The sequence below is a fragment of the Streptomyces sp. Da 82-17 genome (genome assembly GCF_046098215.1).
Classification (GTDB): Bacteria; Actinomycetota; Actinomycetes; order Streptomycetales; family Streptomycetaceae; genus Streptomyces.
On sequence record NZ_JBJURH010000003.1, the window covers coordinates 167,331 to 278,455 of the forward strand.

The 111,125-nt window shown below is 72.9% G+C and carries 104 protein-coding genes and 7 tRNA genes (2 of these 111 cut by a window edge); 35 read left to right on the top strand and 76 right to left on the bottom strand.

Going from position 1 to position 111,125, the window contains the following annotated elements:
* A protein-coding gene (locus ACIDOF_RS06180) for a hypothetical protein (protein WP_409004679.1) crosses the window boundary here: on the top strand, positions 1–12 show its end. 1,662 nt of this gene lie to the left of the window's left edge; the window shows 12 of its 1,674 coding nt (coding positions 1,663–1,674); its start codon lies beyond the left edge, outside the window; it ends in the stop codon at positions 10–12.
* 138 nt (positions 13–150) lie between these two features.
* Here ACIDOF_RS06180 and ACIDOF_RS06185 read toward each other — a convergent pair whose 3' ends face one another.
* From ACIDOF_RS06185 to ACIDOF_RS06200, 4 genes are all read right to left on the bottom strand, one after another.
* Complete coding sequence (locus tag ACIDOF_RS06185) at positions 151–711, bottom strand: HIT family protein (RefSeq protein ID WP_409004680.1); 561 nt, start codon at positions 709–711, stop codon at positions 151–153.
* Positions 712–875: 164 nt separating this feature from the next.
* Complete coding sequence (gene thrS / locus ACIDOF_RS06190; protein ID WP_409004681.1) at positions 876–2,852, bottom strand: threonine--tRNA ligase; 1,977 nt, start codon at positions 2,850–2,852, stop codon at positions 876–878.
* Between the two features lie 145 nt (positions 2,853–2,997).
* The gene (locus tag ACIDOF_RS06195) at positions 2,998–4,284 is read right to left on the bottom strand and encodes a hypothetical protein (protein ID WP_409004682.1); all 1,287 of its coding nucleotides are present in this window, start codon (positions 4,282–4,284) and stop codon (positions 2,998–3,000) included.
* Positions 4,284–4,850, bottom strand: a complete 567-nt coding sequence (locus ACIDOF_RS06200; protein WP_282546600.1) for a DUF4365 domain-containing protein — start codon at positions 4,848–4,850, stop codon at positions 4,284–4,286. The genes ACIDOF_RS06195 and ACIDOF_RS06200 overlap by 1 nt, the downstream gene beginning before the upstream one ends.
* A gap of 269 nt (positions 4,851–5,119) precedes the next feature.
* Here ACIDOF_RS06200 and ACIDOF_RS06205 point away from each other — a divergent pair, with 269 nt between their 5' ends.
* On the top strand, positions 5,120–5,845 hold the full coding sequence (locus ACIDOF_RS06205; protein WP_409004683.1) for a 3'-5' exonuclease: 726 nt from the start codon (positions 5,120–5,122) through the stop codon (positions 5,843–5,845).
* Between the two features lie 92 nt (positions 5,846–5,937).
* Here ACIDOF_RS06205 and ACIDOF_RS06210 read toward each other — a convergent pair.
* A tRNA-Val gene (locus ACIDOF_RS06210) sits at positions 5,938–6,009 on the bottom strand.
* A gap of 96 nt (positions 6,010–6,105) precedes the next feature.
* On the bottom strand, positions 6,106–6,552 hold the full coding sequence (locus ACIDOF_RS06215; RefSeq protein WP_409004684.1) for an SRPBCC family protein: 447 nt from the start codon (positions 6,550–6,552) through the stop codon (positions 6,106–6,108).
* 111 nt (positions 6,553–6,663) lie between these two features.
* On the opposite strand from ACIDOF_RS06215, the gene ACIDOF_RS06220 reads away from it, so the two are divergent.
* Positions 6,664–9,087, top strand: coding sequence for an SCO7613 C-terminal domain-containing membrane protein (locus ACIDOF_RS06220; protein WP_409004685.1), 2,424 nt, complete (start codon positions 6,664–6,666; stop codon positions 9,085–9,087).
* Between the two features lie 69 nt (positions 9,088–9,156).
* Here the strand turns inward: ACIDOF_RS06220 and ACIDOF_RS06225 are convergent.
* Both ACIDOF_RS06225 and ACIDOF_RS06230 read right to left on the bottom strand, forming a co-directional pair.
* Positions 9,157–9,228, bottom strand: a tRNA-Val gene (locus ACIDOF_RS06225).
* 63 nt (positions 9,229–9,291) lie between these two features.
* Entirely contained in the window at positions 9,292–9,735 is a 444-nt protein-coding gene (locus ACIDOF_RS06230) for a TIGR02611 family protein (RefSeq protein ID WP_409004686.1), read from the bottom strand.
* Between the two features lie 190 nt (positions 9,736–9,925).
* Here ACIDOF_RS06230 and ACIDOF_RS06235 point away from each other — a divergent pair, with 190 nt between their 5' ends.
* Positions 9,926–10,339 (top strand): SsgA family sporulation/cell division regulator, encoded by a 414-nt coding sequence (locus ACIDOF_RS06235; RefSeq protein WP_003959770.1) that lies wholly within the window; start codon positions 9,926–9,928, stop codon positions 10,337–10,339.
* A gap of 231 nt (positions 10,340–10,570) precedes the next feature.
* On the top strand, positions 10,571–11,131 hold the full coding sequence (locus tag ACIDOF_RS06240; protein ID WP_409004687.1) for a CGNR zinc finger domain-containing protein: 561 nt from the start codon (positions 10,571–10,573) through the stop codon (positions 11,129–11,131).
* 84 nt (positions 11,132–11,215) lie between these two features.
* Here the strand turns inward: ACIDOF_RS06240 and ACIDOF_RS06245 are convergent, their stop codons facing one another.
* Together ACIDOF_RS06245 and ACIDOF_RS06250 are read right to left on the bottom strand one after the other, a co-directional pair.
* Positions 11,216–11,368 carry a hypothetical protein gene (locus ACIDOF_RS06245; protein ID WP_409004688.1) on the bottom strand — a complete coding sequence of 51 codons (153 nt, stop codon included), beginning with the start codon at positions 11,366–11,368 and terminating at the stop codon, positions 11,216–11,218.
* 97 nt (positions 11,369–11,465) lie between these two features.
* Positions 11,466–11,900 carry a hypothetical protein gene (locus ACIDOF_RS06250; RefSeq protein WP_409004689.1) on the bottom strand — a complete coding sequence of 145 codons (435 nt, stop codon included), beginning with the start codon at positions 11,898–11,900 and terminating at the stop codon, positions 11,466–11,468.
* A gap of 186 nt (positions 11,901–12,086) precedes the next feature.
* Between ACIDOF_RS06250 and ACIDOF_RS06255 the strand changes: the two genes are divergently transcribed.
* Entirely contained in the window at positions 12,087–12,605 is a 519-nt protein-coding gene (locus tag ACIDOF_RS06255) for a DsbA family protein (RefSeq protein ID WP_409004690.1), read from the top strand.
* 20 nt (positions 12,606–12,625) lie between these two features.
* Here ACIDOF_RS06255 and ACIDOF_RS06260 read toward each other — a convergent pair whose 3' ends face one another.
* From ACIDOF_RS06260 to ACIDOF_RS06270, 3 genes are all read right to left on the bottom strand, one after another.
* Positions 12,626–13,453 (bottom strand): GNAT family N-acetyltransferase, encoded by an 828-nt coding sequence (locus ACIDOF_RS06260; protein ID WP_409004691.1) that lies wholly within the window; start codon positions 13,451–13,453, stop codon positions 12,626–12,628.
* A 62-nt stretch (positions 13,454–13,515) separates the two neighbouring features.
* A complete protein-coding gene (locus tag ACIDOF_RS06265; RefSeq protein ID WP_409004692.1) occupies positions 13,516–14,337 on the bottom strand; it encodes an aminotransferase class IV in 822 nt (273 codons plus the stop codon).
* Positions 14,334–15,359, bottom strand: a complete 1,026-nt coding sequence (locus ACIDOF_RS06270) for a chorismate-binding protein (RefSeq protein WP_409004921.1) — start codon at positions 15,357–15,359, stop codon at positions 14,334–14,336. Before ACIDOF_RS06270 ends, ACIDOF_RS06265 begins: the two co-directional genes overlap by 4 nt.
* 175 nt (positions 15,360–15,534) lie before the next feature.
* Between ACIDOF_RS06270 and ACIDOF_RS06275 the strand changes: the two genes are divergently transcribed.
* The 5 genes from ACIDOF_RS06275 (at position 15,535) to ACIDOF_RS06295 (ending at position 16,001) form a co-directional block, all read left to right on the top strand.
* A tRNA-Gly gene (locus ACIDOF_RS06275) sits at positions 15,535–15,607 on the top strand.
* A 36-nt stretch (positions 15,608–15,643) separates the two neighbouring features.
* A tRNA-Cys gene (locus tag ACIDOF_RS06280) sits at positions 15,644–15,717 on the top strand.
* A 1-nt stretch (position 15,718) separates the two neighbouring features.
* A tRNA-Val gene (locus ACIDOF_RS06285) sits at positions 15,719–15,790 on the top strand.
* 33 nt (positions 15,791–15,823) lie between these two features.
* Positions 15,824–15,895 (top strand) — tRNA-Val (locus ACIDOF_RS06290).
* Between the two features lie 34 nt (positions 15,896–15,929).
* A tRNA-Val gene (locus ACIDOF_RS06295) sits at positions 15,930–16,001 on the top strand.
* Positions 16,002–16,052: 51 nt separating this feature from the next.
* Here ACIDOF_RS06295 and ACIDOF_RS06300 read toward each other — a convergent pair.
* The 4 genes from ACIDOF_RS06300 to ACIDOF_RS06315 form a co-directional block, all read right to left on the bottom strand.
* Positions 16,053–16,370 (bottom strand): zf-TFIIB domain-containing protein, encoded by a 318-nt coding sequence (locus ACIDOF_RS06300; protein WP_409004693.1) that lies wholly within the window; start codon positions 16,368–16,370, stop codon positions 16,053–16,055.
* 70 nt (positions 16,371–16,440) lie between these two features.
* Complete coding sequence (locus ACIDOF_RS06305; protein ID WP_409004694.1) at positions 16,441–17,397, bottom strand: phosphotransferase family protein; 957 nt, start codon at positions 17,395–17,397, stop codon at positions 16,441–16,443.
* Positions 17,398–17,826: 429 nt separating this feature from the next.
* A complete protein-coding gene (locus ACIDOF_RS06310) occupies positions 17,827–18,033 on the bottom strand; it encodes a hypothetical protein (RefSeq protein WP_409004695.1) in 207 nt (68 codons plus the stop codon).
* A gap of 232 nt (positions 18,034–18,265) precedes the next feature.
* Positions 18,266–18,499 (bottom strand): hypothetical protein, encoded by a 234-nt coding sequence (locus ACIDOF_RS06315; protein WP_409004696.1) that lies wholly within the window; start codon positions 18,497–18,499, stop codon positions 18,266–18,268.
* Between the two features lie 217 nt (positions 18,500–18,716).
* On the opposite strand from ACIDOF_RS06315, the gene ACIDOF_RS06320 reads away from it, so the two are divergent.
* On the top strand, positions 18,717–20,039 hold the full coding sequence (locus ACIDOF_RS06320; protein WP_409004697.1) for a serine/threonine-protein kinase: 1,323 nt from the start codon (positions 18,717–18,719) through the stop codon (positions 20,037–20,039).
* A 76-nt stretch (positions 20,040–20,115) separates the two neighbouring features.
* Here ACIDOF_RS06320 and ACIDOF_RS06325 read toward each other — a convergent pair whose 3' ends face one another.
* The 10 genes from ACIDOF_RS06325 to ACIDOF_RS06370 all read right to left on the bottom strand — a co-directional run bounded on the left by ACIDOF_RS06325 (position 20,116) and on the right by ACIDOF_RS06370 (position 33,572).
* Positions 20,116–20,934, bottom strand: coding sequence for a TrmH family RNA methyltransferase (locus ACIDOF_RS06325; RefSeq protein ID WP_409004698.1), 819 nt, complete (start codon positions 20,932–20,934; stop codon positions 20,116–20,118).
* Positions 20,935–21,109: 175 nt separating this feature from the next.
* Complete coding sequence (cobA, locus tag ACIDOF_RS06330; RefSeq protein WP_409004699.1) at positions 21,110–22,339, bottom strand: uroporphyrinogen-III C-methyltransferase; 1,230 nt, start codon at positions 22,337–22,339, stop codon at positions 21,110–21,112.
* Positions 22,340–22,533: 194 nt separating this feature from the next.
* Entirely contained in the window at positions 22,534–26,406 is a 3,873-nt protein-coding gene (cobT, locus tag ACIDOF_RS06335; RefSeq protein ID WP_409004700.1) for a nicotinate-nucleotide--dimethylbenzimidazole phosphoribosyltransferase, read from the bottom strand.
* 376 nt (positions 26,407–26,782) lie between these two features.
* Positions 26,783–28,000: a precorrin-6y C5,15-methyltransferase (decarboxylating) subunit CbiE gene (cbiE, locus tag ACIDOF_RS06340; protein WP_409004701.1), complete on the bottom strand. Its 1,218-nt coding sequence runs from the start codon at positions 27,998–28,000 to the stop codon at positions 26,783–26,785.
* Between the two features lie 148 nt (positions 28,001–28,148).
* Complete coding sequence (locus ACIDOF_RS06345) at positions 28,149–28,796, bottom strand: GNAT family N-acetyltransferase (RefSeq protein ID WP_409004702.1); 648 nt, start codon at positions 28,794–28,796, stop codon at positions 28,149–28,151.
* A gap of 165 nt (positions 28,797–28,961) precedes the next feature.
* A complete protein-coding gene (locus ACIDOF_RS06350) occupies positions 28,962–29,795 on the bottom strand; it encodes a MetQ/NlpA family ABC transporter substrate-binding protein (protein ID WP_409004703.1) in 834 nt (277 codons plus the stop codon).
* A gap of 31 nt (positions 29,796–29,826) precedes the next feature.
* A complete protein-coding gene (locus ACIDOF_RS06355; protein ID WP_409004704.1) occupies positions 29,827–30,651 on the bottom strand; it encodes a MetQ/NlpA family ABC transporter substrate-binding protein in 825 nt (274 codons plus the stop codon).
* Positions 30,652–30,720: 69 nt separating this feature from the next.
* Positions 30,721–31,488 (bottom strand): methionine ABC transporter permease, encoded by a 768-nt coding sequence (locus ACIDOF_RS06360; RefSeq protein ID WP_409004705.1) that lies wholly within the window; start codon positions 31,486–31,488, stop codon positions 30,721–30,723.
* On the bottom strand, positions 31,485–32,534 hold the full coding sequence (locus ACIDOF_RS06365; protein ID WP_409004706.1) for a methionine ABC transporter ATP-binding protein: 1,050 nt from the start codon (positions 32,532–32,534) through the stop codon (positions 31,485–31,487). Before ACIDOF_RS06365 ends, ACIDOF_RS06360 begins: the two co-directional genes overlap by 4 nt.
* Before the next feature lie 390 nt (positions 32,535–32,924).
* Positions 32,925–33,572: an HAD-IA family hydrolase gene (locus ACIDOF_RS06370; RefSeq protein WP_409004707.1), complete on the bottom strand. Its 648-nt coding sequence runs from the start codon at positions 33,570–33,572 to the stop codon at positions 32,925–32,927.
* Between the two features lie 138 nt (positions 33,573–33,710).
* Here ACIDOF_RS06370 and ACIDOF_RS06375 point away from each other — a divergent pair, with 138 nt between their 5' ends.
* Together ACIDOF_RS06375 and ACIDOF_RS06380 are read left to right on the top strand one after the other, a co-directional pair.
* Positions 33,711–34,070 (top strand): hypothetical protein, encoded by a 360-nt coding sequence (locus ACIDOF_RS06375; RefSeq protein WP_409004708.1) that lies wholly within the window; start codon positions 33,711–33,713, stop codon positions 34,068–34,070.
* Between the two features lie 2 nt (positions 34,071–34,072).
* Positions 34,073–34,498 carry a hypothetical protein gene (locus ACIDOF_RS06380; protein WP_409004709.1) on the top strand — a complete coding sequence of 142 codons (426 nt, stop codon included), beginning with the start codon at positions 34,073–34,075 and terminating at the stop codon, positions 34,496–34,498.
* Between the two features lie 99 nt (positions 34,499–34,597).
* On the opposite strand, the gene ACIDOF_RS06385 is transcribed toward ACIDOF_RS06380, so the two are convergent.
* The 3 genes from ACIDOF_RS06385 to ACIDOF_RS06395 form a co-directional block, all read right to left on the bottom strand.
* Positions 34,598–35,104 (bottom strand): GNAT family N-acetyltransferase, encoded by a 507-nt coding sequence (locus ACIDOF_RS06385; protein ID WP_409004710.1) that lies wholly within the window; start codon positions 35,102–35,104, stop codon positions 34,598–34,600.
* Between the two features lie 637 nt (positions 35,105–35,741).
* Positions 35,742–36,281, bottom strand: a complete 540-nt coding sequence (locus tag ACIDOF_RS06390) for a sigma-70 family RNA polymerase sigma factor (protein ID WP_409004711.1) — start codon at positions 36,279–36,281, stop codon at positions 35,742–35,744.
* Positions 36,282–36,514: 233 nt separating this feature from the next.
* A complete protein-coding gene (locus ACIDOF_RS06395) occupies positions 36,515–37,708 on the bottom strand; it encodes a glycerophosphodiester phosphodiesterase (RefSeq protein ID WP_409004922.1) in 1,194 nt (397 codons plus the stop codon).
* Positions 37,709–37,983: 275 nt separating this feature from the next.
* Between ACIDOF_RS06395 and ACIDOF_RS06400 the strand changes: the two genes are divergently transcribed.
* Positions 37,984–38,655 (top strand): lysophospholipid acyltransferase family protein, encoded by a 672-nt coding sequence (locus tag ACIDOF_RS06400; RefSeq protein WP_409004712.1) that lies wholly within the window; start codon positions 37,984–37,986, stop codon positions 38,653–38,655.
* A 44-nt stretch (positions 38,656–38,699) separates the two neighbouring features.
* Here ACIDOF_RS06400 and ACIDOF_RS06405 read toward each other — a convergent pair whose 3' ends face one another.
* The 3 genes from ACIDOF_RS06405 to argH form a co-directional block, all read right to left on the bottom strand.
* Complete coding sequence (locus ACIDOF_RS06405) at positions 38,700–40,226, bottom strand: MFS transporter (protein WP_409004713.1); 1,527 nt, start codon at positions 40,224–40,226, stop codon at positions 38,700–38,702.
* Positions 40,223–40,774, bottom strand: coding sequence for a TetR/AcrR family transcriptional regulator (locus ACIDOF_RS06410; protein WP_409004714.1), 552 nt, complete (start codon positions 40,772–40,774; stop codon positions 40,223–40,225). The genes ACIDOF_RS06405 and ACIDOF_RS06410 overlap by 4 nt, the downstream gene beginning before the upstream one ends.
* Positions 40,775–40,887: 113 nt before the next feature.
* Positions 40,888–42,315, bottom strand: a complete 1,428-nt coding sequence (argH, locus tag ACIDOF_RS06415) for an argininosuccinate lyase (protein WP_409004715.1) — start codon at positions 42,313–42,315, stop codon at positions 40,888–40,890.
* A gap of 173 nt (positions 42,316–42,488) precedes the next feature.
* Between argH and ACIDOF_RS06420 the strand changes: the two genes are divergently transcribed.
* Complete coding sequence (locus tag ACIDOF_RS06420) at positions 42,489–43,070, top strand: pyridoxamine 5'-phosphate oxidase family protein (protein WP_409004923.1); 582 nt, start codon at positions 42,489–42,491, stop codon at positions 43,068–43,070.
* An 85-nt stretch (positions 43,071–43,155) separates the two neighbouring features.
* Entirely contained in the window at positions 43,156–44,118 is a 963-nt protein-coding gene (locus ACIDOF_RS06425) for a bile acid:sodium symporter family protein (RefSeq protein WP_409004716.1), read from the top strand.
* Positions 44,119–44,200: 82 nt separating this feature from the next.
* Here the strand turns inward: ACIDOF_RS06425 and ACIDOF_RS06430 are convergent, their stop codons facing one another.
* From ACIDOF_RS06430 to argC, 5 genes are read right to left on the bottom strand one after another with little or no spacing between them, the layout of a single operon-like run.
* Positions 44,201–44,746 (bottom strand): arginine repressor, encoded by a 546-nt coding sequence (locus ACIDOF_RS06430; RefSeq protein WP_409004717.1) that lies wholly within the window; start codon positions 44,744–44,746, stop codon positions 44,201–44,203.
* Positions 44,747–44,753: 7 nt separating this feature from the next.
* A complete protein-coding gene (locus ACIDOF_RS06435) occupies positions 44,754–45,971 on the bottom strand; it encodes an acetylornithine transaminase (protein WP_409004718.1) in 1,218 nt (405 codons plus the stop codon).
* Positions 45,968–46,873, bottom strand: coding sequence for an acetylglutamate kinase (gene argB, locus ACIDOF_RS06440; RefSeq protein ID WP_409004719.1), 906 nt, complete (start codon positions 46,871–46,873; stop codon positions 45,968–45,970). Before argB ends, ACIDOF_RS06435 begins: the two co-directional genes overlap by 4 nt.
* Before the next feature lie 38 nt (positions 46,874–46,911).
* The gene (gene argJ, locus ACIDOF_RS06445) at positions 46,912–48,069 is read right to left on the bottom strand and encodes a bifunctional glutamate N-acetyltransferase/amino-acid acetyltransferase ArgJ (RefSeq protein WP_409004720.1); all 1,158 of its coding nucleotides are present in this window, start codon (positions 48,067–48,069) and stop codon (positions 46,912–46,914) included.
* Positions 48,066–49,094, bottom strand: coding sequence for an N-acetyl-gamma-glutamyl-phosphate reductase (gene argC, locus ACIDOF_RS06450; protein WP_409004721.1), 1,029 nt, complete (start codon positions 49,092–49,094; stop codon positions 48,066–48,068). The genes argJ and argC overlap by 4 nt, the downstream gene beginning before the upstream one ends.
* 124 nt (positions 49,095–49,218) lie before the next feature.
* Between argC and ACIDOF_RS06455 the strand changes: the two genes are divergently transcribed.
* Positions 49,219–50,604: an SMI1/KNR4 family protein gene (locus tag ACIDOF_RS06455; RefSeq protein ID WP_409004722.1), complete on the top strand. Its 1,386-nt coding sequence runs from the start codon at positions 49,219–49,221 to the stop codon at positions 50,602–50,604.
* 442 nt (positions 50,605–51,046) lie between these two features.
* Here ACIDOF_RS06455 and ACIDOF_RS06460 read toward each other — a convergent pair whose 3' ends face one another.
* Positions 51,047–51,961, bottom strand: coding sequence for an aldo/keto reductase (locus tag ACIDOF_RS06460; RefSeq protein ID WP_409004723.1), 915 nt, complete (start codon positions 51,959–51,961; stop codon positions 51,047–51,049).
* Between the two features lie 243 nt (positions 51,962–52,204).
* On the opposite strand from ACIDOF_RS06460, the gene ACIDOF_RS06465 reads away from it, so the two are divergent.
* On the top strand, positions 52,205–52,813 hold the full coding sequence (locus tag ACIDOF_RS06465; protein ID WP_409004724.1) for a tellurite resistance TerB family protein: 609 nt from the start codon (positions 52,205–52,207) through the stop codon (positions 52,811–52,813).
* A 96-nt stretch (positions 52,814–52,909) separates the two neighbouring features.
* On the opposite strand, the gene ACIDOF_RS06470 is transcribed toward ACIDOF_RS06465, so the two are convergent.
* Positions 52,910–53,422: a winged helix-turn-helix transcriptional regulator gene (locus tag ACIDOF_RS06470; RefSeq protein WP_409004725.1), complete on the bottom strand. Its 513-nt coding sequence runs from the start codon at positions 53,420–53,422 to the stop codon at positions 52,910–52,912.
* 57 nt (positions 53,423–53,479) lie between these two features.
* Between ACIDOF_RS06470 and ACIDOF_RS06475 the strand changes: the two genes are divergently transcribed.
* Positions 53,480–53,920, top strand: a complete 441-nt coding sequence (locus ACIDOF_RS06475; protein WP_409004726.1) for a YybH family protein — start codon at positions 53,480–53,482, stop codon at positions 53,918–53,920.
* Between the two features lie 96 nt (positions 53,921–54,016).
* Here ACIDOF_RS06475 and ACIDOF_RS06480 read toward each other — a convergent pair whose 3' ends face one another.
* Entirely contained in the window at positions 54,017–56,239 is a 2,223-nt protein-coding gene (locus tag ACIDOF_RS06480; RefSeq protein ID WP_409004727.1) for an NADP-dependent isocitrate dehydrogenase, read from the bottom strand.
* A 247-nt stretch (positions 56,240–56,486) separates the two neighbouring features.
* Between ACIDOF_RS06480 and ACIDOF_RS06485 the strand changes: the two genes are divergently transcribed.
* Together ACIDOF_RS06485 and ACIDOF_RS06490 are read left to right on the top strand one after the other, a co-directional pair.
* Positions 56,487–56,867, top strand: coding sequence for a YciI family protein (locus tag ACIDOF_RS06485; protein ID WP_409004924.1), 381 nt, complete (start codon positions 56,487–56,489; stop codon positions 56,865–56,867).
* 5 nt (positions 56,868–56,872) lie between these two features.
* The gene (locus ACIDOF_RS06490) at positions 56,873–58,207 is read left to right on the top strand and encodes an RNA polymerase sigma factor (RefSeq protein ID WP_409004925.1); all 1,335 of its coding nucleotides are present in this window, start codon (positions 56,873–56,875) and stop codon (positions 58,205–58,207) included.
* Between the two features lie 395 nt (positions 58,208–58,602).
* Here ACIDOF_RS06490 and ACIDOF_RS06495 read toward each other — a convergent pair whose 3' ends face one another.
* The 3 genes from ACIDOF_RS06495 to ACIDOF_RS06505 form a co-directional block, all read right to left on the bottom strand.
* Positions 58,603–59,166 carry a histidine phosphatase family protein gene (locus ACIDOF_RS06495; protein ID WP_409004728.1) on the bottom strand — a complete coding sequence of 188 codons (564 nt, stop codon included), beginning with the start codon at positions 59,164–59,166 and terminating at the stop codon, positions 58,603–58,605.
* Between the two features lie 109 nt (positions 59,167–59,275).
* Positions 59,276–59,743, bottom strand: a complete 468-nt coding sequence (locus tag ACIDOF_RS06500; RefSeq protein WP_409004729.1) for a GNAT family N-acetyltransferase — start codon at positions 59,741–59,743, stop codon at positions 59,276–59,278.
* 66 nt (positions 59,744–59,809) lie between these two features.
* Complete coding sequence (locus ACIDOF_RS06505; RefSeq protein WP_409004730.1) at positions 59,810–61,246, bottom strand: PLP-dependent aminotransferase family protein; 1,437 nt, start codon at positions 61,244–61,246, stop codon at positions 59,810–59,812.
* Between ACIDOF_RS06505 and ACIDOF_RS06510 the strand changes: the two genes are divergently transcribed.
* Both ACIDOF_RS06510 and ACIDOF_RS06515 read left to right on the top strand, forming a co-directional pair.
* Positions 61,245–62,195 (top strand): DMT family transporter, encoded by a 951-nt coding sequence (locus ACIDOF_RS06510; protein WP_409004731.1) that lies wholly within the window; start codon positions 61,245–61,247, stop codon positions 62,193–62,195. The two genes, ACIDOF_RS06505 and ACIDOF_RS06510, sit on opposite strands and share 2 nt — an antisense overlap.
* Before the next feature lie 162 nt (positions 62,196–62,357).
* Entirely contained in the window at positions 62,358–62,549 is a 192-nt protein-coding gene (locus ACIDOF_RS06515) for a DUF1918 domain-containing protein (protein WP_409004732.1), read from the top strand.
* Positions 62,550–62,612: 63 nt separating this feature from the next.
* Here ACIDOF_RS06515 and ACIDOF_RS06520 read toward each other — a convergent pair whose 3' ends face one another.
* Positions 62,613–63,899 (bottom strand): glycoside hydrolase family 10 protein, encoded by a 1,287-nt coding sequence (locus ACIDOF_RS06520; RefSeq protein WP_409004733.1) that lies wholly within the window; start codon positions 63,897–63,899, stop codon positions 62,613–62,615.
* A gap of 137 nt (positions 63,900–64,036) precedes the next feature.
* On the opposite strand from ACIDOF_RS06520, the gene ACIDOF_RS06525 reads away from it, so the two are divergent.
* A complete protein-coding gene (locus ACIDOF_RS06525; RefSeq protein WP_409004734.1) occupies positions 64,037–64,894 on the top strand; it encodes a 3-hydroxybutyryl-CoA dehydrogenase in 858 nt (285 codons plus the stop codon).
* Between the two features lie 290 nt (positions 64,895–65,184).
* Entirely contained in the window at positions 65,185–65,442 is a 258-nt protein-coding gene (locus ACIDOF_RS06530; protein WP_409004735.1) for a hypothetical protein, read from the top strand.
* 255 nt (positions 65,443–65,697) lie between these two features.
* On the opposite strand, the gene ACIDOF_RS06535 is transcribed toward ACIDOF_RS06530, so the two are convergent.
* The 10 genes from ACIDOF_RS06535 to infC all read right to left on the bottom strand — a co-directional run bounded on the left by ACIDOF_RS06535 (position 65,698) and on the right by infC (position 76,766).
* Positions 65,698–66,228 (bottom strand): NUDIX hydrolase, encoded by a 531-nt coding sequence (locus tag ACIDOF_RS06535; RefSeq protein ID WP_409004736.1) that lies wholly within the window; start codon positions 66,226–66,228, stop codon positions 65,698–65,700.
* Between the two features lie 72 nt (positions 66,229–66,300).
* Positions 66,301–67,650: a transcriptional regulator gene (locus ACIDOF_RS06540; protein WP_409004737.1), complete on the bottom strand. Its 1,350-nt coding sequence runs from the start codon at positions 67,648–67,650 to the stop codon at positions 66,301–66,303.
* 327 nt (positions 67,651–67,977) lie between these two features.
* Complete coding sequence (locus tag ACIDOF_RS06545) at positions 67,978–69,012, bottom strand: PP2C family protein-serine/threonine phosphatase (RefSeq protein WP_409004738.1); 1,035 nt, start codon at positions 69,010–69,012, stop codon at positions 67,978–67,980.
* Positions 69,013–69,258: 246 nt separating this feature from the next.
* Positions 69,259–71,781, bottom strand: coding sequence for a phenylalanine--tRNA ligase subunit beta (gene pheT, locus ACIDOF_RS06550; protein WP_409004739.1), 2,523 nt, complete (start codon positions 71,779–71,781; stop codon positions 69,259–69,261).
* A complete protein-coding gene (pheS, locus tag ACIDOF_RS06555; RefSeq protein ID WP_409004740.1) occupies positions 71,781–72,908 on the bottom strand; it encodes a phenylalanine--tRNA ligase subunit alpha in 1,128 nt (375 codons plus the stop codon). Before pheS ends, pheT begins: the two co-directional genes overlap by 1 nt.
* Positions 72,909–73,060: 152 nt before the next feature.
* Positions 73,061–74,191 (bottom strand): ATP-binding protein, encoded by a 1,131-nt coding sequence (locus tag ACIDOF_RS06560; RefSeq protein WP_409004741.1) that lies wholly within the window; start codon positions 74,189–74,191, stop codon positions 73,061–73,063.
* Between the two features lie 109 nt (positions 74,192–74,300).
* On the bottom strand, positions 74,301–75,140 hold the full coding sequence (locus ACIDOF_RS06565; RefSeq protein WP_409004742.1) for a TrmH family RNA methyltransferase: 840 nt from the start codon (positions 75,138–75,140) through the stop codon (positions 74,301–74,303).
* A gap of 181 nt (positions 75,141–75,321) precedes the next feature.
* Positions 75,322–75,708, bottom strand: a complete 387-nt coding sequence (gene rplT / locus ACIDOF_RS06570; RefSeq protein ID WP_409004743.1) for a 50S ribosomal protein L20 — start codon at positions 75,706–75,708, stop codon at positions 75,322–75,324.
* Positions 75,709–75,809: 101 nt separating this feature from the next.
* Entirely contained in the window at positions 75,810–76,004 is a 195-nt protein-coding gene (rpmI, locus tag ACIDOF_RS06575) for a 50S ribosomal protein L35 (protein WP_004933563.1), read from the bottom strand.
* A gap of 114 nt (positions 76,005–76,118) precedes the next feature.
* The gene (gene infC / locus ACIDOF_RS06580; RefSeq protein WP_409004926.1) at positions 76,119–76,766 is read right to left on the bottom strand and encodes a translation initiation factor IF-3; all 648 of its coding nucleotides are present in this window, start codon (positions 76,764–76,766) and stop codon (positions 76,119–76,121) included.
* Positions 76,767–77,175: 409 nt separating this feature from the next.
* Between infC and ACIDOF_RS06585 the strand changes: the two genes are divergently transcribed.
* Positions 77,176–77,547, top strand: a complete 372-nt coding sequence (locus ACIDOF_RS06585; protein ID WP_409004744.1) for a DUF1844 domain-containing protein — start codon at positions 77,176–77,178, stop codon at positions 77,545–77,547.
* A gap of 19 nt (positions 77,548–77,566) precedes the next feature.
* Here ACIDOF_RS06585 and ACIDOF_RS06590 read toward each other — a convergent pair whose 3' ends face one another.
* Genes ACIDOF_RS06590 through ACIDOF_RS06600 form a run of 3 tightly spaced genes read right to left on the bottom strand, consistent with a single transcriptional unit; the run spans position 77,567 to position 80,560 of the window.
* On the bottom strand, positions 77,567–78,304 hold the full coding sequence (locus ACIDOF_RS06590; protein ID WP_409004745.1) for an SseB family protein: 738 nt from the start codon (positions 78,302–78,304) through the stop codon (positions 77,567–77,569).
* A gap of 58 nt (positions 78,305–78,362) precedes the next feature.
* Positions 78,363–79,550 (bottom strand): type VII secretion-associated serine protease mycosin, encoded by a 1,188-nt coding sequence (mycP, locus tag ACIDOF_RS06595; RefSeq protein ID WP_409004746.1) that lies wholly within the window; start codon positions 79,548–79,550, stop codon positions 78,363–78,365.
* Entirely contained in the window at positions 79,547–80,560 is a 1,014-nt protein-coding gene (locus ACIDOF_RS06600; protein ID WP_409004747.1) for a hypothetical protein, read from the bottom strand. Before ACIDOF_RS06600 ends, mycP begins: the two co-directional genes overlap by 4 nt.
* A 641-nt stretch (positions 80,561–81,201) precedes the next feature.
* On the opposite strand from ACIDOF_RS06600, the gene ACIDOF_RS06605 reads away from it, so the two are divergent.
* Positions 81,202–82,410 carry an amino acid deaminase/aldolase gene (locus ACIDOF_RS06605; RefSeq protein WP_409004748.1) on the top strand — a complete coding sequence of 403 codons (1,209 nt, stop codon included), beginning with the start codon at positions 81,202–81,204 and terminating at the stop codon, positions 82,408–82,410.
* Positions 82,411–82,429: 19 nt separating this feature from the next.
* Here ACIDOF_RS06605 and ACIDOF_RS06610 read toward each other — a convergent pair whose 3' ends face one another.
* The 4 genes from ACIDOF_RS06610 to ACIDOF_RS06625 all read right to left on the bottom strand — a co-directional run bounded on the left by ACIDOF_RS06610 (position 82,430) and on the right by ACIDOF_RS06625 (position 86,969).
* The gene (locus ACIDOF_RS06610) at positions 82,430–83,323 is read right to left on the bottom strand and encodes a DUF2510 domain-containing protein (RefSeq protein WP_409004749.1); all 894 of its coding nucleotides are present in this window, start codon (positions 83,321–83,323) and stop codon (positions 82,430–82,432) included.
* A 120-nt stretch (positions 83,324–83,443) separates the two neighbouring features.
* Positions 83,444–84,226 carry a 3-oxoacyl-ACP reductase gene (locus ACIDOF_RS06615; RefSeq protein WP_409004750.1) on the bottom strand — a complete coding sequence of 261 codons (783 nt, stop codon included), beginning with the start codon at positions 84,224–84,226 and terminating at the stop codon, positions 83,444–83,446.
* Positions 84,223–85,596 carry an aldehyde dehydrogenase family protein gene (locus ACIDOF_RS06620; RefSeq protein WP_409004751.1) on the bottom strand — a complete coding sequence of 458 codons (1,374 nt, stop codon included), beginning with the start codon at positions 85,594–85,596 and terminating at the stop codon, positions 84,223–84,225. The genes ACIDOF_RS06615 and ACIDOF_RS06620 overlap by 4 nt, the downstream gene beginning before the upstream one ends.
* Before the next feature lie 8 nt (positions 85,597–85,604).
* Entirely contained in the window at positions 85,605–86,969 is a 1,365-nt protein-coding gene (locus tag ACIDOF_RS06625) for a glutamine synthetase family protein (RefSeq protein WP_409004752.1), read from the bottom strand.
* 77 nt (positions 86,970–87,046) lie between these two features.
* On the opposite strand from ACIDOF_RS06625, the gene ACIDOF_RS06630 reads away from it, so the two are divergent.
* From ACIDOF_RS06630 to ACIDOF_RS06640, 3 genes are all read left to right on the top strand, one after another.
* Positions 87,047–87,787, top strand: coding sequence for a FadR/GntR family transcriptional regulator (locus ACIDOF_RS06630; protein ID WP_409004753.1), 741 nt, complete (start codon positions 87,047–87,049; stop codon positions 87,785–87,787).
* Positions 87,788–87,921: 134 nt separating this feature from the next.
* Positions 87,922–89,388, top strand: coding sequence for an ethanolamine permease (eat, locus tag ACIDOF_RS06635; RefSeq protein ID WP_409004754.1), 1,467 nt, complete (start codon positions 87,922–87,924; stop codon positions 89,386–89,388).
* A 34-nt stretch (positions 89,389–89,422) separates the two neighbouring features.
* Positions 89,423–90,112, top strand: a complete 690-nt coding sequence (locus ACIDOF_RS06640) for a gamma-glutamyl-gamma-aminobutyrate hydrolase family protein (RefSeq protein ID WP_409004755.1) — start codon at positions 89,423–89,425, stop codon at positions 90,110–90,112.
* Positions 90,113–90,984: 872 nt separating this feature from the next.
* Here ACIDOF_RS06640 and ACIDOF_RS06645 read toward each other — a convergent pair.
* Complete coding sequence (locus ACIDOF_RS06645; protein ID WP_409004756.1) at positions 90,985–91,965, bottom strand: LysR family transcriptional regulator; 981 nt, start codon at positions 91,963–91,965, stop codon at positions 90,985–90,987.
* Between the two features lie 70 nt (positions 91,966–92,035).
* Here ACIDOF_RS06645 and ACIDOF_RS06650 point away from each other — a divergent pair, with 70 nt between their 5' ends.
* Complete coding sequence (locus ACIDOF_RS06650) at positions 92,036–93,217, top strand: TDT family transporter (RefSeq protein WP_409004757.1); 1,182 nt, start codon at positions 92,036–92,038, stop codon at positions 93,215–93,217.
* A gap of 544 nt (positions 93,218–93,761) precedes the next feature.
* Here ACIDOF_RS06650 and ACIDOF_RS06655 read toward each other — a convergent pair.
* The 4 genes from ACIDOF_RS06655 to ACIDOF_RS06670 all read right to left on the bottom strand — a co-directional run bounded on the left by ACIDOF_RS06655 (position 93,762) and on the right by ACIDOF_RS06670 (position 99,299).
* Positions 93,762–94,496 (bottom strand): helical backbone metal receptor, encoded by a 735-nt coding sequence (locus ACIDOF_RS06655; protein WP_409004758.1) that lies wholly within the window; start codon positions 94,494–94,496, stop codon positions 93,762–93,764.
* A 136-nt stretch (positions 94,497–94,632) separates the two neighbouring features.
* Complete coding sequence (locus ACIDOF_RS06660) at positions 94,633–95,178, bottom strand: helix-turn-helix domain-containing protein (protein ID WP_409004759.1); 546 nt, start codon at positions 95,176–95,178, stop codon at positions 94,633–94,635.
* A gap of 295 nt (positions 95,179–95,473) precedes the next feature.
* Complete coding sequence (locus tag ACIDOF_RS06665; RefSeq protein ID WP_409004760.1) at positions 95,474–98,095, bottom strand: ABC transporter permease/substrate binding protein; 2,622 nt, start codon at positions 98,093–98,095, stop codon at positions 95,474–95,476.
* Positions 98,088–99,299, bottom strand: a complete 1,212-nt coding sequence (locus ACIDOF_RS06670; protein WP_409004761.1) for a glycine betaine/L-proline ABC transporter ATP-binding protein — start codon at positions 99,297–99,299, stop codon at positions 98,088–98,090. Before ACIDOF_RS06670 ends, ACIDOF_RS06665 begins: the two co-directional genes overlap by 8 nt.
* A gap of 337 nt (positions 99,300–99,636) precedes the next feature.
* Here ACIDOF_RS06670 and ACIDOF_RS06675 point away from each other — a divergent pair, with 337 nt between their 5' ends.
* The 3 genes from ACIDOF_RS06675 (at position 99,637) to ACIDOF_RS06685 (ending at position 102,707) form a co-directional block, all read left to right on the top strand.
* The gene (locus tag ACIDOF_RS06675) at positions 99,637–100,542 is read left to right on the top strand and encodes a 5'-3' exonuclease H3TH domain-containing protein (RefSeq protein ID WP_409004927.1); all 906 of its coding nucleotides are present in this window, start codon (positions 99,637–99,639) and stop codon (positions 100,540–100,542) included.
* A 116-nt stretch (positions 100,543–100,658) separates the two neighbouring features.
* Positions 100,659–101,516 carry a siderophore-interacting protein gene (locus ACIDOF_RS06680; RefSeq protein WP_409004762.1) on the top strand — a complete coding sequence of 286 codons (858 nt, stop codon included), beginning with the start codon at positions 100,659–100,661 and terminating at the stop codon, positions 101,514–101,516.
* A 222-nt stretch (positions 101,517–101,738) separates the two neighbouring features.
* The gene (locus ACIDOF_RS06685) at positions 101,739–102,707 is read left to right on the top strand and encodes an RluA family pseudouridine synthase (protein ID WP_409004763.1); all 969 of its coding nucleotides are present in this window, start codon (positions 101,739–101,741) and stop codon (positions 102,705–102,707) included.
* Between the two features lie 65 nt (positions 102,708–102,772).
* Here ACIDOF_RS06685 and ACIDOF_RS06690 read toward each other — a convergent pair whose 3' ends face one another.
* The 9 genes from ACIDOF_RS06690 to ACIDOF_RS06730 all read right to left on the bottom strand — a co-directional run.
* The gene (locus tag ACIDOF_RS06690) at positions 102,773–105,583 is read right to left on the bottom strand and encodes a DEAD/DEAH box helicase (RefSeq protein ID WP_409004764.1); all 2,811 of its coding nucleotides are present in this window, start codon (positions 105,581–105,583) and stop codon (positions 102,773–102,775) included.
* A gap of 89 nt (positions 105,584–105,672) precedes the next feature.
* The gene (locus ACIDOF_RS06695; RefSeq protein ID WP_409004765.1) at positions 105,673–106,563 is read right to left on the bottom strand and encodes a diacylglycerol kinase; all 891 of its coding nucleotides are present in this window, start codon (positions 106,561–106,563) and stop codon (positions 105,673–105,675) included.
* Between the two features lie 42 nt (positions 106,564–106,605).
* Positions 106,606–107,565 (bottom strand): twin-arginine translocase subunit TatC, encoded by a 960-nt coding sequence (gene tatC / locus ACIDOF_RS06700; protein WP_409004766.1) that lies wholly within the window; start codon positions 107,563–107,565, stop codon positions 106,606–106,608.
* A gap of 42 nt (positions 107,566–107,607) precedes the next feature.
* Entirely contained in the window at positions 107,608–107,895 is a 288-nt protein-coding gene (gene tatA, locus ACIDOF_RS06705; RefSeq protein WP_409004767.1) for a Sec-independent protein translocase subunit TatA, read from the bottom strand.
* 208 nt (positions 107,896–108,103) lie between these two features.
* Positions 108,104–108,301, bottom strand: coding sequence for a hypothetical protein (locus ACIDOF_RS06710; RefSeq protein ID WP_409004768.1), 198 nt, complete (start codon positions 108,299–108,301; stop codon positions 108,104–108,106).
* Between the two features lie 10 nt (positions 108,302–108,311).
* Positions 108,312–108,557, bottom strand: coding sequence for a hypothetical protein (locus ACIDOF_RS06715; protein ID WP_409004928.1), 246 nt, complete (start codon positions 108,555–108,557; stop codon positions 108,312–108,314).
* Positions 108,558–108,616: 59 nt separating this feature from the next.
* On the bottom strand, positions 108,617–109,657 hold the full coding sequence (locus tag ACIDOF_RS06720) for a helix-turn-helix transcriptional regulator (RefSeq protein ID WP_409004769.1): 1,041 nt from the start codon (positions 109,655–109,657) through the stop codon (positions 108,617–108,619).
* A gap of 17 nt (positions 109,658–109,674) precedes the next feature.
* Positions 109,675–110,628, bottom strand: a complete 954-nt coding sequence (locus tag ACIDOF_RS06725; RefSeq protein ID WP_409004770.1) for a helix-turn-helix transcriptional regulator — start codon at positions 110,626–110,628, stop codon at positions 109,675–109,677.
* 215 nt (positions 110,629–110,843) lie between these two features.
* A protein-coding gene (locus tag ACIDOF_RS06730) for an FKBP-type peptidyl-prolyl cis-trans isomerase (RefSeq protein ID WP_409004771.1) crosses the window boundary here: on the bottom strand, positions 110,844–111,125 show its 3' portion. 96 nt of this gene lie beyond the right edge of the window; only the last 282 of its 378 coding nucleotides appear in the window; its start codon lies beyond the right edge, outside the window — the gene reads right to left on this strand; the stop codon is at positions 110,844–110,846.

The following is a 111,125-nucleotide window of genomic DNA, read 5'->3' on the forward strand; positions in this document are numbered from 1 at the left end:
TACGACGCGTAGGCGGCCCGCGCGGAGCGCCCGTGGAAGCGGATCGCCCGTGGAAGCGAAGCGCCCGTAGAACGCGCTGTGGTGCTCACGTTCACGTACGACAGCACGTGAACGTGAGCACCACGAGAAGCACCGGAAAGGCTGGACGGCTCAGACGCGGGGCCAGGCGTCGGCGAGCATCTTGCGGGTGTCGCCGAGGAGTTGGGGCAGCACCTTCGTGTGGCCGACGACGGGCATGAAGTTCGTGTCGCCGCCCCAGCGGGGCACGATGTGCTGGTGCAGATGCGCGGCGATCCCGGCGCCGGCCGCGCTGCCCTGGTTCATGCCGATGTTGAAGCCGTGTGCGCCGGAGGCGGTGCGCAGCGCGACCATGGCCTGCTTGGTGAGCTCGCCCAGCTCCACGGTCTCGGCGGAGGTCAGCTCGGTGTAGTCGGCCACGTGCCGGTAGGGCACGACCATCAGGTGCCCGCCGTTGTACGGGTACAGGTTGAGCACCGCGAACACATGGTTGCCGCGTGCGACGATCAGGCCGTCCTCGTCGGACATCTCGGGAATCGAGCAGAACGGACAGCCGTCGCCGGCTCCCGGGCCGGTCGGCTTGTTCTCGCCCTGGATGTACGCCATCCGGTGGGGCGTCCACAGGCGCTGGAACGCGTCCTGCGTCCCCACTCCGTTCTGCTGCTCCGGCTCACTCGTCATGCTGTGCAGCATATGGCGTAGCCGCCGCCGCGTGCGCCGCCGGGGGCAACGGAGAGGCCCCGGACCGCGATCACCGCGCTCCGGGGCCTCGTACGCATCAGCCCGGAAGAAACCAGGAAGGAACCAGGAAGCCAGGAACAGGAAGCCAGGACGGAGTCCGGGAGAAAGTCCCGGGATCAGACCTGGGTGCGCTCCTCCACGACCTTGGCGATCTTCGCGATGGCCTCGTCGACGGGGATGCCGTTCTCCTGCGAGCCGTCGCGGTAGCGGAAGGAGACGGCGCCGGCGGCCATGTCCTCGTCGCCCGCGATGACCATGAAGGGCACCTTGGCCTTCTGCGCGTTGCGGATCTTCTTCTGCATCCGGTCCGAGGAGGAGTCCACCTCGACGCGCAGGCCCTGCTTCTTCGCCTTGGCGGCGAACTCCTGCAGGTACTCGACGTGGGCGTCGCCGATCGGGATGCCCGTCGCCTGGACCGGCGCGAGCCACGCCGGGAACGCGCCCGCGTAGTGCTCCAGGAGGACGGCGAAGAACCGCTCGATGGAGCCGAACAGCGCGCGGTGGATCATGACCGGGCGCTGCTTGGAGCCGTCCGGGCCCGTGTACTCCAGGTCGAAGCGCTCCGGCAGGTTGAAGTCCAGCTGGACCGTGGACATCTGCCAGGTCCGGCCGATGGCGTCCTTCGCCTGGACGGAGATCTTCGGGCCGTAGAACGCGGCGCCGCCCGGGTCGGGGACCAGCGGCAGGCCCTGCTTCTCGGCGACCTGGGCGAGCACCTCGGTGGCCTCTTCCCAGGCCTCGTCGGAGCCGACGTACTTCTCCGGGTCCTTGGTGGACAGCTCCAGGTAGAAGTCGTTCAGGCCGTAGTCGCGGAGCAGGCCGAGGACGAAGGTGAGCGTCTTGTCGAGCTCGTCCGCCATCTGCTCGCGGGTGCAGTAGATGTGCGCGTCGTCCTGCGTGAAGCCGCGGGCGCGGGTCAGGCCGTGCACGACGCCGGACTTCTCGTACCGGTACACCGTCCCGAACTCGAAGAGGCGCAGCGGCAGTTCACGGTACGAGCGGCCGCGCGCGTCGAAGATCAGGTTGTGCATCGGGCAGTTCATGGGCTTGAGGTAGTAGTCCACGCCCTCGTCGAGCTGCATGGGCGGGTACATGCCGTCGGCGTACCAGTCCAGGTGGCCCGAGGTCTCGAAGAGCTTCCCCTTCGTCGCGTGCGGGGTGTAGACGAACTCGTAGCCCTCCTCCTCGTGGCGGCGGCGCGAGTAGTCCTCCATCACGCGGCGGACGATGCCGCCCTTGGGGTGGAAGACCGCGAGGCCGGAGCCGATCTGCTCGGGGATCGAGAACAGGTCCAGCTCGTTGCCGAGGCGGCGGTGGTCGCGCTTCTCGGCCTCGGCGAGGAAGTCGAGGTGCGCCTTCAGCTCGTCCTTGGACGGCCAGGCGGTGCCGTAGATGCGCTGCAGCATCGGGTTCTTCTCGCTGCCGCGCCAGTACGCGGCGGCGTTCCGCATCAGCTTGAACGCGGGGATGTTGCGCGTGGTCGGCAGGTGCGGGCCGCGGCAGAGGTCCTTCCAGCAGAGCTCGCCGGTCTTCGCGTCCAGGTTGTCGTAGATCGTCAGCTCGCCGGCGCCGACCTCGACGTCCGCGCCGTCGTCGTGCGAGGCGGAGCCCTTGAGTCCGATCAGCTCCAGCTTGTACGGCTCGTCGGCGAGCTCCTCGCGGGCGTCGTCGTCGGAGACGACGCGGCGGGAGAACCGCTGGCCGCGCTTCTGGATCTCCTGCATCTTCTTCTCGATGCGCTTGAGGTCCTCGGGCGTGAACGGCTCGGCCACGTCGAAGTCGTAGTAGAAGCCGTCCTTTACCGGCGGGCCGATGCCCAGCTTGGCCTCGGGGAAGAGCTCCTGCACGGCCTGCGCCATCACGTGCGCGGTGGAGTGGCGCAGGATGTTGAGGCCGTCCTCGGAGGAGATCTCGACCGGCTCGACCTCCTCGCCGTCCCGCAGCTCGTACGCGAGGTCCTTCAGCTCGCCGCCCACGCGCGCGGCGACGACGGTGCGCTCGCCGGGGAAGAGTTCGGCGGCCGTAGTGCCCGTCGTCACCACGCGCTCTTCCCGCTCGGAATCGCGTTGGATGATCACACGGACGTCTGACACCGGTCTCTCCTGACTGAAGGTGGATGCGCCGCGAACCTGTTGCGGCGGCGCAAGAGGAATCGTACCGAGCCGAGGGAGGCGTTCGCGAAACGGTTGCGGAGGGGGCCTCCCGTCGGAGGACCCGCACCGTCGACTCGGGCGCCCCTCAGTCCCCCAGCTCCCCGCCGCAGGCCTCCTCGAAGAAGTCGAGGTTCTCCTGCAGCGACTTCAGCATCCGGTCCCGCTCGGCCTCGTCGACCTGCACCGGCACCACGTCCGAGGCGTCGGTCAGCCGCCGGAAGCCGCCGCGGCTCTCGAGGCTGCCGCGTACGCGCACCGGAAGCCCGACGAGGTGCGCGTGCCCCGCGATCCGGTACGCCTCCTCGTCGAGGCTCATCCGGACGTGCGGCACGTCCGCGCCCGCGATCACCCTGAGCCGTACGGTGCCGCTCCCCCGCGGCCCGGCCCGGCGCATGCGTACGACGGTTCCGGTGATGTGGACGGGCAGGGACGGCTCGGCGCGGCGGTAGCGGACCGAGGCCTCGCGCAGGACCGGCAGGTCGCCGGGCGAGAACTCGACCGGTTCGGGCCGGGCCGCGCATCCCTCGGGCACCCCGGCCGCGGGCGCCCAGGCGAGGTCGACGCAGGCGCCCTCCGTACCGCGGACGAGCGTCACCAGGGCCTCGGTCAACTCGTGGCTGACGCCTGCCTCGACGGCGGTGTCGAAGGCCTCCATGCCGCCCGTGGCACGGCGGTAGTCGACGGCCTCGCGGGCGGCGCACAGCGCGTGGTGCAGTCGTACGGCGAGGGGGCGCCCCGTAGCCGCCGGCACGAACGCGGTGAGCCGCCGACCGCCCTGCGCGGGCCCCACCAGCACACTCGCGAGCGAAGCGGCAGCAGCCCTGCGGTGCCGCGCCCCGTAGTACCCGGCCCGGTCGCGCACAGCGAGGGCCCCGGCGAGCAGCACCTGGCGCACGGAGCTCCGCAGCCCCTCCTCCACGCCCCAGGCGGCGGCGCCCGCGGGCCCCGGCGGCACGTCCCGGGTCCAGGTCAGCTCGTCGCTGGGCACCGCGAGGCCGACGAGCACGGCCCGCGCCGAGGGTGCGGAGCTGCGGGCGAGCGCGAGCAGGGCCTCGCCGAGCAGGTCGTCGCTGTCGGGGAAGGCGCGGCTGCCCGGGACGAGGAGGCTGGTCCCTGAGGTGCCGTCGGGCGGGGTCCAGCGGGTGTACCGGCCGGCCGCGCCGCCGCGTCGCCGCCAGCCGTGCCGGTCGAGGAGGGCGCCGAGGACGGCGGGGTCCACGCGGGCCGCGTCCGGGTCGGGCGGCGCGCCGTCGAAGGGGTGGGGGCGCGGGGGCTCGTCGACCTGACCGGGCCGGTCCGGGCCGCCGGGGCGGTCGAGCCGGTGCGCACCGGGCCCGTGCAGGCCGGGCCGGGGCGTCTCTGGGCGGTCCATCAAGGTCTCCCTCCCGTCCCGACGCGCGTCATGATCTCGCAGAGGGCCCTGTCGTCGAATATCCGCGAGGTCGGGATCCGCACCGTCGTCCTGTGCCGGCCCCGCACGGGGTGCCCGGCCAGGTTGGTCCAGTAGCAGCAGTGCCGCAGGTCGAGCCGGTCGTGCCCGGCGCGCAGCCAGTCGTCGCGGGACCGGGGCACGATCATCACGACCAGGATCTTGTGCACCGAGACCGGCGTGCGGGCCAGCTTCTCCAGGTGCGCGTTGTCGAGCGTGAACGAGAAGGCGGGGCCCGGGGGTTCGGGCGCGAGCTGGTAGGTGCACTTGAGCTGCACCTTGATGGTGACCTCGTCGTCGACCGTGTGCCCGGGGGCGCTGTGGCTGACGTGCCAGTCGATGCCGTTGTCCGGAAAGGGCTGCGAGAGCGAGCATCCCGCGGCGGCCGCCACGGCGTGCAGATAGCCCACCTGGAGGGTCTCCATGCAGGCGGTGGTGGCGAGCGTGCCGCGCAGCGGTGCGATCCGCTCGGGCAGCAGCCCGCCCTGTTCGGGCTGCGCGAGAGCCATGGCGAACTAGCCTTCCGGGCCGGGGGGTTGTCGGGGCCGCGTACGTGGCGTACGCCGTGCGGAGTGCGCGCGACGCACTCCCGGACCGCCCAACTCACCGGCCCGTCACCTGTGTTGTGACCGCTGCGCGTATCGGGCAAACGGCCCGGGTATCACGAGTTCGGGCAGACAGGCGGGGCGCGGGCACCGAGGGGCGCCACCGGCGACACAGCGGGCGGCGGGCGGGCCGTACGCGGAACTGCCCTGCGGACACAGGGAGTTGGATCGCCATGACGTGCTGGTACGAGGGACCACTTGCCGCATTCGACACCGAGACCACGGGCGTGGACGTGGAGACCGACCGCATCGTGTCGGCCGCGATCGTCGTCCAGGACACCCCCGGAGGCCGCGCGCGGGCGACCCGCTGGCTGGTCGACCCGGGCGTGCCGATCCCCGAGGAGGCCACCCGTATCCACGGCCTGACGGAGGATCAACTGCACCGCACCGGCCGCTGGCCCGCGCCCGTGATGGAGGAGATAGGCCGCGAGCTGGCCGATCTCACCGCCGCGGGACGGCCGTTGGTCGTGATGAACGCGCCGTTCGACCTGACGCTCCTGGACCGCGAGCTGCGCCGCCACCGCGCGTCGTCGCTCCCGCACTACCTGGGCAGCCGTCCGATGTGCGTCCTCGACCCACGGGTCCTCGACAAACACCTGGACCGCTACCGCAAGGGCCGCCGCACCCTCACGGACCTGTGCGCGCAGTACGAGGTGGAGCTGACGGACGCCCACGACGCGGCGGCCGACGCCCTCGCCGCACTGGAGGTCGTACGCGCGGTGGGGCGCCGTTTCGCGGCCCGCCTCGAACGCCTCTCGCCGGCGGAGCTGCATGCGCTGCAGGCGGTGTGGCACGCGGCGCAGGCGCGCGGCCTGCAGGCCTGGTTCACCCGCAACGGCACCCCGGAGGCCGTCGACCCGGCCTGGCCGCTGCGCCCGGAACTCCCGGCGGCGGCCTGAGAGTCGTACGAGAGAAGCAGCAGTCGTGCGACAGGAACAGCACTGCGCGCGCAAAAAGACCGGCCCGTCTGTGACGGACCGGTCTTTCCCGGTGGGCGATACTGGGTTCGAACCAGTGACCTCTTCGGTGTGAACGAAGCGCTCTCCCACTGAGCTAATCGCCCGGGAACGCACTGAACCATACAGGTCCGGGCGCCCCTCCTCCAAACCGGATCAGCACGCCGGACCGGGGCACGACCGGGCCCGGGGCCGACGGGAGTTCAGCTCGTACCGAGATGCCCGATCAGTCCCCGCTGCCCGGAGCGCATCATCAGCGCGTGGTTGAGCCGGAACACCGGCCGCCCCGGCACCGCGAACCACCGCATCAGCGGGCGGCGCACGTCGACCTCCTGCTCGTACAGGACACGCGTGCCCCCGCCGGCCGGGGTGAGGGTCCAGCGCACCCAGCCGTCGAGGTCCCCGGTCATGCCGACCTCCAGAACCCGCGCGTCCCGGTCCCGGCGCACTTCGCGCACGGTGACGACGAGGTCGTACGGGAGGGCCGAGCGGAAGCGGACGCGGCCGGAGTGCTCGTCGAGCTGTCGCACCTCGCGCACCTGCCGCCACCACAGCGGGTACTCCTCCGCGTTCTCAAGCACCGCGAAGACCGCCTCGGGGGACGCGGGCACGTTCCAGACGCTGCGGAAGCGGTAGTGGCACCAGTCCATGGTCCGAGTCTGCGCGACGCACGGCGGCTTCCGCGACGCTCGGCGGGTACTCACCTGGAACTGAGTACCTGCACCCATGTCGGCGCCGGTGACGCGGCCCACACTGCAGCCATGACCACCATTCCGCCACCGGCCGAAGAGCTGCGCATCCTGGACCACGAGCTGGGCCAACTGGAGGCGCGCCGCACCCAGTTGCTGGCCCGCCGGGCCTGGCTGGTGTCGGTCCTGGCGCAGCAGCCGGCCGCGCAGCCCGCACCGTTCCCGAGACCCTCGATGCCCGCGGCGGCTCCGCAGGGCTGGGGCGCGCGACCGCAGGCCGAGTCGTCGCCGCCGAGCGTGCAGAACGTCCTGCTGGTCCTCGGCGGCCTCCTGCTGACCGTCGCCGCGCTGGCGTTCACGCTGGTCAGCTGGGGCCACATGGGCATCGGCGGGCGCGCGGCGGTGCTCGGCGCGGTGACGTGCGCCGCGCTCGGCATGCCGGTCCTGCTGCACCGCCGCGGCCTCGGCGCCACGGCGGAGGCGGTGGCCGCGCTCGGCCTGGTCCTCACGGTCCTCGACGCGTACGCCCTGCACCGCGTCGCCGTCCCGGACGCGGACGGCGCGGGCTACACGGCGGTCGCGTCGGCCGCGCTCGCCACCCTGTGGGCCGTGTACGGCACGGCCCTCCCCCGGCTGCACGCGCCGCTGCCCGCCGCCGTCGTCGCGGCCCAACTCCCGCTGTTCCTCGGCACGTTGGCGGCCGACGGGGGCGCGCACGCGCTGACCGTCGCCCTGCTCGCCACGGCCGCCGGCGACGCGGTCCTCGCCCTGCGGGTCAAGCGGACCTCCGTCCGCGCCACGGCCGGCGGCGGCGCCGCACTGCTCTGGATCATCGCCCTGCTGACGGCGACCGCGCTCTCCTGGACCGCCTCGGGCCCGGCCGACGCCGCCCGCGCGGCCGTCCTGCTCCTGCTCGCCGCCGCGATCGCCCTGGGCGCCGCGCTGCGCGTCCCGCCCGCCCCGCTGTCCACGGCCTGCGCCGCCGTCGCGGGCCTGGCCGTCCTCCTCGCCACCGGCGGCGTCCTGCGCACGCTGGCCCCCGCCGCCTGGACGGTCCCGGCCCATCTCCTCTGCGGTCTCGCCCTGCTGACCGTCCTGCGCACCGGCCTCCCGCTGCCCGTACGGCGCGGCCTGGCCGGAGCCGCGGCCGCACCGGTCGGCATCGCGCTGCTCTGGGCCCTGCCGAACGTGTTCCTCGCCGTCGTGGGCCTCGCACCCCTGGCGGACGACACCTGGGCGGGCGCACCGCGATCCGTGTACGTCGACGCCCCGCTGACCTCCGGCCCCGCCGTCCCGGTGACGCTGCTCGCGCTCGCCGCCGCCCTCTGGGCCGCCCACCGGCTCACCCGGGCCGACGAAGCGCTGCGGGCCGCGAGCGTCACGGCCGCCGTCGCCGCCCCGGCCCTCGCCTGGTCCGCCCTCACCGCCCTCCCCCTGACCATCCAACTCCCGTACACCGCCGCCCTGTTCACGCACACCGCGCTCGCCCTCGCCTCCGTGGCGGCGGCCACGTGGCCGGCCCGTGCCGCGCGCCCGCACCTCGCGACGGTGCTGCTCGCCTGCGGGCTCATTTCGGCGGCAAGCTCGGCCGTGCTGTCCCTCGCCACGCGGCCCGCCACGTTCACGGTGTTCGCGCTGCTGCTCGCCGGGTGCGCCGCCGCGGCCGTACTGCACGCCGACGGCGCCCGGCGGGCGGTCCTCGCCTGCGCCGGGACGCTCTGGGCCACCGCCCTCGCCGTCGCCGTCCCGGCCGCGCTCGACCTGGCGCCGCACCGCGTCGCCCTCGTCGTCCTCACGGTGCCCGCCGCGACCGCGCTGCTCTCCGCCCGCCTGCGCGGCCTGCGCGTCGCCCTGCCGCTGGAGATCTCCGGCGCCGTGGCGGCCGGCCTCGCGGTCGCGCTCTCCACCGGCCACGCGCCGAGCCTGGCGCTCACCCTCGCGCTGTCCGGCGTCATCGCGACGGCCACGGCCCTGCGCCCCGACCGCCGCCCGGTCTCGTACGCCGCCGGAGCGCTGTTCGCCGCGGCGTGCTGGGTGCGCCTGGCCGCGTGGGACGTGACGGCCCCGGAGGCGTACACGCTGCCCGTCACGCTCCCCGCGCTCGTCCTCGGGCACCTGCGCCGCCGCCGCGACCCCGAGGCGTCCTCCTGGCCCGCGTACGGCCCCGGGCTCGCCGCCACGCTGCTGCCGAGCCTGGTCGCCGCGTGGAGCGACCCGCACTGGCTGCGCCCGCTGCTCCTCGGCACCGCGGCCCTCGCGCTCACCCTGCTCGGCGCGCACCACCGCCTGCAGGCCCCGCTGGCCCTCGGCGGCACGGTCCTTGCCCTGGTCGCGACGCACGAGCTCGCGCCGTACGTGGTCCAGGTCGTCGGCGCCCTCCCCCGCTGGCTCCCGCCGGCCCTGGCCGGACTGCTCCTGCTCGGCGTGGGCGCCACGTACGAGCAGCGACTGCGGGACGCGCGACGGCTGCGGGACGCCCTGGGCCGGATGCACTGACGGCCCGCCCGGACACCCGGGAACGACGAAGGTCCGTGAGACGAGATGTCTCACGGACCTTCGGCCGGGTGGGCGATACTGGGTTCGAACCAGTGACCTCTTCGGTGTGAACGAAGCGCTCTCCCACTGAGCTAATCGCCCGGGCGCACGGAGAACATTACCGCACTTCAGACGGGCCTTTGACCACACCTGCGAGCAGCGCCCCTACTCGTCGATCTTCCACGGCATGACGATGCCGAACTTCCACACGTAGATGGCCAGCAGCACGCCGATGATCACCAGGCCGATCGACGTCAGGATGATGTTCCGCCGCCGCACCTTCGGATCGAGTGCGCGCTGCGCCGCCTCGGTCACCTTGCGCTTGGTCCAGCGCAGCACGAGCTGCGCCCACACGAACTCCGTCGCCCAGATGGCCATGCCGCAGAAGATCACGACCCAGCCGGGCCCCGGCAGCGGAAGCATGATGATGCCGCCGACCACCACGGCCAGGCCCACGACGAAGACGCCGACCTGCCAGCTGAGGTGCAGGGCACGGCGGCTCTGGATGAACTGTGGCGCCTTGGACCCGAGCCCCTGCTCGTCCTCGGCGGATGCGGCCGGTTCGGCAGGCGGCTGCACCTCGTGGCGCTCGTCACTCCCCGTATTCATGCAGCCAGACATTACCGGACAGGAACGGGTCACCGGAATGGACGCATGAACGAACAGCCCGACGGCTGTACGAGCTACCGAAAGCCGCTCAAATCCCTCAGAGGGGTTTACAACGGCACCGTAGGTGGCATGTCGATTTCGCCGACGTGCGAATCCCCGAGCGCACACTGAGCGAAAGGCCCTGGCGCTTATGAACACCACGGTCAGCTGCGAGCTGCACCTGCGCCTCGTTGTGTCGAGCGAGTCCTCACTCCCTGTACCCGCAGGACTGCGGTATGACACGGCCGATCCCTACGCCGTGCACGCCACCTTCCACACCGGAGCCGAAGAGACGGTCGAGTGGGTCTTCGCCCGCGACCTTCTCGCCGAGGGCCTGCACAGGCCCACAGGAACCGGCGACGTCCGAGTCTGGCCGTCGCGCAGTCACGGTCAGGGCGTCGTCTGCATCGCCCTGAGCTCCCCGGAGGGCGAGGCTCTGCTCGAGGCCCCGGCGCGGGCCCTGGAGTCCTTCCTCAAGCGGACGGACGCAGCGGTGCCACCCGGCACCGAACACCGTCACTTCGACCTCGACACGGAGCTCTCACACATCCTCGCCGAGAGCTGACGAGGCCCGACGAACAAGCAGCCCGCAGCCGTCCGACTCGGGGAGACGGCGCGGGCCCCGACAACCGCATACCGGCAGTCATCGGCGCCGTCGCCGTGGGTTCGCCCACAGCGGCGGCGCCGACCGTGTTCGAGTCGAGCCGCTAGGGTCTCCGGCACGGCCCGCCCGAGAGGCCCTAGCATCGGCGGGCATCAGCGGGCGCCCGCCCGACTCAAGGCCAGGGAGCGATTCGTGCTGATCACCCACGACACCCGATGCGCGCTCGAAGCGGTGTGCGCGCTGGTGAACTCCGCGCCGGAGGACGACGGCCCCGACGGCCTCGGGGACGTCGCGGCCCTCGACGCGTTCGTACGGACGCACGCCATCAGCGACGTCGGGCGGCTCACCGAGGACGACCTGGCGGCGGTCCGGGGCGTGCGCGGCCGGTTCGCCGAGGTGTTCGCGGCGGCCGATCCGCGGGCCGCGGCGAAGGTCATCAACGACCTGGTCGCCGCCGCCGGCACCACCCCGAGGCTCACCGACCACGACGGCTACGACTGGCACGTGCACTACTTCGCGCCCGGCGCCTCCGTCGCCGACCATCTCGCCGCCGACGGCGGGATGGCGCTCGCGTTCTTCATCGTCGCCGGTGAGCAGGAGCGGCTGCGCAGGTGCGAGGCGCCGGACTGCCAGCACGCTTTCGTCGACCTGTCGCGGAACCGGTCCCGGCGCTACTGCGACAGCCGCACCTGCGGCAACCGGCTGCACGTCGCCGCGTACCGGGCCCGGCGCAAGGAGGCCGCGGCGGGCTGACGGGCGCGCGTCCCACGGCGCGGGGCCGCGCCCCGACCCCGACCCCGACCTCGCCCGCGCCCGGGCCGCGGCTCGGGCGCGGGGTCACAAGAAGTACAGGTCGTGCATCGCCGCCGCCAGGAGGAGACAGCCGACCACCCCGAGGAAGATCATCAGGGGCGGCTGGGAGAGCGCGAAGAGGCAGCCTCGCGGCTCGGACGTGGGTGCGGGGGCCTGGCCCCGGGGTGTTTCCTGCATCTCGCGGCGATGATGGCGCAGGGCACCGCGGGGGCAGGATCAACACGCCCGGCACGAGCGGGAGTTCGCCGGATCACGTGGTCTTTCGCGGCAGCTCTCAGATGCCGTGCTTCTTGAGAATCGCTTCGATGTCCGAGAAGTCGTCCGCGGGGGCGGCCTCGGGCTGTCTGTCCTTGCGCTTCGGCGCGGCCGTCGGCGTACGGCCCGCGCCGAGCGACGGGGCGGAGGCCTGCGGGGCGACGGCGTCCGGACCGGCGGACTCCACCGCTCCGCGTCCGCGGCGCCGCTCCACCGCACGCGTCGTCATGAACAGCAGCCAGGCGAGCCCGAGCACGCCGAAGCCGATCCAGGTGCTGGGCTTGAAGACCAGCTCGGCGACCCACTCGACGACCCCGGTCAGGACCAGGCCGATCGGCACCAGTGAGTACGCCGCGATGCGCGTCGCGGTCAGGAAGCGCTTGCGGTACGCGGTGATCGCGGCGATGCCCAGGCCGGCCGCGGACACGGCGGAACAGATGGTCTCGGCAAGCATCCGGTCCTCCAGCTGGCTGCCCAGGGGTCAGGTTCTGACTCCATCGTGCACCGACGCGGGACCCCGGGGCCACGGTCCGGGCGGACCTCAGGGACATCTCGGGGTCGGGCGCCCCCGGAGCTCGGGGTCGAGTCCGGGTCAGGTCCGGGTTGGGGGCCTCGCGGCACTCCTGTGAGACTGTCCCCCATGAGCGACACCTCTCCCCTCGACGCCTCCGCCCGCCCCGTCCTCGACGTCTGGTGCGAGCTCCAGTGCCCCGACTGCCGCACCGCCCTCGACGACATCCGCGCCCTGCGCGCCCGCTACGGCGACCGGCTCGACGTCCGCCTGCGGCACTTCCCGCTGGAGAAGCACAAGCACGCCTTCGCCGCCGCTCAGGCCGCCGAGGAAGCCGCCGAGCAGGGCCAGGCCTGGCCGTACGTGGAGGCCGTGCTCGCGCGGGTCGACGAGCTGGACCGCAAGGGCGAGTCGGTGCTCGTCGACGTGGCCCGCGAACTCGGCCTGGACGCCGAGGAGTTGGACACCGCGCTGATCGACGGCCGGCACATCCTGATCGTCGACGCCGACCAGGCCGAGGGCAAGGCGATCGGCGTCACCGGCACCCCCACGTACGTGATCGACGGGCAGCGGCTCGACGGCGGGAAGAGTCAGGAGGGGCTGCGGGAGCGGATCGAGGAGATCGTCGACCGGCTGCTCGCCGGCTGACGCAGCACCCCCGGACCGGCTCAGAGCAGGGGTTTGTAGAGGTAGTACGAGAGCGGCTCGTAGCCCAGCGACTCGTACAGGCGCAGGGCCGGGGTGTTGCCCGCGAAGACGTTGAGGCCGATGGTCGCCGCGCCCGCGTCGGCCGCCTCGCGTTCGGCGAGGAGCATCAGGGCGCGCCCGTGCCCGTGGCCGCGGTGCTGCTCGTACACCTCGACGTCGAAGACGAACGCGCCGTCCTCCTGCAGCGCGAGCCAGAGCACGCCGACGTCCGTGCCCTCGTGCGCGAGGACCCGCAGGCGCATGCCGGGGCTGGCCGGGCCGTCGGGCAGGCTGCGGGCGTGGTCCGCCTCCGACTTGGCGCGGGCCTGCTCCTCGGGGACGCCGCGGTCCATCCAGGTCTGCGCGTACGACTCCTTGGCCTGGGCCAGCCACGGTTCGTACTCGGCCTCGGACATCGGGCGGGGCTCGCTGCCCGGCGGGAGTGCGGGCGGGCCGGAGGGCTGGAGCGGCTTGGCCATGCGGCGGTTGCGCTCCACGTACCCGAGGGCCGTGGCAAGGCCGAGGGCCGCCGGGGCCGCGGCCGGGACCGCCGCCTCGACGCGGGTGCAGCCCCAGCCGCGCAGCACCTCCTCGGCGGCGAGCGCGGCGACCGTGCCGCGGCCGCGGCGCCGGTCCGGCTCGTCGATCGCCAGGTACCGGACGTGGCCCACGGTGGGGCCGAAGACGGGGTGCGTGGCGAGCTCGACGGTGCCCACGGGGCGGCTGTTCACGCACACCTGGTAGGTGCGTGAACGCACTCCGTCCGTATCGCGCTGGATCGGCCCGGTCGGCCGCAGGGTCGTGGTCATCACCGGGTTTCTACCCGGCTGTCGGGCCCGTCGTCACCCGATTTCGGACGGGCCGGTCCGGCTCACGGGTCCAGGTCGGCGCCCGAGCGCTCGTCGAAGATCCGCATGGCCTTGGCGGTCACCGGGCCCGGGGCGCCCGGGAGTTGACGGCCGTCGACGCGGTGGACGGCCTGGACGTCGCGGAGCGTGGACGTCAGGAACACCTCGTCGGCGCGGTCGAGGACGTCCAGCGGCAGGTCCGTCTCGCGCGCGCCGGTCCACTCGACGGCCAGGGCGCGGGTGATCCCGGCGAGGCAGCCGGAGGCGACCGGCGGGGTGTGGATCTCGCCGTCCAGCACGACGAAGACGTTGGACCCGGTGCCCTCGCAGAGCTGCCCGACCGTGTTCCCGAACAGCGCCTCGCTGGCACCGCCCTCGTGCGCCCGCGCGAGCGCGACGACGTTCTCCGCGTACGAGGTGGTCTTCAGGCCCGCGAGCGCGCTGCGTTCGTTGCGCGTCCAGGGGACGGTGATCACCGCGGTGCTGTCCGGCCGGCGGACGGTCTCGCCGAGCGCGACGACGAGGGTCTGGCCCTGGTCACCGCGGTCCGAGCCGAGCGGCGAGAGGCCCCCGGTGTACGTGACGCGGAGGCGGCCGAGCGGCATCGGGTTGGCCTCGAGCACGGCGGCGCAGGCGCGGCGCACCTCGTCGAGGTCGGGCTCGGGCAGGCCGAGTCCGCGCGCGGAGCGGGCCAGGCGGTCGAGGTGGCGGGTGAGCGCGAAGGCCCGCCCGTCCTGCGCCTTGAGGGTCTCGAACACCCCGTCGCCCACGGTCAGTCCGTGGTCGAGGACGGATACGCGTGCGGCATCGAGCTCCTGCAGCCCGCCGTTCAGCCAGATCTTCACGTGCGGCTTCCTCCCAGTGCGTCGTACGTTCCCGACGCTACCGCGAGCAGTCGGGATGCCTTGAGCTCGGTCTCACGCCACTCGCGTTCGGGGTCGGAGCCCCACGTGATGCCGGCGCCGGTGCCGAAGCGGAGCACGCCCTCGGCCCGGTCGGCCCAGAACGTGCGGATGCCGACGGCCAGTTCACCGGTGCCGCGGTCCGCGTCGACCCAGCCGATGCCGCCGCAGTAGGGGCCGCGGGGCGCGGTCTCCAGGGCTTCGATGATCCGCAGGGCGCTGGACTTGGGGGCGCCGGTGACGGAGCCGGGCGGGAAGGTCGCCGCGAGCAGCTCCGGCCAGCCGGCGCCCTCTGCTATCTCGCCGCGCACCGTCGACACCAGGTGCACGAGCCCGGGGTGCTTCTCGACGACGCACAGTTCGGGCACGGTCACGGAGCCGGTGGCGCAGACGCGGCCCAGGTCGTTGCGGACCAGGTCGACGATCATCACGTTCTCGGCGTGGTCCTTGTCGAGCAGGTCGGCCTCGGTCTTCCCGGTGCCCTTGATCGGCCCGGACTCGACGACGTTGCCGCGCCTGCGCAGGAACAGCTCGGGCGAGGCCGTGGCGATCTCCACGCCGTGCTCGGGGATCCGGATCGTGCCCGCGTACGGGGCGGGGTTGCCCTGGGCGAGCAGTGCGGTGAGGGCGTCCAGGTCGGCGTCCTGCGGCAGCGGCGCGGAGAGCACGCGGCAGAGGTTGGCCTGATAGACCTCGCCGGCCGCGATGTGCTCGCGGATGCGGCGTACGCCTGCCGTGTACGCGGCGCGGTCGAGCGAGCTCGTCCAGTCGCCTGCCGCGGGCCCGTGCCAGCGGCCGGGGACGGGCAGCGGGACGGGCTCCTCGCGTACGCGGTCGAAGCGGGCGCAGACGAGGCGGCCTTCGAAGTCCGCGGTCACGGCCCAGAAGCCGGCGGAGTCGAGGGCGGTGGGATCGCTGGTGACGTCACGCAGGTCGGTGGCCAGCAGGCTGCCGAAACGTGCCATCGGGGCGAACGTCGACGGGGCGTTGTGCACGGCTGTGAGTCTATGGCGGCGTGCCGGAACCTGCCCCGGGCCGGTGGCAGCGCAGCACGCTGCGCAAACGCGTTTTTGTACTGGCCCCGGAATCCGCTAGAGTTCAACACGTCGCCGGGACGCGCAAGCGGAACGGAAAAGACACGCGAACGTAGCTCAGTTGGTAGAGCGCAACCTTGCCAAGGTTGAGGTCGCCGGTTCGAACCCGGTCGTTCGCTCGGATGTGGGGGATCTTCCCGAACCCCTACGCTCCTGGTGGAGTGGCCGAGAGGCGAGGCAACGGCCTGCAAAGCCGTCTACACGGGTTCAAATCCCGTCTCCACCTCCAAGGACGATTAGCTCAGCGGGAGAGCGCTTCCCTGACACGGAAGAGGTCACTGGTTCAATCCCAGTATCGTCCACTGCCCGGTACTCCGGTACGCTTCACGGGCCCCGCGCGATTAGCTCAGCGGGAGAGCGCTTCCCTGACACGGAAGAGGTCACTGGTTCAATCCCAGTATCGCGCACGCAGTGCCCACGGCCTTCGGATCGTGGTCCCGAGGACGATTAGCTCAGCGGGAGAGCGCTTCCCTGACACGGAAGAGGTCACTGGTTCAATCCCAGTATCGTCCACAGATCGAAGAAGCCCCCGGCCGCTCGGCCGGGGGCTTCTTCGTGTGCGCCTCAGGAGGAGAACAGCATCCGGCCGAAGCTCTTGTGCCGGTACTGGCCGTGGTGGCCGTGGTGACCGTGGTGGCCGCCGTGCTGCGGGGCGCCCCAGGCCGGGGGCTGCGCGGCGGGGTAGGGCTGCGGCGCGGGGGCCGGGGCCGCGGGCGGTGCGGCGGGCGGCGGGGCCTGCTGGGCCCACTGCGACTCGAGGCGGGTCAGGGCCTCCAGCTCGCCGTAGTCGAGGAAGATTCCCCGGCAGCCGTTGCACTGCTCGATCTGGACGCCGTTGCGGTTGTACGTCTGCATGGGTGCGCGGCACTTGGGACACTGCATCGTCGGCTCAACTCCTCGCCGGTCGGGACTGCTTCACCGGGGCCGGTGCCCGGTTGCCTTGCCGGGAACCCTACTTGGCGGCCTGGTCGGGCAACTGGGCCGGGACGCAGGCCATCCGGTCGCAGGCCTCCAGCAGCGCCAGCTCCGCGTCGTCGAGCTCGCGGCGGGCGGCGGTCGCCTTGGCCACGGCGAGCGCGGCGGTCTGGACGGTCAGGGCCCGCGCGGGCACGTCGAGCGCGGGCCAGGGGTCGCCGTCGTACGGGACGGCCGGGCCGGCGGCCGCGCGGTAGGCGTCGAGGAAGCGCAGCCAGTCCTCGGGGGCGAGCAGGCCCGCCGCGAACCAGGACGCGGGGCGGGCAAGGTCCCAGGCCGGGTCGCCGAGGCCCAGGTCGTCCACGTCTATGAGCAGCCACGGGCCGTACAGGGCGGGGTGGCGGACGAGTTGGCCGAGGTGCAGGTCGCCGTGGCAGAGGCGGGGCGGGCCCGGCGGGGACCCCTCGGCGCGGGCCCAGGGCGGCAGGGCGGACCAGGCGCGTTCGACGACGGCGGCGACCTGCTCGGGCGGGCGGGCGCGGCGCATCCGGTCGACGGCGAGGGCGGCCTTGTGCGGTCCGCGCATCGGCGGCAGGGGCCCGGGCAGGGCGTCGACGGGGGTGGCGTGCAGGCGGGCGAGGAGTGCGCCGGCCTCTTCCCAGGGTGCGGCCTGCGGGGCGTCGGGGTCGACGGGGTCGCCGTGCGGCCAGAACGTGACCGGGCGGCCGTCGAGTTCGGTCGCGGGGAGGTCGAGCGGGGCGAGCAGGACTTCGGCGAGCGCGGGGTGGGCGGCGACGGCGAGGCGGGCGGCGAGTGCGGTGCGGTCGGCGTCCGGGGCGTGGGCCTTGGCGACGGTGCGGCCGTGGCGTACGACGGTGCCGTCGGCGCGGTCGGCGAGGACGGCGGGGCTCGCGGGGCAGGCGCACTCGGCGTGCGGGCCGTGGGCGGCGGCCCTGACGGTGGCGGTCAGCGCCCGCGTGACGGAACTGCTCACGGCTCCCCCTGTGTTGGCGCATCGAACGGCGCGCGATCCGGCACGAGCGCGCCGTCTGCGAGCCTACGCTGCGGCCTGGGGCGGGCGTGCGGGGCTGTTCGCCTACCCGCCCCTTCCTGACGGCCTCCGGCGGTGACGGCCTCCGGCGGTGACGGCCTCCGGCGGTGATCGGCTCCCGGTCGGCTTGGCGGTGCCCGCGCCGCTCGGCGTCTGCGACGGAACCTCTTTCGGCTGCGGCTTTCGCCGGGGCCGCTCGCGCAGTTCCCCGATCCGCTGCCGGGGCGCGGCCGACCGATCCCGGGCAGGAAAATGCCCGCGCAGCTCCCCAGCTGCGCGGGCATTCGGTGCCGTCCGCCGCACCCCCGTCCCCACGGGGTTTCATGGCCGGATGTCCCCGCCCGGACCGCTCTTCCGGGCCTGGGGTGCCGCTCAGCGCCCCAGCATCGCGCCCACGGACGACGCTTGCACGACCACCGCTTCCCAGCCGCCGAAGGCGACTACGAGCAGGGCCGCCAGGGGAAGCACCATGGCCGTCGCCACCAGGGGGTGACGGGTGCCGGAACGGCGGCCGCCGAACGCGGCGTAAGCCCTGCGTCCCTGCGTGCGGAGGAGACTCCGCGCTGCCGTGTCCGCCATGGTTCCTCTCCTGTCGTCTCGGCAGCGGCGAGTGCTTGACCTCGGGGGACGAGTGCTGCACCCGCCGCTTGACCTCAAATCTAGGGGCGCGCGCGGCCGCGGGCGTCATGCCCTCGTACCGATTGCCGGGCCTCCCGCAGGATGACCCGGTGCTGCTCCTCCTACTCCCCAGGGTGGAGACCGGGGACTAGGACCTGGGGTTCTCCCGGAGGGGGCGTCTCCCGGAGCGGGCTCACGTCTCGGCGGTGTCCTCGCGCGGGACGGGCTGTTCGACCAGGGCCAGGACGCGGGCCGCCATGAAGCGGGCCGTGCGGACAGGTGTGCCGTTGCGCGTGACTTCGCTCACTTCGACCACTCCTCTGCGGACGGTGGTCTCGACCCGGCGTCCGGCCCGGCTCGCCACCACCTCGTACGTCCTCGTCGTGTCGCCGGCGTCGACCACTATCTCGACTCGGTCACCCTTCATGGCGTCAATCCCCCTTGTGCGACGGTGCGTTGAAGTCCGCTGGGGGCGTGACGGCCCCGGCGGCCAACTCTCCTGACCACGCTCCGAGTTTCCCACCCGGCACTGACAATCGACCGGGCCGTGAAGGCGCGGCCTATGAGCGCACGCGGGCGCGGAAACGTAAGCTGTGGCACGTCAATTGGTCAGGCAACAGGGCGACGAGGCGGCAGGGATTCGGATGGCGATGATGCGGCTCCGGCGCGAGGATCCGCGTGTCGTCGGCTCGTTCCGGCTGCACCGGCGGCTCGGCGCGGGCGGCATGGGTGTCGTCTACCTCGGTTCGGACCGGCGCGGGCAGCGGGTCGCCCTCAAGGTGATCAGGCCCGATCTCGCGGAGGACCAGGAGTTCCGCTCGCGGTTCGCGCGCGAGGTGTCCGCCGCGCGCCGGATCAGGGGCGGCTGCACGGCCCGCCTGGTCGCCGCCGACCTGGAGGCGGACCGCCCGTGGTTCGCGACGCAGTACGTTCCGGGCCCCTCGCTGCACGACAAGGTGGCGGAGGACGGCCCGTTGACCGCGGCCGAGGTGGCCTCGGTGGGCTCGGCGCTCTCGGAGGGCCTGGTCGCGGTGCACGAGGCCGGGGTGGTCCACCGGGACCTGAAGCCGTCCAACATCCTGCTGTCGCCGAAGGGCCCGCGGATCATCGACTTCGGCATCGCCTGGGCGACCGGCGCGTCCACGCTCACGCACGTGGGCACGGCGGTCGGCTCGCCCGGCTTCCTCGCGCCCGAGCAGGTGCGCGGGGCGGCGGTGACCCCGGCGACGGACGTGTTCTCGCTGGGGGCGACGCTCGCGTACGCCGCGATGGGTGACTCGCCGTTCGGGCACGGCAGTTCCGAGGTGATGCTGTACCGCGTGGTGCACGAGGAGGCGCAGCTCGCCGGGGTGCCGGACGCGTTGGCTCCGCTGGTGCGGGCCTGCCTCGCGAAGGACCCGGAGGAACGGCCGAGCACGCTCCAACTGTCGCTGCGGCTCAAGGAGATCGCGGCCCGCGAGGCACAGGGGCTCGGCGCGGTGGACACGCGTCCGCCCGCGCCCCGGCGCACCCCCGACCGGCAGGGCGCCGAGCGTTCCACGGGCCGCCTGGCCGACACCCGCCAGGACCGCGACCGTGACCGTGACCGCACCGCCGAGCACGCCGCGCAGCGCACCCGCCGGGCCCCCGGCACTCCCCCGCCGTCCCGCACGAACGGCACGGGAAGGCGCACGGCTCCGCCGCGTACGGGCGGGCGTTCCGGGAGCAGGCCCGCGCCGCGCAGCAACGGCGGGCGTACGGCGCCGCCGCGGACGACGAGCACCGGGCGCCGCGGGCCCGCGAATCCGCGGCTGCTGCGGCAGCGGCTGATCGTGTTCGTGGTCGTGACGCTGCTCGTGGCGCTCGGCATCGCCGCCGCGCAGGGCTGTCAGGGTCCGGCGCGCGGCCTGGAGCAGAGCTCCCCGCAGGGCGCGGTGACCACGGCGGCCGCCGCGACGGACGCGCGGTCCCTCGGCTCCGCCCCGTGAGCAACTCGCGTAAGCGGTACGCCCCGGACCCAACCTCCGGGCGGGTACGGGGCGTTGGGCCCTGCGTCGTACGTCCTCAGGCCTGCGGGCGGCCCGTCGTCACCGCGTAGAACGCGACCGCGGCGGCCGCGCCCACGTTGAGGGAGTCGACGTCGTGGGCCATCGGGATGCGGACCCATTCGTCGGCCGCGATCAGGGCCTGGCGGGAGAGGCCGTCGCCCTCCGCGCCCAGCATCAGGGCGACCCGGTCCATGCGGTGCGGGGCGAGGTCGTCGAGGGTCGAGGCCTTCTCGTCCGGGGTGAGGGCGAGCAGTTTGAAGCCGGCCTCGCGGACCGACTCCAGGCTCTTCGGCCAGGCTTCGAGCCGCGCGTACGGCACCGAGAAGACAGCGCCCATGGACACCTTGACGGAGCGGCGGTACAGCGGGTCCGCGCAGTCCGGGGAGAGCAGGACCGCGTCGATGCCGAGGGCGGCGGCGCTGCGGAAGATCGCGCCGATGTTGGTGTGGTCGTTGACCGCCTCCATGACGGCCACCCGCCGGGCGTCGGCGAGGAGTTCGGCGGCGGTCGGGAGCGGCTTGCGCTGCATGGAGGCGAGGGCGCCGCGGTGCACGTGGTAGCCGGTGACGCGTTCGGCGAGGTCCGGGCTGACCGCGTACACGGGGGCCGGGACCTCGTCGATGACGTCGCGCATCACGTCGACCCACTTGGCCGAGAGCAGCATGGACCGCATCTCGTAACCGGCGTGCCGGGCGCGTCTGATGACCTTCTCGCCCTCGGCGATGAACAGGCCCTCGGCGGGCTCGCGGCGGCGGCGCAGCTCGACGTCGGTCAGTCCGATGTAGTCGCTCAGGCGCGGGTCGTCGGGGTCGTCGACGGTGATGAGATCAGCCACAGGGTGATACTGCCTTGTCCAGGGGGTGGTGCCAACGGCTCGGGAGAATTGTGTTACCCGAGGTTACAGATCGAGGGTTCGCCGGGGCACGCCCCGGACTCGGCCGAGGTCACGCCCCGGACTCGGCCGAGGTCACGCCCCGGGCTCCGCCGAGGTCAGGCCCGGGGCGCCCGGGTCACGCCTCCGGCTTCGCCGGGACGCCGACGCCCACGACCTCGCCGATCACGATGACGGCGGGCGGCCGCACGTCCTCGGCCTTCGCCTTCTCGCCGACCGTGCCGAGGGTGGCGTCGACGCGGCGCTGGGACGCGGTCGTGCCCTCCTGGACGAGGGCGACGGGGGTCTCGGGGGCACGGCCGTGGGCGATCAGGGCCTCGGCGATCTTGCCGATCTTGTCGACGCCCATGAGGACGACGAGGGTGCCGCGGAGCCGGGCGAGGGCCGCCCAGTCGACCAGGGAGCGCTCGTCGTCGGGCGCCACGTGCCCGCTGACGACGGTGAACTCGTGCGCGACGCCGCGGTGCGTGACCGGGATGCCCGCCGCGCTCGGCACGCTGATGGAGCTGGAGATGCCCGGCACGACGGTGCAGGCGATCCCGGCCTCGGCGAGCGCCTGCGCCTCCTCCATGCCGCGCCCGAAGACGAACGGGTCGCCGCCCTTGAGCCGGACGACGGCCTTGCCGGCCTTGGCGTGCTCGATCAGCGCGTTGTTGATCGCCTCCTGCGCCATGAACCGGCCGTACGGGATCTTCGCCGCGTCGATCACCTCGACGTGCGGCGGGAGTTCGTTGAGCAGGTCGCGCGGCCCGAGCCGGTCGGCGATCACCACGTCGGCCTGGGCGAGCAGGCGACGGCCGCGGACCGTGATGAGGTCCGGGTCGCCGGGCCCGCCGCCGACGAGGGCGACGCTCGGCGTGTGCGGGCGGTGGTGCGGGGCGACGAGGGTGCCGTCGCGCAGGCCCTCGACGACCGTGTCGCGGATGGCGGCGGTGCGGCGCGGGTCCGGGGAGTCGCCGAGCACGGCCACGGTGACACCGTCGGAGTGGCCGGTGGCCGGGGTCCAGGCGGTCGCCGCGGCGGCGTCGTCGGAGCGCACGCACCAGACGCGGTTCGCCTCGCCCTCGGCGGACGCGGCCTCGTTGGCGGCGTGGTCGCTGGTGGCGATCAGCGCGTACCAGGTGTCGGCGAGGTCCCCGGCCGCGTACGGACGCCGGTGCCAGGTGATCTCGCCGGCGTCGGCCATCGCCTCGACCGACGGGGTCGCGGACGGCGACACGAGGTGGACGTCGGCGCCCGCCGCGATCAGGGCCGGGAGGCGGCGCTGGGCGACCTGACCGCCGCCGAGTACGACCACGCGGCGGCCGGAGAGGCGGAGTCCTACGGGGTAGGCGGGGTGTTCAGCCATGTGCTGCGGCTCCTGGTGCGGAGGGCGTGCGCCGCTGCGGCGGTGGAGCGGCACGGGTCTGACGTGGGGATTCGTGGTGCGGGTCCACTCTACGGCGAGGGCCGGCGGGCGCTTTCCCCGAGGCCCGGCCGTTACGGGACCGCAAGCGGGCCCGGACCCCTGCGGAACAGGGACCCGGGCCCGCGGGCGTGGTGCTACTTCTCGGTGACGCCCGCCGAGTCGAACGTCGCCACCTCGTGCATGGCCCGGGCCGCCGACTGCACGACGGGCAGGGCGAGCAGCGCGCCCGTGCCCTCGCCGAGGCGCAGGTCGAGGTCGACGAGGGGGCGCAGGCCCAGCTTGTTGAGCGCGGCCACGTGGCCGGGCTCGGCGCTGCGGTGCCCGGCGATGCACGCGGCGAGCACCTCGGGGGCGATGGCGCGGGCGACCAGGGCGGCGGCCCCGGCGCTGACGCCGTCGAGGATCACCGGGGTGCGCAGCGAGGCGCCGCCCAGCAACAGGCCGACCATCGCGGCGTGTTCGAGGCCGCCGATCGCCGCGAGGACGCCGATGGGGTCGGCCGGGTCGGGCTGGTGCAGCTCCAGGGCGCGGCGTACGACATCGGTCTTGCGGGCGAGGGTCTCGTCGTTGATGCCGGTGCCGCGGCCGGTCACCTCGGCCGGGTCGACGCCCGTGAACACCGAGATCAGGGCGGCGGACGCGGTGGTGTTGGCGATGCCCATCTCACCGGTGAGCAGCGCCTTGTTGCCGGCGGCCACGAGGTCGCGGGCGGTGTCGATGCCGACCTCGATGGCCTCCTTGACCTCCTCGCGGGTGAGCGCGGGCCCGGTGGTCATGTCGGCGGTGCCGGCGCGGACCTTGCGGGGCAGCAGCCCGGGGGTGGCGGGCAGGTCGGAGGCGACGCCCACGTCGATGATGCAGACCTCGGCGCCGACCTGGTTCGCGAACGCGTTGCAGACCGCGCCGCCGCCCAGGAAGTTGGCGACCATCTGGCCGGTGACCTCCTGCGGCCAGGGCGTGACGCCCTGCGCGTGCACCCCGTGGTCGCCCGCGAAGATCGCCACGGCGGCGGGCTCCGGGATGGGCGGCGGGCACATCCGCGAGAGGCCGGACAGCTGCGCGGAGATGATCTCCAGCATGCCGAGCGCGCCCGCGGGCTTCGTCATCCGCTTCTGCCGCTCCCACGCCTCGCCGAGCGCCTTGGCGTCCAGCGGGCGGATGTTGGCGACGGTCTCGGCGAGCAGGTCGTGCGGCTCCTCGCCGGGCAGCGCGCGGCGGCCGTACGTCTCCTCGTGCACGACCCACGACAGCGGGCGGCGCTTGGACCAGCCGGCCTGCATCAGCTCGGGCTCGTCCGGGAACTCGTCGACGTACCCGACGCAGAGGTACGCCACGACCTCCAGGTGCTCGGGCAGTTCGAGGGTGCGGACCATCTCGCGCTCGTCGAAGAAGCTGACCCAGCCGACGCCGAGGCCCTCGGCGCGGGCGGCGAGCCACAGGTTCTCGACGGCGAGCGCGGAGGAGTACGGGGCCATCTGCGGCTGGGTGTGCCGGCCGAGGGTGTGGCGGCCGCCGCGGGTGGGGTCGGCGGTGACGACGATGTTCACCGGGGTGTCGAGGATGGCCTCGATCTTCAGTTCCTTGAACTGCTTGGCGCGGCCCTTGGGCAGGGACTTGGCGTACGCCTCGCGCTGGCGCATGGCCAGTTCGTGCATCGTGCGCCGGGTCTCGGCGGACCGGATGACGACGAAGTCCCAGGGCTGCGAGTGCCCGACGGACGGCGCCGTGTGGGCCGCCTCCAGGACGCGGAGCAGGACCTCGTGCGGAATCGGGTCGTTGCGGAAGCCGTTGCGGATGTCCCGCCGCTCCCGCATGACCCGCAGCACGGCCTCCCGCTCGGCCTCGTCGTACGCGGGCGCGGGCGGGGCGGCGGGCACGTCGGCCGGGGCCTCGCCGGAGGCCTCGGACTGCTCGGCCGACGGTTCGGCCGTCGGCCGGGCCTCGGGGGCGAGTCGGGGCTGCTCGGCCGGTTCGGCCACGGCCGCGTCGTCCGCCTGCGCGGCCTCGGGGGCTGCGGCGGCGGGCTCGGGCTGTACGGCCTCGGCCTGGGCTGCGTCGGCAGGGACGGTCTCGGCTTGTACGGCTTCGGGCCGTACGGCCTCGGGCTGTACGGGGGCCTGCGGGGCGTCGGCCTCGGTGACCTCCACGAGGTCGTTGATGTCCGTGGCTTCGGTCGCCTCGGTGGCCTCGACGTCCGTGGCCCCGGTCGGCTGGGCGGGCACGGGGGCCTGCTCGGCCTCGGACTGCGGCTCGGACTGCGGCAGTTGGGCCGCTTCGGGCTCGGCCTGAGCGGGCTCGGCGGGCTCGGCGGGGGCTTCGGCTTCGGCCTGGGCTTCGACGGCCTCGGGCTGAGCCTCGGCTTCCGGTTCCGGAGCGGTCTCCGGAGCGGTCTCCGGCTCGGGGGCGGGCTGGTCGGCGGCAGCGGCCTGCTCGGGGGCGGTCTGCTCCGGGGTCTCGGCTGCCGTCGGGTCGCCTTCGCCGGGGGCCTCGGCCGCGGCCTCGGGTTCGGTGGCGGGCTGGGTCTTGATCTCTGTCTCGGCTTCCGCTTCGTGCACGTGCTGGGGGGTTGCCGCGGCGGCGGGCTGCGCGCTCTCGCCGTCGCGGGGTGCGGGGACCACGACCGCCTCGTCGTCGGCCTCCGCGGGCTGCTCGGCCGCGGCGGCAACGGGCTGCTCGGCCACGGGCTGTTCGCCGACCGGCTGTTCGGCGACTGCCTGGTCGACCGGCCCGCCTTGCTCGGCCTCCGGCTCCTGCTGCTCCGCCGCAGGGCCCTGCTCCGGGGCCGCGACCTCCTCCTGCGGGATGCGCAGCGGCTGCGGCGGGGTCGGAGCGAGGTGCGGGGTGGACGGGATGACGCCCTCGACCGGGACGAACTGCCCGACCGGCTGCGCCTCCGCAGGCAGTTCACCGGACGCCGCCGGACCCTGGGGTGCCGCGCTCTCGACCGCCTCGGCGGGCAGTTCACCGGCAGCGCCCTCGGGGGAACCCGGAGTCGCGCCCGGAACGCCCGAGTTCTGCGGGCCGTCCGGGACGACCGTTTCTGCACCGTGGGCGGGTCCGACCTGGGACTCCGTGCCCGGAACGGGCTGCGGCGCGCCGCTCTCGTACTGGGCCTGCGGCGGCTGCGGGGACCACGGCACCGCGCCCTGGAGCGGGATCTCGCCGAGCTGTTGGCCCTGCGGTACGCCGTTCTCGGCGCGCGGCACGTCCAGGTACTCAGGGCCGGCGAGCGTCTGCCCCGAGTCCGGCATCTGGGCCTGGGCCTGGACCTGCATCGGCTGCGGCGGCGTGGTGGCCGGGCCGCGGTCGGCGAGGGAGCGGACCGGGCTCGCGGCGGCGGGCGTGGGCGGGCCCATGTGCAGCGGGCGGCGGCCGTTGCCGTGGGCCTGCGCCGCGGCGACGGGCTGCTGCCCACCATGCGTACCGGCGTGCGTACCGGCGTGGGCGACGGCGTGCGTACCGGCGTGCTGCTGCGCCTCGGCGGGGCCGGGCAGTCGTACGTCGGAGAGGTTGACGGAACCGCTGTCGCGGCCGGACATCTCGTGCGCACCGGGCACGTGTGCCACGGCCTCCTGCCCGATCGCCTCCTGCCCCACGGCCTGCTGGGCGGCGGCCTGTTGGGCGGCCTGGGCGGGCTGAGCAGGCGTCTGCTGCGCCACGGCCGCCTCGTACTGCGCGTCCTGCGGCACGCCCTGACCGGCCGTCGGCGCACCCGGAACCTGCTCCGGCTGCAGTCCGCCGACGCCCTGCGGGGCCTGCTCGTACGGGATCGACTCGGCGGCGGCCGGGGCCTGTTCGTAGCCCGCGGCCTCCGGGGCGTACCCCGGCTGGCCTTCCGTCCAGGCGCCCTGGGCGCCCGGCATGAACAGCAGGTCGTCGTCCTCGGCGGGGGCTGCGGCGGGGTCGAGGTAGGTGTACGCGCCGGGTGCGGGAACGACGCCCGGCTGGTCCACCGTGCCTGCGCCCTCCGGCAGTCCCTCGCCCGGAACCTGGCCGGTGTCGGTCATGCGTACCCCTCGCCCATCGGTCGTTCTCCTTCGGCCGGCTCGCCCCTGGCGGCGGCAACCGCCCATGGACAAGAACGAGCGTGCGCGCCGCGCGGCACGGAACGGCCGCGTCCCGCCCTCGGCGTGCTGACGCCTCAGGCATTGTCGCGGTCGGACCACCGCCGTGTCGCCAAGATCCGCCACGGCCCGCTGTGGACTACGCCACGTCGCGCGTCCTCCGATCCCCGCCGTACCGCACACGCCTCAAACCGGGCGCGCTTACCGGACATTGACGTACGAACCGACGAACGTCCGGGAGCAGTACAACGATCGGCCAGCCTACCGCGCGCAGCGGGGCCGTACGGTCACGGGGCGCGATACCACCCGGTACCCGTCGTCAGCGGGGCGACTCGCCGCGGGCTTCCAACTCTCCGCAGATCAGGAAGGCGACCGCGCGTTCGCGTTCCGTCCAGACGCGCGTGTCGAGTTCGACGGTCTGCAGGAGCGCGCACTCCACCGCGTAGCCGTGCTCGGTGAGGTCACGGCCGATCAGCTCGGCCTCGTCGCGGGTGGCGGCGTGGGTGACGATCCGCTGCGGCCTGCGGTCGGCGACGGCCGAGACGACGGCGGCGCCGCCGCCCCCGACGCGTACGACGTCCGGCTCGGGCAGGTCCTCCAGTACGTGGGGGGCGGAGCCGCGGTTGATCTGCAGCGGGACGCCGAAGCGGCGGGCGGCCCTGTCGGTGCGGGCGCAGGCCTCGATGTCCTCGTCGACGGCGATGACGGCGGCGCCGAACCGGGCGGCCTCGACGGCGAAGGCGCCGCTGCCGCAGCCGATGTCCCAGACCAGGTCGCCCACGCGCGGGCCCAGGCGGGCGAGTTGGGCCGCGCGGAGCCGGTCGTTCTCGCCCTCGCCGAGCGGCTCGTGGCCGTAGGCCGAGGCGGGCAGGGCCCAGCCGCGGGGGCGGGCGGCGGGGTCGCGGCCGGCGATCCAGGCGTGCTCGCGGTCGGCGGGGCCGCCGATGACGATGACGACGTTGGGGTCGCGCCAGGTGACGTCGGCGGCCTTGTCGGAGGTGAGCACGGAGACGCGTTCGCGGTCGGTGCCGAGCTCCTCGCAGACGACGAAGGTGCGGTGCACTCCCTGCAGGAGCAGGGCGAGTTCGGCCGGTCCTGCGCCCGGCGAGGTGAGGACGGCGACCTTGGTGTGGGCGCGGCACACGTTGACGGCGCGGCGCAGGGTGCGGCTCTGGGCGACGACGATCTGCGCGTCGTCCCAGGGCATCCCGGCGCGGGCGAAGGCCTGGGCGACGGAGGAGACCGCGGGCACGACCTCGACCTCCAGGCCGTGTTCGGGGGCGCGGAGGGTGCGTACGACGCCGAAGAAGCCGGGGTCGCCGTCGGCGAGGACGACGGCCGTGCCGCGGTGGGCGGCGATGCGGCGGGCGGCGAGGGAGACGCTGCCGAGCCGGATGCGTTCGGCGCCGGCGGGGACCTCGGGCAGTGCCAGGTGGTGGGCGGCGCCCGCCACGAGGGTCGCGGCGCCGAGGGCGGAGCGTGCCGCGTCCGTGAGGGGCGAACCGTCCCAGCCGATCACCGTGACCCGGTCGGCCATCGTCGTCAGTCTCCTGGGGGTTCTCGCAGCTCGTCAGTGGGGTGGCCGGCGGTCGTGCGGACCGGCCGGGCATCGTGAGCGTACCTGGTGGGTGCGGAGCGAACCGGTCCGGTCCCGGGCGGGGCCGGGCGGGGAGACACCCCCCGGGTCAGTTCCACTCGGAGAACGCGGTGTACCCGGAGGCCTCGGCGAGCTGGTCGGCGATGCCGTCGAGGTCCTCGGGGAGCAGGCTCCAGACGATGAGGTCGGTGCGGGTGTCGTTCCAGTCGCCGTTGTCGTCTCTCGTACGCGCTATGCAGGCGCCGCGGAGGATGCCCTCGCTGATGCAGCCGATCTTCTGGGCGACCTGCTGGGAGGCGACGTTGTCGGCGGCGGTGCGCAGTTCGAGGCGCTCGAAGCCCTGGTCGCGGAAGAGCCACTGGGTGACGGCGAGCGCGGCCTCGGAGGCGTATCCCTCGCCGCGGGCCCAGGGGGCGACGACGTACGCGATCTCGGAGGAGCGGACGCGCCAGTCGGTGTGCTGCAGGTGCACGATGCCGACGAGGCGCTGGGTGAGGAACTCGGTGACGGCGAAGACGATGCCGCGGCCCTCGGTGCGCTCGGCGGGGGCGAGTTCGGTGACCCAGGCGCGGGCGTCGGACTCGGTGTACGGCTGGGGGGCGGTGGTCCAGGCGACGACGTGCTCGTCGTTCATCATGTCGGTGAGGCCGTCGACGTCCGCTTCCTCGAACGGGCGCAGCACGAGGCGTTCCGTGCTGATGGAGATGTCCGGGAACATCGAGTTGGCCGTCGTCATCGTGCCGCTCCGTCACTACTGGTCTGCCGCCGAACCACTGCTGGTCTGCTGCCGAAGTGCCCAGCATGCAGCATGCACCCACCGCGCCGCACGACGGGGCCCGTACCTGGGCAGGTACGGGCCCCGTGTTACGTGAGGGTTTGTCAGGTGCTCCTGGCCGGGGCGTCAGTTGCCGGTGACCGGCAGGACCGAGCCCTGGTACTTGTCCTCGATGAACCTCTGCACCTCGGGCGAAGTCAGCAGCTTCGCGAGCTTCTTGACCCTCGGGTCGTCCTCGTCGCCCTTCTTGACGGCGAGGACGTTGTTGTACGGGTTGTCCTCGACGGACTCCAGGAGGATGGCGTCCTTCTTGGGGCTGCGCCCGGCGTCGAGGGCGTAGTTGTTGTTGATGACGGCCGCGTCGACGTCCTTCAACGAGCGCGGCAGCTGGGCCGGTTCGATCTCCTTGAAGGTGAGGCCCTTGGGGTTCTTCGCGATGTCCTCGGGACTCGCGTCGGCGCCCGCGTCCTTCTTCAGCTCGATCAGGCCCTCGGACGCGAGGAGTTCGAGCGCCCGGCCCTCGTTGGTGGTGTCGTTGGGCAGGGCGATCGTGGCGCCCTTCTTCAGCTCGCCGGGGCGCTGCGCCGTCTCGGAGTAGAGGCCCATGGGCGGCAGGTACACCTCGACCACCGGGGCCAGCGTGGTGCCCTTGGACTCGTTGAAGTCGTCCAGGTAGGGCTTGTGCTGGTACAGGTTGGCGCCGAGGGTGCCGTCCTGGAGCGCGGTGTTCGGCAGGACGTAGTCCGTGAACTCCTTGATCTCCAGCTCGAGTCCGGCCTTCTTCGCCAGCTTCTGCTGTACGTACGTGAGGACTTCACCGGCGGGGGTCGGGGTGGCTCCGACGACGAGCGGGCCGCTCTTGTCGTCGGAGCCGGCGCCCGAGCCGCCCGCGCCGCAGGCCGTCAGGCCGAGCGTGAGGGCTCCGGCGAGGACGGCGAGCGGCAGGGTGTGCTTGCGCATGGCGGTTCCGTGTTCCCGGTTCCGAGGGGGCTCAGAAGGAGGGCAGGACGGAGCCGGCGTACTTGTCCTCGATGAACTTCTTCACCTCGGGCGACGTCAGCAGCTTGGCGAGCTTCTTCACGCGCGGGTCGTCCGCGTTGCCCTCGGTGACGGCGAGGACGTTGTTGTAGTCGTTGCCCTTGGTGGTCTCCAGGAACAGCGCGTCCTTGGCCGGCTTGAGGTCGGCGCCGATGGCGTAGTTGCCGTTGATCACCGCGGCGTCGACGTCCTTGAGGGAACGCGGGGTCTGCGCGGCCTCGACCTCCTTGAACTGGAGGTCCTTCGGGTTCTTCGCGATGTCCTGCGGGGTCGCGGTGGCCTCGGAGCCCTTCTTCAGGGTGATGAGGTCGTTGGCGGCCAGGAAGCGCAGGGCGCGGGACTCGTTGTCGGCGTCGTTGGGAAGGGCGACGGTGGCGCCCTTCTTCAGGTCGTCGGCCTTCTTGACCTTCTCGGAGTAGAGGCCGAGCGGCTCCAGGTGGACCGTGGCGACGGACTCGAGGTGGGTGCCGTTCTTCTTGTTGAAGTCCTCGAGGTACGGCTGGGTCTGGAAGTAGTTGGCGCCGACGGAGCCGTCCTCGGTGGCCTGGTTCGGCTGGACGTAGTCCGTGAACTCCTTGACCTCGAGCTTGAGGCCTTCCTTCGCCGCCAGGTTGTCCTTGATGTAGTTCAGGATCTCGGCGTGCGGGACGGGGGTCGCGGCGACGATCAGCGGGTCGGAGGCCTTGGCCTTCTCGTCCCCGCCGCCGCAGGCGGTCAGGCCGAGGGCGAGGGCGCCGGTGGTGAGGACAGCTGCGGTGATCTTGGTGGTGTTACGCACGAAAAGTGCCTTTCTCCATGGGTGGTGCGGTGGTGCACCCCGTCGGTTGCACGGGGAAGCGGGAACGGGTCAGCCGGACTTGGCCGAGGACCCGGCCGTGGCGGTCGCCTCGGCGGTGGCGGGGCCGCCCGCCTTCAGGCCGGTGAACGCCCGGAAGCGGAGCGGTTCGCCGCCCTTGCCCGCACGGCGGTGCAGGACCCGGGCGCCGCTGTCGCCGGCGAACTGGATGAGCGAGATGACGACGGCGAGGACGGCGACGGTGATCCACATCAGGCTGGACTCGAAGCGCTGGTAGCCGTAGCGGATCGCGATGTCGCCGAGGCCGCCCGCGCCGACGGTGCCGGCCATCGCCGAGTAGCCGATGAGGGCGACGATCGTGGTGGTGGTCGCCGAGATCAGCGAGGGCAGCGACTCGGGCACGAGGACCTTGCGTACGACGGTCCAGGTGTTGCCGCCCATCGACTGCACGGCCTCGACGAGACCGTGGTCGACCTCGCGCACGGCCGTCTCGACCAGGCGCGCGAAGAACGGGATGGCGCCGACGGCGAGCGGGACGATCGCGGCCTCCACGCCGATGGTGGTGCCGACGACGGCGCGGGTGAAGCCCATCAGGGCGACCATCAGGATGATGAAGGGCATCGAGCGGGCGATGTTCACGACCTGCCCGATGGCCTTGTTCACGACGGTGTTCTGCAGCAGGCCGCCCTTGTCCGTGAGGACGAGGAGCACACCGAGCGGCAGTCCGCCGACGACGGCGATGAGCGTGGACCAGCCCACCATGTAGAGGGTGTCCAGACAGGCCTGCTCCAGCAGGGGCTGCATCTGAGACCAGGTCACTTGGCGACCCCTTCCTTCACGAGCTGCGGCGCGTCGACGCCGCCTTGGCCCACTACGTCGACCTGCAGCCCCTGCTCGCGCAGGAAGCCGATGGGCACGACGTTCTCCTCGTACCGGCCGGGCAGTTCGATCCGCATCCGGCCGACCTGCTTGCCGCCGACGGTGTCCATCGCGGCGCCCAGGATCGAGATGTCGATGTTGTACGTGCGGGAGAGCGTGGAGATGACCGGCTGGGTGGCGGCCTCGCCGAGGAACGTGACGTCGATGACCGTGCGGTCGTCGCCGGTGACCTCGCCGCTGACCGGGAAGAGGGCGGCGGCGAGTTCGGAGCCGGGGGTGGCGAGGAGTTCGCTGACGGTGCCGGACTCCACGATCTGCCCGCGCTCCATCAGGGCGGCCGAGTCGCAGACGGTCTTGACGACGTCCATCTCGTGCGTGATCAGCAGGACGGTCAGGCCGAGCTGCTGGTTGAGGTCGCGGAGCAGCTGCAGGATCGAGCGGGTGGTCTCCGGGTCGAGGGCGCTGGTCGCCTCGTCGGAGAGCAGCACCTTCGGGTCGCCGGCCAGGGCGCGGGCGATGCCGACGCGCTGCTTCTGGCCGCCGGAGAGCTGGGCGGGGTAGCTCTTGGCCTTGTCGGAGAGGCCGACGAGGTCGAGGAGTTCGAGGGCCTTGCGGGAGCGTTCGCGACCGCTGACGCCGAGGATCTCCAGGGGGAGCTCGATGTTGTCCTGCACGGTCCGCGAGGACAGCAGGTTGAAGTGCTGGAAGACCATGCCGATACGGCTGCGGGCCTGGCGCAGTTCCTTGCCGGCGCGGGTGCCGCGGCCGGCGAGGGCGGTGAGGTCGACGCCGTCGACCGTCACGGTGCCGGAGCTGGGGCGCTCCAGGAGGTTGACGCAGCGGATCAGCGAGGATTTGCCGGCGCCGGACTGGCCGATGACGCCGTACACCTCCCCCTCGCGCACGTGCAGATCGACGCCGTCGAGTGCGGTTACTTCACGACCGCGTGAGCGGTAGACCTTGGTCAGGCCGGAAGTGGTGATCACTGGGGTTTCCGTCACTGTCGAGTGCGGGCGCGGGGTGCGCGCCGGGCACGGGGCATTCTTCTTCGGAAGCCGGGCACGGTTCTCGTACGGGGCACGGGGGAACCGAGGGGAGTAACGCGTGCGCGGGGCGGGGCTCGTTCCGCTCGGGGGTGCTGCGCGGACACGGCTCAGGAGGCTCGCTTCGGGGCGCGAGGCGGGGGTGCGGGGGCCCTCAGAAGGCGCACATTCGACACATACAACGAGCACCGGGCGTGGCGTTCGCCTCGGTCGCAGGGGTGCGGTAGCTCGTCGTGGTCATGCGGACCAGTAAAGCAGACAGCCGTACGAGCCGATCAGAGCTGTCCGAATAGCGGGACGCATGCGCCCGCTGTCCGGACGGCTCCGGGGTTCTCAGCCGGCGGTGACGATCTCCACGCCACCGTCGATGGCCTGCGCGGACACCGCGGAGAGGTCGGGTACGACGACGTCGGCGGCGAGCTCGGCCGCGGTGTGCGTTGTGGTCAACGCCACGGTCCGCATGCCGGCGGCGCGGCCCGCGGCGAGCCCGGCGGGCGCGTCCTCGAAGACGACGCAGCGGGCCGGGTCGACGCCGAGGCGCTCGGCGGCCAGCAGGAACGGCTCGGGGTCGGGCTTGCCGCGGGTGATGTCGTCGGCGGCGACCATCGCGGGGAAGTCGACACCGACCTCGCGCAGCCGGGCCTCGGCGAGCGGGCGGGTGGCGGAGGTGACGACGGCCCAGCGGTCGCGGGGCAGGGCGGAGAGGAGTTCCTTGGTGCCGGGCAGCAGGACGACGCCGCCGGGCACGTCCTCGACCTCCAGCTGCTCGATCCGCTCGAGGGCGGCGGGTATCCGCTCCTCGGGCAGCAGCTCGGCGATGATCTCGACGGCGGGGCGGCCGTGCAGCTCGACCCGCTCGAAGTCGGCGGCGGAGATCCCGTGCTCCTCGGCCCAGCGGCGCCAGCAGCGGTGGACCGACTCCATGGAGGAGATCAGGGTGCCGTCGTTGTCGAAGAGGAGGGCCTCGGCCTGGAATCGCATACGGCCGACCTTAAGCGGAACCATCACCTCCGCCCGCGGCGGGTCCCGACGTCCGCCCCCGGCGGGTCCCGGCCGGCGCCCCGGGCGGTACCCCGGGCCGGGCGCGGGGGGAATTTCGCCCCGTATTAGGGTCTCGGCATGCTCTCTGCCCTGACGGTCGCGACCGCCGTGGCCGCCCTGCTGCTCGCCGCGTGGTGCGGTTTCGCGGCCTACCGCGACCAGCCCACCAAGGACTGGCACTTCATCGGCATGGCCGTGGTGACTCTGCTCGCCGTGGTCCAACTCGTCGTGGGCGTCGTGCAGTTGGCGCGCGGACAGGAGCCGGAGCAGGGCACGGTGATCTTCGTGGCGTATCTGCTCGGCTCGGCCGCGTGCGTCCCGGCGGCGGGTTTCCTCTCGCTCGCCGAGCGCACCCGCTGGGGTTCGGTCACGGTCGCGGCGGCGGGCGTGGTCCTGGCGGTGCTGCAGGTTCGGCTCTACGACATCTGGGGTGGCTGACGATGGCCGCGGAACGCACTCGCCTGATCAAGGGCCCGGGCCTGCTGCTCGTCTGGCTGTACGGGGTGATGGTGGTCGGCGCGCTGTCGCGCTCGCTCTACCAGATCTCCACGGAGTTCGACCGGGCCCCGCTCGCGTACTCCCTGTCGCTGCTCGCGGCGCTCGTCTACGCGTTCATCACGTACACGCTGGTGCGCGGCGGTGAGACGGCCCGGCGGGCGGCGCTCGCGTGCTGTGCGGCGGAACTGGTGGGCGTGGTCGTCGTCGGCGCGTGGACGCTGGCGGATCCTTCGGCCTTCCCGGACGCCACGGTGTGGTCGGACTTCGGGATGGGCTATCTCTTCATCCCGGTGCTGCTGCCGGTGACCGCGCTGTTCTGGCTGCGCCGCTCGCGTACGGAGGGCAAGGCGGAAGCCGAGGCCGTCTGAGCCGAGCGGTTCGGGTGTGCCGAGCGGTTCGCGTGCCGGGAGCCGCCGAGGGGCGCCGATCGGGTGACCGATCCGGCCGATCCCTCGGCGGCTTTCGCGTCAGGCGCTCGTGGTGTACGCCGCCGGGTCGCCGGCTTCCTTGGCGAGGGTCACGAGGGTGAGGCGGTCGTTGACCTGCCGGGTGCCGACGGGGGCGTAGCCGTGCTTGCGGTAGAGCTGCAGGTTGTTCTCGCTGCGGTGGCCGGTGAACAGCTGGAAGCTCTTGACGGCGCCGGCGAGGGCGAGGCGCTCCTCGATCGCGAGCAGCAGCCGGCCGCCGAGGCCGTGGCGCTGCATGCGCGGGTGCACGATCAGCTTGTCGATCCGGGCCGTGCCGTCGGCGTCGACACCGCCGCGCACCGAGGCGACGACCTCCGTGCCGAGCCGGGCCACGAGGACGCAGCCCGCGTCCAGTTCGGCCCGCAGCGAGTCGAGCGACTGGGTGAGCGGCTCGATGGAGTAGTCGCCGTACAGCTCTGCCTCGCTCTGGTAGCAGAGGTACTGAAGTTTCAGAATGTGCTCGGCGTCCGTCGTCTCCGCCGCCGAGATGGTCACGCTCATGCCCATGTGCGCCCGCCTCCCGCTCACCTGTCCGCCGGTTGCTCTCTTCGCACCTTTCCCCAACGTTCCGGGTGCCGCAACCTCCGCGAGCATTCTGCGCAGCCTTCCCAGGCCACGGGAACGCCCGCACCCCGAAACACCTTGTGAGAAACCCAACTCCCCTACGATTTCCCGGTCCGAGCGCGAGGTTTGGCGGGGCGTACGGGGGCGGGACCGGCGGTCGGCGGGCGGGCCTGGGCAAGTCGCGGCAGCCCACACCCTTCCGGCACGGCGGGCGACCTGCGGCGGGCCCGGGGCCTGAGGGCCGGGGGCCATCAAGTGCCGTACCGGCGCGAGGAGTTGGGCACCGACCACCGCCCGGGGCGCCCGAGCCCACGCGACTGGGTACCTCGCCGCGGGACCGCGTACGGCCGCCGCGCCGGAGGGAACGCGACGGTTCGCACCGGCGCGAACCCCTGAGTGCCTGGCACGGCCAGGTCCTCCGGCCATGGGGAAGGCCGACGATTGAGTGTCGTCTGCAACACCCCCACGCGGAGCCCACACGCGCGCCCCGGCCACGACCGGCCGCACCAGCCGCAGGCGAGCCCGAGCGCCGGGCCCCCGGCCCCGCCCCGCCCCGGGCGCGGAGCGCGCGTACGGGCCCTCACCACCCCGTCCCCCTCCCCCTCTCCTGGATGTCGAAGTCGGCCGGGTTCAGGAGGCGGCGCAGGTGTTGGAGGCAGCGGGAGCGTTCCGGGCCGACACTGCCCTGGGAGATGCCCAGCTCGCGGGCGATCTCCCGGTACGTGAGGTCCCTCGGCGAGAGCAGCGCGGCGGCCAGGCGGGCGCAGCTGCCGGGCAGGCGACGGACCGCGTCCCGGACGAGGTGGCGGCGTTCGGCCTTGAGGAGGAGGCGTTCGGGGCAGCAGCTGTCGGCGGGGGCGGCGGGTTCGGCCGCGTACGCCCGCTCCCGTACGGCCGTCGTCCGGTGCGCGTCGCAGGCCTCCGCGTGGACGTTGTCGCGCAGCCATCGTTCGGGGTCGGCGGGCGGGCCGTGGCGGTCGACATGCTCCAACAGGCGTAACCACACGGCCTGTTCGAGATCGCCGGGTTCGAGTCCGAGACCGGACGCCTCGGCCGCCGCTTCGGCGAGGAGGAGCGGACGCAGGGCGGTCACCAGGTGTTCTGCGACGTTCCGGATCATGCGCATGGTGACGCGCCCGCCCCGGCGAGGAGTTTCCGGGACGGACGAGAGTCACCCGCAGTGGGGCCCGGGGCGTACGTGCTTGACGGGGCGTCGGGTTCCACCGCACGCGGGCGGCGAAGCACCCTCAGCCCCTGCCAGCCGTGGCCCGCGCGCACGGCGGAGGTGTGCGCCGTCGACGCCGGACAGCTGACGTCGGCCGACGCCGGGCACGCACACCCCCGCCCCCTGCCTCACCCCCGGGCGAAGTCCGCCGCCGCGAGCAGGGCCGTGTCCGGGTTGTCGGAGAAGATGCCGTCGATGCCGGTGGCGAAGTACGCCTTGAGGGCGCCGAAGACGTCGCCGTAGGCGTTGGGGTCCGTGCCCTTGCGGTAGTCGACGGGGAGGAAGGTGTTCTCGTTGCGCATCGTGTACGGGTGCAGCACCAGGTTCTCAGCGTGCGCGTCCCGGACGAGCGTGGTCGGCTCGGTGAGGCGGCCCTCCGTGTCGCGCGGGATGACCAGGTCGAGCGTGGGCCCGATGCCCTGCGCGTACGAGGCGATCCACTTCAGGCCCTCGGGCTTGATCAGGTCGGCGACGGTGCGCGGGTCGCCCGCCTCGACGAAGTCCCAGGGGCGGCTGGACGCGTTGGAGAGCAGCACCACACGCGGCGCGGCGATCAGCTTGCTCATCCGCTCCATGCTGCTCGGCTCGAAGGACTGCACGAAGTTCGGGGAGTTCTTCTCGTGCCGCCCGTACTTGCGGAGCAGCTTCGCGAGCGGCTCCTCCAGGCCGAGGCCGAGCTTCCGGAAGTACGTGGGGTGCTTGGTCTCGATGTGCAGCCACACCGGGCGGCCCCGCTTGCGGCCCTCCGACTCGGCCCAGCGCAGCACCTCCTCGAACGTGGGCACCGCCCAGCGCCCGTTGTAGAGGGTGTTCTCCTCGCGGTTCTTCGGGATGCGCTCCTTCGCCCGCAGCGTCTGCAGCTCGGCGAGCGTGAAGTCCTCCGTGAACCAGCCGGTCAGGGACACCCCGTCGACGGACTTGGTGGTCTTGCGGGAGGCGAACTCGGGGTGGTCGGCGACGTCGGTGGTGCCGGTGATGTCGTTCTCGTGACGGCATACGAGATGCCCGTCCTTGGTCGGCACCAGGTCCTGCTCGATGACGTGCGCGCCCATGTCCAGGGCGAGTTGGTACGAGCCGAGGGTGTGCTCGGGGCGGTAGCCGCTGGCGCCGCGGTGCGCGACGACGGTCGGCACGGGAAGCGAGCCGATCCCGCTCCCGCCCGCTGCGGCGGCCGCCGTCGTCGACGCCGTCGCCCCGCTCGTACGCTCGGCGGCTCTCGCGGTCCCGCCGAGGCCGAAGGCCGCTCCGCCCGCGCCGAGGACGGCGGCGCCGAGCAGGGAGCGCCGCCCGGGACCGCCCGTACCCGACTGACCCGCCGTCATGTCCTGCCGGTCCTGCTTGCCGTGGCTCATATGCGCTCCTCGCGCTCGTCGTGTGCACGCACCTGTCGGCTGACGGGCAGATGTTAGGGCCCGTCAGATGACGTGAGGGAGCCCTCGGCGCCAAGGAACGGCCAACGGAGCGCGAACGGGGGTCAACACTCCGTGTCGGGTGCGTTAACCCCCATGTGCATTCCGGACGTGTCCGCGAGTATCGTCCTCACCTGCACAGTCGCCCGTACAAATCCTTTGACATACCCTTGACACCGGAGGAACCGTTGTCCCGCTTCGCGTTCATCAAGGCAGTGCTCGGACCGGTCATGCGCCTGATGTTCCGCCCACAGGTGGAGGGCGCGGAGCACATTCCGGGCGACGGGCCCGTGATCCTCGCGGGCAACCACCTGACGTTCATCGACTCGATGATCCTGCCGCTGGTCTGCGACCGGCAGGTGTTCTTCATCGGCAAGGACGAGTACGTCACGGGCAAGAGCCTCAAGGGCCGGCTGATGGCCTGGTTCTTCACGGGCGTCGGCATGATCCCGGTGGACCGGGACGGCGGCCGCGGCGGTGTCGCGGCCCTGATGACCGGCCGCCGCGTCCTGGAGCAGGGCCGTATCTTCGGCATCTACCCGGAGGGCACCCGCTCCCCCGACGGCCGCCTGTACCGCGGCCGCACCGGCATCGCCCGCCTCACCCTGATGACCGGCGCCCCGGTCGTGCCGTTCGCGATGATCGGCACGGACAAGCTGCAGCCGGGCGGCGCGGGCCTGCCCCGCCCGGGCCGCGTCACGGTCCGCTTCGGCGAGCCGATGGAGTTCTCCCGCTACGAGGGCATGGACCGCGACCGGTACGTGCTGCGCGCCGTGACCGACTCCGTGATGGCCGAGGTCATGGCCCTGTCGGGGCAGGAGTACGTGGACATGTACGCCACGAAGGCGAAGGCCGCGTAAGAGCGTCCACGGGAGGAGAGCCTCCCGCCGGAAGGGGCAGTGCTTCAGCCGAGGCGCTGCCCCTTCAGCATGAACCACGCCGCGACCGCAGTCGCGAACAGCACGGCCGCCGCGACGCCCGCCGCCGTCTCGAAGCCCGCCGTGAACGAGTCCTGGGCCGCCTGCAGGAGCGCGGCGCCCTGTTCGGCGGGCAGTCGGTGCGCCGCCTCGACCGCGCCGCCCAGCGAGTCCTGCGCGGCGGCGACCGCGTCGGCCGGTACGCCCGCGGGGACCGTGAAGCCGCGGTAGATGCCGGTGACGACCGAGCCGAGCAGGGCGATGCCGAGGGCCGAGCCCAGTTCGTACGCCGTCTCGGAGACCGCCGATGCCGCGCCCGCCTGCTCCTTGGGGACGCTGGACAGGATGACGTCGGCGGTCACGGTGAAGGCGAGGCCGGCGCCGGCGCCGCCGACGAACAGGGCGCTGCACATCAGCACGACCGACGTGTCGGCGGTGAGCGCCGTGCACGCGCCGAGCGCGAGGCCGAGGGCCGCGAGTCCGCCGGACACGGTGACCCGCACCGAGGCGCGCCGGGCGACGGCGCCCGCGACGAGGCCGGTGCCCACCGCGCCCAGGGCGGCGGGCAGTTCGATGAGCCCGGCGCCCAACGGCGAGCGCATCTGCACCAGTTGCAGGAACTGCGACAGGAAGAACACCAGGCCGGCCAGGCCGAGGATGGTCAGCAGGTCGGCGAGGACCGCGCCGGAGAAGCCGCGGTGCTGGAAGAGGCGCATGTCGAGCAGCGGCGACCGGAGGGTCAACTGCCGCCTGGCGAACCAGACCAGACCCGTCACGCCGACGACCGCGGCGAGGGCGATGTCCCAGCGGAATCCGTGCACGGCGGCCTCCTTCACCGCGTACACCACCGCGATCATGCCGACGAGCGAGAGCGCGACGCTCAGCAGGTCCCACGGGCCGGGGCTCGGGTCGCGGGACTCCGGAAGCAGCTTGACGCCGACGAGGACCAGGACCGCCATCACCGGCAGGTTGATGAGGAACACCGAGCCCCACCAGAAGTGGTTGAGGAGCGTGCCGCCGACCAGCGGGCCGACCGCCGCGCCGGCCGAGGCGGCGGCGCCCCAGATGCCGATGGCGACGCTGCGCTCCTTGGGGTCGTGGAAGATGTTCCGGATCAGCGCGAGGGTCGACGGCATGAGCGTCGCGCCCGCGACGCCGAGCAGCGCGCGGGCCAGGATCATCGTCTCGGGGGTGGTGGCGTACGCGTTGAGCACGGACACCGCGCCGAACGCGACCGCGCCCGTGAGCAGCAGCTTCTTGCGGCCGATGCGGTCGCCGAGGCTGCCCATGGAGACGAGGAGGCCGGCGATGACGAAGGAGTAGACGTCGCCGATCCAGAGCAGCTGGGTGCCGGAGGGCTTGAGGTCCTCGCTGAGGAACGGGGTCGCGAGGCCGAGCACGGTCGCGTCCACCGCGACGAGCAGGACGGCCAGGACGAGCACGGCGAGCGCGAGCCAGCGGCCGGGGTGCCGGGCGTCCTGCTCCTGCGTCACCTGCTGTGCTGTGCTGGTCATTTCTCCACGCTCCGACGAGCACCGCCGAGCAGCAGCTCGACGATCATGTACTGGAATTCCTTGGCCGCGACCCGCCCGTCCTGGACGGCCCAGGCCCCCGCGCCCACGAGCCCGTAGAAGGCCTCGGTGAGCCAGGCCGGGGTGAGGTCGATCCGGAAGACGCCCTGCTCCTGTCCGCGCCGGAAGAGGGCGGAAACGCGGGCGTCGAGCCGGGCCCAGCCCTCGTTCTGCTGGTCGCCTTCGAAGAGCTGGTTCTCGCTGACGAGGAAGGCCAGGAGCGGGGCCACGGGCTCCACGCCGCCGATGAGCCGTCGCACGGCCTCGTCGGCGGGTCCGTCGTCGAGCGACGCCTGGTCGAGGGCGGCCTCCAGCTCCTGCAGGCACATCTGCTCCAACGCCCTGACCAGCGCCTCCCGCCCGGCGAAGTGCCGGTGCAGGGTGGCACGGCCGATGCCCGCGGCTCGGGCGACCTCGTCCATGGTGGCGGTGGATTTACGGGTCAGCAGGCTCGCTGCTGCCCGCAGCACCTGTTCACGGTCGACTGCCATGGGACGACCATAGCCCATTTGAGACACTCATGTCTCATTCTCAAGGACGAGAAAGGCCCGCCGTACGTGTCGTACGGCGGGCCCTTCCTACGCGCGAGCGCCCCGAGGCGCGCCTACTTCTTGGCGGTGGACCAGGCCTCCTGTACCGCCAGGTCGGCCTTGACCTCGGCGAGCTGGACGGCGACGGCGGACGGGGCCGTACCGCCGCGGCCGTTGCGGGAGGCGAGCGCGCCCGGCACGTTCAGGACCGTGCGCACCTCGGGCGTGAGGTGTTCGGAGATCTTCGCGAACTGCTCGTCGGTGAGCTGGTCGAGCTCCTTGCCCTCGGCCTCGGCGACCTTGACGCACTCGCCGGCGACCTCGTGCGCGACGCGGAACGGCACGCCCTGCTTGACCAGCCACTCGGCGATGTCCGTGGCGAGCGAGAAGCCGGCCGGGGCGAGCTCCTCCATCCGCTCCCGGTTGACCGTGAGCGTGGCCATCATGCCGGTGAACGCCGGGAGCAGGACCTCGAGCTGGTCGCAGGAGTCGAAGACCGGCTCCTTGTCCTCCTGGAGGTCGCGGTTGTACGCGAGCGGCAGCGCCTTCAACGTCGCCATCAGGCCGGTCAGGTTGCCGATGAGACGGCCGGACTTGCCGCGGGCGAGCTCGGCGATGTCGGGGTTCTTCTTCTGCGGCATGATCGACGAGCCGGTGGAGAACGCGTCGTGCAGCGTGACGAAGGAGAACTCCTTCGTGTTCCAGACGATGATCTCCTCGGCGATCCGGGAGAGGTTCACGCCGATCATCGCGGTGATGAACGCGAACTCGGCGACGAAGTCCCGCGAGGCCGTGCCGTCGATGGAGTTGCCCGCCGAGCCGTGCTCGAAGCCGAGGTCCTGCGCGACGGCCTCCGGGTCGAGCCCGAGGGACGAGCCGGCCAGCGCGCCCGACCCGTAGGGCGAGACGGCCGTGCGGTCGTCCCACTGCCGCAGCCGCTCGGCGTCCCGGGACAGGGACTGGACGTGCGCGAGGACGTGGTGGGCGAAGAGCACCGGCTGGGCGTGCTGGAGGTGCGTGCGCCCGGGCATCGCGACGTCCGGGCGGGCCTCGGCCAGACCGATGAGCGCGCCCTGGAGGTCGGCGATCAGGCCGCCGATGATCCGGGCGTGGTCGCGCAGGTACATCCGGAAGAGCGTGGCGACCTGGTCGTTGCGGGACCGGCCCGCGCGCAGCTTGCCGCCGAGGTCCGGGCCGAGCCGCTCCAGGAGGCCGCGCTCCAGGGCGGTGTGCACGTCCTCGTCGGCGATGGTGCCGGTGAACTCGCCGCTCGCGACGTCCTGTTCGAGCTGGTCGAGGCCGGCGAGCATGCGCTGCAGCTCGTCGTCCGTCAGCAGGCCCGCCTTGTTCAGCACGCGCGCGTGCGCCCGGGAGCCCGCGATGTCGTACGGGGCGAGGCGCCAGTCGAAGTGGACGGACGCGGAGAGTTTCGCGAGGGCCTCGGCGGGCCCGTCGGCGAAACGACCGCCCCACAGCCGTACGTCACCGCTGTTGCTGCTCACTGCTCTGCTCCTCGGGGGTGGGTGATGGGCGGCACACGCTACTGCGCTGCGGCAGGATGCGTATGCATGAGTATGCAGGGGTCCGTATGTTTCGTCAATCCAGCCCCGCCGACCCGGCGCGCGAGCCCGAACTAGTTAGACAGGCGAAGGACTTCCGGTCGATAATCCGCGGCATGGGAAAGAGCTACGAACGCATAGACGGCCGGCTGCGCGAGTTCATCGAGGCGCAGCAGATGTTCTTCACCGCCACCGCCCCGCTCGACGAGAACGGCACGGTCAACCTCTCCCCCAAGGGCCTCACCGGTTCCTTCGTGGTCCTCGACGAACACCGCGTCGCCTACCTGGACTTCGCCGGGTCCAACGCCGAGACCGTCGCGCATCTGCGGGAGAACGGCCGCATCACGCTGATGTGGTGCGCCTTCCAGGGTCCCCCCAACATCGTCCGCGTGCACGGCCGCGGCGAGCCCGTCTTCCGTGACGACCCCCGCTTCCCCGAACTCCTCGCCCGTTTCCCGGACATCGACCCGAGCCCGCACGGACTGCGCGCGATCATCGTCGTCACCGCCGAACGCGTCCGCGACAGCTGCGGATACGCGGTGCCCTACATGACGTACGACGAGGACCGCGATCTGCACGGCCGGCGGTTCGCGCGGGAGGACGACGCCTCGCTCAGCGCGTACTTCGCCAAGCGGGACATCGCGCAGAGCATCGACGGGCTGCCCGGGGTGCCGCTGCCGTTGCCGCCGAGCGTCTGAGGGCGGGCCGACGGCGGGACCGGTGTAGCGACCACATATCGAGACGGGATTGCGGGGGCCGCCCGGCAGCACGTTGCATCCTCGCGTGGAAACCGAACAGACGAACCCAAGCAGCACCGCAGCACAGGACCGGACGGCACGCCGGGCCGTCACCGTCTTCCCGGTGCTCGTCCTGGTCGCGGGCGCGCTCGGCCTGCTGCTGCCCGGCGCCTTCACGGACTGGAAGGCGTCGGTGCCGTACCTCCTCGGCATCGTCATGTTCTGCATGGGCCTGACGATGACGCCGGCCGACTTCAAGGGCGTCGCCAAGCGCCCGTGGGTCGTGCTGCTCGGGCTGTGCGCCCAGTACCTGGTGATGCCGGGGCTCGGCTGGCTGATCGCGCACGCGCTGTCGCTGCCGCCCCAACTCGCCGCGGGCGTCATCCTGGTGGGCTGCGCGCCGGGCGGCACCGCCTCCAACGTGGTGACCTACCTGGCCCGCGGCGACGTGGCCCTCTCGGTCTCCGTCACCAGCGTCTCCACGCTCCTCGCGCCGCTGCTCACCCCGGCCCTCACGCTGCTGCTCGCGGGCGCGTTCCTGCCCATCGACGCGGGCACCATGACCACCGACATCCTCAAGACCGTGCTCCTGCCGGTCCTCGCGGGCCTCGCCGTGCGCCTGCTCGCGGGCCGCTACGTGGACCGGGTGCTCGGCGCGCTGCCGTGGCTGTCCGCGGCCACCATCTCCGTGATCGTCGCCGTGGTCGTCGCAGGTAGCGCCACCGCCATCAAGTCGGCCGCCGCCGTGGTGTTCCTGGCCGTCGTCCTGCACAACGGCCTCGGCCTGACGCTCGGATACCTGGTCGGCAAGGCCGCCCGGCTCGGGCAGCCCGCGAGCCGCGCCCTCGCCTTCGAGGTGGGCCTGCAGAACTCCGGCCTCGCCGCCTCCCTCGCCACCGCCCACTTCAGCCCGCTCGCGGCCCTGCCCGCCGCGGTGTTCTCGGTCTGGCACAACGTGTCCGGCGCCCTGGTCGCCGCCTGGATGGCCCGCCGCTCCCGCAGGGCGTGAACCCTCGCTCCCGCTTCCGTACGACGAAGGCCCCCGCGGCAACGGCTGCGGGGGCCTTCTCCGTCCGTACGGATTCTGCTGTTCAGCGGGCGTTCTGGGCCAGGGACAGGAGGTGGTCCGCGAGGGCCTGGCCGCCGTCCGGTTCGCGGCTGATCAGCATGAGGGTGTCGTCACCGGCGATGGTGCCGAGGATGTCGTGCAGCTCGGCCTGGTCGATGGCGGAGGCGAGGAACTGCGCGGCGCCCGGCGGAGTGCGGAGCACGACGAGGTTGGCCGAGGCCTCCGCGGAGATCAGCAGCTCCCCGGAGAGGCGGCGCATCCGCTCCTCCTTCGCCGACTCCCCGAGCGGGGCGCGCGGGGTGCGGAAGCCGCCCTCGCTGGGCACCGCGTAGATCAGGTCGCCGTCGTTGTTGCGGATCTTGACCGCGTTGAGCTCGTCCAGGTCGCGGGAGAGCGTCGCCTGGGTGACGGACAGGCCGTCGTCGGCGAGCAGCTTCGCCAACTGGCTCTGGGAGCGCACCGGTTGGCGGTTGAGGATGTCCACGATCCGGCGGTGCCGGGCGGTCCTGGTCTGCGGTACCGCGGGTCCGCCCTGGTCCTGACCGGGCTCGTTGTCGCGCAGGCTCATCGTCGTCTCATTCTCCGGATCGTCCGTCCCCGTCGGCCGCGGCTGCCGCCTCGTCGAGGATGCCGGGCAGGGCCTGGAGGAACGCCTCCGTCTCGGCGTCCGTGATCGTCAGCGCGGGCATCAGGCGGACCACGTCGGGCGCGGGGGCGTTCACCAGGTAACCGGCGTCCTGGGCGGCCTGCTGCACCCGGGGTGCGAGCGGCTCGGTGAGCACGATACCCAGGAGCAGGCCCGCACCCCTGACGTGGCTGACAAGTGCATGACCGAAGCCCTCGATCCCGTCCCGCAGCCGCTCCCCCTGCCGCTTGACGTTGTCGAGCAGCCCGTCCTCCGCGATCGTGTCGAGCACGGCGACGCCGGCCGCGCACGCCACCGGGTTGCCGCCGAACGTCGTGCCGTGGTGGCCGGGCTTGAGCAGCTCGGCCGCGGCGCCGAACGCGACGGTCGCGCCGATGGGCAGTCCGCCGCCGAGGCCCTTGGCGAGGGTCACGACGTCCGGCAGCACGCCCTCGTGGGCCTGGTGCTCGAACCAGTGGCCGGTCCGCCCGATGCCGGTCTGCACCTCGTCCAGGACGAGCAGCGTGCCGGTCGCGGCGGTGATCTCCCGGGCCGCCTTCAGGTAGCCGGCCGGGGGCACGACGACGCCGTTCTCGCCCTGGATCGGCTCGATCACGACGAGCGCGGTCTCCTCGGTGACGGCCGCCCGCAGCGCCTCGACGTCGCCGTACGGGACGTGCGTGACGTCGCCGGGCAGCGGGGCGAAGGGCTCCTGCTTCTTCGGCTGGCCGGTGAGCGCGAGGGCGCCCATGGTCCGGCCGTGGAAGCCGCCCTCGGTGGCGACCATGTGCGTGCGCCCGGTCAGCCGGCCGATCTTGAAGGCCGCCTCGACCGCCTCCGTACCGGAGTTGCAGAAGAAGACCCGGCCGGTGCGGCCGAAGTGGTGCAGCAGCTTCTCGGCGAGGGCGACGGTCGGCTCGGCGATGAAGAAGTTGGAGATCTGGCCGAGCGTCGCGACCTGGTCGCTGACCGCGCGGACGACGGCCGGGTGGGCGTGGCCGAGGGCGTTGACGGCGATGCCGCCGACGAAGTCGACGTACTCCCTGCCGTCCGCGTCCCAGACCTTGAGGCCCTCGCCGCGGACCAGCGGCATCCGCGGGGCGCCGTAGTTGTCCATCAGGGCGCCCTGCCAGCGCTGGGCGTACTCCTCGTTGCTGCCGGCGGTCACTGCGCTCCCCCTTCGGGCTCGTCGGGCACGACCATCGTGCCGATTCCTTCGTCCGTGAAGATCTCCAGGAGGATCGAGTGCTGGACCCTCCCGTCGATCACGCGGGCGGTGCGCACGCCGTTGCGGACGGCGTGCAGACAGCCCTCCATCTTCGGCACCATCCCGGAGCTCAACTCCGGGAGCAGCTTCTCCAGTTGGGCCGCGGAGAGGCGGCTGATCACCTCGTCGCTGTTCGGCCAGTCCTCGTAGAGGCCCTCGACGTCGGTGAGGACCATGAGGGTCTCGGCGCCCAGCGCAGCAGCGAGTGCCGCAGCCGCCGTATCAGCATTGACGTTGTAGACATGGTGGTCGTCCTCGGAGCGGGCGATGGAGGAGACGACCGGGATGCGGCCGTCCTCCAGGAGCGCCTCGATGGCGCCGGTGTCGATCTCGGTGATCTCGCCGACCCGGCCGATGTCCACCAACTCGCCCTCGATGCGCGGCTGGTGCTTGGTGGCCGTGATGGTGTGCGCGTCCTCTCCGGTGAGGCCGACGGCGAGCGGGCCGTGCTGGTTGAGCAGCCCGACCAGCTCCCGCTGCACCTGCCCGGCGAGCACCATGCGGACGACGTCCATCGCGTCCTCGGTGGTGACGCGCAGGCCGGCTTTGAACTCGCTGACGATGCCGTGCCGGTCGAGCGCCTTGCTGATCTGCGGTCCGCCGCCGTGCACGACGACCGGCCGGAGCCCGGCGTGGTGCAGGAACACGACGTCCTGTGCGAACGCGGCCTTCAGCTCCTCGTCCACCATGGCGTTCCCGCCGAACTTGATGACGACGGTCTTCCCGCGGTGCCGGGTCAGCCAGGGCAGCGCCTCGACGAGGATCTGCGCCTTGGGCAGTGCGGTGTGTTTACGGGTGCTCATCGGCTTCTGCGTCCCCGGGGGTTCAGGAGGAATGGGCGTCAGGAGGAGTAGGCGCTGTTCTCGTGCACGTACTCCGCGGTCAGGTCGTTGGCCCAGATCACGACGGGCTCGGCGGTGCCCGCGGCCAGGTCGGCGGTGATGGCGACCTCGCGGTAGCGCATGTCGACCTTGTCCCGGTCCTCGCCGACGGCGCCGTTCTTGCAGACCCAGACGCCGTTGATGGCGACGTTCAGCTCGTTCGGGTCGAAGGCGGCGGAGGTGGTGCCGATGGCGGAGAGCACCCGGCCCCAGTTGGGGTCCTCGCCGTGGATGGCGCACTTGAGCAGGTTGTTGCGGGCGATGGAGCGGCCCACCTCGACGGCGTCGTCCTCGCTCGCCGCGTTGATCACCTCGATGCGGATGTCCTTGCTCGCGCCCTCGGCGTCCCCGATCAGCTGCCGCGCCAGGTCGGCGCACACGGCACGCACGGCCTCCGCGAACTCGCCCTGGTCCGGGGCGATTTCGGAGGCGCCGGAGGCGAGGAGCAGCACGGTGTCGTTGGTCGACATGCAGCCGTCGGAGTCCACCCGGTCGAAGGTCGTACGGGTGGCGGCGCGCAGGGCCGCGTCCAGGTCCGCGGCGGGCACGTCGGCGTCGGTGGTGAGGACGACGAGCATCGTGGCGAGGCCGGGGGCGAGCATGCCCGCGCCCTTCGCCATGCCGCCGACGGTCCAGCCGGCCTCGCTGGTGACGACTGCGGTCTTGTGCACGGTGTCGGTGGTCTTGATGGCGATGGCGGCCTTCTCGCCACCGTGCTCGGACAGCGCGCCCGCGGCCTGCTCGACGCCCGGGAGCAGCTTGTCCATCGGCAGGTTGACGCCGATCAGGCCGGTCGACGCGACGGCCACCTCGCCCGCGTTCAGGTCGAGGACCTCGGCGACCTTCTCGGCGGTGGCGTGCGTGTCCTGGAAGCCCTTCGGGCCCGTACAGGCGTTGGCGCCACCGGAGTTGAGGACGACGGCCTGGACCTGGCCGCCCTTGAGGACCTGCTCGGACCAGAGGACCGGGGCGGCCTTGACGCGGTTGGAGGTGAAGACGCCCGCGGCGGCCAGTCGGGGCCCGTTGTTGACCACGAGGGCCAGGTCGGGGTTCCCGTTCTCCTTGATCCCGGCGGCGATGCCCGCGGCCGTGAATCCCTTTGCTGCCGTGACGCTCACGGTGCGACTCCGATCGTGGAAAGTCCGGTGCTCTCGTCGAGTCCGAGGGCGATGTTCATGCTCTGCACCGCGCCGCCCGCGGTGCCCTTGGTCAGGTTGTCGATGGCGCTGATCACGATGACGCGGCCGGCGTTCTCGTCGTACGCGACCTGCAGCTGCACGGCGTTCGAGCCGTACACGGAGGCGGTCGCGGGCCACTGGCCCTCGGGCAGCAGCGTGACGAACGGCTCGTCCGCGTACGCCTTCTCGTACGCGGCGCGCACCGCTTCCGCCGTCGCGCCGGGGGCGGCCTTGGCGCTGCAGGTGGCGAGGATGCCGCGGGCCATCGGCGCGAGCGTCGGCGTGAAGGAGACGGAGACCTTCCGGCCCGCTGCCGCGCTGAGGTTCTGGCTCATCTCGGGCGTGTGCCGGTGCCCGCCGCCGACGCCGTACGGCGACATGGAGCCCATCACCTCGGAGCCGAGCAGATGCGGCTTGAGCGCCTTGCCCGCGCCGGAAGTACCGGTGGCAGCGACGATCACGGCCTCGGGCTCGACCAGGCCCGCCGCGTACGCGGGGACGAGGGCGAGGGAGACGGCGGTCGGGTAGCAGCCGGGGACGGCGATGCGCTTGGTACCGGTCAACCCGTCGCGGGCGCCGGGGAGTTCGGGCAGTCCGTAGGGCCAGGTGCCGGCGTGCTCGGTGCCGTAGAACGTCTCCCAGTCGGCGGCGTTCTGCAGCCGGAAGTCGGCGCCCATGTCGATCACGAGGACGTCCGGGCCGAGCTGGTCGGCGACGGCGGCGGACTGGCCGTGCGGGAGGGCGAGGAACACGACATCGTGGCCGGAGAGCACCTCCGCGGTGGTCGGCTCCAGGACGCGGTCGGCGAGCGGCAGCAGGTGCGGCTGGAGCGCACCGAGGTGCTGCCCGGCGTTGGAGTGCCCGGTGAGGGCGCCGATCTCCACCTCCGGGTGCTGGACGAGCAGACGCAGCAGCTCCCCGCCCGCGTATCCACTCGCTCCTGCGACTGCCGCACGTACTGCCATCGGATCCTCCTCGGTGATGGCATGACTATACGTAGCTTCGAAGTTTTATGCAAAGGAATACGGTTCCCCCGCCTCCCTCGGCCGTCGGGGCCGGTTGTCAGTGGCGGGGATTACGGTCGGGGGCATGACTGATCAGGACGCCAACTCGCCCTCGCTGCACGCCTTCTCGACGTGGGAGCCGTTGCTGCGGCTGCTGCGGGAGCGGTTCACGCCGGAGCCCGGAGGCGCGGCGGAGTACGCGTCGGGGCGGATCGCCAGGGGCGGCTGGAGTCTGCCGTCGCGGACGCGGGGCCGGCGGCCGACGGAGGCCATCGACGCCGAGGTGGCAGCGCTCGAACCGGTGCACGGGGCGCTCGCGGCGGCCGGGGTGGAGGACGTGACGTTCACGGCGAAGCTCGCGGCGTCGGGGCCGGTCACGGTCCGCGTGATGGGGCAGAGCCCGGCCGTGGAGTCGGGGCTCGGGGCGCAGCCGGGAGCGCTGCTGCTGGTCGAGGGCGCGGTCCCGGAGCCGTGGCGGCGGCTGCCCGAGCCGCCCGGGCCGGACGCGGGGCCCGCCCCGTCCGCGGACCCGGCGCTCCTGGAGCGGACGCTGCGCGAGCGGATACCGGCGAGCGCGGTCGGGGCGACGGACGCGGAGATCGCCGAGACGGAGGAACGGCTGGGGATCGCGCTGCCGGAGGAGCTGAAGGCGCTGTACCGCGTGACGCGCGGCCGGTGGCAGGACTGGGGCGAGGACGCGGAGGCCGCCGAGGCCGCGTACACGGCGCTGCGCTGCGAGCTGTTCCCGCTGACCGAGGTGTACGTGGCGGACACGGCGTCCCGGCCGACGCTGTGGAGGTTCGGGGCGATGGAAGCGGTCGTCACGACGCCCGAGGACGCGGTGCAGGGCCTGGTCGGCTCGCCGGGCTGGATCGTGTTCGCGGACAACGGCGGCGGGGACCGGATCGCGGTCGACCTGACGCCGGGGCCGCGGGGGCACGTCGGGCAGATCGTCATGCTGAGCCATGAGTACGACATCGGGGCGGAGCTGATCGCCGACTCGCTGACCGACCTGATCCTCGGCCGGGAGAGCGAGCCGAGCGGCGGCGGCCCCGCTCCGGACGGCCCCGCGGCCGTGGCGCACGTCAACCGGCGGAGCCTGCCGAGCGTGGCGGCCGCGGCCCACCCGGATCTGGAGGTCCTGTCCATCGGGGTGTGGGATGCGGCCCCGCTGAGCCTCGCCCCGGTCCTGGACCTGCCCCGCCTCCGCACCCTCACGGCATACCCGGGCACGCTGGCGGACCCCTTGGAAATAGCCGAACTCAAGGGCTTGGAGTACCTGGAACTCGCCCCGGAGGACTGGCGCACCCTCCTGGACGCCGGAGCGGTCCCGCGCAGCCTGTCGGCGGCGGGCATCACGACCCGGGGAGCCCAGTCACCGACGTCGACGGTCACCCTGGCCAACGAGATCCTCGCCCTGTGGGGACGCCCGCCGATCGTGCAGGTGGTGCTGGAGGGGGAGTTGGAGTAGAGGGCGGGGGCGTTCGGCCCCATGTCCCTCGGTCCCGCCCGCCGACGGCCGCTTGCCCCGCTGCCCTCCGCAGGAACAGCTCGCGACGACTTCTGCGGAGGGCAGCGGACGGAAAGCCCCCGCCGGCGGAGCGTGCTGCCGCGCCCCGTGGGGGGGCAACTGGGGCTGCGGTTCCGCGGGGGCGAGCTCGGGCAGACGGACTCGGGGCAAGGCGGGCTCGGGCGGGGCAGCTGGGCGGAGCCGGGGGCGGCAAGCCGACCAAGGCCGGGGGGCCGGGGTGCATGGCAGACCCGCAGGCATCGGAGGCCGCCGCTGCCGGAGCACACCGGTCTCCGCCCGGGCCCGGGCGCCCCGTCGGCCCTCCCCCGGACGAGGGCTCGCACGTCACCCTCGGGCCTGGGTTCGGTGCGGGCTCCGCCCCGCGTGCCCAAGCCCCCACCCCCTAGCCCTGCGGCGCCGCCGAGGAACCGTCCAGCAGGGCCAACTCCTGGCCCGTCAGGCGCACTTCGGCCGCGCGGAGGTTTTCCTCCAAGTGGTGGGGGTCGCCGGTGCCGGGGATGGGGAGGACGTGGGCACCCTGGTGGAGGGTCCAGGCCAGCTTGATCTGGGCCACGGACACCCCGTGCGTACGCGCGACGGCGACGATGTTCGCGGCCTCCTCCGGAGGCGGGCCCGCCTCCCCGCCCGATCCGGCGATCGCGTAGAACGGGACGAACGCGATGCCGAGGTCGCCGCAGCGGGCGAGCAGGGCCCGGTCCTCGGCGGGCGCGCCGATCCCGTACGGATTCTGGACGCAGGCGACCGGGGCGATGGCCAGCGCCTCCGTCAGCTGGTCGGACGTGACGTTGGAGACGCCGAGGTGCCGGATCAGGCCCGCGTCGCGGAGCTCGGCGAGGGCGCCGACATGGTCGCCGATCGAGTCGGCCCGCCCGCTGCGCGGCACCCGCAGGTTCACCAAGTCCAGGTGGTCGCGGCCGAGTTGGCGCAGGTTCTCCTCGACCTGCCCGCGCAGCTGCTCCGGCCTGGCCCACCACCAGTCGCCCAAGGTGTCGCGGCCCGGCCACACCTTCGTCGCGATGACCAGACCGTCCGGGTACGGGGCCAGGGCCCGGTTGATCAGCTCGTTCGCGGAGCGGGTCGCGGAGAAGTAGAACGCGGCGGTGTCGATGTGGTTCACGCCCAGCTCGACGGCCTTACGCAGCACGGCGATCGACTGCTCACGGTCGCGCGGCACACCCCCGCCGAACGGTTCGGTGCCGGTCAGCCGCATCGCGCCGAAGCCGATGCGCCGGACCGGCAGATCGCCGCCCAGCCGCCAACTGCCCGCTTCCGTCGGAGTGTTCGTACGTACGGTCATGGCGGGGTCTCCTTCGGCAGGGGCGGGCACTGGGGTCCGGAACGGTCCGGAACGCGAAAGAGCCTCCTCGGCGGACGGAATCGGGTCCGCGACGAGAAGGCTCACGTGGCTGCGGGACTCTAACAGGTCGCCACCGCCCCCAACACGTTTGCCCCCGGCCGGAACTTCCCGGAAAGGTAAGGCGTTGGCAAAGTGATGCGTGCGAGCGCACGTACCAGTGAACGGCTAGCCGAGGTGGCACGGATGGCGATGTGGGACCGGATCAAGGACCAGGCCAAGGGTCTGCAGCAGCAGGCGCAGGGGGCGCGCGGCTCCGGCGGCCACGGAAGCGGCGGCGGGGGCGGGATTCCCGGCTTCGGGTCGGGCTCGGGCCACTCCGGCGGCGCGAGCGGCTCCGGCGGCTCGGGCGGCTCCAAGGCACAGCTCGTCGGCATGCTCAAGTCGCAGCTCTCCTCGCTGAAGACGGAGCTGAAGAGCGGTGCGTACCGCGACGCGAGCATGGCCATGTGCGCCCTGGTCGCGGCGGCCGACGGTTCGGTGGACCCGGCCGAGCGGCAGCAGATCGAGTCCCTGATCCTGCAGAACGACGTGTTGCAGAACTTCCCGCCGGAGCAGTTGCGGCAGCGCTTCAACAAGCACGTGGACCAGCTGTCGTTCAACTTCCAGCAGGGCAAGGCCGAGGTCATGCAGGAGATCGCCAAGGCCGCGAAGAAGCCGACCGAGGCGCGTGCCGTCGTCCAGACCGGCGTGGTCGTGGCGGGTGCGGACGGCTATGTCGCCCCGGCCGAGCAGCAGGTCCTGCGCGAGGCATGCGCGGCGCTCAACGTGCCGCCGCACGAGTTCGGCCTCTGAGCCTCCCGGCGGCTCCGCCCGGCCCGCCCGGCGTGCGGTCGCCGGACTCCGCGCCCCTCAACCTCCGGCCCCGGCCGCCGAGTTGAGGGGCGCGCGCTACTCCCCCGCGCCCGCACCGGGGTCCGTGCCCGCACCGCGGTCCGCGCCCGCCTCGCCCAACGCCGCCCCCGTCCGGTAGAGCTCCACGAGCAGGGGGCGCAGGGCGCGGCCCGCGGCGGTCAGCGCGTAGCGGGTGCGGGGCGGGAAGCCGGGGAGGCGGGTGCGGTGCAGCAGGCCGCGTTCCTCCAGGACCCGCAGCCGCTCCGCGAGCACCTTGGCGCTGATCCCGGGCAGCCGTTCCCTCAGGTCGCTGAACGAGTCGGCGCCGGAGAGCAGTTCGCGCAGGACGAGCGTCGTCCAGCGGCCCGCGACCGCGGCCAGGGCCAGCTCGACCGGACAGTCCGGCTCGGGCCGCCGCGTACGGCCGCGCTCGTCGAGCACCAACTCGGCGTCCCAGCACGGGGGTTGCCCCTCCGGCGCCGACCGGTCCGCCGACGACGCCGCCCGGCCTGCCGACGACGCCCGGCCCGCCAGCACCGCCCGGTCCGCCGACGCCGACCGTTCCGTCACCCCTGCCTCGTGGGTTTCCGTTTGGTGACCCATGGCGTCGCCGGGTTGGCTGCGGGCATGAGCATCGAGTCGTCGCACATCGGGCCTGAGCATGGCCCCACTGTTTCCCTGACCGCCTCCCCCGGGCAACACCCCGCCGTCTTCGCGGCGGCCTTCAACTCCGGCAGCCCCGAAGCTCTCGCGCAGGTCTACACCGAGGACGCCGTCTTCGTACCGCGCCCCGGCGAGACCGTCACCGGGGCCGGCCTGCGCGCCGCCAACGCCGAGTTCCAGGGCCTCGGCCTGCCCATCGCCGTCACACCCCGGCACACGTACGTCGCCGACGACATCGCCCTGCTGATCGTCGACTGGGTCATCGACGGCACCGGCCCCGACGGGCAGCACGTCCACATCGAGGGCACGGCGACGGACGTGGCCCGGCGCGGCCCGGACGGCCGATGGCGGTACGTGATCGACAACCCCTGGGGCACGAGCACGGGCGGCGCCCCGAGGCCCTAGACCCGGGGGCCGCAGAACAGGGGCCGCAGAAACGCGTACGCCCCGGCCGACGGTGAGCGGCCGGGGCGTACCCCTGTGCGGGTGGTGCGAGAGACGTCAGGCGAGCTGCGACAGCGCCTGGTTGAAGGTGGCCGAGGGGCGCATGACCGCCGAGGCCTTCTTCACGTCGGGCTGGTAGTAGCCGCCGATGTCCGCCGGGGAGCCCTGCACGGCGAGGAGCTCGTCGACGATGGTCTGCTCCTGCTCGGTGAGCGTCTTGGCGAGCTCGGCGAACGCCTCGGCGAGCGCGGCGTCCTCGGTCTGCTTGGCCAGTTCCTGGGCCCAGTACAGGGACAGGTAGAAGTGGCTGCCGCGGTTGTCGATGCTGCCGAGCTTGCGGGCCGGGGACTTGTTCTCGTTCAGGAACGTGGCCGTGGCGCGGTCCAGGGTGTCGGCCAGGATCTGCGCGCGGGCGTTGCCCGTGGTCTGCGCGAGGTGCTCGAAGGAGACCGCGAGGGCGAGGAACTCGCCGAGGCTGTCCCAGCGCAGGTAGTTCTCCTTGACCAGCTGCTGGACGTGCTTCGGGGCGGAGCCGCCGGCGCCCGTCTCGAAGAGGCCGCCGCCGTTCATCAGCGGGACGACGGACAGCATCTTGGCGCTGGTGCCCAGCTCCAGGATCGGGAACAGGTCGGTGAGGTAGTCGCGCAGGACGTTGCCGGTGACGGAGATGGTGTTCTCGCCGCGGCGGATGCGGTCGAGGGAGAACTTGATCGCGTCGACCGGCGCCAGGATGCGGATGTCCAGGCCCTCGGTGTCGTGCTCCGGCAGGTAGGCGTTGACCTTGGCGATGAGCTGCGCGTCGTGGGCGCGGTTCTCGTCCAGCCAGAACACGGCCGGGTCGCCGGTGGCGCGGGCGCGGGTCACGGCGAGCTTGACCCAGTCCTTGATCGGCGCGTCCTTGGTCTGGCAGGCGCGGAAGATGTCGCCCTCGGCGACCTCCTGCTCCAGGACCACGTCGCCGTTGGCGTCGACCACGCGGACGGTGCCGGCGGCCGGGACCTCGAAGGTCTTGTCGTGCGAGCCGTACTCCTCGGCCTTCTGCGCCATCAGGCCGACGTTCGGGACGGAGCCCATCGTCGACGGGTCGTAGGCGCCGTTGGCGCGGCAGTCGTCGATGACGACCTGGTAGATGCCCGCGTAGCTGGAGTCCGGCAGGACGGCGAGGGTGTCGGCCTCCTGGCCGTCGGGGCCCCACATGTGGCCGGAGGTGCGGATCATCGCGGGCATGGAGGCGTCCACGATGACGTCCGACGGGACGTGCAGGTTGGTGATGCCGTTGTCCGAGTCGACCATCGCGAGCTCGGGGCCCTCGGCCAGCTCGGCCTCGAAGGACGCCTTGATCTCGGCGCCGAGGTGCGGCACGGAGTCCAGGCCCTTGAGGATCGAGCCGAGGCCGTCGTTCGGGGACAGGCCGGCGGCGACCAGGGCCTCGCCGTACTTGGCGAAGGTCTGCGGGAAGAAGGCGCGGACCACGTGGCCGAAGATGATCGGGTCGGAGACCTTCATCATCGTCGCCTTGAGGTGCACGGAGAACAGGACGCCCTCGGCCTTGGCGCGCTCGATCTGCGCGGACAGGAACTCGCGCAGCGCGGCGACGTGCATCACGGAGGCGTCGACGACCTCACCGGCGAGCACCGGCACGGACTCGCGGAGGACGGTGACGGTGCCGTCCTGGGCGACCAGCTCGATGCGGAGCGAGCCGTCCGCGGCGATGGTGGCGGACTTCTCGGTGGAGCGGAAGTCGTTCTCACCCATGGTGGCGACGTTGGTCTTGGACTCGGGAGTCCAGGCGCCCATGCGGTGCGGGTGGGCCTTGGCGTAGTTCTTCACCGAGGCGGGGGCGCGGCGGTCGGAGTTGCCCTCGCGCAGCACCGGGTTGACGGCGGAGCCCTTGACCTTGTCGTAGCGGGCGCGGATGTCGCGCTCCTCGTCGGTCTTCGGGTCGTCCGGGTAGTCGGGGAGCGCGTAGCCCTGGGCCTGCAGCTCGGCGACCGCGGCCTTCAGCTGCGGGATGGAGGCCGAGATGTTCGGCAGCTTGATGATGTTGGCGCCGGGGGTCTTGGCCAGCTCACCGAGCTCGGCGAGGGCGTCGCCGATGCGCTGCTCCTCCTTGAGGTACTCGGGGAAGACGGCGATGATCCGGCCCGCGAGGGAGATGTCGCGGGTCTCCACGGCGACACCGGCCGTCGAGGCGTACGCCTGGACCACCGGCAGGAACGAATGCGTCGCCAGGGCCGGGGCCTCGTCAGTGTGGGTGTAGATGATGGTCGAGTCAGTCACCGGGTGCTCCGCTCCACGTCTACTGCATCGGTCGGAATTGCTCGACATCAAGATATCTCGTGTCGGGGGTTCCGCGGACAGGGCCCTCTTCGCTGACGGCGAAGCCTGTACGAATTCCTCGTGTCGGGCTGTCGATCCGGGCGCGGCTCGTTCGTATAGGGGGTGAGAGAGCCCGTACGAGAGCGGCGCTCGCCACGATGATCCGCGAGGAGTGAGCACCATGCAGCACACGCAGCACACACAGCGCATGCAGGACGCCGGGAACGCACAGGACACGCAGCAGTACCTGCTCGGCATCTACCAGCCCGACGGGGAGCCGCCGGCGCCGGAGATCCTGGAGCCGATCATGCGGAAGGTCGCGGCCCTGAACGAGGAGCTGCGGGCGGCCGGGGCCTGGGTGTTCGCGGGCGGCCTGCACGCGCCGGACACCGCGACGGTCGTACGCGTGCGGGACGAGGAGGTCCTCACCACCGACGGCCCGTACGTGGAGGGCAAGGAGCACCTCGGCGGGTTCACCGTGATCCGGGCGGCCGACCTGGACGAGGCGCTCGCCTGGGGACGCAGGCTCGCCGAGGCGACGACGCTGCCGATCGAGGTGCGGCCCCTGAAGTACGGCACCTGCGGGTGAGCGAGATGGACGGGCCGGAGCCGGGCGGCCAGGAGCAGGTCTCCCGGGTCTTCCGGGAGGAGTACGGGCGGGCCGTCGCCGTCCTGATCCGCACGTTCGGGGACGTGGACATCGCCGAGGAGGCGGTGCAGGACGCGTTCACCGAGGCGGTACGACGGTGGCCCGAGCAGGGCATGCCGCCCAGCCCGGCCGGCTGGATCATCACGACGGCCCGCAACCGCGCCGTCGACCGGCTGCGCCGCGAGGCCGCCCGCGCCGACAAGTACGCGCAGGCCGCGCTCCTGCACGCGCAGGGCGAGCCACCGGAGGAGGGCCCCGTGCGCGACGACCGGCTCCGCCTGATCTTCACGTGCTGCCACCCGGCACTCGCGCCCGCCGCCCGGGTGGCCCTCACGCTGCGCCTGATCGGCGGCCTCAGCACGGCCGAGATCGCCCGCGCCTTCCTGGTGCCCGAGCCGACGATGGCGCAGCGGCTGGTGCGCGCCAAGGGGAAGATCCGGGCGGCCCGCATCCCGTACCGGGTGCCGCGGGACGCGGATCTTCCGGAGCGGCTGCGGGCGGTGCTCGCGGTGGTCTACCTGATCTTCAACGAGGGTCACACGGCGGGTTCCGGCGAGGCCGCGGTGCGCGCCGACCTGACGGCGGAGGCGGTGCGCCTCGGGCGGCTGCTCGCGGAGCTGATGCCGGACGAGCCGGAGGTGCTCGGGCTGCTCGCCCTGATGCTGCTCGGCGAGTCCCGCCGGCCCGCGCGGACCGCCGCCGACGGCTCGCTTGTGCTGCTCGGCGACCAGGACCGCACACTGTGGGACCGGCAACTGATCGCGGAGGGGCAGGAGTTGGTGCGCCGCTGCCTGCGCCGGAACGCGCCGGGCCCGTACCAGATCCAGGCCGCGATCCAGGCGGTGCACAGCGACGCCCCGTCCACGGCGGCCACGGACTGGGACCAGATCGTCCGGCTCTACGACCAGCTGCTCGCGCTCGCGCCGAGTCCGGTCGTCGCCCTCAACCGCGCGGTCGCCGTCGCCGAGACGGACGGCCCGGGCCCGGCCCTCGCCCAGGTCGACGCCCTGGAGGGCCTGTCCGGCTACCACGTCTTCCACGCCGTACGCGCGGATCTGCTGCGCCGGCTCGGCCGGTACGAGGAGGCGGGGCGCGCGTACGAGGAGGCGATGGCGCACACCCGGAACACGGCGGAACGTGCCCTTCTGGCAGGCAGGCGCGAGGAGTTGGGCCGCACCCGGCACACCGGGCACACCGGGGACACCGGGGACACCGGGAGCACGGGGCAGGCGGAACGGGCGGAACGGGCGGAACGGCAGGATGCGAGCCATGACGACTAGCGACTGCGCCGACGGCACCACCGGCATGCCGTCCCGGGTCCCCGGCATCGGGCGCCCGCGCATGGAGCCGCCTTCGACGCGGGCGTGGTGGACCTGGTCGTCCCGGTGCGGGACGCCGCCACGTTCGCGGGCGCCCACTGGCTCAACTCCCGCCCCGGGCAGGGCCTTTCGGTGGACCCGGCGGCCGGGGCCGGCCTGTGGGGCGCGTGCCGTCCGGCGTCCCGGATGCGGGAGGCGGGCGAGCGGGGAGACGTGGTGCTGGTGGCGGGGGACGGCGCGGAGGCGTACGGGGCCGGGGCCTGGCCGGAGGTGGACGAGGGGCAAGTGGCGCTGTACGAGCGGCACTTCGGGCCCGGACCGCCGAGCCGACGGCCCGGGGCTGACGGCCGCGGGCGCTACACCCGCAGACTCCACCGCCCCGCCTGCCCGGTGAGGGCGACCGTCGACAGGGGGCGGACGTCGATGTTCCAGTACGTGGCCGGGGGTGCCTTCAGGGCGTACACGAGGGCCGCGCGCACCACCGACGGCTCCGCGACCGTGACGATGCTGCCGCCGTCGGCGGCCGGGCGGGTGTCCAGCCACTGCCCGACGCGGGCGATGAACGCGAGCAGCGACTCCCCGCCGTGCGGCGTCGCGCGCGGGTCGGCGAGCCAGGCGTCCACCGCGGCGGGCTCGCTCGCCGTGACCTCCGCGAGGGTGAGCCCGCGCCAGCGCCCCATGTCGCAGTCCCGCAGGGCGACTTGGGAGAGCGGCGCGTACCCGAGCGCGTCGCCCGTGGCGCGGCTGCGCACCGTCGGCGAGCAGTAGCGCAGCTCGGCCGCGGCCAGCGGGACGAGTCCGGGCGCCGCCGACTGCACCTCGTGCCAGCCCGCCTGGTCCAGCGGCCGGTCGTCGTCGAAGCGCTCGGCGAGCAGGGAGGAGCTGCGGGCGGCGGCTACGAAGGTGGCCCGAACATGCATGCGGCGATCGTGCTGGGAGGGGCTGCGCAGGTCAAGTGGTGAAGACGTGAAGGAACCCACCCCGTGAGGCTCACCACGAACGCCCCGGCCCGCAGCCGACCGCGCGCCCTCACCTCTTCTTGCCGTACACCATCCACGCCTCGGGGTCGTCCACCTGCCGGAAGCCGACCTTCGCGTACACCCCGTGCGCGTCGCCCGTGGCGAGCAGGATGCGGCGCAGGCCGTACGGCTCCAGCTCGGCGCGCACGGCCGCGGCGAGCGCGATGCCGAGGCCCTTGCCGCGGGCCTTCGGGGACACGTACACGTCGCAGAGCCAGGCGAAGTCCGCGTAATCCGTGACGACTCGGGCGTACGCCACCTGTTCCCCCGAAGCCTCCTCGTACGCCCCGAAGTTGAGCGATCCGGAGATCGCGCGGTCCTGCTTCTCGCGGCTGCGGCCGACGGCCCAGTACGCGTCGGTGGAGAGCCACTCGTACACGCGGTCCGCGTCGATGCGGGCGGGGTCGGTGGAGATCTCGTACCCGGGAACGGCGGCGAGGCCGGCGAGGTCGGAGGCGGTGTCGTCGTACGTCGTCATGGCGGCAGAGTTCCAGGTCGGGCGCGGGCGGGCCAGCGAGTTTCGGATGACGAACGGCGCGGGCGGTCACCCCAGCACTTCGTCGCAGGCCCGCCGCAGCCGGCGCACCCCCTCCGCGATCTCCGCCTCGCCCGCGAGTCCGGCGAAGCTCAACCGGACGTGTCCGGCGGGCGGTTCGGCGCAGAAGTACGGGCGGCCGGGGGTGATCGCGACGCCCGCGCGCAGGGCCGCCGCGGCGAGGGACGCCTCCTCGGCGCCGTCGGGCAGGCGCAGCCACAGGTGGTAGCCGCCGCTCGGGACGTGCGGCAGGGCGAGTTCGGGGACGTCGCGCAGGAGCGCCGACGTCATCCGGTCCCTGCGGTCCCGCAACTCGCTTGCCACGGCGCGCAGATGGCGCCCCCAGGCGGGCGAGCCGACGAGCTCGACCGCGGCCTCCTGCAGCGGGCGCGGCACGAAGAAGTTGTCGACGATCTGGATGGCGCGAAGGCGTTCCAGGACCGGCCCCCGGGCCACCAGCGCGCAGACCCGGAAGCTCGGCGAGGTCGCCTTGGTGAGCGAGCAGACGTGCACGACCACGCCGTCCGGGTCGTCGGCGGTGAGCGGCGCGGGCAGCGGCCCGGCGTCGGCGTGCACGAGCCTGCGCACGAAGTCGTCCTCGACGATGAACGCGCCCGCCTCGCGCGCGATCCGCAGCACCTCGCCCCGCCGGTGCGCGGCGAGCACCGCGCCCGTCGGGTTCTGGAACAACGGCTGGCAGACGAACACCCGCGCCCCGGTCGCCTCGAACGCGGCGGCGAGCAGCTCGGGCCGCACCCCGTCGGTGTCGACCGGCACCGGCACGGGCCGCAGCCCGGCGGCCCGCGCGATCGCCAACATGCCGGGGTACGTGGGCGATTCGACGAGTACGGGCGCGCCGGGCGGGGCGAGGGCGCGCAGCGCGGTGGTGAGCGCGGACTGGCCGCCCGCCGTGATCAGCACCTCGGACGCGGTGATGGCGCCGCCGCAGCCGCGCGCGAACCACTCGCGCAGCTCCGGGATGCCGTCGAGCGGCGGCCTGGCCCACGCGCCGGGGCGGCGGGCCGCGCGGGTGAGGGCCGCCGCGAGGGCCCGCTCGGGCTGGAGGGCCGGGTGCAGATAGCCGGTGTTGAACTCGATGACGCCGGACGGCGGCGCGGCCAGGCTCGCGAGCACCCCGCTCGCGTCGACGCTGCGCGGCACCGTCTCGGCCGCCGCTGCCGCACTCAGCGTGAGCTGCTGCCACGAGGTGTCCCCGGCGGGCGCCTCGACGGTACGCGGCTCCGCCCGGAAGGCGCCCGCGCCGGGACGGGTCACGACCAGGCCCTCGGCGGCGAGCTGGGCGAGGGCGCGCGAGACGGTCACCGGGCTGACCCGGTAGCGCTCGACCAGCGCGCGACTCGACGGCAGCTTCCCACCGGGCGAGTAGCGCTTCACCTCGTCCCGGAGCAGTTTTGCCAAGTCACCTACGCTGCTACGCTGTTGCATGACAGCACAGGATAGCGCTACTCCCCCGAGCCGGATAGCAGTCGGTACGGAGACGACGAGCCGAGGCGCCACGGCAGGCACCCCGCGCGGAGGCAACACCGGCGGCACCCTCCTCGCCGCGCTCGGCGTCACCGCGTTCTCGCTGACCTTCCCCGGCACCGTCTGGGCCCTCGAAGGCCTCGGGCCCTGGACCCTCGTCGCCGTCCGCATGGTCCTCGCCGGGCTGCTCGCGGGCGGCTGCCTGCTCGCCCTGCGCGTACGACTGCCCGAGCGCCGCCACTGGGCCGGGCTCGCGGTCGTCGCGGCCGGAGTGGTCCTCGGGTTCCCGCTGCTGACCACGCTCGCCCTGCAGACGTCGACGACCGCGCACGCCGCCGTCGTCGTCGGCCTGCTGCCGCTGACCACCGCGCTGTTCTCGGCGCTGCGCACCGGCGCCCGGCCCTCGCGCACCTTCTGGACGGCCGCGCTCGCCGGGGCCGCCGCCGTGATCGCGTTCACGGTGCAGCAGAGCGGCGGCGCTCTCACCACCGCCGACCTGTACCTCTTCGCCGCGCTGCTGATCTGCGCGGCCGGCTACACCGAGGGCGGGCGGCTCGCGCGCGTCATGCCCGGCTGGCACGTCATCGGCTGGGCCCTCGTGCTGTGCCTGCCGCTCGCCGCCGTCGGCGCCTGGATCGCCGTCGGGTACGAGCCCGTCCACCTGACCGCGCGCAGCGTCGCCGGGCTGGCCTGGCTCGCGGTCGGCTCGCAGTGGGTCGGCCTGATCGTCTGGTACCGGGGCATGGCCGCCATCGGCATCCCCAAGGCCAGCCAACTCCAGCTCGCCCAGCCGCTGTTGACGCTCGTCTGGTCCGTGCTGCTGCTCGGCGAGCACATGCCGTGGGCCGCGCCCGTCACCGCCGTGGCCGTGCTCGTCTGCATCGCGGTCACCCAGCGCTCCCGGGGCTGAACGGCCCGTACCCCGCGTACGGCGAGGCCACCCGGCCGCCCTCGTCGCCGCGCCCGAACCGCACCCCCCGCCGTAGACTTACGGCCACGGACCGCCCACCGTTCCCGGCCGGCCGGGCAGGGCGGCGGGCGCCCCTCCTAGGCGACAGGGAGGTCACCTCCGATGCAGGCAAGTGTGGGCGACACGCTCCTGGTGCACGGCAGGATCGTCGGCCAGCACGACCACGAGGCAGAGGTCGTCGAAGTGCTCGGCGACAAGGGCGAACCCCCGTACCGCGTCAAGTTCGACGACGGACACGAGGCAGTGCTCTCGCCCGGCCCCGACACCGTCGTACGCCACCGGGAACAGGCGTAACGCAGCACCGAACAGACGTGACGCGGGGGCGGCGCCGGGGTGCCGGGGCCGCCCGTCGCGGGGTCAGCTCCGCTCGTAGTGGTCGGCCACCACGCGGGCCATGGCACCGAACGGATCGGTCACGACCTCCTTCCCCGAGAAGAAGACGTGGCCGCGCGCCTCGCGGTACCCGCTCGCGAACGCCAGATGGCGGGACAGCTCCCCCGGGTCCTGCCAGGGGGCGGGCTGCGCCGGATCGCCCTGCTTGTACAGCGCCTCGCCCAGGTGGAGCCGCACTCCGGTGTCCCGCACCACGCCCGCCCACCAGGGCAGCAGCTTCGCGTAGTCCGCGGCCTGGAAGCCGATGTTCCAGTACAGCTGCGGCACGACGTAGTCCAGCCAGCCGCGGCGCACCCAGCCCCGGGTGTCCGCGTACAGGTCGTCGTACGTCTGCACCCCCGCCGCCGTGTCCGAGCCCAGCGGGTCCGTGCTGCGGTTGCGCCACACGCCGAACGGGCTGATCCCGAACCGCACGCCCCGCCGCACCCGCGGAATCCGCTCGGACATCTCCCGCACCAGCCGGTCCGTGTTGTGCCGCCGCCAGCTCGCCCGGTCCGGGAAGCCGCCGCCGTAGCGCGCGTACGCGGCGTCGTCGTCGAAGACCTGGCCCGCGACCGGATACGGGTAGAAGTAGTCGTCCCAGTGCACCGCGTCCACGGGATAGCGGCGGACCGCGTCCAGCATCGCGTCCTGCACGAACCGCCGGACCTCCGGCAGCCCCGGGTTGTAGTACAGCTTCCCGCCGTACGGCACGACCCAGTCCGGGTGCACCCGCGCCGGATGCCCGGGCGTCAGCTTCGTCACGTCGGTGTGCGTGGCCACGCGGTACGGGTTGAACCAGGCGTGCAGTTCGAGGCCCCGCCGGTGCGCCTCCACCACGGCCGTGCCCAGCGGGTCCCAGCCCGGGTCCCGCCCCTGCACCCCGGTCAGATACACCGACCACGGCTCGTACGGGGACGGCCACAGCGCGTCCGCCGACGGCCGGACCTGGAACACCACCGCGTTCAGCCGCCGCCGCACCGCCCCGTCGAGATAGGCGATCAGCTCGGCCCGCTGCTCGGCCGCGCTCAGGCCCGGCCTGGACGGCCAGTCCCGGTTGGCGACGCTGGCCAGCCACATCCCGCGAAGGTCGCCGCGCCCCGCGTCCCCTCCGTCCCCGCCGCCCCGTAAGCCTGCCGTTTCCGTGGGCCGGCCGGCCCGCGCCACCGCCTCCGAGACCATCGCGGCCTGTGTGACCAGCGCCACTGCCGCCGCTCCGAACGCCCTGCGAGAGATTCGCACCGAATGCCTCCGCCTGCGACCGATGTCCATGTGTGAACGGACAGGATGCCCGCCCCGCCCCACGGGGCACCAGGAGGCGCGGAGTAACGTCGGGACCGAGGCCGGCGCTGTACAACGGCGTCGCTGCCGGGCCGAAGAACAGTGAAAGGCACAAGGTGACCGACCTTATGGGCGATATCGCACGCGTCGGAGTAGTGGGCTGTGGCCAGATGGGCGCGGGCATCGCGGAGGTGTGCGCGCGCTCGGGACTCGAGGTCAAGGTCGCGGAGACCACCGGCGAAGCCCTGGAGATCGGCCGCACGCGGCTGTACAATTCGCTCGCGAAGGCCGCCGAGCGCGGGAAGATCACGGAGGAGGAGCGGGACGAGACGCTGGCGCGGCTCACCTTCACCACCGACCTCGGCGAGTTCGCCGACCGTGACCTGGTGATCGAGGCCGTCGTCGAGAACGAGGCGATCAAGACCGAGATCTTCCAGGTCCTCGACCAGGTGGTGACCCGCCCGGACGCGATCCTCGCCTCCAACACCTCGTCGATCCCGCTGGTCAAGCTGGCCGTCGCGACCTCCCGCCCGGACCAGGTCATCGGCATCCACTTCTTCAACCCGGCGCCGGTGCAGCAGCTGGTCGAGCTGATCCCCGCGCTCACCACGTCCGAGGGCACGATCAGCCGCGCCGAGGCCGCCGTCGAGAAGATCCTCGGCAAGCACGCGATCCGTGCGCAGGACCGCTCGGGCTTCGTCGTCAACGCCCTGCTCATCCCGTATCTGCTCTCCGCGATCCGGATGTTCGAGTCGGGCATCGCCTCGCGCGAGGACATCGACAACGGCATGGAGCTCGGCTGCGCCCACCCGATGGGCCCGCTGAAGCTGGCCGACCTGATCGGCCTGGACACGGTCGCCTCGGTCGCCGACTCGATGTACGCCGAGTACAAGGAGCCGCTGTACGCCGCTCCCCCGCTGCTGCAGCGCATGGTCGACGCGGGCCGCCTCGGCCGGAAGACGAGCTCGGGCTTCTACACGTACTGATCGCGCACTGATCGCGTACTGATCACGTACTGATCGCGTACTGATCCCAGGGCTTTCCAGCCACGCTGCGTATCGATCCGGCCAGAACGGGCCGTCTCCGAAGGGCCCGGCACCGCTTCCCGCGTGCCGGGCCCTCGCGCTTCACACAGGGTGTGCGCCACGGGCCCGCATATGCCGTGCGCACCCGCTTCCGCCACGACGACCAGCCGTATTGACTGTGCGTGCGCGTCAGGGGGATGCGAACCGAAGGTGAATCGACGCCGGATTCCCGGCCGGAGAGGAGCGCAGTCGTGACCACCGACCCCGAGCAGAGCGTGGTCCCGGAGGAACACGCGGAGTTACGACGCTCGATCGACGTGGGTCTCGCCCAAGTGGACGGAAAGCTCGCCCTGTTGACCCAGCGCGACGAGCAGTGCGGCAAGGACCTGGACGACCTGAGCGCACGCGTCGCCGCCCTGGAACGCACCCGCTGGCCCCTGCCTGCGCTTGCCGTCCTGGCGGCCTTGGGCGCGCTGGCGGTGGCGATCTGGCAGGCGGTGGGCCACTGAGACGCGGTTTTCGATCCCCTCCCCGCCCCTTCCCGAAAGACTGCCGTCGGCACGGGGGCCAGCCCCCGGACACCCGCTCCTCAAACGCCGGAGGGGCTGTTTTCAGGGGCGCGGGGAACTGCGCGACCAGCCACGACGGCGCAGCAGACGAACGAACACCGCCGGAGGCTTTCGGGAAGGGGTGGGGAGGGGAACTGATAGAGCCCGCAGGGCGAAGCAGGGGCGGCGCCCGAGTCGACGGCACGGCAACCCGCCCTACCCCAACCGGAGTTGATGCAGCATCAGCAACGCCGCCACCATGTTCGCCCCCGGCACCTCCCCCCGGGCGATCAGGTCCGGCACCACCTTCAGGTGGACCCACTCCCGCCGTGACGACTCGAACGCGTCCTGCGGGGGCCCGGTGTACGCGGCCTCGTCCGACCAGTAGACGTGGTGCACGGCGTCGGTCAGGCCGTTGGACGGCTCCACGCTCATCAGGTGCCGCATCGGCCCTGGCCGCCAGCCGGTCTCCTCCTCCAGCTCCCGCGCGGCCGCGACCGCGACGTCCTCGCCGTCCTCGACGACGCCCGCGGGCAGTTCCCAGCCCCAGCTGTCTGTGATGAAGCGGTGCCGCCACAGCAGCAGGACCTCGTTCGCCCCGTTGACCACCGTGGCCACTGCGACCGGCCGCATGCGGATCAGGAAGTGGTCGAGATGCCGGCCGTCGGGCAACGCGACGTCCGCGAGGTTGACCTGGAACCAGCGGTTCTCGTACACGGTTTGTTCTTTCATGTTCGTCCACTGCACGGTTCTGCCACCTTCCGCCGAAGTAGTGGCAATATCGCAGCAGCGGACGGGAGTTCGGGAGCCGCGCGGGCCCTACAGCGGCACCCGCAGCGCCCCGTCGATCAGCGCCGCCGCCTCCGCCGTGCCGCGGCAGCCGTTGCGTACGAGGTGCTCGCGGACCGCGCGCAGCCGGTCCCGCAGCCGCTGCGACTCCATGCCCCGCGCCTGCTCAGCCATCTGCACGGCCGTCGCCACCGCCTTGTCCGCGTCGCCCTGGCGCAGCTCGATCTGGGTGAGCACCGCGAGCCGGTGCACCCGGCCGCGGTCGTGGGCCGGGGTGTCCACGGCGGCCGTGGAGTGCTCCCGCGCCGCCGGCAGATCACCGAGGCTCAGCAGGGCTTCCGCGACCTGGACGTTGACCAGGCCCGGCTGCACGTACCCCGTCTCGTCCGGCTCGCGGCCGCGGTGGATGCGGTCGGCCGCGGACTCGGCGCGGCGGATGCAGGCCAGCGCGCTGCCGCCGTCGCCGAGGTGCGCGTACGCCTTGGCCTGCATCGCGTACAGGTCGGCGGCGAGCGCGGGCGTGATGTGCGGGCCCGCCGCGCGCAGGGCCGCCTCCGCGAACGCGACGGCCTGCCGGAACTCCCGCATGTACAGCGACTGGTTGACGAGCAGCGCTATCACGTACGCCCCGAGCCCCCGGTCCCCGCTGGCCTTGGCCAGCCGCAGCGCCTGGTGGAAGTAGCGCTGCGCGAGGCCGTGCGCGTCCGAGTCGTACGCGCAGATCCCGGCGACGGCCACCAACCCGCCGGTGGCGCGGTGCAGTTGGCGTCCGGTGGCGTCGGTGTAGCAGCCGCGGAGCAGCGGGGCTGCCTCGGCGTTGAGGAAGCCGACGATCCGGGCGCGGGTCGCGACGCCGCCGGTCTTGCGGTACATCTGCTCGTAGTGCGCCCGCGCGGAGCGCAGCATCTCGATGTCGGTCATGCTCACCCGGTGCCGCCCGCCCCGGGACACGTCCACGTCCTCCGGCGGGTTCTCCCACTCCCAGACGGGCATCACGGCGGGGGTTCCGGTCACGGCGGGGGCGCCCAGTATGTGCGGGCGCTGCTGCTCGTCGGAGCGCCACAGCGCCGTGGCCCGCTCCACGAAGCCGGACAGCGTGCCGCCGCCGGAGCCGTGCGGATCGGCCGGGCCGCCGGGCACGCCGAGGCCGATGTCGTCGAGCGTGACGCTGCGGTGCAGGCGGGCGGCGAGCACCTCGCAGATCAGGTCGGGCACCTGGCCGCGCGGGCGCTGGCCCTTCAACCAGCGGGCCACGGCGGTGTGTTCGTACCGCAGGGCGAGGCCTCTGGCCTTGCCCGCCTGGTTGACGTGGGCGGCCAGTCCCGCGTGGGAGATTCCGGCCTCGTCGAGGATCGCGTCGAGCAGAGTGTTGGGCTGCATCTCGCCTCTCGCCCTCCGGGCAGCGTCACGGCTCAATCGTCCGTGTGTTCAGGGTAGTTGAGCCCGGTTCACACGGGGTGTGAACCAAGTGCCCGGATCGGGGCGGTACGTACTCTGCCCTCGGTGCCCCGGGCTCGGTTGACTGTGCTTCGTCCGGCTCCCCTGGGCCGGATCTCTGGCCGAGCCAGAGAGGCCGGGCCGCCGGCTCCCCCTCGACAATGCGGCGGCCCACCCACACGCGTCGCCCGTCGGACCGTCTGCCAGGTACGTCCGCGGTCCGGCGGACGGCGCGTCGCAGCTCCCCGCACCGTGGGGCCGCTCGCACCGTCAACTGCTGGTCGGCGCCCGGAACTTGACGGACACCGCAGCGCCCTGCTGCGGCACCCGGTGCCGGTCGTTGCGCAGCGCGAGGAGGGCCATGTCGTCGCCTGAGCGCCCGCGCGTGTGCCGTTGCAGTGCGCCCTGCAGCGCGCCGACGAGCGCGTCCGGGTCGGGCGTGCGCGCACCGGCCGCCTCGGCGAGGGCCCGGTCGAGCGGGAAGAACCGGCCGGCCGTGTCCCGCGCGTCCTCCACCCCGTCGGTGTGCAGCAACAGCACTTCGCCGGGCAGGATGCGCCCGCAGTACCGGGCGGGCAGCACCTCCGGCAGCGGGAACGGCCCGAGCGGCGGCAGCGGCTCCCCTCCCGGCACCCGCTCCACCCCGGCCCCGCCCGCCCCCGCATGCGGCCCGCGGCCGAGCCGGTACGGCCACGGGTGCCCGCAGTTGAGCGCGAACACCGAGCCGTCCACCCGGATCTCCAGAAGCAGTACGGTCACGAACTCCTCGCCGTCCGCGCCCTCCCCCGCGCCGACGTGCCGGCCGAGCGCGCGCTCCAACCGCCGCAGCACGCCCGCGAGTTCGCCCTCGTCGTGCGCCGCCTCCCGGAACGAGCCGAGCACCGCCGCGACCGTGCCGATCGGGGCGAGCCCGTGCCCGCGCACGTCGCCCATCACCACCCGCACCCCGTGGTCCGTGGCGACCGCCTCGTACAGGTCGCCGCCGACGTCCGCGCCCCGGTGCGCCGAGAGCTGTCCGGCGGCCACCGCGAGGCCGTCGATCCGGGGCGGCAGCGGTCTGAGCAGCGCCCGCTGCGCGGCCCGCGCGATCTCCCGCACCTGCGCCAACTCCCGCAGCAGGGCCCGCCGTACGCCCGCTATCAGCCCCGTGCCCACCGCGAAGAACAGCGCACTCGACGCGATCCGCGCCCCGAGCCCGTCCTGCTGGGCGAGCGGGCAGACGAACTTGTACGTGACGGCGACGGCGCCCCAGGTCGCGGGCAGAGCGAAGGCGGCCACCCGGCCACCGGCCTTGATACGGATCATGCCGTGGCCTCCTCGGGCCCCTGGACGATGCGCAGCGGCCTCCCCAGGGCCTTGATCGACACGCGGGCCGGCCCTGACGGCCGCGTTGATTTTGTCGACATAGCCGCACGCCCCGGAATGGATCCCGGCCTTTGCCACCCGAACGAGTGAGGGGCGCACCCGGTCTCCCGGATGCGCCCCTCATCAGGGACGTTGCGCCCTTGCGAGCGCTCGGTCGGTGTCGCTAGGACATCGCCACGACACGGCTCACGCGCCGCGCACCACCGCGCCCGTGCGCTCGCCCGCGAGGGCCGCGGCGGCGTCCCGGGCGGCGCTGGCCTCGTCGACGGTCAGCGTCCGGTCGGCGGCCCGGAAGCGCAGCGCGTACGCGAGGGACTTCTTGCCCTCGCCGAGCTGCTCGCCGGTGAACACGTCGAACAGGCGCAGGGACTCGAGCAGTTCGCCCGCACCCTCGCGCAGCGCGCGCTCGACCTCGACGGACGGCACGTCCGCGTCGACGACCAGGGCGACGTCCTGCGTGGCCACCGGGAACGTGGAGATCCGCGGCGCCTGCAGCACCTCGTCGGTGACGAGCGCGTCCAGCTCCAGCTCCATCGCGCAGGTCCGCGCGGGCAGGCCCAGGGCCTTGATGACGCGCGGGTGCAGCTCGCCCGCGTACCCGACGACCTTCTCCGCGCCGTCGGCCTCGATCACCAGCTCGGCGCAGCGGCCGGGGTGCCACGGACCGTACTGGCCCTGGCGGACGGTGAGCTCGACGCCGGTCTCGCGGGCCACGACACGGGCGGCCTCGACGGCGTCCGCCCAGTCGGCCGGGCGGCCCTTGCCCCACCAGCCGGCCTGCTCACGGGCGCCGGTGAGGACGACCGCGACGTTCCGCCACTGGTACGGCAGCGCCGCGTCCAGGCCCGCCAGCTCCTCCTCGGTCGGGCGCCGGTCCACCGGGAGACGCACCGCGGTGCGCTGCTCCTCGCGGGGGTGGAAGACGGTGCCGGTCTCGAAGAGAGCCAGGTCGTGGCTGCCGCGGCTGTCGTTGCGGCGCAGCGCGGCGAGCAGGCCGGGCAGCAGCGTCGTACGGAGCGCGGGCTCCTCGTCGGAGAGCGGGTTGACCAGCTTCACGACGCGGCGGTTCGGGTCGTCCGCCTCCAGGAGCAGCTCGTCGAAGACCTGCTCGCCGATGAACGGGTAGCTCAGCGCCTCCACGTACCCGGCGCCGGCCAGGGCGCGGCCGACGCGGCGGTGCGTGCGCTGCCGCTCGGTCAGGCCGAGCCCGGCGGGCGGCGAGGGCAGCGTGGAGGGCAGGTTCTCGTACCCCTCCAGGCGGATGACCTCTTCGGCCAGGTCGTTCGGGTCCGTCAGGTCGGGCCGCCAGGACGGCACGGTGACGGTCAGCGAGTCCTGCCCGTACACGTCGCAGCCGACCTGCTGCAGCCGTCGTACGACGGTCTCCCGGCCGTACGCGACGCCCGCGACCTTGTCCGGGTGGTCGGCCGGGATGGTGATGGTGCGCGGGGCGCTCGGCGCGATGACCTCGGTGACGCCGGCCTCGGCGGTGCCGCCCGCGAGCAGCACGAGGAGGTCGACGGTGCGCTGGGCCGCGGCGGACGTGGCCTCCGGGTCGACGCCGCGCTCGAAGCGGCGGGACGCCTCGGAGGACAGCTTGTGCCGCCGGGAGGTGCGCGCGATCGCCAGCTGGTCGAAGTGCGCGGCCTCGATCACGACGTCCGTGGTGCCCTTGACCTCGCCCGTCTCCGGGTCGGGCGCGGCGTCGGCGATCTCGGTGTGGGCGCCGCCCATGACGCCGGCGAGGCCGATCGGGCCGCGGTCGTCGGTGATGACCAGGTCCTCGGCGTCGAGGACGCGCTTGGCGCCGTCGAGCGTGGTGATCTTCTCGCCCTGCTCGGCACGGCGCACGCCGATGGTGCCCTCGACCAGGGAACGGTCGTAGGCGTGCAGCGGCTGGCCGAGCTCCAGCATCACGTAGTTGGTGATGTCGACGGCGAGCGAGATCGGGCGCATGCCGGCCTTCTGCAGGCGTCGCTTGAGCCAGATCGGGGAGTGCGCCTCGGGGTTGAGGCCGGTGACGGTGCGGGCCGTGAAGCGGTCGCAGCCGGCCGGGTCGGAGACCTTGACCGGGTAGCCGTGCGCGTTCGGCGCGGGCACGTCGATGAGTGCCGGGTCGCGCAGCGGCAGCCCGTACGCGGTGGCGGTCTCGCGGGCGACGCCGCGCATCGACAGGCAGTAGCCGCGGTCGGGCGTGACGGCGATGTCCAGGACCTCGTCGACCAGTTCGAGCAGCTCGATCGCGTCGGTGCCGACCTCGTGCTCGGGCGGGAGCACGATGATGCCGCCGGAGCCGTCGTCGCCCATGCCCAGCTCGTCGCCGGAGCAGATCATGCCGTGCGACTTCTTGCCGTACGTCTTGCGCGCGGAGATCGCGAAGCCGCCGGGCAGGACGGCGCCGGGCAGGACCACGACGACCTTGTCGCCGACGGCGAAGTTCCGGGCGCCGCAGACGATCTCCTGCGGCTCACCGGTGCCGTTGGCCTGGCCGACGTCGACGGTGCAGAAGCGGATCGGCTTCTTGAAGCCCTCCAGCTCCTCGATGGTGAGCACCTGGCCGACGACCAGCGGACCCTTGAGGTCGGCGCCCAACTGCTCGACGGTCTCGACCTCGAGGCCGACTCCGACGAGCTTCTCCTGTACGTCGCGGCCGGACTCGCCGGCCGGCAGGTCGACGTACTCCCGCAGCCAAGAAAGCGGGACCCGCATCAGATCTCCATCCCGAACGGCCGGGTGAACCGGACGTCACCCTCGACCATGTCTCGCATGTCTTCGACGTTGTGGCGGAACATCAGCATCCGCTCGATGCCGAACCCGAAGGCGAATCCGCTGTACTTCTCGGGGTCGACGCCGCACGCGGTCAGCACGCGCGGGTTGACCATGCCGCAGCCGCCCAGCTCGATCCAGCCCTCGCTGCCGCAGGTGCGGCACGGCCGGTCCGGGTTGCCCACGGACTCGCCCCGGCACACGTAGCACACCATGTCCATCTCGGCGGACGGCTCGGTGAACGGGAAGTAGTTGGGGCGGAGCCGGGTCTTCATGTCCGGGCCGAAGAGCGCCTTGACCATGTGGTCGAGGGTGCCCTTGAGGTCGGCCATGGTGAGGCCCTCGTCGACGGCGAGCAGCTCGATCTGGTGGAAGACCGGGGTGTGCGTGGCGTCGAGCTCGTCCGTGCGGTACACGCGGCCGGGGCAGACGATGTAGACCGGCGGCTCGCGGTCGAGCAGCGCGCGGGCCTGCACGGGCGAGGTGTGCGTACGCAGGACCACGCCGGACTCGTCGCCCTTCGTGCCCTCCGGGCCCTGGACGAAGAAGGTGTCCTGCATCTGCCGGGCCGGGTGGTCCGGCACGAAGTTCAGGGCGTCGAAGTTGAACCACTCGGCCTCGGCCTCGGGGCCCTCCGCGATCTCGTACCCCATCGACACGAAGACGTCGGCGACGCGCTCCATGATCGTGGTGAGCGGGTGGCGGGCGCCGGCCTGCGCGCGGTCGTAGGGCAGCGTGACGTCCACGGCCTCCTCGACGAGCACGCGGGCGTCCCGCTCGGCCTCGAGTTCGGCCTGGCGGGCGGCGAGCGCCTTGTTGACCGCGCCGCGGGCCATGCCGACGCGCTTGCCGGCCTCGGCCTTGGCGTGCGGCGGCAGGGCGCCGATCTCGCGGTTGGCGAGCGAGAGCGGGGAGCTGGGACCGGTGTGCGCGACCTTGGCGGCCTGCAGCTGCTCGAGGTCAGCGGCCACGGCGAAGGCGTCGAGCGCCTCGCCCTGCATCCGCTCGATCTCTTCCGGTTTCAGGGCCTCGACCTCAACAGGGTCGTACGACTTATTGGGTGCCGACATCTCTTCCCGTGCTTCCGATTGGCTGGCGGATGGCCCCGTCCACGACTCGTACCGGCCTCGATGACGAGCCGCCCCTTGATTCGAGACGCAATGTGCCAAAGGCCGAGTCTAACGGGGGTGAGGGGTGTGCAGACGCCCGTGGGTGCCGGTGCTCAGCTGGTGAGATACGCCGGTGCCGCCACGGGCAACGTAAATCGGAACTCGGCGCCGCCCGCGGGGCCGCGGCCGACGGTGATCGTCCCGCCGTGCGCCTCGACGATGCCCTTCACGATGTACAGCCCGAGTCCGGTGCCGCCGCGCTTGCTGCCCCGCCAGAAGCGGGTGAAGACGCGGTTCATGGATTCCTCCGGGATGCCTGGGCCCTCGTCGCTGACGGTGACGGTCGTGCCGGCCGAGTCGGCGGGCTCGACGTCAATGGTGACGGTTCCCTCGCCGTGGCGCACCGCGTTTTCCAGGAGGTTGCTGAGCACCTGGTCGATCTTGTCGGGGTCGGCCCACAGGTCGGGCAGCGGGTGCCGGACGCGGACGAGGAAGCGGTCGGCGGGGCTGCCGGCGGCGACGTGGGCCTGCACGTGCCGGCCGACGGCGGCGCCTATGTCGACGGGCTGGCGGCGCACTTCGAGGCGCCCGGAGTCGATCCGGGAGATGTCGAGGAGCTCGGCGATGAGCCGGGTGACGCGGTTGGCGTCGGCGTCGACGGTCTCCAGCATCAGCTTCTTCTGGTCGTCGGTGAACCGCTCCCACTTGGCGAGCAGCGTCGCCGTGAACCCCTTCACGGAGGTCAGCGGCGAGCGCAGCTCGTGCGCGACGGTGGCGATCAGCTCGGCGTGGCTGCGCTCGGTGCGCCGCCGCGCCTCGGTGTCCCGCAGGGAGACGACGAGCCGGCGCACGGGCCCGGTCGGCCGGGTGCGCACGTACCGGGCGGTGACGAGGACTTCGCGACCGCCGGGCAGCAGCAGGTTCCGCTCGGGCTGCCCGGTCCGGGTGGCGAGCCCGCCGTACGGATCGGTCAGCTGCCACCAGCGCCGGCCTTCGAGGTCCTCCAGGGGCAGGGCCCGCTCGATGGGCGTCCCGATGGCGTCGGCGGCGCTGACCGCGGTGATGCGTGCGGCGGCGGCGTTGAAGCAGACGACGTGCCCGGACTCGTCGGCGACGACCAGTCCGTCCGGCAGGGCGTCCGGGTCGATGCCGAGCTCGTCCGGGTCGCGGGCGGCTGTGCCGGACACGGCGGGGCGTACGGCGGAGCCACGCACTCCCCCGGTCCTGCTGGTGCCGACGCTCATCCCCGTACCCCACCTCTCGATTGGGCTGGGGTCTCCCGGTGCGGCGCTGCCTGCACCCGGGCCCCCGAGCCCGTCACCCTACTAGCTCGGGGTAACGGAGCGGACCCCATCAGCGGGGGTTCCCGGTGCGCTGGGCGCGCGCGGAGGCGTAGAGGCACACGGCGGCGGCCGTGGCGAGGTTGAGGCTCTCGGCGCGGCCGTGGATGGGCACGCGCACCACCTCGTCGGCGAGTGCGCGGGTCTCCTCCGGCAGCCCCCAGGCCTCGTTGCCGAAGACCCAGGCGGTCGGGGTGCCCATGGTGCCGTGGTCGAGTTCGTCGTCGAGGTCCCGGTCCCCGGCCCCGTCGGCGGCGAGCACCCGGACTCCGGCTTCCCGCAGGCCGGTCACGGCTTCTTCGACGGGCACGCCGACGGCCACCGGCAGATGGAAGTGCGACCCGACGGAGGCGCGTACGGCCTTGGGGTTGTAGAGGTCGACGGAGGCGTCGGTGAACACCACGGCGTCGGCCCCGGCGGCATCGGCGCACCGCAGCACGGTCCCGGCGTTCCCGGGGTCGCGTACGTGGGCGAGTACGGCGACGAGCTTGGGCCGGGCGGCGAGGACCTCCGCGAACGGCTTGTCCAGGAACCGGCAGACGCCGACCAGGCCCTGGGGCGTGACGGTGGTGGAGATGTCGGCGATCACGGCCTCGTCGGCGAGGTGCACCCGGGCGCCGCCGTCGCGCGCGGCCCCGACGATGTCCGCGTACCGCTCGGCGGCGTCGACGGTGGTGAACAGCTCGACGAGGGTCGCCCCGGCGTCGCCGCGGTGCCCGGCGGCTTCCCGTACGGCCTGCGGCCCTTCGGCGAGGAACAGCCGCTCCTTGCCGCGGAAGTTCCGCTTGGCGAGCCGCCGCGCGGCACTCACGCGCGGGGAACGGGGGGAGATCAACTCGGGTACGGCACCCATGTATTCACCTTGAGCTACAGGCTGGGCCCCTGCTTTCAGGGGCGCGGGGAACTGCGCGAACGGCCACGACGAAGCGGCAGGCGGCAGACGACAGTCGACGGCGGACGGGGAGCCGGACGCAGTCGGACCCGCAGACCGGTAGGGGTCTGCGGGTCCGACGAGGCTCAGCTCAACCCGAAACTCAGGCGGCAGCCTTGGGAGCGTTGACGTCGCTCGGCAGCGCCTTCTGCGCGACCTCGACCAGCGCGGCGAACGCGTTGCTGTCGTTGACCGCGAGCTCGGCCAGCATCTTGCGGTCCACCTCGATGTTGGCGGCCTTCAGACCCTGGATGAAGCGGTTGTAGGTGATGCCGTTGGCGCGGGCAGCGGCGTTGATGCGCTGGATCCACAGCTGACGGAAGTCGCCCTTGCGCTTCTTGCGGTCGTTGTAGTTGTAGACGAGGGAGTGGGTGACCTGCTCCTTCGCCTTGCGGTACAGCCGCGAACGCTGACCGCGGTAGCCGCTGGCCTGCTCGAGGATCGCCCGACGCTTCTTGTGCGCGTTGACTGCGCGCTTGACGCGTGCCACTTGTTAACTCCTTGTAGCGGGGCCGTGGTTGTGTTCACACGGCCCGGTGTCGAATGGGTCCCGGTCCAGGCGTCCGGCCCCCTGGTGCGGGGGCCGCGACGTCACTTGCCGAGAAGCTTCTTGATCTTCGCGGCGTCGCCCGGGGCCATCTCGGCGTTGCCGGTGAGGCGACGCGTCACGCGGGACGACTTGTGCTCGAGCAGGTGGCGCTTGCCGGCGCGCTCACGGAGCACCTTGCCGGAGCCGGTGACCTTGAAGCGCTTGCTGGCACCGCTGTGCGACTTGTTCTTCGGCATAGCGCCGTTCTCTCCTCGTCAGTGGCGCTCCCACCGAACCCGGTCGGGCCGGCGGGAGCGTCAGTTGTATCGGTTGCATCCGGAGCCTGGGGTTTTCACCCCGGGGGCCTCGGATCAGGCCTCGGCGGGTTCCTCAGCGGACTGCTCGGCGGACTGCTCGTCCGCGGCACGGTCCCGCCGGGTCGTGGTGCCCGGCGCGTCCGCCTTGCGGGCGGCCTGGGCTTCACGGGCCTCGGCCATCGCCTCGGTCTTCTTCTTGTGCGGACCGAGGACCATGATCATGTTGCGGCCGTCCTGCTTCGGGTTCGACTCGATGAACCCGAGGTCCTGGACGTCCTCCGCGAGGCGCTGCAGCAGTCGGTAGCCGAGCTCCGGCCGGGACTGCTCGCGACCACGGAACATGATCGTGATCTTGACCTTGTCGCCCTGCTTGAGGAACCGGACGACGTGACCCTTCTTGGTGTCATAGTCGTGCGGGTCGATCTTCGGCCGGAGCTTCATCTCCTTGATGACCGTGTGCGCCTGGTTCTTGCGCGCCTCACGGGCCTTCATGGCCGACTCGTACTTGAACTTCCCGTAGTCCATGAGCTTGCACACGGGCGGACGGGCGTTCGCCGCGACCTCGACGAGGTCGAGGTCGTACTCCTGCGCAAGCTCCAGGGCCTTGGCAAGCGGAACAATCCCGACCTGCTCGCCGCTGGGACCGACAAGTCGCACCTCGGGAACGCGAATCCGGTCGTTGATGCGGGGCTCGGCGCTGATGGATCCTCCTCGGTAGCACCACGCGACGGCCTGGCGGACTGCCGCGTAACGTCTCTTTTCGTAAGACCTAACCGCGCCGGCGCACGAAAAATGCCCCGGAGACGATCACATGCGGGGCTCCATCACTTACCGGAGCACCGCCGCGTCGTACGCGGGGCGCAGATGACCGCCACTCGGGGTGGCCGTCGGACCGGTGACCCGCCGCCCTGAGGGCGGCCAGGTGGGAGATCGGAGCCTCCACTTGTGGGCCGGTGCGAATGATTTTGGTCAGTCGTGTCCGGCCGGTCGGTTCCCCAGCATACCAGCGTTCGGGGGCGCGGCAGCCACGCCGATGTCCGGGGCCTAGGCTGGTGCGGCCCCGGCGCACGCCGGACCCCTCAAGCAGCAGCCAGGAAGTAGAAGCAAAGCCATGAGCGACGCGACCCCCGCCCCCGGCGAAGAGACCTCCGCCGACTTCGACGCCATGACCCGTGACATCGCGGAGGTTCCCGCGGTCGAGGTGATCGTGACGGTCGCGGTCAACCTGATGAGCGCCGCCGCCGTGAAGCTCGGCCTGACCGAGGACGGCGACGCGCACAAGGACCTGGACGAGGCCCGCAAGCTGGTGCACGCCCTGGCCGGTCTGCTCGACGCGAGCACCACGGAGATCAGCTCCTTCCACGCCGCGCCTCTGAAGGACGGCCTGAAGTCGCTGCAGCTGGCGTTCCGCGAGGCGTCGATCGTGGCGGACGAGCCGGGTCAGGGCCCGGGCGAGAAGTACACCGGCCCGGTCTTCGGCTGACCGGATCCCCGCGCGGCCTTCACGCGCGTACGTAGAGGGGCTCGCCCGGCGGGGTGGCCTCGGCGGGCAGGAGTGCCAGGTCGAGGCCGCGCACCAGGCGGGCCCTCAGCGTTTCGTCGGCGGCAAGCGCCTCGGCGACGCGGCGGGCGGCCTCGGCGGGGGCGGCGTCGGGGCCGAGGACGAGGGCGAGGGTGCCGTCGGCGCTGCCCGGGCCGAGGTGGGCGCGGAGCACGGCGGGCTCGGCGGCGACGATCGCGCGTACCGCGTCCGTGACGGCCGGGTCGGCGAGCGGGTCCGTGGTCGTGCGGCCCTCGGCGACGGCGAGCAGGGCGGGGCGGGGCAGTTCGAAGGGCACGGGCCCGGCGACGTCGAGGACGATCGTGTCGGCCTTCTCGTGCACGGCGGCCTGCAGGGCCTGGTGCAGGGGTACGGCGACGGGGCGGGCCTCGGGGTCCCAGAGGGCGAGGGCCTCGGTGGAGGTGAAGGCCGGCAGGGCGCTGCGGTCGCCGGCCTTGAGGATCGGCACGGCCATGTCGCTGGTCTTCTCGCGGCGAAGCCCGTTCTCGTCGGTCTCGACCTCGCCGAGCACGGCGACGACGGGGACGAGGAGGCGGGTGCCGGGCAGGTGCTCCAGGACGGCGCGGCCGTTCTCGGGGGTGCGCTCGGCGGCCCAGGCGGCGAGGGCCGCGCTCAGCTTCGGGTCGGCGGAGCCGTCGTCGTCGGAGTAGCCGGAGTCCGGGATGTTCTTGTTCGCCACGGTCGTCGACCCTACCGGGGGCGTGCGCGGGCGGGCCGTGGTGGTCGGGGGCGGGGGCTCAGTACGGGCGGGGGCGGCCGCGCCACAGGACGACCGCCGCGACCAGGCAGATCGCGCCGAGGCTGCCGGCGAGCGGGCCGAGCCAGGCCGCGGTGGAGTCGTCGGGGTCGGCGTCCGGGCCGGGGCCGAAGAACTTGTCCCCGTACGCCGCGGGGCGGAGCTTCTCGGGCTTGAGCTCGCCGCCCTCGGCGATGGCGGCGGCGGGGTCGACCAGGCCGTGGCCGCGGGAGTCGTCGCGGCCGCCGTCGGGGGCGTTGCGGGCGGTGTCCTCCAACAGCCGTTTGATCTGGGCGGGTTGGAGGTTCGGGTGGGCGGCGCGGACGAGTGCGGCGGCGCCGGAGACGAAGGCGGAGGCGGCGCTGGTGCCCCAGCCGCGGTAGTACTCGCGGTCCGGGTCGGCTATCACGATGTCCTTGCCGGGGGCGCTGACGGTCGCGTACCAGCGGCGGGTGGAGAACGGGGCGCGGTCGCCGTACCGGTCGACGGCGGCGACGGCGATGACGCCGGGGTACGCCGCCGGGTAGGAGATGTGGTCGCCCTTCTCGCCACCGTTGCCCGCGGAGGCGACCACGACGACGCCCTTCTTCAGGGCGTACTGGACGGCCGCGTCCTCGGTCGGGTCGGCGTGGGCGGACTCGCTGTCGTCGCCGAGGGAGAGGTTGATGACGTCGGCGCCGTTGTCGGCGGCCCAGCGGATGCCTTCGGCGAGGGCGCCGGCGCGGCTGGAGCGGGCCTTCTTGCGGGACTTGTCACCGTCCTCCAGGATCACCCGGACCGGGAGGATCTTGGCCTCGGGGGCGATACCGAGCACGCCCTCGTCGTTTCCGGGGCCGTGGCCGTGACCTGCGATGATGCCGGCCATGGCGGTGCCGTGCCGGGCCCAGGGGCGGTCGCCGCGGGAGGCGCCGAAGCCGATCATGTCCTTGCCGGGCAGGACGTTGTCCGCGAGGTCGGGGTGCTGGTCGTCGACGCCGGTGTCGAGGACGGCGACGGTCATGCCCGCGCCGCGGGTGCTCTGCCAGGCCTCGGCGGTGTTGAGGGCGGCGAGGCCCCACTGCTGGGTGCGGATCTCGTCGGCGCGGGCGGTGGCGGCGGGCAGCAGGGCGAGCGCGGCGGCGGCGATGAGGGTGCCGCTCTTGCGGAGCGGGCCGATGCGCCGGGCGGTGGGCTGCGTACCGGTGCTCATGAGGGCTTCTCCGTGGCCGCGGTGACGGTCTTGCGCAGGGTGCGCTCCACCCGGTCGGCGAGGCCCTTCGCCTCGTGGCCGAGGCCGGACTGGGCGGGTGCGCTGGTGGCGCCGGACTTCATGGCCTCGGCGGCGGGCTCGGGCTCGGAGACCTCGCGGCCGTCGGCGAAGCCGGACACGGCGTACACGACGACGGGGGCGTCGGTGAGGATCGAGACCGTCCAGCTGGCGCGCTGCTCGTCCCCGAACCCGGCGGCGACGGTGCCCTTCTTCGCGTACGGGCGGGGCATCAGGTCGTCGCGCCGGTCGAGGCCCTCCTCGGTGAAGCGGGTGCGCAGGGCGCCCATGGAGGCGGCGTCGGCCTTGGTGAAGAGCATGCCGACGGTGGTGAGGTGGCTGCGGGTGGCGTCGGTGTACGTGGCGCGCAACAGCCGTTCGCAGCCCACGGGTTGGAGTGCCTTGCGCAGCAGCGGGTCGAGCGCGGACCTGCAGTTCGTGTCGGGGGCGACGGCGATGCGGGTCCAGACGCGGTCGGCGCCGCCGGGGCCGGCGCCGTCGCCCTTGAGGACGGGCGGGAAGAGGGTGTCGACCTTCTCGTTGTGCCAGGCCTGGCCCGCGGCGGCGTAGACGCGCTCCGCGCCGGGGGCGCCGTCGGCCTCGCCGGTGAGCCAACTCCCGGTCACTGCACCGCCGATGAGCCCGAAACCGAGCACGAGGCAGGCGGCGACGGCGGCGATCCGGGGCTTGCTGCGGGCCGGTACGGGGCGGAGCTGCGTGGTCCGGTCGTCGAAGGCGGCGGGCTGCCCGAAGTACAGCGGCCGGCCGGCGCCGGGTTGCGGCGTGAGGTCGACGGACCCGACGGGCCGTCGGCTCGGCGCGGTACGCGGCGGCTGCTGCGGCTGGGGCCGGGTGTGCGGCGTCGGCGGCTGCTGGGGTCTGCGGGGCGCCTCGGGCGGCAGCGGGGCGGCGCCGGCCCGGGGCGCGGGCCGCTCGCCGGGCGCCGGAGGCACGGGCCGCAGACGCGCGGTGGTCTCGCTGGGCCGCGGGGCGGGCGGCACGGAGCCGGCGGGCTGGGCGGGGACACGGCCTGTGCCTGTGCCTGTGTCTGTTCCCGTTGCCGTCGCGCTTCCGGCGGGGCCGGGCTGGGGCGGCGGGCTCGCGGGGCGCGGCGGCACGGCGGCTGCGGGACCGCCGGCAGGCGCGGGCGCGGCCGGGCCCGTACCGCCCGAGGAAGGCGACGCGGCACCGGCCGGACCGGACGCGGCCGGACCAGCGGCGGGCGAACCGGAAGCAGCCGGACCGGCGGCGGGCGAACCGGAAGCAGCCGGACCAGAAACAGGCGAACCCGAAGCAGCCGGGAGGGCGGGGTCCGTGCGTGGGGGCTCGTCCGGGAGGCGGGTCGAGGGGTTGGGCGGGGGCGGCGAGGAGGGGCGCGGGGGGACGTCGGCGCGTCGCGCGTCTGTGCTCATGCACCCCCCGTCCTCGAGCACGGGCGCTGTTCGATCTCCGTGGAGGAGCGGCCCGTTCTTCCCTGCCTGCGCGTCACTCTACGGGCTGATGCAGGTCGGACGAGAACCTGCACGAGACCCACGGGTGTTCTGTCCGGATCATCCCCCTACCCCTGGGTAGAGCGGTCTGGCAGGCTGCGCCCATGACGGCTCTCGCTGCAGATCGCGCCCGTTACGACCGGGCCACCGCCCACCTCGACGCGCCCGTCGCGATCGTCGACCTGGAGGCGTTCGACGCGAACGCCGCCGACCTCGTGCGCCGGGCCGGGGGCAAGCCGGTACGGGTGGCGAGCAAGTCGGTGCGGTGTCGTGCGCTGCTCGAACGGGCCCTCGCGACGGACGGGTTCGCGGGCGTCATGTCGTTCACGCTCGCCGAGTCGCTGTGGCTGGCGCGCTCGGGCTTCGAGGACGTGCTGCTCGCGTATCCGTCGGCGGACCGCGCGGGCTTCGCGGAGCTGACCGCCGACCCGAAGCTGGCCGCGGCGGTCACGGTGATGGTGGACGACCCGGCGCAGCTGCGGCTGATCGACGCGGCGCGGGACGGGGGGCGCGGGCGGGAAGAGGTGCGCGTGTGCCTGGAGTTGGACACGTCGCTGCGGCTGCTCGGCGGCCGGGTGCGGATCGGCGCGCGCCGCTCGCCGCTGCACTCCCCTGAGCAGGTCGCGGAGCTGGCGCGCGCGGTGGCCCGCAGGCCGGGGTTCCGGCTGGTGGGCGTGATGGCGTACGAGGGGCATGTGGCCGGGGTCGGCGATCTGCTCGCCGGGCGGCCGGTGCGGTCGCGGGCGATCCGGGCGATGCAGTCGGCGGCCCGGCGGGAGCTGGCGGTGCGGCGGGCCGAGGTGGTGCGGGCGGTGCGGGCCGTGGCGCCGGACCTGGAGTTCGTGAACGGCGGCGGCACGGGCAGTGTGCAGCACACGGCGGCGGAGGCGGCGGTCACGGAGATCGCGGCGGGCTCGGGGCTCTATCTGCCGCGGCTGTTCGACAACTACACGTCGTTCAGCGGCCGTCCGGCGGCGCTGTTCGCGCAGCCCGTCGTGCGCAGGCCGGGCGTGGGCGTGGTGACGGTGCTCGGCGGCGGCTATCCGGCGTCCGGGGTGGCGGGCCGGGACCGGTCGCCGGTGCCGTATCTGCCGGAGGGGCTGCGGTACGACCCGCAGGAGGGCGCCGGCGAGGTGCAGACGCCGCTGCTCGGCTCGCCCGCGGACGACCTGCTGATCGGCGACAAGGTGTGGTTCCGGCACGCCAAGGCGGGCGAGCTGTGCGAGCGCTTCGAGCAGCTGCACCTGGTCGAGGGCGACCGGATCACGGCGACGGTCCCGACGTACCGGGGCGAAGGCCGGACGTTCCTGTAGCGCCGTACGCGGTGCGGGCTCAGCGGGTGGCGCGGATGCCGCGGGTGATCTTGTCGATGGCGGAGAGCGGCGGCCCGTCGGGGCCCGCGTCGAAGGCGAAGCGGACGACGACCATGCTGCCCGCGCCGCCCCCGGGCGGCGGGAAGGCGAGGGACTGGACGTATCCGCCGGGGCCGGAGGCGGTGGTGACGCGCCAGCGCACGAAGTACCCCTCGGCGCCCGCGACTTGGACACGGCCCGCGGCGGCCGGGCGGTGGTCCTCCATGCCGTTGTAGGGCCTGCGGCCGACGGCGTCGCGGTCGTACGCGCGCTCCGCGGCCTCGGCGATGTCCTGCTCGGCGACGCTGAGCGGGGAGGCGCCGTCCTCGACGGTGACGGAGTACGTGCCGACCCGGCCCGGGTGGCAGAAGCCGCTGGTGCCGGGGCAGTCGTACTCCTCCTCGGTGACGGCGGTCGGGACGCGGTCGACGGGGCGTTCGGCGCGCTTCCAGCCGTCGAGGAGCGGCAGGGAGACGCCGTTGAGCTGGTCGACGAGGACCTTGCCGTCGTCCTCGGCGGGCGTGGCCGTCGGGGTGGTCGCGGAAAGCGCGGGGCCGTCCGTGTCCGTGGGGCCGTCCGTGGGCGTGCCCGTGGCGGAGGCCTTCGGTCCGGGGCCCGGCCGGTCGCCCTCGCCGCCGAGGACGAAGGCGCCGGTGACGATGGACGCGACGAGCACGAGTCCGGCGGCGCCGAGTGCGACGCCCTTGGCCCGGCGCGAGGCCTCACCGGCACGGGGCGTCGCCGGCACGGGCGGGGCGGCGCCCTGCGGTCCTGCGGCGCGGGCGTGCTCGGTCCACGCGGCGCCGTCCCACCAGCGCTCGATGCCCGGCGCCGCGGGGTCCGGGTACCAGCCGGGCGGGGTCGTCATGCTCATCCGCCCACCTTAAGTCGGGCCCCGCCGGGCCGGGCGAGAGCCCTCGGACGCCGTACGAGCAGGGCTCCGGACGCCGTACGAGCAGGGCCCGCGCCCGTACGGCGTCCACGGAGCCGGGGGCTACAGCGGGGTGACGTACGCCCCCGCGATGCCGCCGTCGACGAGGAAGTCGGTGGCGTTCACGAAGGAGGAGTCGTCGCTGGCGAGGAACGCGACCGCCGCGGCGATCTCCTCGGCCTCGGCGAAGCGGCCCACCGGGACGTGCACGAGGCGGCGCGCGGCCCGCTCCGGGTCCTTGGCGAACAGCTCCTGGAGCAGCGGGGTGTTGACCGGGCCCGGGCAGAGCGCGTTGACGCGGATGCCCTCGCGGGCGAACTGCACGCCGAGCTCGCGGGACATGGCGAGGACGCCGCCCTTGGACGCGGTGTACGAGATCTGCGAGGTGGCCGCGCCCATCCGCGCCACGAACGACGCGGTGTTGATGATCGAGCCGCGGCGCTGCTCGCGCATGTACGGGATGGCCGCCTTGCAGCACAGGTACACGGAGGTGAGGTTGACCTCCTGCACGCGCTTCCACGCCTCCAGGCCGGTCTCCAGGATCGAGTCGTCGTCGGGCGGGGAGATCCCGGCGTTGTTGAAGGCGACGTCGACGCTGCCGTACGTGTCGTACGCCGTCTTGAAGAGGGCCTCGACCTGCTCGCCGTCGGTGACGTCGACCTGGACGAAGGTGCCGCCGACCTCCTCCGCGGCGGCCTTGCCGGCGGCGGGGTCGATGTCGGCGCAGACGACGTCGGCGCCCTCGGAGGCGAGGCGGCGGGCGGTGGCGAGGCCGATGCCGCTGCCGGCTCCGGTGACGACGGCGGTACGGCCGACGAGGCGGCGGCAGAGGGGCTGTTCGGTCACTGTGCGGAACCTTCCGTGCTGATGAAGACGTTCTTGGTCTCGGTGAAGGCGGTGAGGGCGTCGGGGCCGAGTTCGCGGCCGAGGCCGGACTGCTGGTAGCCGCCGAAGGGGGTCCAATAGCGCACGCTGGAGTGCGAGTTGACGGACAGGTTGCCCGCGCGGACGGCCTGCGAGACGCGGATCGCGCGTCCCGAGTCCCGGGTCCAGATGGAGCCGGAGAGGCCGTACTCGGTGGCGTTGGCGAGCCGTACCGCGTCCGCCTCGTCCTCGAACGGCAGGACCACGGCGACGGGCCCGAAGACCTCCTCGGCGGCGACGGGCGCGGCCGGGTCGACGCCGGTGACGACGGTCGGCGGGAACCAGAACCCGGGCCCCTCCGGCGCGCTGCCGGTGATCGTCTCCAGGTCCCCGGTGACGTACGAGCGCACCCGCTCCAGCTGGACCTTGGAGATCAGCGGGCCCATCTGGGTCTTGGTGTCGCCGGGGTCGCCGACGACCACCGAGGCGATGGCGGGTTCGAGGAGTTCCATGAACCGGTCGTAGGCGGAGCGCTGCACGAGGATGCGGGTGCGGGCGCAGCAGTCCTGGCCCGAGTTGTCGAGGAAGGACATCGGGGTGGCGGCGGCCGCGGCCTCGATGTCGGCGTCGGCGAAGACGATGTTGGGGCTCTTGCCGCCGAGTTCGAGGGTCACGCGCTTCACGCGGTCCGCGCACTTGGCCATGATCTGCTTGCCGACCCGGGTGGAGCCGGTGAACACGATCTTGGCGACGCCGGGGTGCTCGACGAGCGCGTTCCCGGTGACGTCCCCGGCGCCCGGCAGGACCTGGAAGAGATGCTCCGGAAGGCCGGATTCCAGGGCGAGTTCGGCGAGGCGCAGGGCGGTGAGCGGGGTGGTCTCGGCGGGCTTGAGGAGGACGGCGTTGCCGGCGGCGAGCGCGGGCGCGGTGCCCCAGGCGGCGATCGGCATCGGGAAGTTCCACGGCGCGATGACGCCGACGACGCCGAGGGGTTCGAGGAGGGTGACGTTGAGCCCGCCGGGCACGGGGATCTGGCGGCCGGCCAGGCGCTCCACTCCCCCGGCGGCGTAGTCGAGGAGGTCGCGGACGTTGCCGGCCTCCCAGCGGGCGTTGCCGAGGGTGTGTCCGGCCTCGCGGACCTCCGACTGGGCGAGTTCTTCGAGGTGTTCGTCGACCTTCGCGGCGAAGCGGCGCAGCGCGCGGGCCCGGTCGGCGGGGGCGAGCGCGGACCATTTCTGCTGGGCGGCGGCGGCCCGGGCGACGGCCGCGTCGACGGCTTCCGGGCTGGTCGCCGGGACGGTGGCGACCAGTTCCTCGGTGGCCGGGTTCAGTACGTGGTGCTCGTACGACAACAGGGGCCTCACATGCGTTCGAAGGAGCGGCGCAGCTCCCAGTCGGTCACCGCGGCGTCGAACGCGTCGAGTTCGACCCGCGCCATGTTGCGGTAGTGGGCGACGACCTCGTCTCCGAAGGCGGCCTTGGCGATGGTGCTGTTCTCCCAGAGTTCGGCGGCCTCCCTGAGGGTCGTGGGGACGTGCTCGAAGTCGGCGGTGTACGCGTTGCCGGGGCAGGCGTCGGGCAGTTCGAGCTTCTGCTCTATGCCGTACAGGCCTGCGGCGACGAGGGCCGCGACGGCGAGGTGCGGGTTGACGTCGCCGCCCGGCAGCCGGTTCTCGAACCGCATCGAACGGCCGTGGCCGACGACGCGGAGCGCGCAGGTGCGGTTGTCGTACCCCCAGGCCACGGCCGTCGGGGCGAACGAGCCGGCCTGGAAGCGCTTGTACGAGTTGATGTTGGGGGCGTACAGGAGGGAGAAGTCGCGCAGGGCGGCGAGCTGGCCGGCGAGGAAGTGCCGCATGACCGGGGACATGCCGCCGGGGCCGTCGCCGGGCATGGCGTTGGCGCCGTCGGCGTCGGCGAGCGAGAGGTGGATGTGGCAGGAGTTGCCCTCGCGCTCGTTGTACTTGGCCATGAAGGTGAGGGAGACGCCCTCCTGCGCGGCGATCTCCTTGGAGCCGGTCTTGTAGATGGCGTGCTGGTCGCAGGTGACGAGGGCCTCGTCGTAGCGGAAGGCGATCTCGTGCTGGCCGGGGTTGCACTCGCCCTTCGCGGACTCGACGGTGAGCCCGGCGCCGGCCATCTCGTTGCGGATGCGGCGGAGCAGCGGCTCGACGCGGCCGGTGCCGAGGACGGAGTAGTCGACGTTGTACTGGTTGGCCGGGGTCAGGTCGCGGTAGTTCGCGTCCCAGGCCTGCTCGTAGCTGTCCTTGAAGACGATGAACTCCAGCTCGGTGCCGACGTTCGCGGTGTATCCGAGTTCGGCGAGGCGGTCGAGCTGGCGGCGCAGGATCTGCCGGGGCGCGGCGACGACGGGTGAGCCGTCGTTCCAGGCGAGGTCGGCGATCAGCATCGCGGTGCCCTCGTTCCAGGGCACGCGGCGCAGGGTGGACAGGTCGGGGATCATGGCGAAGTCGCCGTAGCCGGTCTCCCAGCTGGACATCGCGTAGCCGTCGACGGTGTTCATCTCGGCGTCCACGGCGAGCAGGTAGTTGCAGCCCTCCGTGCCGTGCTCCAGGACGTCGTCGAGGAAGAAGCGGGCGGCGAACCGCTTGCCCTGAAGGCGGCCCTGCATGTCGGGGAAGGCCAGGACGACGGTGTCGATCTCGCCGCTCGCCACGAGGGCACGCAGCTCCTCCACTGCGAGCGGCGGTGTGCGGTCTGCCACGGGGGTCTCCTCCTTGGGCGGTCCGGAGGCCATAAGGTATGCACGAGAACCATTCCTTGGGAAGGGGGAAACGCTCGATGTCCACGACCGAGTCCGCGAACGCGGGAGCGCAGCGGCTCCCGCAGGTCCTTCGCCCGGTGCGCGCGGGCAACGGCTTCGAGGAGGCCCTGGAGCAGATCCTCCAGGTGGTCCGGCTCGGCCTCGTGCCCGCGGGTGAACGGCTGCCCGCGGAGCGGGAGTTGGCCGAGCAGCTGGGCATCAGCCGGGTCACGCTGCGCGAGGTGCTCAAGGTGCTGCAGGACCAGGGCCTGGTGGAGAGCCGGCGCGGGCGGTACGGCGGCACGTTCGTGAAGGCCCGCGAGGGCGGCGCGGCCGGCGAGGAGGAACTGCGGCGCCGCCTGGAGGACGTGGACCTGGAGGACGCGCTGCGCTTCCGCGAGGTCCTGGAGACCGGGGCCGCCGAACTCTGCGCAGGCCAGGGCCTGTCCAAGGAGCAGGAGGACCGGCTCCTCGACGCGCTGGCCGCCACGCAGGACGCCCCGCTGACCGACTACCGGAGGCTCGACACCCTCTTCCACCTCACGCTCGCCGAGCTCTCCGGTTCGCCGACGCTCGCCGCCCAGTACGCGGCGGTCCGCGCCACGGTCAACGACCTGCTCGACTGCATCCCGCTGCTCGTGCGCAACCTGGAGCACTCCCAGCAGCAGCACGCGGCCCTGGTCGCGGCGGTCCTGGACCACGACGCGGGCGCCGCGCGGCGCGTGATGCGCGAGCACTGCGGCGGCACGGCGGCGCTGCTGCGGGGGTTTCTGGCGTGAGGGAGCGGGTCGTCCGCAATGCACCGCCGTACGGCCCGCTCGTAACCCGAAAGTAACGCAGAGGTCTTGCGCTCCCCGGAGTGCGCCGCAAAGGTATGGAGCCATTCCATTGGCGAATGCGGGGAGCCCCTGCCATGACGGACGAACGCACCACCGCCCCACCCGGCACCACCGCCCCACCCGGCGCGGGCACCGGCGACGACTACCTGGAGCGCCGGGCGCTGCGCCGCGGCAGCGCCGGCTGGCTGCTGCTCACCGGCCTCGGCGTCGCGTACGTCGTCTCCGGTGACTTCTCCGGCTGGAACTTCGGCCTCGCGGAGGGCGGCTTCGGCGGCCTGGCCGTCGCCACGGTCCTGATGGGCCTGATGTACACCTGCATGGTCTTCTCGCTCGCCGAGCTCTCCTCGATCCTGCCGACGGCAGGCGGCGGCTACGGCTTCGCGCGCCGCGCCCTCGGCCCCTGGGGCGGCTTCCTCACCGGCACGGCGATCCTCATCGAGTACGTCCTCGCCCCCGCCGCGATCTCCATCTTCATCGGCGACTACGTCGAGTCCCTCGGACTGTTCGGCCTGGAGGCGGGCTGGCCGCTGACGCTCGCCTGCTTCGCGATCTTCATCGGCATCCATCTGTGGGGCGTCGGCGAGGCCCTGCAGTTCAGCTTCGTGGTGACCGGCATCGCGGTGGCGGCACTCCTTGTGTTCGCGGTCGGCGCGTTCATGGAGTTCGACGCGTCCGGCCTGAACGACATCAAGGCGGACCCGGACGCCTTCGGCTCCAACTCCTGGCTGCCGTACGGGATTCTGGGGATCTGGGCGGCGTTCCCGTTCGGGATGTGGTTCTTCCTCGGTGTGGAGGGCGTGCCGCTCGCCGCGGAGGAGACCAGGGACCCGGCGCGCACACTTCCGAAGGCGATCCGCTGGTCGATGCTGATCCTCGTCGGCCTCGCGCTGCTGACGTTCTTCGCGTCGGCGGGCGCGCGCGGCTCCGCCGCCATCCAGGACGCGGGCAACCCGCTGGTGGAGGCGCTGCAACCGGACGGCGAGCCGACGGCGCTCAGCCGCATCGTCAACTACGCGGGCCTGGCCGGTCTGGTGGCGTCGTTCTTCTCGCTGATCTACGCGGGCTCGCGTCAGCTGTTCGCGCTCTCCCGGGCCGGCTACCTGCCCAAGTCCCTCTCCCTCACCAGCCGCCGCAAGGCCCCCTACCTGGCGCTTCTGGTGCCGGGCGCGATCGGCTTCGCGCTCGCCGCGGCCAGCGGGAACGGCGCGCGGATGCTGAACGTCGCGGTGTTCGGCGCGACCATCTCGTACGCCCTGATGTCGCTCTCGCACATCGTGCTGCGCCGCCGCGAGCCGCACCTCGAGCGGCCGTACCGCACGCCCGGCGGTGTCCTGACCTCGTCGGTCGCGCTGGTCCTGGCCTGCGCGGCGCTCGTGGCGACGTTCCTCGTCGACGTGACGGCGGCGTTCATCGCGCTCGGCGTGTACGTGGTGGCGATCGCGTACTTCGGGTTCTACAGCCGCAAGCATCTGGTGGCGAAGGCCCCGGAGGAGGAGTTCGCGGCCCTCGCGGCGGCCGAGGCAGAGTTGGAACGGAACTAGGTGTGACGGAACCAGTGGCGAGGGAGTACGCGTCGTGAGCAGGCCGTTGATCGGGGTCAGCACCTACCTGGAGGCGGGTGCGCGGTGGGGCGTGTGGGAGCTGGACGCGGCGCTGCTGCCCGCCGGGTACCCGCGCCTCGTGCAGGACGCGGGCGGCATCGCGGCGATGCTGCCGCCGGACGACCCGGCGCACGCGGAGGCGGTCGTCGCCCGGCTCGACGGCCTGGTGATCGCGGGCGGGCCGGATGTCGAACCGGTGCGGTACGGCGCCGAGCCCGAGCCGCACACGGGCCCGCCGAACCGGGCCCGGGACACCTGGGAACTCGCCCTGATCGACGCCGCGTTGGCGTCCGGCACCCCGCTGCTCGGCATCTGCCGCGGCATGCAGCTCCTGAACGTCGCCCGCGGCGGCACCCTCGTCCAGCACATGGAGGGGCACGCCGTGCAGAAGGGCGTCTTCGGCAGCCACCCGGTGAAGCCGGTCCCCGGCACGCGGTACGCGTCGCTCGTCCCGGACGAGGACCACGTCCCGACGTACCACCACCAGGCCGTGGACCGCCTCGGCACCGACCTGACGGCCTCCGCCCACGCGCCGGACGGCACGATCGAAGCGATCGAACTCCCCTCCCCCGCGTGGGCGTTGGGCGTCCAGTGGCACCCGGAGATGGGCACGGATCTGCGGGTCATGCGGGGGTTGGTGGAAGCGGCGGGAGGCGAGCGCTGAGGACCGGGAAGGTCAGGCGGGACTCCGCCGGGCGGTTCGGCACGACGGCCCCGCGCGGCGGGGTGGTGGGCCGCGGGGGCCGATGTCGGCTCGGTGGTGGGGTGGTGCGGGGCGGTCGCCGGAGGCCGAACGGCGGACCCGTGCGGCGGGGCAGTGGGGCGCGGGGACCCTGAAGGCTCGGCGGCGAGGTGGTGGGCCGATGCCGGCTCGGCGACGGGATGGCGCGGGGCGGTCGCCCGAGGCCGAACGGCGGACCCGTGCGACGGGGCGGCGGGCCGCGGGGACCATGACGGCTCGGCGGCGGGGCGGTGGGCCGCAGGGGCCGAAGTCGGCTCGGCGGCGAGGCGGTGGGCCGATGGCCGCTCGGCGTTGGGATGGCGCGGGGCGGTCGCCGGAGGCAGGACGGCGGACCCGTGCGACGGGGCGGCGGACCGCGGGGACCATGACGGCTCGGCGGCCGGGTGGCGCGGGGCGGTTGCCCGAGGCCGAACGGCGGGCCCGTGGTCCGAGCTCCCGGTGGGTTGCATCTGCTCGTGCGGGTCGGCAGTGGCTCACCGGCCGTGAGGGCAAGTTCCGCTCCTGCGGGGCCCGTTGGCTGCCGGGGGTGGCTGGCCCGTACAGCGCACGCGGGTGGGCGCCGCGCCGACTCGTACAGCCCCTCCGGCTCGTACGCCCGGTGCGCGGCGGCACGCTGTCGCCGGCCCACCGCCGGTCACGACCAGCCCCACGCCCACTCCGGGAACGGCGTAAGCCCGTACGGCCCCTTCGGACCGTGCAACCCGGCCGTACGGACCGCCCGTAAGTCCCGTGCAGGAGCCGTAGCCTCCGGCTCGCGAGGGGCCGCGGGAAGGCCGTGCGGCGAGCAGTCGTGCTCAGCTGGTGCGGCGCGTCAGCGAGAGCAAGTCGCGGCCCGGGCCGGTGGGGCGTTGGCCGGAGCGCCAGACCGCGCGGAGGGCGCGGCGGAGGTCGACGCCCTCGACGGGGATGTGGATGAGCCGGTGCGCGGCGAGCTCCTCCGCGACGGCGAGTTCGCTGAGGACCGCCGGGCCCGCGCCGCTGGCGACGGCGGCCTTCAGGGCGGTGGTCGACGTGAGTTCGAGGAGCGGCGCGGCGAGGCCGCCGTGCCCGGCGAGCGCCGCGTCCAGGACCTCGCGGGTGCCGGAGCCCTCCTCGCGCAGGATCAGCGCGGTCCCGGCGAGCTCGGCCGGGGTCAGCGGGGTGCGCCGCCGCGCCCACGGGTGGTCGGGCCCGACGACCACGACGAGCCGGTCCCGTGCGACGACCGCTCCGCGCAGCCCGCGGGGCGCGGTGAGCCCCTCGACGAAGCCGAGGTCGGCCTCGTCGGCGAGGAGCCGCTCCACGACGGCGGCGGAGTTGCCGGAGAGCAGCGACACCGCGGTGTCCGGCCGCTCCCGGCGCAGCGCGATCAGCCAGCCGGGCAGCAGGTACTCGGCGACGGTCATGCTCGCCGCGACCCGCAGCCGCGAGTCCCGCCGGTCCCGCAGCGCCTGCGCCCCCGCGTCGAACGCCTCCGCCGCCTCGACGACGCGGCGGGCCCAGTCGGTGACGAGGACGCCCGCGTCGGTGAGCCGTGAGCCGCGCGGCGAGCGCTCGACGAGCCCGACGCCCAACTGCCGTTCCATCGCCCGCACTCGGCTGCTCGCGGCGGGCTGCGTGATCCCCAGCTCCTGCGCGGCCCGCCCGAGGCTGCCGAGCCGGGCCACGGCGAGCAGCAGTTGCAGCGCGCCCAGCTCGGGCACCCGATGCGCGAGGTTCGCGTCCACCGCGTGCGCCGCGTCCCCGGCATCCGTCGGCCCCGAACCGTTCACCGCGTCGTCCCGCCCATTGCTCATAACCCCAGCTTATGCCCTCATAGACACATACCCCCTGGTGAGGGCGGGATCGGCGCAGGAATCTGGGGGCATGGCAAGCTACGCGCACCCGCAGCACCTTTCCCCGGCTCCCCCGCACCTTCCCGACCTTCCGGCCACTCCCCGGCAGGTCTCCACCCCCGCCCTTCCGGCTGCGGAGCGCGGTGCCGCCTCGCCGCTGCGGCACCTCGGCCCCAACTGGTACGCGGCCGTCATGGGCACCGCCATCGTCGCCTCCGCCGGGGCCGCGCTGCCCGCGCCGGTGCCGCACGCCGCGGCTGTCGCCGTGTGGGCCCTGTCGGCGCTGCTGCTCGCCGTCCTGCTCGTCGCCCGGGCCGGGCACTGGCTGCGCCACCGGGACCAGGCCAGGGCGCATCTGCTCGACCCGGCGGTGGCCCCGTTCTACGGCTGCCTGTCGATGGCGCTGCTCGCGGTCGGCGGGGGCACGCTCACGCTGGGCGGCGGTGTCCTCGGGGAGCGTGCGGCTCTCGCCGTCGACGTGGTGCTGTTCTCGGCCGGCACGGCGGTCGGCCTGCTCGCGGCGGCGGCGATCCCGTACCTGATGGTGACCCGGCACAAGGTCGACCCGGGCACCGCGTCGCCGGTGTGGCTGCTGCCGGTGGTGGCGCCGATGGTGTCGGCCGCGCAGGGCCCGCTGCTCCTTCCGCACGTCCCGGCGGGCCAGTGGCGGGAGGCCCTGCTGTTGGGCAGTTACGCGATGTTCGGCCTGAGCCTGCTCGCCACGCTGCTGATGCTGCCGCTGATATTCGGCCGGCTCGTGGTGCACGGGCCGCTGCCGCTGGCCCTGACTCCGACCCTGTTCCTGGTCCTCGGCCCGCTCGGGCAGTCCACGACCGCCGTCAACTCCCTTGCGGACGTGGCCCCTTCCGCGATCGGCGGCTCGTACGCGGGCGCCTTCGAGGCCTTCGCGGTGGTGTACGGGGTGCCGGTGCTCGGCTTCGCCCTGTTGTGGCTGGCGTTTGCCCTGGCCCTGGTGGTGCGCGCGGCGCGGTCGGGGCTGCGGTTCGGGATGACGTGGTGGGGCTTCACGTTCCCGGTGGGCACCTGCGTCACGGCCGCCGCGGGCCTGGCACGCCATACGGGCCTCACGGCGTACGAGTGGCTGGCGACGGCCCTGTACGTCTTCCTCCTCGCGGCCTGGGCCACCGCCACGATCGGCACAGCCCACGGCCTGGCCAAGGGCCGCCTGCTGACTCCGCAGCCCTGCGCGTAGGGGCACGTCCGACCGGGGGTCGGGTGCCGTACGACGTCGGCTCCCGCGCCGACGCCGTCGGCATGGCGCGCTCCGCCCCGGGCTCCCCGGCCGACGCGGACGCCCTCGCGACCACGCGCCGGCGAACGCCTTCACCGCCACTCCCGCCTGACCGGCCGCACCCCCTCGCCCCTCGGCCCACGGAAGCACCACGCCCCCGCCGGAGCCGCCCCTTCCTGCGCCCAGGCGGCCCAGCCTCCCGCCGCGGTCGGCCGAGGCCTACTCGCCGACGAAAGACCGGTCCGCGACACGGCACGGGACGGCACGCGCGGCCCCGACCTGCTCTGCACGACCGGGGATCGCGTGGGAGGGAAACCGCCCCCTCCGTCTCCCCCGCCAAGCCGCGCCCCGAGCACCCCGGGAACGGCACCGGCTACGCGTGATGAGGCCCGGCCGAACCGGGACGCGAGCGGGGCCGATGGCCTGCTCGCAGTAGGCCGAGGCAGCCGCGGGAGGGGCCGTGCATACCGGGCGTACAGCAGCGGCCGTTGCCGACCCGCCCCAACTACCCCACCGCACCCCGCAGTTGCCTCGCCAGCACAGCCCCCGCCTGCACCAGCGAAGGCCCGTACCACGTGAGTTGGCGGCCGTCGACCAGGGCCGCCGGGAGGTCGGGGAAGGATTCCGGGCCGTCGGTCGGCGTGAAGCGGTACGGCTCGTCGGGGAGGACGACCAGGTCCGCGCCGGATGCGCGCAGCTCGGCGAGCGGGATGCGCGGGTAGCGCTCCGCGTGGGCGGCGTGGACGTTCGTGACGCCGAGCCGGGCCAGCAGGTCACCGGCGAACGTGTCGCGGCCGAGGACCATCCAGGGGCGCCGCCAGATCGGCACGACGGCCCGTACCCCCAGCGGCGCGGGCGGCGAAGCCCAGGCGTCGGCGGCCGCGTCGAGCCAGTCCGGGCGGGGCAGGCCGCAGCCGCGGACGAGGACCCGGTCGAGTTCGCGCAGCGCCGACGGCAGGTCGCGGATCTCCGTGACGAGGACGTCGAGCCCGGCGGCGCGCAGCGCGGCCAGGTCGGGGGCGCGGTTCTCCTCCTCGTTGGCGATCACCAGGTCGGGGGCGAGCCGGACGATGCCGGGCACGTCGGGGTTCTTCGTGCCGCCGATGCGTACGACTCCGGTCTCGGCCAGGTCGGGCGGGTGGCTGCACCAGTCGGTGGCGCCGACGAGCAGGCCGGGCGCGCTGTGCGCCACCGCCTCGGTGAGGGACGGCACGAGCGAGACGACCCGCCGCGCGCTCACTTCGGCCCCTCGGCCGCCGCCGAGCCCTGCGCAACTCCTGCCCCGCGCAGAGACAGCACGGGCGGCACGGCCCGCCGTGGGCTCACCGACACCTCCACCACCGCCGAGCCCCGGCGCACCCCGGCCGGCCGCGCGCTCACTCCGGCTCGGCCCTGATGTGCTCGCCGACGGCGACGACCAGGACGCGGGTCTCGGGCACGGCCGCCCGCCACCGGTGCCGCACCCCGCCGGACAGGAACAGCGTGTCGCCCCGCCCCAGGCGGTACGCACGCCCCTCCGCCTCGACCTCGACGGCGCCCTCGGCCACGTACAGCAGCTCGTCGTTGCGGTGCTGGAACTCGCGGCCGGAGTCGTGGTCGCCGATGAACTCCCGGGCGTGCAGCTGGTGTTGGCCGTGCACGAGGTTCCGCATGCCGGGCCGCTCCTCGTCGGTGTCGGCGCGGACCACCTCGACGGTGCGCTCCGCGTCGGCGGCCGAGAGCAGCTCGACGGCGGTGGTGCCGAGCGCGTCCGCGACCCGCTCCAGGGACGTGCGGCTCGGGCGGGCCCGCTCGTTCTCGATCTGGCTGAGGAAGGGCACCGAGAGGCCGCTGCGCCCCGACACGGCGGCGAGCGTGAGGCTCAGCGCACGGCGGCGGCGCCGGATGGCCACGCCGACCCGCGCGGATTCCTTCTCGTCCATGATCCGGCCCCCCTCTGTCGCTTCGGTCCGATCGTGTGCTCAGCACCCTACGCAAGCAGCGCGGCCCGCGCCCTGCCAACCGTCCTGCCGCTGCGGGCACCCGACGGAATCCAGCCGGGGTGGGACCGTACCGGCCTGCGGCACGGTCGTACACCGTCCGGTCCGTCCTTCCAGTGTGCGCCCGGCGATCAGTTCTCCGGAGGGGGGCCGGGAAAACCCCGAGGGGTGGGCCCGCCGCAGGCCGTACGACCTGGGCGGAACCCACCCCTCGGGGGTGCCACGTGCGAACGCGGTGCTACTCGATCGGCGCCATCCGGTCGACCATGCCCGGGTGGTCCTTCATCCACGCGGCGACGGCTTCTTCCTCCTTGCCCTTGCCGCGCTTCTTGATCTCGTTCTCCAGGCTCGCGAGCTCCTCCTCGTTCATCTTGAAGCCCTTGAGCCACTTGGAGAGCTGCGGGTACTGCTTCGGGAACTCCTTGCTGGCGACGTTGTAGAGCTTGTCGCCCTCGCCGAACAGCCCCTTGCCGTCCTTCAGCTTGGTCAGCTCGTACTCGCTGTAGGCCCAGTGCGGCGTCCACAGCAGGACGGCGACCGGTTCCTTCTTGGCGTACGAGCGCTTCAGCTCGGCCAGCATCGCGGGGGTGGAGCCCTCGACGAGCTCGTACTCCTTGTCGAGGCCGTACCCCGGAAGGATCTTGTCCTTCATCGTGGTCATGATCCCGGCGCCCGGCTCGATGCCGATGATCTTGCCCTTGAACTCGCCGGAGCGGCCCTTGAGGTCCTCGATGGACTTGACGCCCTTGACGTAGGACGGGACCGCGATCTCCAGGGAGGTCGGGCTGTACCAGGAGCCGAGCTTGGTCAGGTCGTTCTTGTGCTTGTCCCAGTACTGCTTCTGCGTCGTCGGCAGCCAGGCGTCGAAGTTGACGTCCAGGGAGCCCGAGGCGAGACCGGCGTAGACGGGGCCGACGTCGGACTGCTTCAGGTTCAGCTTGTAGCCGCGCTGCTCCAGGACGTTCTTCCAGAGGTACGTCACGGCGACGTCCTCGTCCCACGGGAACCAGGCCACGTTGACGGGACGCGCGGCCTCGCCCCTGCCGCCCTCGGTGGGCGCCTTCTTCTGGACGGGGGCCAGCTTGTCGACCAGGCCGGGGTTCTTCTTCAGCCAGGCGCGGACGGCCTCCTGCTGCTGCCCCTTGCCGGCCTTGTTGATCTCCGACTCGAGGCTGGTGAGCTGCTTCTCGGTGAGCTCGAAGTCCTTCAGCCACTTGGCGAGCTCGGGGTTCTCGGCGCCGAAGCCCTTGCGGGCCACGGTGTGCACCTGGTCGCCCTTGCCCCAGGCGCCCTTCGGGTCCTTGAGCTTCTTCAGGTCGAAGTCGCTGTACGCCCAGTGCGGCGACCACAGCGTGGTGACGATGGGCTCCTTCTTGGCGTACGCGCGCTTCAGCTCGGCCAGCATCGCGGGCGTCGAGCCGTCGACGACCTCGAACTCGCCCTCCAGGCCGTACTCCTTGAGGACCTTGTCCTTGAGGAGCTTCATCATGCCGGCGCTGGGCTCGATGCCGATGATCTTGCCCTTGAACTTCTTGCCCTGACCCTTGAGGTCCTCGAGCGAGTCGATGCCCTTCAGGTACGAGGGCACGGTGAGTTCGAGGGAGGTCGGGCCGTACCAGTCGCCCATGTCCTCCAGCTTCGAGCCGTACTTCTTCCAGTACTCCTCGTGCGTGGTGGGCAGCCAGGCGTCGGTCTGGAAGTCCAGCTGGCCCTGCGACAGGGAGGTGTAGAGCGGGCCCGCTTCGAGCTGCTTGACCTCGGGCTTGAAGCCGCGCTGCTCCAGGATCTCCTTCCAGAGGAAGGTGGAGGCCACGCCCTCGTCCCACGGGATGTAGCCCATGGAGATCTTCTTGCCCTGGCCGACGTTCGTGCCGTCGCCGGCCGCCTCGGTCTCGGACTTGCCCATGAAGTTCAGGCCGCCCGCCACGAGGGCGAGGATCACGACGCCGACGACCGCGAACGCGGGGCGCGGACGGTAGTTCCAGATCTTCAGGCCCTGCGCGGCGCGCGCCTTGGCGGCGGCGCGGCGGCCGAGCGGCGAGACCTGGCTGCCGAGCGAACCGGTGATGCGGTCCAGGTAGATGGCGAGGATGACGATGGAGAAGCCCGCCTCGGCGCCGAGGCCGACGTCGAGCTGGCCGATGGACTGGTTGACGTCGCCGCCGAGGCCGCCGGTGCCGACCATGCCCGCGATCGCGGCCATGGACAGGCCCAGCATGATGACCTGGTTGACGCCCGCCATGATCGTCGGCAGGGCCAGCGGGAGCTGGACGCGGAGCAGGGTGTTGCGCGGCGTGGTGCCGAACGCCTCGGCCGCCTCGACCAGTTCCTCGTCGACCTGGCGGATGCCCAGCTCCGTCATGCGGACGCCGGGGGCCAGGGCGAAGATCAGGGTCGCGATGATGCCCGCGGATGCGCCCATGCCGAAGAACAGGATGGCCGGGATCAGGTAGATCATCGCGGGCAGCGTCTGCATGAAGTCCAGGACGGGCCGGACGATTCCGCTGACGGTGTTGGAGCGCGCCGCCCAGATGCCGAGCGGCACCGAGACGACGAGCGCGATGATCGTGGCGACGAGCACCAGGGACAACGTGATCATCGCGTTGTCCCAGAGTTCCATCGAGATGATCAGCCCGAAGCCCGCGAAGGTGAGCACACCGGCGAGCAGGCCGCGCAGCCAGAACGCGATCACGGCGAAGATGCCGACGAGCAGCAGCGGCTCGGGGGCGGACAGGACGGCGTTGATGCCGTCGTAGAGGCCGGTGACGACCGCCTTGACGGCGTCGAACAGCCAGTTCATGTGGTCCAGGAGCCAGCTGACTCCGCTGTTGACCCAGTCACCGAGGGGGACCCTAGGCATTGGCGGGCACCTCCTCGGCATCGCCGGCACCGTCTTCGTCGGGCTTCACGCCTTCGACCGGCTTCTCGACGGGCTTCTCGTCGCCGGACTTGTCGTCGCCGGGCTTCTCATCGCCGGGCTTCTCGACGACCGGCTTCGCGTCACGCTGCTGCGGTACGGGGGCGGCCTCGGGGGAGCCGCCCTCCTCACCGAGCGCGGCGAGCAGGCGCGTGCGCGTGACCTGGCCGACGAGTTCGCCCGCGGCGTCGGCCACGGCGACCGGGGCGTCGGCGGCCGCGCACAGCGAGAACAGCTCGACGAGCGGCGTGTCCTTGCCGACGGTCGCGGGCGCGGCGGCGCGTACGGCCTCGGCCTTGCCCTCGACCGGCTCCATGACGGCGCCGGCGGTGAGCACGCGGGAGCGGTCCACGTCCTGGATGAAGGACGCGACGTAGTCGTTGGCGGGGCGCACGAGGATGTCCTCGGAGCTGCCGATCTGCACGATCCGGCCGTCCCGCATGACCGCGATCTGGTCGCCGAGGCGCATGGCCTCGTTGAGGTCGTGGGTGATGAAGACGATGGTCTTCTTCAGCGTCTTCTGCAGCTCCAGGAGCTGGTCCTGCATGTCGCGCCGGATCAGCGGGTCGAGCGCGCTGAACGACTCGTCCATGAGCAGCAGGTCGGCGTCCGTGGCGAGCGCGCGGGCCAGGCCCACGCGCTGCTGCATACCGCCGGAGAGCTCGTCGGGCCAGGACTTCTCCCAGCCTTCGAGACCGCAGAGCCGCAGCGCCTCGGTGGCGCGCCGCTCGCGCTCCTTGCGCGGGACGCCCTGCACCTCCAGGCCGTACGCGGCGTTCTCCAGGACGCTGCGGTGCGGGAAGAGCGCGAAGTGCTGGAAGACCATGCTGATCTTCTTCGAGCGGACCTCGCGCAGCTTGCGCGCGCTGATGTGCGTGATGTCCTCACCGTCGAAGAGCACCCGGCCCGCGGTCGGCTCGAGCAGTCCGTTGAGCATGCGCAGCAACGTGGACTTGCCGGATCCGGACAGACCCATGACGACGAAGATCTGGCCCGGCTCGACGGTGAACGAGGCGTCGATCACCGCGGCGGTGGTGCCGTCGGCGCGGAGCTCGTCGCGGTCGGCGCCGCCCTCGAGCCTGCGCACCGCGTCGTCGGGTCGTCTGCCGAACACCTTGTAGAGATGCTCGGCCTGCAGCCTGGACATAAAGCCTCTCGGTTCGTACCTGAAACGGCCCGCCTCCCCCGCCGGCGGGCCGTGGAGCGGCGCGGAATCCTCCCGCTCGCCGTTGCAATCGGACTAGTTGAATCCGTCAATCGGTTCGCTCCGGCTCCGCGCCTGCCCTGGCCAACTCGCTTGAAACGCAAGAGTGTTCCAGCTCACAGCACACGTCGTTCATCTTCCGTTTGCGCGTACGACCGAACACTCCGCGTGATCGTTCCGGCGCGGCACTCCGCGCGGCCGGCCTTCGTACGGCGGACGGCGGGGCGCTGTCGGTGGGGTGCGGCATGATGCCCGTGTGACGCAGCAAACACGACGGCTCATGCTCCTCGACACCGCTTCCCTGTACTTCCGGGCGTACTTCGGAGTCCCGGAATCCGTGAAGGCCCCGGACGGCACGCCGGTGAACGCCGTGCGCGGGCTGCTCGAATTCATCACGCGCCTCGTCCTCGACCACCACCCCGACGAGCTGGTGGCATGCATGGACGCGGACTGGCGCCCGCAGTGGCGGGTGGACCTGATCCCCTCGTACAAGGCGCATCGCGTCGCCGAGGAGGTGGCGGGCGGCGCGGACGAGGAGGAGATCCCGGACACGCTCTCGCCGCAGGTCCCGGTCATCGAGGACGTCCTGGACGCCCTCGGCATCACCCGCATCGGCGCGGCCGGGTACGAGGCGGACGACGTGATCGGCACGCTCGCCGCCCGCGCGACCGGCCCGGTCGACATCGTCACCGGCGACCGCGACCTCTACCAGCTGGTCGACGACGAGCGCGGGATCCGCGTCCTCTACCCCCTCAAGGGCGTCGGCACCCTGCAGGTCACCGACGAGGCCTGGCTGCGCGAGAAGTACGCGGTCGACGGCGCCGGCTATGTCGACCTGGCGCTGCTGCGCGGCGACCCGAGCGACGGCCTGCCCGGCGTCCCCGGCATCGGCGAGAAGACCGCGGCCAAGCTGATCGCCCAGTTCGGGAACCTGGACGGGATCATGGCCGCCGTCGACGACCCGAAGTCGAAGCTCACCCCCAGCCAGCGCAAGCGCCTGGACGAGTCCCGGCCGTACGTGGCGGTGGCGCCGAAGGTCGTCCGCGTCGCCTCGGACGTGCCGGTGCCGGACGTCCCGCTCACGCTGCCCCGCGAGCCCCGCGATCCGGCGGCGCTGGAGGAGCTGGCCACGCGCTGGGGTCTGACGGGTCCGGTGAAGCGGCTGCTCGCGGTTCTCGAGGGTTAGGCGGTTCGGTTCGGTTCGGTTCTCGGAGTGGGAGGCATCCCGGGCCGCCAGGTGTTAACTTAGGCTTACCTAAGCGACTTACCTGAGCAACGCCCTCACTGGTCTGGGAGGCCTCCGTGGCAGAACGTCCGGCCCGTAAAGCACCGAAGGCCCACCTCGCGGAGGTGCTCCGCACCGAGCGCCTCACCCCGCACATGCAGCGGGTGGTGCTCGGCGGCCCCGGACTCGGCGAGTTCGAGGCGGGCACGCACACCGACCACTACGTCAAGCTGCTGTTCCCGGTCCCCGGCGTCACGTACCCGGAGCCGTTCGACATGCAGCAGATCCGCGCGGACTTCCCGCGCGACCAGTGGCCGGTGACGCGGACGTACACGGTGCGCGCCTGGAACCCGCAACTCCGCGAGCTGACCGTCGACTTCGTGGTGCACGGCGACGAGGGCCTGGCCGGACCCTGGTCCACCGCGGTGCGGCCGGGCGACCGGCTCCGGCTGCTCGGCCCCGGCGGCGGGTACGCGCCGGACGCCGCCGCGGACTGGCATCTGCTCGCCGGGGACGAGAGCGCGCTGCCCGCCATCGCCGCGTCCCTGGAGCAGATGCCCGCGGGCGCGCGCGTGCACGCGTTCGTGGAGGTCGAGGGGCCCGAGGAGGAGCAGGACGTGGTCTCCCCCGACGGCGCCCGGATCACCTGGCTGCACCGCGGCTCCCGCCCGGTCGGCCAGGCCCTGGTCGAAGCGGTCACGGGCCTCGACTTCCCGGCGGGCGACGTGCAGGCGTTCGTGCACGGCGAGGCGGGCTTCGTGAAGGAGCTGCGCCGCCACCTCCGCCTGGACCGCGAGATCCCCCGCGACCGCCTCTCCATCTCCGGCTACTGGCGCCTCGGCCACAACGAGGACGGCTGGCAGTCCTCGAAGCGCGAATGGAACGCCCAGGTGGAAGCGGAACAGGAGACGCGGACTCCGGCCAACGCGGCCTGAGACACGCGCCGACGAGCGGGCAGGGCGACGATCCAGCCCGTCCGGCGCTTGAGGACGAGCCCGGAGGGCGACGATCCAGCCCGTCCGGCGCTTGAGGACGAGCCCGGAGGGCGACGATCCAGCCCGTCCGTCGCTTGAGGACGAGCCCGGAGGGCGATCAACGGCGCCCGGGTCAACGGCGACCGCCCGACCACGGCGACGAAGCCCCGTACTCTTGCCCCCGTGCCCCGACGCAAGCCTCCCGTCCCCGTCTCGCCGCTCGCCCAGCGGGACGGGATCGACCCGGTCCACCTGAAGCTGCCGGTCGACGGGGCGTGGCGGACCGTGCGCGAGTTCCTCGTGGAGCGGCTCCCCGTGGGCCCCGAGGTGGTGGACGGGCTGCTCGCCGCCGGTGAAGTGGCGGGCGTGGACGGCGAGTTGAGCGCGGACAGTGCGTACGCGCCGGGCGGGCACCTCTGGTTCCACCGGCCCCTCGCCCCCGAGCCCCGCGTACCGTTCCCGCTCCGGGTCCTGCACCGCGACGCGCATCTCCTCGTCGTCGACAAGCCGCACTTCCTCGCCACCACCCCGCGCGGCAGCCACATCACCGAGACCGCCCTGGCCCGCCTCCGCCGCGACCTCGGCCTGCCCGAACTCGCCCCGGCGCACCGCCTCGACCGCCTCACCGCCGGCCTCGTCCTTTTCACCCTGCGCCCCGCCGATCGCGGCGCGTACCAACGCCTGTTCGCCGACAAGCTGGTGCACAAGGAGTACGAGGCGATCGCCCCGTACGACCCGGGGCTGGCGCTGCCGCGGACCGTGCGCAGCCGGATCGTGAAGGACCGCGGGATCATCGCCGCGTACGAGGTGCCGGGCGAGCCCAACAGCGAGAGCCGGATCGAGCTCGTCGAGCACCGTACGCACGGCCCCGGCGGCCCGCTCGCCCGCTACCGCCTGTTGCCCCGCACCGGCCGCACCCACCAGCTGCGCGTGCACATGAACGCGCTCGGCGTGCCGATCCTCGGCGACCCGGTGTACCCCGTGCTCACCGATCCCGCCCCGGACGACTACGCCCGGCCGCTCCAACTCCTCGCCCGCACCCTGGAGTTCACCGACCCGCTGACCGGCCGCGCGCACCGCTTCGAGAGCGAGCGCACCCTGCAGGCGTGGACGGACCACGAGGGCTGGAGCACCGGGCCCGCCCGCAGCTGACCGGGGCCGGACACGACAGAGGGCGGCACACCCGCGTGCACCGCCCCTGCCGACCGTAAGAAGGCTCAGCCCACCGACGAGTACGCCACGACCCCGCGCAGCAGACCGTCGACCGCCTTGCGGGCGTTCTTGCCGACCGTGCTGCCGTCCGTCGGGGCGGCGGCCGCGATCTGGCCGAGCACGTCGATGACCTGCTTGCACCAGCGCACGAAGTCGCCCGCCGGCATCTCCGCCTCGCGCAGCACCTCGTCGAGGCCCTTGCCGGACGCCCACATGTACGCCGCCCAGGCGAAGCCGAGGTCGGGCTCGCGCTGCCCGACGCCTTCCGCCTGGCTGATGCGGAACTCCTCCTCCAGGGCGTCGAGCCGGCCCCAGATCCGCACCATCTCGCCGAGCGCGCCCTTCGCCGGGCCGGAGGGCAGCTTCGGCGCCAGCGCGTCGTCGGCGGCCCGCGCCTCGTACACCAACGCCGAGACGCACGCGGCGAGTTCGGCCGGATTCAGGCCCTCCCAGACCCGCTCACGCAGGCACTCGGAGGCGAGCAGGTCCAGCTCGCCGTAGAGCCGGCCGAGGCGGCGGCCGTCGTCGGTGACCTCGTCCCCGCGCAGATAGTCCAGCTCGGTGAGGAGGGCGACGATGCGGTCGAAGGTGCGCGCGATGGTGTTCGTCCGCCCCTCGATGCGGCGCTCCAGCTGGCGGGTGTCGCGCTTCAGCCGGTGGTACCGCTCGGCCCAGCGGGCGTGGTCCTCGCGCTCGTCGCAGCCGTGGCAGGGGTGGGCGCGCAGCGCGGCCCGCAGCCGGGCGATCTCCCGGTCGTCCGCGGCGGGCGAGCGGCCCTTGCGGTGCTTCTCCGGCCGGACGTGCCCCGCCTTGGTGCGCAGCGCGGAGGCCAGGTCCCGACGGGACTGCGGCGAGCGCGGGTTGAAGGACTTCGGGATCCGCATCCGGTCGAGCGCCTCGACCGGAACCGGGAAGTCCATCGACGCGAGCCGCTTGACCTGCCGCTCGGCGGTGAGCACCAGCGGCCGCGGCCCGTCATGGCTCTCGAAGCCGCGGTGCCCGTTGGACCGGCCCGCCGAAAGCCCCGGGTCGAGGACCAGGGCGAGGCCCGCGAACTTGCCGGTGGGGACGTGGATGACATCGCCCGGCTTGAGCTTCTCCAGCGCGGCGGCCGCGGCGGCACGGCGCTGCACGGCGCCCTGCTTGGCCAGCTCGGTCTCCCGGTCCTTGAGCTCGCGGCGCAGCCGCGCGTACTCCTCGAAGTCGCCCAAGTGGCAGGTCATGGAGGCCTTGTAGCCCTCCAGGCCCTCTTCGTTGCGCTGGACCTGGCGGGAGATGCCGACGACCGAGCGGTCCGCCTGGAACTGCGCGAACGACGTCTCGAGCAGTTCGCGCGAGCGGTGCCGCCCGAACTGGTGGACCAGGTTCACCGCCATGTTGTACGACGGCTTGAAGCTGGAGCGCAGCGGATACGTACGCGTGCCGGCGAGGCCCGCGAGGTGCTCGGGGTTCATGCCGCGCTGCCAGAGGACGACGGCGTGACCCTCGACGTCGATGCCGCGGCGGCCCGCGCGGCCGGTCAGCTGCGTGTACTCACCCGGGGTGATGTCGGCGTGCTGCTCGCCGTTCCACTTGACCAGCTTCTCCAACACCACCGAGCGGGCGGGCATGTTGATGCCGAGCGCGAGGGTCTCGGTGGCGAACACGGCCTTCACCAGGCCGCGCACGAACAGCTCCTCGACGACCTCCTTGAACGTCGGCAGCATGCCCGCGTGGTGGGCGGCGATGCCACGCTCCAGGGCCTCCAGCCACTCGAAGTACCCGAGGACGTGCAGGTCCTCGTCGGGGATGGAGGCCGTGCGCTCCTCGACGATCTCGCGGACCTTGCGGCGACCCTCCTCGTCGTTGAGCCTGAGGCCCGCGTACAGGCACTGCTGGACGGCGGCCTCGCAGGCGGCGCGGCTGAAGATGAAGGTGATGGCCGGGAGCAGGCCCTCGGAGTCCAGGCGGTCGATGACCTCGGGCCGGCCCGGCGTCCAGATCCGGGACCTGGAGCGCCGCTCCCGCTCCCGGTCGGCCTCCCGGATCCGCTTGCCCTTGCGCCGGTCCCTGCCGTACGAGGGTCTGCTGTCCTCGAGGCGGGCCATGCGCTGCAGGTCCGGGTTGACGGCGCGCTTGCCGGACTCGGACTCCTCGAAGAGGTCGTACATCCGCCGGCCGGCCAGGACGTGCTGGAAGAGGGGGACCGGGCGGTGCTCGGAGACGATCACCTCGGTGTCGCCGCGGACCGTGTCAAGCCAGTCACCGAACTCCTCGGCATTGGAGACCGTGGCGGAGAGGGAGACGAGCGTGACCGAGTCCGGAAGGTGAATGATCACTTCCTCCCAGACGGCGCCGCGGAAGCGGTCCGAGAGGTAGTGCACCTCGTCCATCACCACGTACCCGAGGCCGCGAAGGGCCTGGGAGCCCGCGTACAGCATGTTCCGCAGCACCTCGGTGGTCATGACCACGATCGGTGCGTCGGAGTTGACGCTGTTGTCGCCGGTGAGCAGGCCGACCTTGTCACTGCCGTAACGGCGGGCCAGGTCGGCGTACTTCTGGTTGGAGAGGGCCTTGATGGGGGTGGTGTAGAAGCACTTCTTGCCCTGTCTCAGGGCGAGGTGGACGGCGAACTCGCCGACGATGGTCTTGCCCGAGCCCGTGGGCGCCGCGACCAGGACGCCCTTGCCCGCCTCGAGTGCCTGGCAGGCCTCGATCTGGAAGGGGTCGAGCCCGAAGTCGTACATCTCGCGGAAGGATGCGAGTGCGGTGGCCTGCTCGACAGCCCGCTTGCGTGCTGCCGCGTACCGCTCGGCCGGTGAGAGGTCCTCTGTCATCTTGTCTTCGAGCCTACCCGCCACCACTGACAGCGTCGCGATCTTTGTTCAGGCCGGCCCCGGGCCGGGGACCGCGCCCGGCTCCGGCCTCAGGCGGTGAGCACGCGGACCGCCCCGGGCACGCACTCGGCGGTCAGCGGCAGCGGGCCGAGCGGCTCCCCGTCGGCGTACCCGGTGATGTCCGGGGCGTCGATGCTGATCTTCGCGGCCCGGTGGACGGTGACCTTCGGGTGGTCGAGGTGGGTGCCCTTGTAGACCCGCGGGAAGACCCGCAGCAGCGTGGCCCGGGAGCAGTCGCCGACGACGGTGACGTCGAACAGCCCGTCGTCCGGCCGGGCCCCGGCGCAGATCCGCATGCCCCCGCCGTACGAGCTGCCGTTGCCGACGGCGACGAGCGTGGCGTCGACCTCCAGGACGGGCCCGTCGTCGAGCCGGATGCGGTACGGGAGGGGCTTGAACGCGGCGAGTTCGGCGAGGATCGCGAGGTCGTACTTGAAGCGGCCGCCGGGCAGGCGCATCCGGTTGCCGCGGTCGTTGACGCGGGAGTCGAAGCCGGAGGCGAGGACGGTGCCGAACCAGCGCCCGTCGACCCGGCCGAGGTCGACGTCCCGGATCCGGGAGCGTTTCAGCGCCTCGGCGGTGAGCCTGCCCGCCGCCTCGGGGGCGCGTACGGGCAGGCCGAGGGTGCGGGCGAAGTCGTTGCCGGTGCCGACGGCGACCACGCCGAGCGGGGTGCGGGTCCCGGCGACGGCCTGGAGGGCGAGGCCGGCCATGCCGTCGCCGCCGACGGCCACGAGCGCGCCGGTCCCGGCGTCGACGGCCTCGCGGGCGCGGCGCAGGGCGTCGTCGGGTCCGTCGCCGACGACGGTGCGTACGGAGAATCCGGCGGCCCGGAGCGCGGAAGCGGCCGGCTGCGCGGCGTGCGCGCCCCGGCCGCGTCCTGCGGTGGGATTGACGAAGAGCGTGATCTCGCTGGTCACTGCGGGCCCCTCCGGGTGGTGTGGGGGCAGGACCTTAACTGATCAGGTGATGTCGTCGTAACCGTTCGTCCTGCGGTCGTTGTGCTCGCCGCTCGCCTGCTCGGGCAGGGCGCGCGGCGGGGCGACGGACTCGACCTCGCCGAGGGCCTCGGGGGTCAGGTCGAGGTCGGAGGCCTCGTCGTCGGAGAGGGCGGCGTCGGGGTTGTTGCGGCGGCGGCGCGCGTCGTTGGCGATGGAGATGCCCACGGCGATGAAGTACAGGACGCAGAGCGGGCCGGCGAGCAGCAGCATGGACAGCGGGTCGCCGCCGGGCGTCGCGACCGCGGCGAACAGGGTGAGCGCGAGGACCATGCCGCGCCACCAGCCGAGCATGCGCTTGCCGGGGAAGACTCCGGCGAAGTTGAGGCCGACGAGGAACAGCGGCAGCTCGAAGGCCAGGCCGAAGACGATCACCATGCGGGTGACCAGGTCGAGGTAGGCGTCGAGGGCGATCTGGTTCTGCACGTTGACCGGGCTGAAGCCCAGCATGATCTCCGCGGTCTGCGGAATGATCTCGTACGCGACCCAGGCGCCGCCGAGGAACAGCGGGGCGCCGACGGCGACGAAGACGTAGGCGTACTTGCGCTCGTGGCTGTGGAGTCCGGGCGCGACGAAGGCCCAGAGCTGGTAGAGCCAGACCGGCGTGGCCACCAGGACGCCGCTCATCAGCGCGACCTTCAGCGCGATGGTGAACGGGGACAGCAGGGTGTCGGTCTTGATGATCGCGCAGGGCTTGCCGTTGGCAGCGACGGAGGCGCCGTCGGGACAGCCGACCGAGCTGAGGATCGGGCGCAGGAGGAAATCGAAGATCTCCTTCTGGAAGAAGGCGGCGACGACCGTCACCACCAGGATCGCGAGAACCGCCTTCATCAGGCGGTTGCGCAGCTCCCGAAGATGCTCCCCCAGGGGCATCCGCCCCTCTGGATCCTTCGACTCCTTACTGCGGCGGGCAGTCTTGAGCAACCCACGTCCCTCTTCTCGTGCGGCAGCCGGCGGGCAGCGACGTCAGTTCTGCGTGGTGGGCTTCGGCTCGTTCACCGGGCGGGCGCTGGACACGTCACCGGGGGCGGCCTGGATGGTGCGCGGGGCGGCCTGCTGCGTCGCCGAGTCGTTGGTGGCGTCGGTGCTCTTCGCCGACTCGTCGTCCTTCTTCATCGCCTTGGCCTCGCTCTTGAGGATGCGAGCGGACTTGCCGAGCGAACGCGCCATGTCGGGAAGCTTCTTGGCGCCGAACAGAAGCAGGATGACGGCGATGATCAGAACGATCTCGAGGGGCTTCAGATTGCCGATCATGTGCGACTTCCTTCTCACGAGGCGGCAGGGGGTGATTGCTGCCGGACAGGCCGGACTGCCATCCGACCACCGTACTCAGTGGATCGTAACGCGTAGGGGTGAACGCCGGGCAATCCCTGTGCGTACTCTCAGTTGCGCCGTCGGCCCGCCGTTCCGGGCCGCCCGAGCAGCGTACTCGTCCCTTTCGCGGCACCGGCACGGCGACTCCTCAGAGGGTGTCGTGCCCCGTCCGCGCCATGTCGGTCGCGGCCCGCTCCAGGTCCTCGGCGGCGCGGTTGATCTTCCGTGCGGTGTCGGCGACTTGGGCGCCGAGGCGTCTGACCTCGAGGAAGACGCGGACGGCGAGCACACCGAGGACGGCGAGCCCGCAGAACCCCAGGGCGATCGCGATCATGGGCCAGAACATGCGCGCCACCCTAGACCGTGGAGTGGAGTCGCAGCGTCCGCACCCCGCCACGGGTGAGGAGTTCGACGATCCGCTCCCCCGCGGGCTTGCGCACGGAGGCCCCGCACTCGGGGCACGTGAACGAGTAGAAGGTCGTACGGCGGCTGGCGCCGATCGCCAACCGGATGGCGCCCGCGGCGAGTTGGAAGCGGGCCCGGCAGTCGGGGCAGGCGGCCTTGAACTGCGTGGGACCGGCCTGGCGCGGTACGGCCGGCAGGCCGGCGAGGGCGCCCGACGCGGCGGGCGCGGCCTCCGAGTCAGTGGGCTGATTCACATCTACCGCCCAGCCTCCGCACCGGTCTCCCGGTCCTCCGCACCGGACTCCCGCGCCTCCGCACCGATCTCCCGGCCGTGCGACTCCTCGTACGCGGCGAGCGCGTCGGCTGCGGCGTCGCGGGCGCTGCGGGCCAGGTCGTCGGGGGCGGTGATGCGGCCGTCGGGTCCGAGGCGGAGGGCCAGGCGCCGCAGCGACGCCGGGTCGGGGGTGCGCAGGGTGATCCGCAGGCCGCCGTCGGGCAGTTCCTCGGCGCTGTCGTGCGGGTAGTACTCGGCGACCCAGCGGCCGCCGGGCCCGACCTCGACGACCACCTCGGGGTCGTCCGCCGACGGCTGGACCAGCGCCTCGGACAGGTCGCGCAGCTCCAGCTCGGGCGGGGCGGCGGGCTCGTCGAGGATGCGGATCTCGGCGACCCGGTCGAGGCGGAAGGTGCGCCGCGCCTCGGAGCGGTAGCACCACGCCTCCATGTACGTGTGGCCGAGCGCGAACAGGCGGATCGGGTCGACCTCCCGCTCGGTCAGCTCGTCGCGTGCGGGCGAGTAGTACCGCACCCACAGCCGGCGCCGCTCGGAGATCGCGCGGTCGACCTCGGCGAAGACGCCGCCCTCGGACTCGAACGTCACCGAGAGGCGGGCGCTGGCCCCGGCGGTCTCGCCGGCCGCGGCCTCCAGCTTGGCGGTGGCCCGCAGCAGCGCCTCGCGGTCGCCCTCGCGCAGGCCGGGCAGCGTCGCCACGGCACGGGCCGCGACGAGCAGCGCGGTCGCCTCGTCCGCGGCGAGCCGCAGCGGGGCGGCGGCCTCGGCGGACAGGGCGGCCGGGTTGTGCCACCAGATCCGCTCGCCGTCCGTGTCGATGTCGAGCAGGTCGCCGCCGCGGAAGCTGGTCCCGCACAGCGGCAGCACGTCCAGGTCGGAGATCAGCTCGTCCTCGCTGATGCCGAACGCCCGCGCCACGTCCGCGATCCGGGCGCCGGGGCGCTCGCGCAGATACGTGACGAGGGACAGCATCCTGCGGGTCTGGTCGATGGCGTTCGCGGCCATGTCTGTCGGTCTCCCCCTCAGCCCTTGGCCACGGCACGCAGCCGGTCCACGACGTCCGCCCGCAGCTCGGCGGGTTCGAGCACCACCACGTCCGGCCCGAACTCCACGAGCCAGGCGTCCATGCCGTGCCCGTACGGAATCTCCAACTCGTCCCAGCCGTCGCCCAGTTCACGTACCGACGTGGCCTTGGCGCGCAGCGGGTAGCCCGCGCCGGAGCGCAGCCTGAGCTTCGCGGAGCGGTCGGCGATCTCCCCGGCCCAGCTCGCCACGGTCTCCCGCACGGTCACGACGTCGGGGACCTCGGCGGTGAACTTCCCGGCGCGGGAGCGGACCTTGCCGGTGATCCGGGAGAGCCGGAACAGCCGCTCGGCGCCCCGGTCCCGGTCCCAGCCCGCCAGGTACCAGTGGCCGCGCCAGCACTCCAGGGCCCAGGGCTCGACGTGCCGGGCCTCGGGGCGGGCCGCGTTGGCCTTGCGGTACTCGAAGACGACGGGCCTGCGGTCCCGGCAGGCCAGCATCAGCGGCTCGAACGCGGCCTCGTGCACGGGGATCCGCGGTTCGAGCGCACTGTGCGGCTCGTACGGATCGACCTCCTCCGGGAGGCCCGCGGCGCGGAGCTTCTGCAGGGCCCCGCTGGCGGCGCCGGCGAGGCGGGCCTGCTGCCACACCTTCGCGGCGAGGCCGAGCGCGGCGGCCTCCTCGGCGTCGAGGGTCACGGGCGGGAGGCGGTTGCTGTCGCGGCGGGCGAGGTAGCCGACGTCCCCGTCGAGGTTCTCCACGGTCTCGATGACCAGACCGAGTTCCCGCAGGTCGTCCTTGTCCCGCTCGAACATCCGGTTGAAGGAGTCGTCCGAGCCCGCTTCGAGGTACGCCTCGATGGAGCCGCGCAGCTCACGCTTGCTCAGCGGCCGCCGGGTCCCCAGAAGGCACAGCGCGAGATTCATCAGCCGCTCTGCCTTGGCAATCGCCATCGACGCCCTCTCCCACCTGCCACGCACCCTGGTCTACGACGCTCGACCGTACCGCTACGGAGTGTCGTGGCAAAGCCGAGGGCCCCCGCCGCAAAGGCAGGGGCCCTCGATCAGATCCGGATCGGCTCCGGTCCGGTCCCGGATCGGGTCCGGTTCGGTGCCGGGCCGGCTCGGGTTAGGCCCCGGGCCGGGTCCGGTCCGGGTTCAGGGTCTGATCAGACCGAGACCAGGTCGCAGACGAAGATCAGCGTCTCGCCGGGGGCGATCCGGCCGCCGCCCGCGCCGTGGTCCCCGTACGCCAGGTGCGGCGGGATGATCAGCTGGCGGCGACCGCCGACCTTCATGCCCTGCACACCCTGGTCCCAGCCGGGGATGACCTGGCCGGCGCCCAGCTGGAAGGCGAGCGGGGTGCCGCGGTTCCAGCTCGCGTCGAACTCCTCACCGCTGGAGAAGGAGACGCCGACGTAGTGGACCTGGACGTTGTCGCCCGCCTTGGC

What these genes read in the sequence shown, in the direction of transcription:
- ACIDOF_RS06370 (WP_409004707.1), bottom strand. Translation starts at nt 33,572, where the DNA reads ATGCGATTCCAGGCCGAGGCCCTCCTCTTCGACAACGACGGCACCCTG.
- ACIDOF_RS06245 (WP_409004688.1), bottom strand. Translation starts at nt 11,368, where the DNA reads ATGCAGGAAACACCCCGGGGCCAGGCCCCCGCACCCACGTCCGAGCCG.
- ACIDOF_RS06205 (WP_409004683.1), top strand. Translation starts at nt 5,120, where the DNA reads ATGACGTGCTGGTACGAGGGACCACTTGCCGCATTCGACACCGAGACC.
- ACIDOF_RS06270 (WP_409004921.1), bottom strand. Translation starts at nt 15,359, where the DNA reads ATGGCACGTTTCGGCAGCCTGCTGGCCACCGACCTGCGTGACGTCACC.
- ACIDOF_RS06585 (WP_409004744.1), top strand. Translation starts at nt 77,176, where the DNA reads ATGAGCGACGCGACCCCCGCCCCCGGCGAAGAGACCTCCGCCGACTTC.
- ACIDOF_RS06235 (WP_003959770.1), top strand. Translation starts at nt 9,926, where the DNA reads ATGAACACCACGGTCAGCTGCGAGCTGCACCTGCGCCTCGTTGTGTCG.
- cobA (WP_409004699.1), bottom strand. Translation starts at nt 22,339, where the DNA reads ATGGCTGAACACCCCGCCTACCCCGTAGGACTCCGCCTCTCCGGCCGC.
- ACIDOF_RS06395 (WP_409004922.1), bottom strand. Translation starts at nt 37,708, where the DNA reads ATGACGGCGGGTCAGTCGGGTACGGGCGGTCCCGGGCGGCGCTCCCTG.
- pheT (WP_409004739.1), bottom strand. Translation starts at nt 71,781, where the DNA reads ATGCGGGTCCCGCTTTCTTGGCTGCGGGAGTACGTCGACCTGCCGGCC.
- ACIDOF_RS06195 (WP_409004682.1), bottom strand. Translation starts at nt 4,284, where the DNA reads ATGGACCGCCCAGAGACGCCCCGGCCCGGCCTGCACGGGCCCGGTGCG.
- ACIDOF_RS06345 (WP_409004702.1), bottom strand. Translation starts at nt 28,796, where the DNA reads ATGACGACGGCCAACTCGATGTTCCCGGACATCTCCATCAGCACGGAA.
- ACIDOF_RS06660 (WP_409004759.1), bottom strand. Translation starts at nt 95,178, where the DNA reads ATGGACGAGAAGGAATCCGCGCGGGTCGGCGTGGCCATCCGGCGCCGC.
- ACIDOF_RS06515 (WP_409004732.1), top strand. Translation starts at nt 62,358, where the DNA reads ATGCAGGCAAGTGTGGGCGACACGCTCCTGGTGCACGGCAGGATCGTC.
- ACIDOF_RS06185 (WP_409004680.1), bottom strand. Translation starts at nt 711, where the DNA reads ATGCTGCACAGCATGACGAGTGAGCCGGAGCAGCAGAACGGAGTGGGG.
- ACIDOF_RS06455 (WP_409004722.1), top strand. Translation starts at nt 49,219, where the DNA reads ATGACTGATCAGGACGCCAACTCGCCCTCGCTGCACGCCTTCTCGACG.
- ACIDOF_RS06650 (WP_409004757.1), top strand. Translation starts at nt 92,036, where the DNA reads ATGGCAAGCTACGCGCACCCGCAGCACCTTTCCCCGGCTCCCCCGCAC.
- ACIDOF_RS06420 (WP_409004923.1), top strand. Translation starts at nt 42,489, where the DNA reads ATGGGAAAGAGCTACGAACGCATAGACGGCCGGCTGCGCGAGTTCATC.
- pheS (WP_409004740.1), bottom strand. Translation starts at nt 72,908, where the DNA reads ATGTCGGCACCCAATAAGTCGTACGACCCTGTTGAGGTCGAGGCCCTG.
- ACIDOF_RS06500 (WP_409004729.1), bottom strand. Translation starts at nt 59,743, where the DNA reads ATGACGACGTACGACGACACCGCCTCCGACCTCGCCGGCCTCGCCGCC.
- ACIDOF_RS06310 (WP_409004695.1), bottom strand. Translation starts at nt 18,033, where the DNA reads ATGGCGGACACGGCAGCGCGGAGTCTCCTCCGCACGCAGGGACGCAGG.
- ACIDOF_RS06675 (WP_409004927.1), top strand. Translation starts at nt 99,637, where the DNA reads ATGCTCCTCGACACCGCTTCCCTGTACTTCCGGGCGTACTTCGGAGTC.
- ACIDOF_RS06380 (WP_409004709.1), top strand. Translation starts at nt 34,073, where the DNA reads ATGGCCGCGGAACGCACTCGCCTGATCAAGGGCCCGGGCCTGCTGCTC.
- ACIDOF_RS06605 (WP_409004748.1), top strand. Translation starts at nt 81,202, where the DNA reads ATGACGGCTCTCGCTGCAGATCGCGCCCGTTACGACCGGGCCACCGCC.
- ACIDOF_RS06725 (WP_409004770.1), bottom strand. Translation starts at nt 110,628, where the DNA reads ATGGCGATTGCCAAGGCAGAGCGGCTGATGAATCTCGCGCTGTGCCTT.
- ACIDOF_RS06525 (WP_409004734.1), top strand. Translation starts at nt 64,037, where the DNA reads ATGGGCGATATCGCACGCGTCGGAGTAGTGGGCTGTGGCCAGATGGGC.
- ACIDOF_RS06630 (WP_409004753.1), top strand. Translation starts at nt 87,047, where the DNA reads ATGTCCACGACCGAGTCCGCGAACGCGGGAGCGCAGCGGCTCCCGCAG.
- ACIDOF_RS06230 (WP_409004686.1), bottom strand. Translation starts at nt 9,735, where the DNA reads ATGAATACGGGGAGTGACGAGCGCCACGAGGTGCAGCCGCCTGCCGAA.
- ACIDOF_RS06385 (WP_409004710.1), bottom strand. Translation starts at nt 35,104, where the DNA reads ATGGGCATGAGCGTGACCATCTCGGCGGCGGAGACGACGGACGCCGAG.
- ACIDOF_RS06710 (WP_409004768.1), bottom strand. Translation starts at nt 108,301, where the DNA reads ATGTTCTGGCCCATGATCGCGATCGCCCTGGGGTTCTGCGGGCTCGCC.
- ACIDOF_RS06560 (WP_409004741.1), bottom strand. Translation starts at nt 74,191, where the DNA reads ATGAGCGTCGGCACCAGCAGGACCGGGGGAGTGCGTGGCTCCGCCGTA.
- ACIDOF_RS06475 (WP_409004726.1), top strand. Translation starts at nt 53,480, where the DNA reads ATGAGCATCGAGTCGTCGCACATCGGGCCTGAGCATGGCCCCACTGTT.
- ACIDOF_RS06485 (WP_409004924.1), top strand. Translation starts at nt 56,487, where the DNA reads ATGCAGGACGCCGGGAACGCACAGGACACGCAGCAGTACCTGCTCGGC.
- ACIDOF_RS06495 (WP_409004728.1), bottom strand. Translation starts at nt 59,166, where the DNA reads ATGCATGTTCGGGCCACCTTCGTAGCCGCCGCCCGCAGCTCCTCCCTG.
- ACIDOF_RS06300 (WP_409004693.1), bottom strand. Translation starts at nt 16,370, where the DNA reads ATGCAGTGTCCCAAGTGCCGCGCACCCATGCAGACGTACAACCGCAAC.
- ACIDOF_RS06390 (WP_409004711.1), bottom strand. Translation starts at nt 36,281, where the DNA reads ATGATCCGGAACGTCGCAGAACACCTGGTGACCGCCCTGCGTCCGCTC.
- ACIDOF_RS06430 (WP_409004717.1), bottom strand. Translation starts at nt 44,746, where the DNA reads ATGAGCCTGCGCGACAACGAGCCCGGTCAGGACCAGGGCGGACCCGCG.
- ACIDOF_RS06645 (WP_409004756.1), bottom strand. Translation starts at nt 91,965, where the DNA reads ATGAGCAATGGGCGGGACGACGCGGTGAACGGTTCGGGGCCGACGGAT.
- ACIDOF_RS06490 (WP_409004925.1), top strand. Translation starts at nt 56,873, where the DNA reads ATGGACGGGCCGGAGCCGGGCGGCCAGGAGCAGGTCTCCCGGGTCTTC.
- ACIDOF_RS06215 (WP_409004684.1), bottom strand. Translation starts at nt 6,552, where the DNA reads ATGGACTGGTGCCACTACCGCTTCCGCAGCGTCTGGAACGTGCCCGCG.
- ACIDOF_RS06320 (WP_409004697.1), top strand. Translation starts at nt 18,717, where the DNA reads ATGGCGATGATGCGGCTCCGGCGCGAGGATCCGCGTGTCGTCGGCTCG.
- ACIDOF_RS06260 (WP_409004691.1), bottom strand. Translation starts at nt 13,453, where the DNA reads ATGACCACGACCCTGCGGCCGACCGGGCCGATCCAGCGCGATACGGAC.
- ACIDOF_RS06375 (WP_409004708.1), top strand. Translation starts at nt 33,711, where the DNA reads ATGCTCTCTGCCCTGACGGTCGCGACCGCCGTGGCCGCCCTGCTGCTC.
- ACIDOF_RS06540 (WP_409004737.1), bottom strand. Translation starts at nt 67,650, where the DNA reads ATGCAGCCCAACACTCTGCTCGACGCGATCCTCGACGAGGCCGGAATC.
- ACIDOF_RS06200 (WP_282546600.1), bottom strand. Translation starts at nt 4,850, where the DNA reads ATGGCTCTCGCGCAGCCCGAACAGGGCGGGCTGCTGCCCGAGCGGATC.
- ACIDOF_RS06505 (WP_409004730.1), bottom strand. Translation starts at nt 61,246, where the DNA reads ATGCAACAGCGTAGCAGCGTAGGTGACTTGGCAAAACTGCTCCGGGAC.
- ACIDOF_RS06350 (WP_409004703.1), bottom strand. Translation starts at nt 29,795, where the DNA reads ATGCGCAAGCACACCCTGCCGCTCGCCGTCCTCGCCGGAGCCCTCACG.
- ACIDOF_RS06665 (WP_409004760.1), bottom strand. Translation starts at nt 98,095, where the DNA reads ATGCCTAGGGTCCCCCTCGGTGACTGGGTCAACAGCGGAGTCAGCTGG.
- rpmI (WP_004933563.1), bottom strand. Translation starts at nt 76,004, where the DNA reads ATGCCGAAGAACAAGTCGCACAGCGGTGCCAGCAAGCGCTTCAAGGTC.
- ACIDOF_RS06510 (WP_409004731.1), top strand. Translation starts at nt 61,245, where the DNA reads ATGACAGCACAGGATAGCGCTACTCCCCCGAGCCGGATAGCAGTCGGT.
- ACIDOF_RS06565 (WP_409004742.1), bottom strand. Translation starts at nt 75,140, where the DNA reads ATGGGTGCCGTACCCGAGTTGATCTCCCCCCGTTCCCCGCGCGTGAGT.
- ACIDOF_RS06250 (WP_409004689.1), bottom strand. Translation starts at nt 11,900, where the DNA reads ATGCTTGCCGAGACCATCTGTTCCGCCGTGTCCGCGGCCGGCCTGGGC.
- ACIDOF_RS06465 (WP_409004724.1), top strand. Translation starts at nt 52,205, where the DNA reads ATGGCGATGTGGGACCGGATCAAGGACCAGGCCAAGGGTCTGCAGCAG.
- ACIDOF_RS06315 (WP_409004696.1), bottom strand. Translation starts at nt 18,499, where the DNA reads ATGAAGGGTGACCGAGTCGAGATAGTGGTCGACGCCGGCGACACGACG.
- ACIDOF_RS06460 (WP_409004723.1), bottom strand. Translation starts at nt 51,961, where the DNA reads ATGACCGTACGTACGAACACTCCGACGGAAGCGGGCAGTTGGCGGCTG.
- ACIDOF_RS06720 (WP_409004769.1), bottom strand. Translation starts at nt 109,657, where the DNA reads ATGGCCGCGAACGCCATCGACCAGACCCGCAGGATGCTGTCCCTCGTC.
- eat (WP_409004754.1), top strand. Translation starts at nt 87,922, where the DNA reads ATGACGGACGAACGCACCACCGCCCCACCCGGCACCACCGCCCCACCC.
- ACIDOF_RS06610 (WP_409004749.1), bottom strand. Translation starts at nt 83,323, where the DNA reads ATGAGCATGACGACCCCGCCCGGCTGGTACCCGGACCCCGCGGCGCCG.
- cobT (WP_409004700.1), bottom strand. Translation starts at nt 26,406, where the DNA reads ATGACCGACACCGGCCAGGTTCCGGGCGAGGGACTGCCGGAGGGCGCA.
- argC (WP_409004721.1), bottom strand. Translation starts at nt 49,094, where the DNA reads ATGGCAGTACGTGCGGCAGTCGCAGGAGCGAGTGGATACGCGGGCGGG.
- ACIDOF_RS06255 (WP_409004690.1), top strand. Translation starts at nt 12,087, where the DNA reads ATGAGCGACACCTCTCCCCTCGACGCCTCCGCCCGCCCCGTCCTCGAC.
- cbiE (WP_409004701.1), bottom strand. Translation starts at nt 28,000, where the DNA reads ATGGCCGACCGGGTCACGGTGATCGGCTGGGACGGTTCGCCCCTCACG.
- ACIDOF_RS06405 (WP_409004713.1), bottom strand. Translation starts at nt 40,226, where the DNA reads ATGACCAGCACAGCACAGCAGGTGACGCAGGAGCAGGACGCCCGGCAC.
- ACIDOF_RS06220 (WP_409004685.1), top strand. Translation starts at nt 6,664, where the DNA reads ATGACCACCATTCCGCCACCGGCCGAAGAGCTGCGCATCCTGGACCAC.
- ACIDOF_RS06690 (WP_409004764.1), bottom strand. Translation starts at nt 105,583, where the DNA reads ATGACAGAGGACCTCTCACCGGCCGAGCGGTACGCGGCAGCACGCAAG.
- argB (WP_409004719.1), bottom strand. Translation starts at nt 46,873, where the DNA reads ATGAGCACCCGTAAACACACCGCACTGCCCAAGGCGCAGATCCTCGTC.
- ACIDOF_RS06670 (WP_409004761.1), bottom strand. Translation starts at nt 99,299, where the DNA reads ATGTCCAGGCTGCAGGCCGAGCATCTCTACAAGGTGTTCGGCAGACGA.
- ACIDOF_RS06410 (WP_409004714.1), bottom strand. Translation starts at nt 40,774, where the DNA reads ATGGCAGTCGACCGTGAACAGGTGCTGCGGGCAGCAGCGAGCCTGCTG.
- mycP (WP_409004746.1), bottom strand. Translation starts at nt 79,550, where the DNA reads ATGAGCACCGGTACGCAGCCCACCGCCCGGCGCATCGGCCCGCTCCGC.
- ACIDOF_RS06545 (WP_409004738.1), bottom strand. Translation starts at nt 69,012, where the DNA reads ATGATCCGTATCAAGGCCGGTGGCCGGGTGGCCGCCTTCGCTCTGCCC.
- ACIDOF_RS06520 (WP_409004733.1), bottom strand. Translation starts at nt 63,899, where the DNA reads ATGGACATCGGTCGCAGGCGGAGGCATTCGGTGCGAATCTCTCGCAGG.
- tatA (WP_409004767.1), bottom strand. Translation starts at nt 107,895, where the DNA reads ATGATCGGCAATCTGAAGCCCCTCGAGATCGTTCTGATCATCGCCGTC.